This is a genomic window from Pseudomonas saxonica, from assembly GCF_007858365.1.
Classification (GTDB): domain Bacteria; phylum Pseudomonadota; class Gammaproteobacteria; order Pseudomonadales; family Pseudomonadaceae; genus Aquipseudomonas; species Aquipseudomonas saxonica.
Window position 1 is genome coordinate 1 of the sequence record NZ_VFIO01000002.1, and the last position, 115,343, is coordinate 115,343.

The window sequence follows — 115,343 nt, forward strand, 5'->3', positions numbered from 1 at the left end:
TTCAAAGTTTCCTCTGTAACATCAACCACTTGCGCTTTCGATCTCTCGTTAGCGGGAGGCGAATTCTACAGCGTTACACGCTGCTGTCAACACCTCATTTCCTGCTTCGATGACTTGAAGCTGACACCGCCGAAAACCGTATAACTCATTGAATCTCAAGGAGTTTTCCGTTTCGACTGCGCCGGAAGTGGGGCGAATTATAGGCCGTTAGGATTCTGGGTCAAGCGGTCATTTCACATTTCTGCCATATAGCCCAAAAAAGCAAAGGCCAGCCTCACGGCTGGCCTTTGCTTTATGCCGATGAAACGAAGTCTTTACAGGCTAGGAAACGCGAATTGCGACGCTTCATGCGTGGCACGTTGCGGCCAACGCTGTGTGATTGCTTTACGGCGCGTGTAGAAACGAACGCCATCGGGGCCATAGGCATGCAAGTCACCAAACAGTGAGCGCTTCCAGCCACCAAAGCTGTGATAAGCCACAGGTACGGGCAGTGGAACGTTTACACCGACCATGCCCACTTCGATTTCATCGCAGAACAAACGCGCCGCCTCACCGTCACGGGTAAAAATACAGGTGCCATTGCCGTATTCATGATCATTGATCAACTGCATCGCCGCTTCAAGGCTAGCCACCCGCACAATGCACAGCACCGGCCCAAAGATCTCTTCTTTATATATGCGCATTTCAGGCGTTACGCGATCAAACAGGCAGCCACCCAGGAAGAAGCCATCCTCGTGATCCTTGACACTCAAACCGCGACCATCAACCACCAGCTCGGCGCCCGCGGCTACACCGTCTTCCACATAACCACTGACCTTGTCACGCGCCTGCCCTGAAACCAAAGGCCCCATGTCCAGTCCGCACGAAGTGCCGGCCCCAATTTTCAGCGCCTTGATCTGTGGAACCAACTTGGCCACCAGTGCATCCGCCACCTGATCGCCAACACAGACGGCGACCGAAATCGCCATGCAGCGCTCGCCGCAAGAACCGTACGCGGCGCCCATCAACGCATTAACCGCGTTATCCAAATCTGCATCCGGCATCAACACCGCATGGTTCTTCGCCCCGCCCAATGCCTGAACACGCTTGCCGCGCTTGGTCGCCTCGGCATAGATGTACTCAGCAATCGGCGTAGACCCCACAAAACTCAACGCTTTGACTTCCGGCGCTTCGATCAGCGCATCCACTGCAGACTTGTCACCATGCACGACGCTCATCACACCCTTGGGCAGCCCTGCCTCTTGCAGCAACTGAGCGATAAACAAAGTCGAGCTTGGATCGCGCTCCGACGGCTTAAGGATGAAACAGTTGCCGCACACAATCGCCAACGGGTACATCCACAACGGAACCATCGCCGGGAAGTTAAATGGCGTAATACCGGCCACCACACCCAACGGTTGGAAGTCCGACCATGCATCAATGTTCGGACCTACATTTCGGCTGTATTCGCCCTTCAGAATTTCCGGCGCTGAACAGGCGTACTCGACATTCTCAATCCCACGCTTGAGCTCGCCCGCCGCATCTTCCAGGGTCTTCCCATGTTCTTCGCTGATCAACTGCGAGATACGCGCTTCGTTCTGCTCCAGCAATTGCTTGAATCGGAACATCACCTGAGCACGCTTGGCTGGAGGCGTATTGCGCCAGGCCGGGAATGCCGCCTTGGCAGCGTCAATCGCTTGTTGAATCGTCTCGCGACTGGCCAAGGGAACCTGATGGATCACTTTACCGGTCGATGGGTTATACACATCGGCAGTACGACCGGTATCGTTCAGCAACTCGCCATTGATCAAATGTTGAATGGTGCTCATGGATGCTCCAGAAAAGTTGTCCACAGGCGCGAACGCTGCGCGCCTGGGTAAAGGCAAAAGTATCGCTTCTATATATAGATGGATCAGTCGATCTGGTTCAGCGCCTCACCGACTGCATCGAACAAACGATCCAGGTCTTGCGGCTTGCTGTTAAATGTTGGTCCGAACTGGAGGGTGTCACCGCCAAAGCGCACATAGAAGCCGGCTTTCCACAGCTTCATCGCCGCATCGAACGGCCGCACAATCGCATCGCCATCACGTGGCGCAATTTGAATGGCGCCCGCCAGGCCATAGTTTCGAATATCGATGACGTTTTTCACGCCCTTCAGACCATGCAGCGCATTCTCGAAATGCGGTGCAACATCAGCCACGCTCTGCACCAAGTTTTCTTTTTGCAGCAGATCCAGCGCAGCAATGCCTGCAGCACACGCCACCGGATGAGCCGAGTAGGTGTAACCATGCGGGAACTCAACCGCGTACTCAGGCGTCGGCTGATTCATGAACGTCTGGTAAATCTCGCTGGAAGCAATCACGGCCCCCATAGGAATGGCACCGTTGGTGACTTGTTTGGCAATACACATCAAGTCTGGCGTCACACCGAAGCTTTCAGCTCCGAACATCGAGCCCGTGCGACCAAACCCGGTAATGACCTCGTCAAACACTAACAGGATGTTGTGCTGGTCACAGATTTCACGCAGGCGCTTCAGGTAACCCTGTGGCGGCACCAGTACACCGGCAGAGCCGGCCATTGGCTCGACAAACACCGCGGCAATGTTCGAAGCGTCGTGCAGCTCGATCAACTTCAGTAGCTCATCGGCCAATGCGATGCCGCCCAACTCAGGCATACCGCGAGAAAACGCGTTACTGGCCAACAGCGTGTGAGGCAGATGGTCGACGTCCATCATTGACTGACCAAACAACTTACGGTTGCCATTCACACCGCCCAGGCTGGTACCGGCAATGTTCACTCCGTGATAGCCGCGAGCACGACCAATCATTTTGGTTTTGGTCGCCTGGCCTTTCAAACGCCAGTAACCACGCACCATCTTCACGGCCGTGTCCGCACATTCAGACCCCGAATCAGTGAAGAACACGTGATTCAGATTGCCCGGCGTCAGCGCGGTAATTTTCTCGGCCAATTGAAAAGACAGCGGGTGCCCGTATTGGAACGCGGGAGAGTAGTCCAATGTGCCCAGTTGCTTGGCCACCGCTTCCTGAATTTCCGTGCGGGTATGCCCTGCGCCGCACGTCCACAGACCTGACAGCGAATCGTAAATTTGCCGACCTTTATCGTCCGTCAGGTAACTGCCTTTTGCTCCCACGATAAAACGAGGGTCACGATGGAAGTTACGGTTGGCGGTGTAAGGCATCCAGTGAGCATCCAGCTTCAATTGGCTGGTCACTGAGATCTCGGCATTTTCAGGCATGTTCATGGGCAAAACCTCGCAAAGCAGAAAGCGGCGTGGGATTGAAAGCGTTGTTGCAGCTAAATTGACACGCCTATAAAGTCTGTGAAATCCAACTCTTCTAACCTTTAGTTAGGTGGTCACTAAACTATGAGCAACCGTCGTCCCGATGCACTGGCGCAAGTCAGCGACTTTGATATCCGATTGCTGCGCATCTTCCGCAGCGTTGTGGAATGCGGCGGGTTTTCGGCTGCTGAGACGGTATTGGGGATAGGACGCTCGGCGATCAGCCAGCAAATGAGTGACCTTGAGCAGCGCTTGGGGTTGCGTCTGTGCCAGCGTGGGCGAGCCGGATTTTCCCTGACTGAAGAAGGCCGCGAGGTTTACCAGTCAGCGCTCCAGTTGTTGGGCGCATTGGAAAGCTTTCGTACCGAGGTCAACGGTTTGCACCACCATTTGCGCGGTGAGTTGACCATCGGGCTGACAGACAATCTTGTCACCCTCCCCCATATGCACATTACCCATGCCTTGGCTCAGCTCAAGGAGCGAGGGCCAGACGTGCAAATCCATATCCGTATGATCGCCCCCAATGAAGTGGAGCAAGGCGTGCTCGACGGGCGTTTGCATGTGGGTGTGGTGCCTCAGGCCAGTGCTCTGTCCGGGCTTGAATACCAACCGTTGTACAGCGAACGCTCACTGCTTTATTGCGCCGTGGGCCATCCGCTGTTCTATGTCGACGACCGCTTGCTGGAGGATAAGCGGCTCAATGATCAGGACGCCATTGCCCCGACCTTCCGCCTGCAAGCCGAGATTCAAGCGCACTATCAAGCACTCAACTGCACGGCCAGTGCTTCGGACCGAGAAGGCATGGCTTTTTTGATTCTGACCGGCCGATACATTGGCTACCTGCCAGACCACTACGCCCAATTCTGGGTGCAGCAAGGCCGGTTACGTGCGCTCAAACCTACACTGCGCTATTACGATCTGAGCCTGGCCTCCGTCACGCGCAAAGGCCGCCGCCCCCATTTGGTGCTGGAAAGCTTTCTGGAGAGTCTGGCCGCTACACGCTAGGGCGCCTATCGGTTTCAAGACCTGACACAGGCATCATTCAGCGTCTGAAAAAAACTTTTAACTTACTGATTTGTAAAAATTTAGAGAGAACCAACGAACAATTACCTGAGCACTTGGACAGCTTTTTGCAACGGCCTATTGACCCAACATGCACAGCCGAATGCAGAGAGCGCCCCATGCAGCCAGAATCATCTACGCCCAGTGAACTGATTTACGGCCTTAACGACCGCCCTAAACCGCTCGCCGCAACCTTGGCTGCGCTACAGCACGTACTGGCAGCATTCGTCGGCATCATTACCCCGCCGCTGGTGATCGGCTCTGCGCTGGGTCTGATGGAACACCTGCCTTATCTGATCAGCATGGCCTTGCTGGTCTCTGGTGTTGGCACCTTCATTCAGGCCCGTCGACCTTTTGGCATTGGCGCCGGAATGATTTGCCTGCAAGGCACCAGCTTTGCCTTTCTCGGCGCCGTTCTGTCCGCCGGGTTTCTGGTCAAACAACGAGGCGGCAGCCCGGAAGATATTCTGGCGATGATTTTTGGCGTGTGCTTTTTCGGCGCACTGGTGCAAATCATCCTCAGCCGTTTTATTGGCCAATTGCGCCGTGTTATCACCCCCCTGGTGACGGGCATCGTGATTACCCTGATTGGCGTCAGCCTGATCAAGGTCGGCATCACAGATCTGGGGGGCGGTTTCAATGCACCTGACTTTGGCGCGCCCGCCAATTTGGCCTTGGGCGGCTTTGTACTGCTGACCATCATCTTGCTCAACCGCTCTTCGACCCCTTGGGTTCGCCTGTCGGCCATCATCATCGGTCTCGCCGTGGGTAGCGTGATCGCCTGGTTCAGCGGTCAACTGACGCCCAAGGCCATTGCCGGCCTGCCACTGATCAGCGCCCCTGTACCGTTCAAGTTTGGTTTCAATTTTGACTGGACGGCCTTTTTGCCCGTCGCCCTGATCTACGTGATCAGCACGATCGAAACCGTCGGCGACCTCACGGCCAACTGCATGCTGGCCCGCCAACCCATCAGCGGGCCCAGTTACATTGCAAGGCTCAAAGGCGGCGTACTGGGCGATGGTGTCAGTTGCATGATCGCCGCCACCTTCAGTGCTTTTCCCAACACCACGTTCGCCCAGAATAACGGTGTCATTCAGTTAACCGGCGTGGCCAGCCGCTATGTCGGCCTGTATATCGGCGCCATTTTGATCTGTCTTGGGTTGTTTCCGGTGATTGGCGCCGTGTTGCAGCAAATACCCAAGCCGGTACTGGGTGGTGCCACGCTGGTCATGTTTGGCAGCGTCGCCGCAGCGGGCGTGCGCATCCTCGCTCAAACACCGCTGGATCGTCGCAACATGCTGATTATTGCAACCTCCTTTGGCGTAGGTCTGGGGATCGCCGCGCAGCCTGGCTTGCTGCATTTAATGCCTAAGTTGGTGCAAAACCTGTTCGACTCGGCGATCACCAGCGGCGGCATTACTGCGTTGGTCATGTGCCTGCTCCTGCCGGAGAAAAAAACCGAAACTGAGATCGTGCTTGTGCCTGCGACAAGCCCCGCACTCGAGCCAAAAAGCTGAACTACTTATGGGCACAATGCTTGTTTCATTACGGTGGGTGCGCTATCAGTGCACCGATTGCGCCCACCGACCTGTCCGGAATTGCTTATGACCCTTGAAGTCCCCGCACACGCAGGTAAACCTGCCAGCCGTATTCGTCAAAAAAACGAAGAAACCATCCTCAAGGCCGCCGAGGACGAATTTGCCCGCCATGGTTTCAAAGGCACCAGCATGAACACCATCGCGCAAAATGCTGGCCTGCCCAAAGCCAACCTGCACTACTACTTCACCAACAAGCTCGGGCTTTATATTGCCGTGTTGAGCAATATCATTGAGCTCTGGGACAGCACCTTTAATACCCTCAACGCACAGGACGATCCCGCTCAGGCGCTGACCCGTTATATCCAGGCGAAAATGGAGTTTTCCCGCAGCCAGCCCAAGGCCTCGCGCATCTTCGCGATGGAAATCATCAGTGGCGGCGAATGCCTCACCGAGTATTTCAACCAGGACTATCGCCTCTGGTTCCAGGGCCGGGCGGCGGTTTTCCAGGCCTGGATCGATGCCGGAAAAATGGATGATGTTGACCCCACCCACCTGATTTTCCTGCTTTGGGGCAGCACGCAGCACTATGCTGACTTCGCGACGCAAATCTGCCGAGTCACAGGCCGCTCACGTCTGACCAAGCAAGACATGGCGGATGCCAGCTACAATCTGACCCGCATCATCCTCAAGGGCTGCGGCCTGACACCCCCGTCATCACACTGAGTAACGCATGTCCTTTACGTTGGCCGGTCTCTGTGAATACCGTGAAGAAATTCGCAAAAGCCGCTTTATCACCTTTGCCAGCCCGATTAACTCGGCCGCCGAGGCGCAGGCCTTTATCGAGCAACACCGTGACCCGAATGCCTCACATAACTGTTGGGCATGGAAGTTGGCGGACCAATACCGCAGCCATGACGACGGCGAACCCGGAGGTACCGCAGGACGGCCCATTTTGGCCGCCATCGAAGCCCAGGATTTTGATCAAGTCGCGGTGTTGGTGATTCGCTGGTACGGCGGCATTCAGCTGGGTACGGGGGGACTGGCGCGAGCCTATGGCGGGGGTGCCAACAAGTGCCTGCAAAATGCAGAGCACGTGCCCTTGATCAAGCGCACTGAGTTGAATTGTGAATGCATGTTCAGTGAACTGGCCTTGCTGAAAGTGCGTCTGCATGACCTCGGCGGTCTGATACTCGATGAAACCTTCAATGCCAATGGAGTCTCGCTGCGAATAGCGGTCGGCGAACCGCAAATCGACGTCTTGCAACAGCAGCTTGCAGACTTGAGTCGCGGGCGCATTACGTTGCACCGTCCCCCTCAAATGCAGTGAGCCATTCTCGGGAGCCATAGCCCGACAGGATGAGTCCGCCTTTGAATCTTTACCCCCAACCACTGTGCACCGGGCTGTGGATAACCTGAGCACATACCGCTGCAGGCCAGACAGACCGTGGCTTGGCTATCAATGATCAAAAAACGATCAATTTACTTAATAGCCGCACCTTTTCGATCTAAATCAGCGGCTTGCCAGCGTATATCGCCAGTTGGAACAAAGCCTTATTGGCCTTATGCAGGGTTTTTACGCTTGCGCACAGTTCCTGTGGAGCAACCTGTGGATAACCCGTGCAAGAGCCCCCGAAATGCATATGCGGCAGGACTTGTACGACGTTGTATGTTTTTTGATCAAACAGCAGGAACCAAATCAGCGCCTGAACGCTAATCTGCGCCCTGAAACAGTGCCCGTTGCGTGTGGATAAATTACATCCTTCGTCGCTCAGCCCTGCAGAACAGCCAGACCGCCTCATTTCCTGACCTGTTGGCCAAGAAATTGCTTTAGCCCTGACAGTACACCTCTGATCAATCGAGCCTGTCATGTCCAACCCTGCCCGCTTGCAACTACGCCGTATCAGCAAACGCTACCCCGGCTGCCTGGCCAATGACGCCATTGACCTGAGCATCCAGCCCGGCGAAATCCACGCCCTGCTGGGGGAGAATGGCGCAGGCAAAAGCACCCTGATGAAGATTATTTATGGCGTGACCCAAGCCGATTCCGGCGAAGTCATCTGGCAGGGTCAACCTCTGACTATTCGCAACCCCGCTCAAGCACGCAGCTTGGGTATTGGCATGGTCTTCCAACACTTTTCGCTGTTTGAAACCCTGAGCGTGGCGCAAAACATTGCTCTGGCGTTGGGTGCCAGCGCCGGGACGCCCAAACAGCTGGAGCCGCGTATTCGTGAAGTCAGCGAACGTTATGGCATGGCGCTGGAGCCTGAGCGCCTGGTGCACAGCCTTTCGATTGGCGAGCGCCAGCGGGTCGAAATCATTCGCTGCCTGATGCAAGACATTCGCCTGCTGATTCTTGATGAACCCACCTCAGTGCTCACGCCACAGGAAGCCGATGAGCTCTTTGTGACATTGCGCCGGTTGGCTCGCGAGGGATGCAGCATTCTGTTTATCAGCCACAAGCTCAATGAAGTAAGGGCGCTCTGCCACAGCGCCACCGTGCTGCGCGGTGGCAGGGTGGCGGGGCACTGCATTCCGGGCGAGTGCTCAGACAGGCAATTGGCGCAGATGATGGTCGGTGAGGCTGCCAACCTGATTGACCCCTACCCGAAAGCCCAAGGTGGGTCAGATTTTTTGCAGGTAGACGCACTGTCCTGGCACAACCCCGACCCTTTCGGCTGTGCGCTGCACGGTATCAACTTGAATGTACGCAGCGGCGAAATCGTTGGCATCGCGGGCGTGGCCGGCAACGGTCAGGATGAGTTGCTGGCCTTGCTCAGTGGTGAGGTGCGCTTGCCCGTCAGTCAAGGCCGGCACATCTGCATCGACCAGCAGCCTGTCGCCCATCTGCGTCCCGATGCCCGACGGCACAAAGGCATGGCTTTTGTACCCGCCGAGCGCTTGGGCCATGGCGCGGTGCCCGAAATGAGTCTGGCTGACAATGCGTTGTTAACCGCCTTTCAACAAGGTTTGGTGAGCTGCGGGTTAATTCGTCATGAGCGGGTCAAGGCATTGGCCGAACAGATCATCCAACGATTTAACGTTAAAACGCCCAGCTGTGAGGCTCAGGCCCGAAGCCTGTCTGGGGGTAACTTGCAGAAATTTATCCTGGGCAGGGAAATCCTCCAGCAGCCTAAATTGCTGATTGCCGCCCACCCTACTTGGGGCGTCGATGTCGGTGCAGCCGCCACGATCCACCGCGCCCTGATTGCCCTGCGTGATGCCGGGGCGGCGATTCTGGTGATTTCCGAAGACCTTGATGAGCTGTTCCAGATCAGTGATCGCCTCGGGGCTCTGTGCAGCGGCCGGTTATCGCCGCTCAAAGACACGGCCCACACCCATCTGGTGGAGGTCGGCGGCTGGATGGCCGGCCAGTTTGACACGCCTGCCAACCCCTCTTTTGCTCACGGAGCGAGTCATGTTGCTATCCCTTGAACCCCGCGGCCAACAATCGCGCGCCATGTTGTGGTGTTCACCCCTGCTCGCGGCACTGCTGACACTGGCTTGCGGCTCACTGCTGTTTATCGCCTTGGGACACGACCCGTTACTGACCCTGCACACACTGTTGATAGCCCCGGTCAGCGACCTTTATGGCGTCAGCGAACTGATGATAAAAACCTTGCCCATCTTGCTCTGTGCCCTCGGCCTGGCGGTGGCGTATCAAGCGCGTATCTGGAACATCGGGGCCGAAGGGCAACTGTTGATCGGTGCACTGGCCGGCAGTGCGCTGGCCGTCAACGTGATCGACCTGGACAGTCGCTGGGCACTGGTGCTGATCCTGCTCTGCGGCACGCTGGCGGGTGCCGCGTGGGGTGGGCTGACGGCGTGGCTGCGCACGCACTTCAATGCCAATGAAATCCTCACCAGCATCATGCTCAATTACATCGCCCTGAACCTGCTGCTGTATTGCGTCCACGGCCCCCTCAAGGATCCGGCCGGGTACAACTTCCCTGAATCGGCGATGTTTGGAGATGCCAGTCGATTGCCTCTGCTGACTGAAGACGGCCGCGTGCACGCCGGGGTGTATTTCGCGTTGCTGGCGTTGGTCGCGGTATGGGTGCTGCTGCAAAAAAGCTTTGTCGGGTTTCAGATCAAAGTGCTGGGGCTTGATAAGCGCGCCGCCGGATTTGTCGGCTTTCGCGAAAAACGCCTGATCTGGCTGGCACTGTTAATCAGCGGAGGCCTGGCCGGTTTGGCGGGGGTCTGCGAAGTCACCGGGCCACTGGGGCAACTGGTGCCGCAAGTCTCACCGGGTTACGGCTACGCCGCGATCACCGTGGCCTTTCTGGGGCGTTTGAACCCCCTCGGCATTCTGTTTGCCAGCCTGTTGATGGCCTTGCTGTATCTGGGCGGTGAACAAGCGCAGATGACCCTCAATCTGCCACTGGCAATCACGCAACTGTTTCAGGGAATGATGCTGTTCTTCCTGCTGGCCAGTGACGTGCTGATTCTTTATCGCCCGCGCCTCACGCTGCGCTGGAGCCGACGCCACCCGGTCATTGCCACGATGGGAGCGCTTTGATGGACATGGATCTGCTGAGCAATATTTTCTACGCCATGGTGCGCTGCGGTACACCGCTGTTGCTGGTGGCGATGGGCGAACTGATCTGCGAAAAAAGCGGCGTTCTCAATCTTGGGCAGGAAGGCATGATGCTGTTCGGCGCCGTGATCGGTTTTATTGTCGCGTTGAGCACCGGCAATCTGTGGCTCGGTGTCTTGCTGGCGATGCTGGCGGGCATGCTGCTCAGCGCACTGTTTGCACTGGTGGCACTGGTGTTCAACGCCAATCAGGTGGCCACCGGGTTGGCTCTGACCATCTTCGGTGTCGGCCTGTCGAGCTTTGTCGGGGCCGCCTGGGTCGGTAAACCCCTCGCCGGTTTTGACCCGCTGGCCATCCCGCTGTTGAGCGATATTCCGCTGATCGGTCGCATGTTGTTTGCGCAGGATGCTCTGGTTTACCTGTCATTTGCACTGTTTGTACTGGTGGCTTGGGTTGTGCTCAAAAGCCGGGTCGGCCTGATCATTCAGGCGGTGGGTGAAAATCCTCACGCAGCCAATGCAATGGGCATACCGGTGTTGTGGGTGCGCACACTGGCCGTATTGTTTGGCGGGGCGATGGCCGGTCTGGCAGGTGCCTACCTCTCTCTGGCCTACACCCCGATGTGGGCCGAAAATATGACAGCCGGGCGCGGCTGGATCGCGCTGGCATTGGTGGTATTTGCCAGCTGGCGAATCGGGCGTCTGTTGCTGGGCGCTTATCTGTTTGGTCTCGCCAGCATCCTGCATCTGGTTGCACAGGGGCTGGGGTTGGCGATTCCTTCTAACCTGTTGGCCATGCTGCCCTATGTCGCCACTATTGTGGTGCTGGTGCTGTTGTCGCGCGATGCGCTGCGAACACGGTTATACGCCCCGGTTTCACTGGGTCAACCTTGGCAAGCAGGGCACTGAATGAAAGATCAGAGGCATGAATCAGAGCTGGTGTTACGCCAGTCGCTGGGGCACAGTTTCTTACAGGGGTCTTATCTACTCAAAGGAACTTATGCATGTCCGCACTTAAACGAGCACTGATTATCGGCGCCTCTCGAGGCTTGGGCCTGGGGCTTGTGCAGCGTCTGAAAGAAGATGGCTGGGCGGTCACCGCAACCGTGCGCGACACCGGCAAGGCAGAGGCGCTGCACGCTGTCTCGGGCATACAGATTGAACAGCTGGATATGGATGACGCCCAGTCCGTCGACGCGCTGCATACCCGTCTGCACGATCAGGTGTTCGACTTGCTGTTCGTCAATGCCGGCGTCAAAGGCCCTGCCAACCAGATGCCCGGTGCCGCCCCCGCGCAAGAAGTTGCACAACTGTTCCTGACCAACAGCGTGGCCCCCATCAGCCTGGCACAACGCTTCACCCACAACCTGCGCCCTGACACTGGCGTGCTGGCGTTCATGAGCTCCGGTCTTGGCAGCATCACCAGCCCGGACGCGCCTGAATTGGCGCTGTACAAGGCCAGCAAAGCGGCCCTCAACTCGCTGACCAACACGTACGTCAGCCAATTGGGCGAGCGCAAACTGACCGTTTTGTCTCTGCATCCGGGTTGGGTCAAAACCGATATGGGCGGCGAGGATGCGCAGATTGATGTCGCCACCAGCACCCGTGGTCTGGTTGATGTAATCAATGCCTACACCGGTAAAGGAGGCCATTACTTCCTCGATTACCAAGGCGAGACGATTGCATGGTGATAGCCTCGATGCCATAACACACACCGCATCACTCCTGGATCAGCAGACAGGACAACACTGAGCTGGCAAACCTGAACTCAACTTTCAGAGGAGCCGGCCCGTGCCTGCAACCCGTATCTGGTTAAAAAACCCCTTGGCCGTGTTCACCGCCAACACCCTTGATGCCCGTGGCGGCCTGGTGCTCGAAGGCGAGCGTATCGTTGAGTTGCTCGGTATCGGGCAACACCCTGCCCAGCCGTGCGATCACGTCTTCGATGCCCGCGAACATGTGCTGCTGCCGGGGCTGATCAACACCCATCACCACTTCTATCAAACCCTCACCCGTGCCTGGGGGCCGGTGGTTAACCAACCCTTGTTCCCCTGGTTGCAAACGCTCTACCCGGTGTGGGCACGCCTGACGCCCGCGCAACTGGCACTGGCCAGTAAAGTCGCGCTCACAGAGCTGCTTCTTTCCGGCTGCACCACGGCAGCCGACCATCATTATTTATTCCCGGACGGTCTGGAAAACGCCATTGATATTCAGGTCGAGTGCGTGCGCGAGCTTGGCATGCGCGCCATGCTGACCCGTGGCTCGATGAGTCTGGGCGAAGCCGATGGGGGTTTACCACCTCAGCAAACGGTGCAACAGGGCGAAGTGATTCTGACCGACAGCCAGCGCCTGATAGAGACCTACCATGAACGTGGTGACGGCGCGCAGATCCAGATTGCCCTGGCGCCCTGCTCGCCCTTTTCAGTCACCCCGCAGATCATGAGGGCCAGCGCTGAACTGGCCGAGCAACTGGATGTACGCCTGCATACGCATCTGGCCGAAACCCTCGATGAAGAAGCGTTCTGCCTGCAACGCTTTGGCCTGCGTACCGTGGATTATCTGGACAGCGTCGGCTGGCTCGGCCCACGTACCTGGCTGGCCCACGGCATTCATTTCAACCCACAAGAAATCGCCCGTCTGGGCGCCGCCCGCACCGGTATCAGCCATTGCCCCAGTTCCAACATGCGACTGGCTTCAGGCATTTGCCCGACACTGGAGCTACTCGCCAGTGGAGCTCCGATAGGGCTGGGCGTTGACGGCTCGGCCTCCAATGACGCGTCGAACATGATCCTCGAAACACGGCAGGCGTTGTACTTGCAGCGCTTGCGCTACGGGGCCGAAAAAATCACCCCCGAGCTCGTGCTGGGCTGGGCCACTCGCGGCTCGGCGAGCCTGCTGGGGCGCACCGACATCGGCGAACTGGCGGTCGGCAAACAAGCTGATCTGGCGCTGTTCAAACTCGACGAACTGCGGTTTTCCGGCAGCCATGACCCGGTCGCCGCTTTATTGCTGTGCGGTGCGGATCGCGCAGACCGGGTCATGATCGGCGGGAAGTGGCGCGTCATCGATGGCCAAGTGGAAGGGCTCGACGTGCAAGGTTTGATTGCTGACCACCGACACGCTGCCCATACCTTGGTCAACGGTCTCTAAACCGCGCACCAGCGGCAGGCACAGGCCATTGGTCACGCACCGGCTTGGCTCTTTGCCATCATGGGTCAAGCTCACGTTCAGAACCGGCACCACGACACAAACGCGCTAACCCGCGTTTGTTGTCTTGTTGGTCAATTTTTTGCATTGGGCAGTCTGTCCGCAGAGACCCGCTATTCAGTCACGGATCCCACAACACAACCAACAAGACGGAACACGCTCCCCATGCATAAACGTCCATTGAAAACGCTGCTTTGTGCCCTTGCCACAGCCATTGGCCTGAGCGCCAGCCTTTCGGCCAGCGCCGCCGATCCGTTGAAAGTCGGCTTCGTGTATATCGGCCCGATCGGCGACCATGGCTGGACTTACCAGCACGAACAGGGCCGCCAGGCGCTGACCAAGCAATTGGGCGACAAGATCACCACCAGCTATGTCGAAAACGTGCCCGAAGGCGCCGACGCCGAACGCGTCATTCGCAATATGGCCAAAGATAAGTACGACCTGATTTTCACCACCTCTTTCGGCTACATGAACCCGACGTTGAAAGTGGCCAAGCAATTCCCCAAGACCACTTTTGAACACGCCACCGGCTATAAGCAAGACAAGAATATGGGCACCTACCTGGCACGCACCTATGAAGGTCGCTACGTGGCAGGCTTTCTCGCAGCCAAGATGACCAAGAGCAAGAAGGTTGGCTATGTGGCGTCCTTTCCAATCCCGGAAGTGATCCGCGACATCAACGCCATTCAACTGGCCTTGAATAAATACAACCCCGGCACCGAGATCAAAGTGGTGTGGGTCAACTCCTGGTTTGACCCGGGCAAAGAAGCGGATGCCGCCAACGCTCTGATCGACCAGGGTGTGGATGTGGTGTTCCAGCACACCGACAGCCCGGCCCCCATTCAGGCGGCCGAACGTCGTGGCGTATACGCCGTGGGTTATGCCTCGGACATGCAGCACTTCGGGCCAAAAGCGGTGCTCACCTCGATCGTCAACAACTGGGGGCCGCATTACATTCAGGCCACACAAGGCGTAATCGACGGCACCTGGAAATCGCAGGACTACTGGGGTGGCCTGAAAGAAGGCACCGTGCAATTGCCGATCAGTGATTTAGTGCCTGCGGACACCAAGGCCGAAGCCGAGAAAATAATCGCCAGCATCGAAAGCGGCGAATTCCACCCGTTCACGGGTCCTGTCAAGGATCAGGCAGGCGTTGAAAAAATCGCTGCCGGTGTCACCGCCAGCAACGCCGAACTGGCGTCCATGAATTACTACGTCGAAGGCATGAAAGCCGATCTACCGAAATAAACCCTCTGCGGGCCCAGACTGATCTGCGTGCCCGCACCTACCGGAGCGCCCCCATGAACCGGCTTCCCATTATCGACATCAGCCCGCTGTATCAGGATGGAGCCGCGGGTTGGCACACCGTGGCCCAACACATTGACCAAGCCTGCCGTGAATGGGGCTTTTTCTATATCAAGGGCCACCCGATCAGCCCCGAGCGGATTGAGCAACTGCTCAACATCGCTAAAACCTTCTTCGCCCTGCCGGACGAGGAAAAACTGCGCATCGATATTACGCAGACACGCCATCACCGCGGTTATGGTGCTGTCGCTACCGAACAGCTCGACCCCGCCCGCCCCAGCGACCTGAAAGAAACCTTCGACATGGGCCTGCACTTGCCCGAAGACCACCCGCACGTCATGGCCGAAAAACCCTTGCGCGGGCCTAACCGCCATCCCGACCTGCCCGGCTGGCAAGACCTGATGGAAACCCACTACACGGACATGCAAGCGCTGGCGCAAACCCTGCTGCGAGCCATGACGCTGGCGCTGGGCATAGACCGTGATTTCTTTGACCAGCGCTTTGAGGAACCGGTCAGCGTGCTGCGGATCATCCATTATCCGCCCCGCGAAACGGCCAGTAGCCACGAGCAGCAAGGTGCGGGCGCACACACGGACTACGGCTGCGTGACCCTGTTGTATCAAGATGCCGCAGGCGGCTTGCAAGTACGCAATGTTCAGGGCGAATGGATCGACGCACCGCCCATTGACGGCACGTTCGTGGTCAATCTCGGCGACATGATGGCGCGCTGGAGCAATGACCGGTATGTCTCGACGCCGCACCGGGTCATCAGCCCGCAGGGAGTCAACCGCTACTCCATGCCGTTCTTTGCCGAACCGCACCCCGACACTGCGATTGAATGCCTGCCCGGCTGTCAGGACGCACAACACCCGGCCAAATACCCGCCCACTACCTGTGCCGAATTTCTGCTCTCGCGCTTCGCCGACACTTATGCGTACCGGCGTGAACAGCAAATACCCTGATCCAGTTGGTCAGGTTTTATGTAACTCGCGGTTACGCGGCTGTAGAATGGCGGGTTTTAAGCGCGCACCGTGGTCGCTTGCGAGCACTGCGAACGCCCTGTTTGCACCTGATGAGATATGAACCGATATGTATGACTGGCTGAACGCCCTGCCAAAAGCAGAACTGCACATGCACCTGGAAGGTTCTCTGGAACCCGAGTTGCTGTTCGCGCTGGCTGAGCGCAATAAAATCGCTTTGCCCTGGAACGACGTTGAAACCTTGCGCAAAGCGTATGCCTTCAACAACCTGCAAGAATTTCTCGACCTGTACTACAAAGGTGCGGACGTACTGCGCACCTCGCAAGACTTCTATGACCTGACCTGGGCGTACCTGCTGCGCTGCAAGGCACAGAACGTTATCCACACCGAACCTTTCTTCGATCCGCAAACCCACACTGACCGTGGCGTTCCGTTCGAAGTGGTGCTCAACGGCATCGCCAGCGCACTCAAGGATGGCGAGCAGCAACTGGGCATTACCAGTGGCCTGATCCTCAGCTTCCTGCGCCACTTGAGCGAAGAACAGGCAGAAAAAACCCTCGACCAGGCACTGCCATTTCGCGATGCGTTTGTTGCCGTGGGTCTCGACAGCTCCGAAATGGGCCACCCGCCGAGCAAGTTCCAGCGCGTGTTTGACCGCGCCCGCCACGAAGGCTTCCTGACCGTGGCCCACGCTGGCGAAGAAGGCCCGCCGGAGTACATCTGGGAAGCGCTGGACCTGCTGAAAATCCAGCGTATTGACCATGGCGTACGCGCCATCGAAGACGAGCGGTTGATGCAGCGCATCATCGACGAACAAATTCCGCTGACCGTGTGCCCGCTGTCCAACACCAAACTGTGCGTGTTCGACCACATGTCTCAGCACAACATCCTTGAGATGCTGGAACGCGGCGTGAAAGTGACCGTCAACTCGGATGACCCGGCTTACTTTGGCGGCTACATGACCGAGAACTTCCACGCGCTGCACACCGATCTGGGCATGACCAAAGAGCAAGCTACGCGCCTGGCGCAAAACGGTCTGGATGCACGACTGATCAAACCCTAAGGGCTGAACGGGATAGAAGCGGCCATTTTTTGACCGTCAGTCAGAGAGTTGATCCCTGGCATTTCCCAGCGAAAAATCAGGCTTACACTGGCCTCCTTTGCAAACTCAAGGAGGCCAGAAATGAAAATCCTGATGAAAGCGTTAGCAAAATCCCGCGATGCCCGATGGCTGGTTCAACTCGACCAGCAGGCCGTCACCTTTCGCAGTGAGGCCGAAGCCCGGGCCTTTGTCGATAAGCTGCAAGCACGCTTGCAAGCCCCGCACTACCTGCCCGAGCGTCTGGTCAGTTAGCTCAACTCTTGAGCGGCGATCCGCGCGGTATAGACGCGCCGGGTCGCCATGGCGAGCACCACAGCCAACACCCCGCACAAGGTGATGACCATTGCCATCGGCATGGCCGTGCCATTGTGTAGCACGCCAACCAGCGACGCGGCCCCAGCCGCCACACTGAACTGCAAGCAACCCAGCATGGCTGAGGCACTGCCGGCGCGTGCGCCCTGCCCGCTCATGGCGCAGGCGGAGGCATTGGGAATGATGCAGCCCAGACTGGCGATGCAGACAAACAACGGGATAAGCAACGGCCACAGTTGTTGGGTGTGCAAGGCACTGACACCCAGCAACACAATCCCCGCAGCCAGATAGATCCAGATCGTACGCGCCAGCAAGAAAGCGGGCCCACGGTTGGCCAACAAGCGAGCATTAATCTGCGCCACCAAAATAAAACCGGCCGCGTTGCTGCCGAACAGCCAGCCGTAATGCTCGGCGGGCACGTCGTAGAGTTTGATAAAGACAAAGGGTGAGCCGGCGATGTAGGCAAACATACCGGCCATTGCGATCCCCCCGGTCAGGGCATGGCCGAGAAACTCGCGATCCTTGAGCAGCCGGCCGTATTGGCGAAGCGCTCCCGACAGCGGCTGACGCGGCACATTATCAGGCAGGCTTTCTGGCAACCCGAGCGCAACGGCCAGCGCCGCCAACGCACTGAAGGCCGTCAAGACGATAAAAATCGACTGCCAGCCATACAGATTGACCAATAGGCCACCCAGCATTGGCGCCAGAATCGGGGCCAACCCCATCACCAGCATCAACTGCGAAAACACCTTGGCCGCACCTACGGAGTCGCACTTGTCGCTGACAATCGCCCGCGACAGCACCATCCCTGCGCAGCCGCCCAGTGCCTGAACAAAGCGCGCACCGATCAGCCACTCCAGCGACGGTGCCAGTGCACAGGCCAGAGACGCCACCGTAAACAGGCCTACACCGACCAATAACGGGATCCGCCGACCGAAGCGGTCAGCGATGGGGCCGTAGATCAGTTGGCCGATGGACAGCCCCAAAAAATACACGGCGAGGGTCAATTGAATCTGTGTTTCGTCGGTCGCAAAAGCGGTCGCCATTGCCGGAAAGCCCGGCAAATAGAAGTCGATGGCCAACGGACCAAAGGCACTCAAGGCACCGAGGATCAAAATGGTTTTAAGGTTCATCAGGTATCCAGATCGAGCTGCGGTTAGCGCAGCTCGACAGTCTAGCTGTGGATACAGAACTTGAACATAACGATAGCGAGCTAGCTAACAAGCCATTAAAGCAGCACACAATCCGTAGCTGCTGACGAAGGCTGCGATTGGGCGCGCAGCGGTCACAAAATCAGGCCACTCGGAAGGTCAGGATTTACGACGGCTTCGCCGCCGGACGCAGCCTGCGGCAGCTGCTACGAAGTTCTGCACCGAGTCGCTGGCGTAATCTGTAGCCGCTGACGAAGGCTGCGATCGAGCGCGCAGCGGTCGCTAACTCAGGCCACTCGGAAGGTCAGGATTTACGACGGCTTCGCCGCCGAACGCAGCCTGCGGCAGCGGCTACGAAGTTCTGCACCGAGTCGCTGGCGTAATCTGTAGCCGCTGACGAAGGCTGCGATCGAGCGCGCGGCGGTCGCAAAATCAGGCCACTCGGAAGGTCAGGATTTACGACGGCTTCGCCGCCGGACGCAGCCTGCGGCAGCTGCTACAACGTTCTGCGCCAAGTCGCTGGCGTAACCTGTAGCCGTTGACGAAGGCTGCGATCGAGCGCGCAGCGGTCGCAAAATCAGACCACTCGGAAGGTCAGGATTTACGACGGCTTCGCCGCCGGACGCAGCTACGAAGTTCTGCACCAAGTCGCTGGCGTAATCTGTAGCCGCTGACGAAGGCTGCGATCGAGCGCGCAGCGGTCGCTAACTCAGGCCACTCGGAAGGTCAGGATTTACGACGGCTTCGCCGCTGGACGCAGCCTGCGGCAGCGGCTACGAATTTCAGACTTAATGTGCAGTGCGCGCATCGTATTGGGCGGTTGTCAGCGCATCAACAAACTCTGTCGAAGGGTGGGTGCTTTCAACCGTGACCTTCTTGGTGGCCAGATCCACCTCGACCTGAGCATTGGGGTCAACCGTCAACACCGCCTTCTTGACGCCATTCACACAGCCACCGCAGGTCATATTCTTGACTTCGTATACGTACATAAGCCTTGCTCCTTGTTTGAGATAGCGACAGCTTTGACCTTACCATCGTGGCAAGGTCAAGCCCCCTTCTGCGATTACGTACTGGCAATCTATACCCTGCTCGGCCAAGCTGAACGCCTTGCTATCGAGAACAGGATACCTAGTCATGCGCTGGTCAACGTTGAGCCTAGTCAGCCTTTTGGGTCTTGCCAGTTTGCCACTGTGGGCAAATGCGGCTCAGGACTATGGGGTGCTGATTATTTCCCGCGAGCGCCTTGAGGTGCCCACCAATTGCGAAATCGGCATCTATATAGATGACCAGTTGGCCGGACGTTTGTTTCAGGAACAATCGCTCTCCTTCAATCTGCCGGCCGGTAACGTCGGTATTCGTCTCAAGCTACTGCCGGGCCAGGCGCCCGGTTGCTTGCCAGGCATGCTGGTGCCTCCCGCGCAGCAATTCACCTTGAAAGCCGGTGACGTCGTTAAATACCGCATGGCCCTGGGCAAAGATGGCGTTTACCTCAAGCCGGCCGCCTTGGGCTATTGAAACCCGCACAAGTGACTACAGTAATGGTCAACAAGAAGCCTTGACCTTGCCATCGGGTCAAGGTTGATTCTATGGAGAGATAACTTCTTGAGGAGGACTGCTTGTGTCCACTACTTTCGATCTGCCGATTGCCGGCATGACCTGTGCCAGTTGCGCAGGGCGTGTCGAAAAAGCGCTGGCCAAAGTGCCGGGTGTCAGCTCGGTCAGTGTCAATCTGGCCACTGAACAGGCGCGCGTAGAAGCCCCGTCCGAAAGCTTGCCGGCATTGATTGAGGCCGTTCAGCAAGCCGGCTACAGCGTTCCGTCCAGCAGTCTGGAACTGGACATCAGCGGCATGACGTGCGCCTCGTGCGCGGGGCGCGTCGAAAAAGCGCTGGCCAAGGTTCCCGGGGTCAAATCGGTCAGCGTCAACCTTGCCAGCGAGCGGGCTCACGTCGAACTGCTCGGCCACGTAGACCCGACACTTCTGATCAACGCGGTCAGCCAGGCGGGCTATAGCGCCAGCCTGCACGAAAACCAGCAGGCCACCCAGGACGACCAACAACACCGTCTACACCGTGAGCGCTGGGCCTTGATCCTGGCGATCGTTTTGGCACTGCCGCTCGTACTGCCCATGCTGCTGGCGCCGTTTGGCGTGCACTGGATGCTGCCCGCCTGGGCTCAATTCATACTCGCCACACCCGTGCAATTTATTCTCGGCGCGCGCTTTTATGTGGCGGCCTGGAAGGCCGTTAAAGCCGGTGCAGGCAATATGGACCTCTTGGTCGCCCTTGGTACCAGCGCCGGTTATGGCTTGAGCCTGTACGAGTGGGCCATTGCCAAACCCGGCGAGATGCCGCACTTGTATTTTGAAGCGTCGGCCGTGGTGATAGCACTGGTGCTGCTGGGCAAATACCTCGAAAGCCGCGCCAAGCGGCAGACCGCCAGCGCCATCCGCGCCCTCGAAGCGTTGCGGCCTGAGCGCGCCTTGCGAGTGGTCGACGGTCAGGAACAGGATGTTGCCATCAGCGAACTGCGCATCAATGATCTAGTGCTGGTCAAACCCGGCGAGCGTTTCCCGGTGGACGGAGAAGTGGTCGAAGGTCAAAGCCACGCCGATGAAGCCTTGATCAGCGGCGAGAGCTTGCCCGTGCCCAAACAGCCCGGCGATAAAGTCACCGGCGGCGCCATCAACGGCGAAGGCCGATTGGTCATCAGAACCCTGGCGCTGGGCACAGAAACCGTACTGGCGCGCATTATTCGTCTGGTCGAAGATGCCCAGGCAGCCAAGGCACCGATCCAGAAACTGGTGGATAAAGTCAGCCAGATTTTTGTTCCGGTGGTGCTGTTGATTGCCCTCGCCACCCTGATCGGCTGGTGGCTGTATGGCGCGCCAATTGAAACAGCACTGATCAACGCCGTCGCCGTGCTGGTGATTGCTTGCCCCTGCGCCCTGGGGTTGGCAACACCTACCGCCATCATGGCCGGCACCGGTGTGGCCGCCCGTCACGGGATTCTGATCAAAGATGCCGAAGCCCTGGAGCGGGCCCACGAAGTCAGCGCGGTGGTGTTCGACAAAACTGGCACCTTGACCTCCGGCACACCGCAGATCGCTCATTTGCGGGCGGTTGACGGTGAGGACAGTCAGGTTTTACAAGCCGCGGGGGCTTTGCAACGCGGCAGCGAACACCCGCTGGCCAAAGCCGTTCTGGACGCCTGCACCGCACGTGATCTCGAAGTGCCCAATGTCACGCAGAGCCAATCTTTGACCGGACGCGGCATTGCCGGCACGCTGGCGGGCCGTCGTTTAGCCTTGGGCAATCGCCGCCTGCTGGAAGAGTCCGGTCTGACACCTGGCGCGATGGCCGACTCAGCCGCCGCATGGGAGGCCGAAGGTCGTACGCTGTCATGGTTGATCGAGCAAAGCCCACAGCCGCAGGTTCTGGGGCTGTTTGCCTTTGGCGACACACTGAAAGCTGGAGCCCTGGCCGCGATTCAACAACTCAATGCGCTGCATATCAGCAGCCACTTGTTGACCGGCGACAACCGTGGCAGCGCCAAGGTGGTGGCCGAGGCGCTGGGCATCACCGATGTACACGCCGAAGTGCTGCCCGCCGACAAAGCGGCCACTGTGAGCGAGCTGAAAAAAACCGGCGTTGTGGCCATGGTGGGCGATGGCATCAACGACGCACCCGCACTGGCGGCGGCGGACATTGGCATTGCGATGGGCGGCGGTACCGACGTAGCCATGCATGCCGCCGGGATTACACTGATGCGCGGTGACCCACGATTGGTGCCCGCCGCACTGGAAATCAGCCGCAAAACCTACGCCAAGATCCGGCAAAATCTGTTCTGGGCGTTTATCTACAACGTGGTAGGCATACCCCTGGCCGCCTTCGGCTTCCTGAACCCCGTGCTGGCGGGCGCAGCGATGGCCTTTTCCAGTGTGAGCGTGGTCAGCAATGCGTTGCTGTTGAAATTCTGGAAACCCAAGGACCTTGAGTGAGGAGGCATCTTTCATGAACATCGGCCAAGCCGCTAAACACAGCGGCTTGAGCGCCAAAATGATTCGCTACTACGAATCCATTGGTTTGCTCAAACCGGCGAATCGCAGCGACAGCGGCTACCGCCTGTACAGCAGCGATGACCTGCATACGCTGGCGTTCATCAAACGCTCGCGCGACCTGGGCTTCTCACTGGAGGAAGTCGGCAAACTGCTGACGCTGTGGCAGGATCGCCAACGGGCCAGTGGCGATGTCAAAGCACTGGCACGACAGCACATTGAAGAGCTGAACCAGAAAATCACCGAACTCAGCAGCTTGCGTGACACCCTGGAGGAACTGGTGCAAAGCTGCCAGGGCGATCACCGCCCTGACTGCCCGATCCTCAAGGATCTGGCGGCTGGCTGATGAACAAACCTGTAGCCGCTGTCGCAGGCTGCGTTCGGCGGCGTAGCCGTCGTCAATAAGGGTTATTCGGCAAACCGGTTTTACGATTGCTTCGCAACCGAACGCAGCCTTCGGCAGCTGCTACGAGATCAGAGCCACCTTGACCAACATCAGCACGCTGACGATGGCACACACGACGGCAAAGCCCTGCTGCATTCGTTTGCCTGAGACTTTGGGGGCTATCAGCCGACCTACGATCATCCCGGCCAATGTCGCGCCGATGAACACCGAGGCTTCACCCGACAGGCTCACGCCCTGATACAACAAGTGAGCCAAGGTGCCCAACGACACCAGGGCCACCACCATCAGCGAGGTGGCAACGATGCCGTGCATCGGTACATCACTGAAGCGACGGAACGCAGGCACGATCAAAAAACCGCCCCCCACACCCAGCAAGCCCGTGAGCAAGCCCGATACCGCACCGATACAGGCCAGCGTGGTGGAGCATTTGGTATCCCACACCAACCGGCCTGTGTCGGGGTTAATCCGGCAGTTTTTGCCGTGCGCCGCGTCGATCTCTGAACAACCGTCAGCGGCCTGGCGGAACATCCGCCCGGAAACGAACATCATGATCGCGGCAAATAAGGTCATCAGCGCCGCGGCAGGCAACAACTTGGCCAGGTAAAGCCCCACCGGAGAGGCCAGCCAGCCAGCACCCGCCATCAACCCGGCCGCCTTGTAACGCACCAGCCCTTTGCGCAACCCGTCGAGCGCACCGACTGCTGCCGCCATGCCGACGGCCAACAATGCCACCGGAGTGGCTTCAAGCAACGTCCAGCCCAGCCCCAAGGTCAATGCGGGGATCGCCAATATGCCACCGCCTGCGCCCGTCAGTCCGAGCAGCAAGCCCACCAGCACGCCCAACAGGATAATCAACATACTCAGTCCGGTTTGCAGTCAGTGAACCACTCTCGGCCCTTGAGCATGCCATGCCAGTAGAACCACGGCAGTAGCGTGGCTTTGAGCAGCCAGGCCGATTTGCGCGCCACGGTCGGGTCCAGTGGGAAGGTGGGGAGCAATTTCCCGCCATAACCAAACTCGGCCAGAATCACTTTGCCTTTTTCCACCGTCAGCGGGCATGAACCATACCCGTCATAACGTTTGGGCAACGGCGCATTACTGCGCAACGCCAGCAGGTTGTCAGCGACCACCACCACTTGCTTGCGAGCTGCCGCCGCTGTTTTGGCATTGGTGGTGTTACACACATCACCCAAGGCAAATATTTCGGGATAACGCGGGTGTTGCAAGGTCGCCGGATCGGTCTCGAACCAGCCCGCCTGATCAGCCAACTCACTGCGCCGAATGACATCGGGCGCTTGTTGAGGCGGCACGACATGCAACAGGTCGAAGGATTTCTCAACACGGGTCACTTGACCGGCAGCGTCTGTCACCTCAAACCAGGCCTTTTTGTTGGGCCCATCCACCTTGACCAGATTGGACTGGAAGGCCAATTGGGCGTTGTAGGCCTGAACGTATTTCATCAATGGCGGCACAAAGGTGGGAACGCCGAATAACACCGCGCCTGCCAGATTGAACTCCACCGCAATCGAATCCAGTACCCCTTGCTTGCGCCAATAATCGCAGGACAGGTACATGGCTTTTTGCGGAGCGCCTGCACATTTGATCGGCATGCCCGGTTGGGTGAATAAAGCTTTGCCGCCACGCAGGTTGCGTACCAGCTCCCAGGTGTACGGAGCCAGATCGTGGCGATAGTTGGACGTCACCCCGTTTTTACCCAACGTTTCTTCAAGGCCTTCGATGTTCTCCCAGGCCAGTTGCAAGCCGGGGCAGACGATCAATTGCTGATAGCCCAGCTCGGTGCCATCGCACAGCAACACGACCTTGCGTTGCGGGGCAAAGGCCGACAGTGACGCTTTGATCCAGACCGCAGCTTTGGGCATCACCTGCGCGGTAGGGCGCACGGTGTCCTTGACATCGTAGGCACCACCGCCAACCAGCGTCCACGCGGGCTGATAGTAATGCTCGCTATTGGGTTCGATAACGGCGATGCGCAACGAAGCGTTACGTTTAAGCAGGCTGGCCGTGACGGAGATCCCCGCCGAGCCGCCACCCACGACGACCACATCGTATTGCTTGAGCTCACGCGCAGGTTGCGTGGCGGCTTCGTAAAGCTTTGATGAGCGATTGCCCGTTCGGCAGTAGGCCAGAACAGGTTTAGGCAATTCGTTGAGCAGTTGGCGCAACTGCGCAGCTTGTTCAGGCGTCGCGCCCGTAGTCAGCACCGGCAAGTAAACGAAGCTCAGGCCAACCGCGTGCGCTGCCTGCTCAATCGCAGTGTGGTCTGGTTGCTGTGGCCCGCCTTCATGGTCAGGTCGATTGCAGATCACAGTGCGAAAACCCTGTGCCGCCAACACGGTGAGATCCGCAGGATCAATCTGCCCTGCCACCGAAAATGACGCGTCGATTCGCTTGATGCTTTGCTCCATTGAGCGCTCCAGTCACAACAAAATAAATGGAATAAGCCGGCAGGGAACCCGCCGCGTCACTTTTTCAGGGCTTGCCCGCAATACAGCCCCGACAAGGTCTGCATCACAGAAACCACTTCAAAACTGGCGAGTGAATAAAAAATGTACTTGCCCATCCGTCGCGTATTGACCATGCCTTCATCGCGCAGCACACCAAGCTGTTGCGACAGCGTGGGCTGGCGAATGCCTGTCAGTGCTTCAAGTTCGCCTACATTGCGTTCACCTTGGGTGAGCTGGCAGAGCAACAATAGCCGGTCTTCATTGGCCAATGCTTTGAGCAGGGTGCAGGCTTTGGAAGCAGAGTCGCGCAACAGGCCGATTTCTTCGTGGGTGAGTTGAGCAGACATGGAACGCTCCGTGACGTGATGGTCGACAGTCTACGACCCGATAATATATGTTTCAATATATTGAATACTTATTGATCTGCGCGAGGCCATTCATGCACCCCGACATTCAAGGATTTTTCGACCCTGCGACCTCGACTGTAAGCTATGTGGTCTATGCCGCAGGCCAAGAGGAATGCGCGATCATCGACCCGGTGCTCGACTACGATGCCGCTGCCGGGAGAATCAGCACTGTCAGCGCCGATAACATCGCCGCCTTTGTCCAGGCCAAAGGTTTGAAAGTGCAGTGGCTGCTGGAGACCCATGCCCATGCCGACCATTTGTCTGCCAGCGCCTACCTGAAACGCACCCTGGGCGGTCAGATCGGCATTGGCGCGGCAATCACTCAGGTTCAGGGCGTATTTCGCGATATTTACAACCTGGAACCTGAGTTCAAGCTGGACGGTTCCCAGTTCGACCGCCTGTTCGAAGCAGACGCCGAGTTCCAGATTGGGCGATTGAACGTGCGGGCGCTGCATGTACCAGGGCACACCCCGGCTGACATGGCGTATCAGGTTGAAGGCGACAACCTGTTCGTCGGTGACACGCTGTTCATGCCCGATGTGGGCACCGCGCGCTGTGACTTCCCGGGGGGCGATGCGCAGCAGTTGTACCTTTCGATCAAGCGTCTGCTGGCCTTTCCCGACTCAACGCGACTGTTTATGTGCCATGACTATCCACCCGCAGGGCGAGAAGCCTCGTGGGTAACTACCGTGCATGAACAGCGCGCCAGCAATATCCACGTTAACGACCGCATTGATCTGGCGGGCTTTGTCGACATGCGCACTGCCCGCGATGCAACCTTGGGTGTTCCGGCGCTGCTGATTCCGGCCATCCAGGTGAACATTCGCGCCGGCAACCTGCCACCTGCCGATGAAAGCGGCTTGCACAGCCTGAAGATTCCGCTGAACCGGTTTTGAAATCCGGGCAATTGCAAGGCACAAAAAATCCGGCCGAAGCCGGATTTTTTATTCATCGAATCACTGCATCCAGGGCGGAGGCGGCTCTTCGGTTTTACTCGGCGGGGCATCGTCTGCCGCCCGAACGGCCTGACGAAACGCTTCGTCCAGACGGGCCGCTTCGATCTCGCGCATCACACCGCCCACATCAGCCAGCTCGTCCGGCTCGTCAAACTCGCCGGTCAATACGCTGCCCGGGTGCAAGGTAGCCGCTTCGTAAAGCGCCCACATTTCCTTGGCGTACTTGGTGGTCTTCAACTCGGGGGCAAATCGTCCGAAATAGGACGCCATGTTGCCCACGTCACGCTCCAGCATGGTGAACGCGTGGTTATTGCCTGCAGCATCGACCGCTTGCGGCAAGTCAATAATCACCGGGCCGGTCGGCGTGAGCAGCACATTGAACTCGGACAAGTCACCGTGAACCAACCCCGTGCACAACATCAGCACGATCTGTTGAATCAGGAAGGCGTGGTACTCGCGGGCTTGATCCGGTTCCAGCACCACGTCGTTCAGACGCGGAGCGGCATCGCCGTACTCATCCGCTACCAGTTCCATCAACAGCACGCCTTCAAGGAAGTCGAACGGCTTGGGAACGCGAACACCGGCGCCCGCCAGACGGAACAGTGCAGCCACTTCGGCATTTTGCCAGGCGTCTTCGGTCTCTTTGCGGCCGAACTTCGAGCCCTTGGCCATCGCTCGGGCCTGACGGCTGTTGCGAACCTTGCGACCCTCCTGATACTCGGCGGCCTGACGGAAACTACGTTTGTTAGCCTCCTTATAAACCTTGGCGCACCGTAGCTCATTGCCACAGCGGACTACGTACACAGCTGCTTCTTTGCCACTCATGAGTGGGCGCAGCACCTCGTCGATCAGACCGTCTTCGATCAGGGCTTCTAAGCGTTTTGGAGTCTTCATCAGCTTTTATTGTGGGTCCTTTGTTACCAAACACGCGAAAGTCATTCGTTATACGGCAATCCACTCGTTACGGGGAGAGGGGAACCGCGTTAAGCGTCGCTTGTTTACACTCCCTCTGTCCAAAAAATCCAGAGGCTGGCGTCCTGCGCCATGCGTTCCGGATGATAGACGAATCACTGCCTGAATAATTCGCCCGGCGTAAACCCGAACATTTTTTTAAAGGCGGCAATAAAGGCCGAGGTCGAGTCGTACCCGCACGATAACGCAGCTCCGGTCACGCTGACACCCTCCTCCAGCACTCGCAGTGAGGACAGCAAGCGCATGCGCTGACGCCAACTGCGAAAGCTCAAACCAGTTTCCCGGTCGAATAAACGCATCAGGGTTTTTTCTGAAGTTCCCAGCCGCTGCGCCCATTGGCTCAAACTCACTTCTGCATCCGGGCATTCGATCAGCTCATTGCACAAGGCCAGTAACCGGGCATGACGCGGCAATGGCAGCGAGAACCCCACCTCGGTCAAGTCGGCCAACTGGTCGAGCAGTACTTGAACCAAGCGCTCTTCAGGGCTGCCTCCCTCTGGGTATTGCACCGGTAAAGCGCAGAAGCGCTTGATCAACTCACGGGCCAACGGCGTGACTTCCAGCACCCGGCAATGGGTGGGCGCCCATCGGCAAACCTCGGGCCGCACATACAAGCTGCGCATTTCTGCGCGAGTCGAGGTCAACACCTCATGCTCCAGCCCGGCCGGAATCCAGATACCCCACTGCGGCGGCGCGAAGAAACTGCCTTCGTCGGTATGGACACCCAATACGCCGCTGATGGCGTACGAAAACTGCACCCAGTCATGCCGATGACGCGGCGTCCACGACCCAGCCCCCAGACTCTCAGACCGGGCATACAGCGGTCGCGGTAAAGCATCGAGCTGTGGAATCGCCCTTGGCGCGCCACGCTGTCCGTTAGTCGGCATTGGTTGGCCTTATGTCGCAAGACGTCAGTGAAGCCCGACGTTAGGCTAAGTTATCAATTCTTACAATATTCGAGTCCCCCATGCCTGTGCTCAAACACCTCAAACGTCTGTTCACTGACTGGTTTCTGTGCGGGATGCTGCTAGCGACCTTTCTCGCGTATGTGTTTCCGAAGTTCGGCAGTAGCGGCGGCGCCATGCACGCTGAATGGGTCATCAACATCGGTGTGTTTCTGGTTTTTTTCCTGCATGGGGTCAACCTGTCCAGCGAGCAGATCAGCCACGGCCTTAAGAACATCCGCCTGCACATGATGGTGCAAGGCTTTACGTTTATTGTCTTCCCGCTGATCTGGTTGATCGCCGACAAACTGCTGGGCAGCCATATTCCGCCCTTGCTGATGCTGGGTTTCTTCTACTTGTGCGCCCTGCCTTCAACCATTTCGTCCTCGGTGGCTCTGACCGGCAGCGCAGGCGGAAACGTGCCGGCGGCGATTCTCAACGCCAGCCTGTCCAGCGTACTGGGGATATTCCTGACTCCGCTGCTGGTCAGTTTCGTCGTGGGCAGCGGTGCCGGCGGGATTGACCTGGGCTCAACCTTGCTCGACCTGTGCGCCATGCTGTTGCTGCCCTTGGTGCTGGGCCAATTGGTGCGCCCGTGGTTGGGTCGCTTCTTCGCTCGCCATAAGCGCTACACCAACATCGTCGACAAACTGGTGATTCTGCTGTTGGTGTATGCCGCGTTCTGCAACTCGATGGTCTCGGGCATGTGGCAGCAACAAGGCACCTCCGTGATTGTCAGCGCGCTGGTGGGCAGTGCGCTCCTGCTCGCGATCATCTTGTGGTTGACCACTCGCACCGCTCGCGCCCTGAAATTCAGTACCCCCGATGAAATTGCCGCCGTGTTTTGCGCCAGCAAGAAATCATTGGCCGCCGGAGCGCCGATGGCCGCGCTGATCTTCGGCGCCAACCCCGGTCTGGGCCTGATTCTGCTGCCGATCATGATTTACCATCCGCTGCAGCTGATCGTCTGTTCGGTGATGGCTGAAAGCTACGCCAGCCGCAGCCGCGAAGAAGCACTGCTGGCGCAGAACGCACTGCCTGCGCAATAAAGCTTCATCGCTCAAGAATGGCGGTCACGCCCTGACCGCCCGCAGCGCAGATAGAGATCAGCCCCCGGCCTTGCCCGGCAGTGGCGAGCAACTTGGACAAATTGGTCACGATCCGCCCGCCCGTGGCCGCAAACGGATGCCCAACGGCCAGTGAACTGCCTTTGACGTTGAGTTTGCTACGGTCAATCGACCCCAGCGGTGCCTCAAGGCCAAGACGGCTTTTGCAGTAGGCTGCGTCCTCCCAGGCTTTCAAGGTGCAGAGCACCTGTGCGGCAAACGCCTCGTGTATCTCGTAGTAGTCAAAGTCTTGCAAGGTCAGGCCATTACGCGCCAGCAATCGCGGCACCGCATACACCGGAGCCATCAGCAAACCTTCGGCGCCATGCACGAAATCCACGGCCGCAGTTTCGCCATCGCGCAGATAAGCCAAAATGGGGAGCCCACGCTCCTTGGCCCATTCTTCACTGCCCAATAACACGACGGCCGCACCGTCTGTCAGCGGGGTTGAGTTACCCGCCGTCAACGTGCCTTTGGCACTGCGTTCAAACACGGGCTTGAGCGCGGCCAGCTTCTCCATCGTCAGATCAGCACGCAGGTTGTTATCGCGGCTCAGGCCTCTGAACGGCGTGAGCAGATCATCTTCCCAGCCAGCGTGATAGGCCCGGGTCAATGCCTGATGGCTGTGCAAAGCCAATTCATCCTGCTCAACCCGGGGGATGCTCCAGGTTTGTGCCATCAACTCACAGTGCTGGCCCATAGACAGCCCTGTGCGTGGCTCGCCCTTGCGCGGGAACTCCGGCTTTAAAAAGCCGGGGCGCAGTTGCAGCAAACTCTTGAATTTATCCACAGGGGATTTAGTGCGATTGAACTGCAACAGCCATTTGCGCAGCCCGTCATTGAGGCCAATCGGCGCATCAGAGGTGGTGTCGACACCTCCGGCCACCGCACAGTCGATTTGCCCCAGGGCAATTTTATTGGCCACCAGCAACACCGCTTCAAGCCCTGTGCCGCAGGCTTGTTGAATGTCATAAGCCGGTGTTTGCGGCGACAGGCGCGAACCCAGCACACACTCGCGGGTCAGGCTGAAATCGCGCGAATCCTTGAGTACCGCCCCGGCCACCACTTCGCCCAGACGCTGCCCGTGCAGGTTGTAACGCTCAATCAACCCTTCAAGCGCGGCCGTCAGCATGTCCTGATTACTGGCGGTCGCATACGGCCCGTTGGACCGCGCAAACGGGATTCGGTTACCGCCAATAATGGCGACACGACGCAGACTCATACGATTCACCCTATTCTCTTATGAACTTTGATCGGTACAAGCGTAGGTCTTATCGCTAAGAACGAACGACTATCGCTTGTGTGTGGTCAACCTTTTGAACCCCATCAGTCGGAGAGTGTTCCATGTCAGACCGTTATATTGACTTCGTCAACTCATCCCTCGGCCAGCGACTGGTCGGCGCGTTGGGGCTGCCGTCACCGGTGCGACTGGAACGCTGGCAAGCTGGGCGCCTGCGCCCCATCGAAGGGCCTCTGCTGATTGGCGGCGGCGCTTTGGCCGAACAGGTGAACCGCTTTGCTGCCAAGCTCACCGACACGGTATTCAGTTATGGCCCTGAGCCGTTGGTCGCCTCGCCCTGGATTCCCGGCACCGGGCCCAAAGTCAAAGCGGTGGTGTTTGACGCCAGCGAACTGCTGCATACCGACCAGCTCAAGCAGCTGCGTGAATTCTTCCAGCCCTTGATGCGCAGCCTTGAGCACAGCGCCCACGTGGTGATTCTGGGCCGCGCTCCGCAAACGTTGAGCGATCCCTTTGCCGCAAGCGCTCAGCGAGCCCTTGAAGGCTTTAGCCGCTCGCTGGCCAAAGAACTGCGCAATGGCGCCACCTTGCAATTGCTGTACGTCGACGAAGGGGCTGAAGCCCAACTGGAAGGGGCACTGCGCTTTTTCCTGTCACCTAAAAGTGCCTATATCAGTGGCCAAGTCATTCGCCTGAATGCCTGCGGGTCACAGGTCGCAGACTGGACACGGCCTTTGGCCGGACGCAAGGCGCTGGTGACTGGCGCCGCTCGCGGTATTGGTGCGTCCATTGCCGAAACACTGGCTCGAGACGGCGCCGAAGTCATCCTGCTCGATGTGCCCGCCACCAAAAGTGACCTTGATGCACTGGCCGCCCGCTTGGGCGCGAACAGCATCGCGCTGGATATTTGCGCCCCTGACGCCCCTGCCCGCCTCATCGAACAGTTGCCTGAAGGCGTCGACATTGTGGTGCATAACGCGGGCATCACCCGTGACAAAACCCTGGCCAACATGACCCCTGAGTTTTGGGATGCGGTGATTGCCGTCAACCTCAACGCGCCTCAAGTGCTGACCAAAGCCCTGCTCGACAGCGGGACCCTGCGTGATAACGGCCGGGTCATTCTGCTCGCCTCCATCAGTGGCATTGCCGGCAATCGGGGTCAGACCAACTACGCCGCCAGCAAAGCCGGGCTGATCGGTTTGGCACAGGCGTGGGCCCCTGTGTTGAGCGAACGTGGCATCAGCATCAACGCTGTGGCACCCGGTTTTATCGAAACTCAAATGACCGCGCATATTCCCTTTGCCCTGCGTGAAGCGGGTCGGCGCATGAGCTCGTTAGGCCAGGGCGGTCAACCGCAAGATGTTGCCGAAGCTGTCGCCTGGCTCAGCCAGCCGGGTTCGGGCGCTGTGACCGGGCAAGCCTTGCGGGTATGCGGCCAAAGCGTATTGGGAGCATGAACCATGAGCGTCACGTGGACAGACCTCGCCAGTGCACCTCATTTACCGGCCCTGTACGCTCACGCGGCCGCAAAACGCAAGATTACCGGCAGCACACTGCCTGAACAGGGCTTGCGCAGCTGGGTACCGGTTGACGCGCCGTCGCTGCAAGCCTTTCGCGACGTCTGCGGGTTGGCGCCCAGCCCACTGTTGCCGCCCACGTATCCCCATGTATTGGCGTTCGGCCTGCAAATGCAATTGCTGACCGATAAGGACTTCCCTTTCCCGCTGTTGGGGCTGATTCACCTGAGTAACCGGATCCGAGTGTTGCGACCCATGGGCGGTGTGAGTCAACTGCACATCGGTGTGTACGTGGACAACCTGCAACCACACGCCAAAGGTGCCACCTTTGATGTCATCACTCGGGTGGATGATTGGCTCGGTCCCTTGTGGGAAGCCCGCAGTACCTTGCTGTGCAAAGGCGTCAAATTGCCCGGCGAAATACCTGAACACCCTGTCGCTGCACCGCTGGCGTTGAAGGAACTGACGCGTTGGTACGCCCCTGCAGACATTGGCCGTCGTTACGCCAAGGTTTCGGGCGACTACAACCCCATCCACCTCAGCGCAGCCAGCGCCAAACTATTTGGCCTGCCCAGCGCCATTGCCCACGGCCTTTGGCTAAAAGCCCGGGCGCTGGCGGCGCTCAACTCCCACGTGCCAAGCGCCAATGTAGAGTTCAGCGTGGACTTCAAAAAGCCGGTGCGCTTACCCGGCGAAGTGATCCTGCTGAGCAGTGAGGTGAGTTCCAGCGGCGACTTCCAGCTCAATGGGCACGGCGATCTGGTGCACATGGTCGGGCAGTGGCGCCCCATCGGCGAATGCTCGAGCTGCCGCAGGCTGCGTCCGGACGCGTAAGGCTCGTACAACCTGAATACCGCGGGTGGCGCATTGACGACTGCTGCGCAGCCGAACGCAGCCTGCGGCAGCTGCTACGGAGTGGGGGGGTGGGATTTGGCTTTTCACTTGCGCCAAGGTTCGTTGAGCCGCAAGCTTTGCGTCTTCTGGAGAGCACACCCCGATGAACCTCGACGAACTGACTCAGCGCATGCATCGCATCCGCGATAACAACGACTGGAAACAATTTCACAGCCCGAAAAACCTGGCCATGGCCGCCAGTGTTGAAATGGCTGAACTGGTAGAAATCTTTCAGTGGCTGACAGAAGACCAGTCACGCCAGCTCCCTGCTGACAAACTGGCCCACGCCGGCCAGGAAGTGGGCGATATCGTGTTGTATCTGGTGTTGCTGTGCGCGGAGCTTGGGCTGGACATGAATGAAGTGGTGCGCAACAAACTGGCCGATAACGAAAGGCGTTTCAGCAAATGAGTGACCGTCACTTCGATCAACTGGCGACCCGCTTCGCCGAAAAAATCTATGGCGGCGCCAAAGGGGCCATTCGCCTCGCTGTGCTACAGGCCGACCTTGAAGAGTCTTTGCCCAAGCGCCCGTTGCGCGTACTGGATATTGGCGCCGGGCTGGGCCATATGTCGCTGTGGCTGGCCCAACAAGGCCACGACGTGACATTGGCCGAGCCTGCTGCGCCGATGCTCGAAGGCGCTCGCCAGCGGTTTGCCGAAGCCGGCCAGACGGCCACCTTCATTCAGGCCCCGTGGCAGGAACTGCTGGGCCAACTGACCGAACCTTATGATCTGGTGCTGTGCCACGCCGTACTGGAATGGCTGGCCGAGCCCCACACCATTTTGCCGGTATTGCACCAATTGACCGCCCAGGACGGTTGGTTGTCGCTGGCGTTTTATAACCGCGACGCGCTGATCTATCGCAACCTGCTCAAAGGCCACTTCCGCAAAATGCGCAAGAACGACATGGCTGGCGAGAAGCAAAGCCTGACGCCTCAGCAACCGCTCGACCCACGGGAACTGGCGACAGCGATGCAAGGCTTGTGGAAAACAGAGACACAAAGTGGCGTACGGGTATTTCATGACTACATGCCCGTTGAGTTTCAGGCCCGTGCTGAATTGGCTGCGTTGATAGAAATGGAAATGGCCCATCGTCGTCACCCGGCCTTTGCGGGGTTGGGCCGCTATCTGCATTGGGTGTGCCGTCCGGTTTAAACCGCTCGTTTGAGGGAAAACATCATGTATCGCCGTGCTGCCTTACTCGTTTTGAGCCTTGCACTGGGCGCCTGCCAAAGCCCAAACCCCTACACACCCAGCGCAATGCCGATGCCGCCCGCCCCGGCGCAAGCGGCCAACACCCTGGACTTGAGCGCCTACCCGGCGCCGCCACGGGATTACGGCCGTTACCAAAGCTGGGCCTGGCTCAATGGCCGCTTGCCGGTGGGCACCGCGTGGGCCGACTCGGCGCAAATTGCCGAAGCGGTGAGTAATGCCCTCGATCAGCGCGGTTTACGGCCAGTGCAACCCAATCGTCCGCCCGACCTGCTGGTGAGTGCAGATTTACATACAGAAAAACGCTTGCGTCAGGTTCAGGACGACTATGGTTATGGGGCTGGTTACGGGGCTGGCTATGGCGACCGTTGGGGACGTTATGGCGGGATGTACGGCTCCGTACCTGTGATCCGCACTTATCAGGTGGACGTCATGGTGGTGCGGATCAATCTGTATGACGGTAAAACCGGGCAACCGGTGTGGAGTTCGAGTGCAGAAACCAGCAGTACCGGCAGCCTGAGCGAACGCGGTGACGCCCTGCGCGAATCACTGAACAAGGCAGTGCAGGCTTACCCTCCTCATTAAGACTGATTGTTTTAGCGGAGAACTATTATGCTTCGTCGCATTGCATTATTGGGCATGGCCCTGTTGCTCAGTGCCTGCGAATCCATGCAGGTTAACTACGATTACAACCCCGCTACGGATTTCGCGGCCTTTCATACGTGGGCCTGGCAAGATCCTCCCGTTCAGTACCAGCCCAATAACCCGATGCTCAGAAGCGAGTTGACCGAGCAGCGGATCATGCAGGCGGTAACCACCCAAATGGATCAAAAGGGCTTGCGCCCGGTAGCGCCCGGCGCCAAGCCGGATCTGCTGGTGCACACCTGGTTGATCGTCGCCAACCGTCAGGAGCAGATCGTCACCAACTATGGTTACGGTGGCCCTTGGGGCGGACCTTGGGGAGGTTATTGGGGCGGCCCGTGGGAAGGTTACTGGGGCCCACCGATGTATAACGAAACCCGCAATGTCGTCTATCAGGTGGGCACGCTTCAAATTGACCTGATGGATGCCAAAACCGGTCAACTGGTCTGGCGTGGCAGCGCAGAAAAAGTCGTCGACGATACCCCGTCGCCTGAGGAACGCAGCGCGGCCATTCATAAAGCCGTGGCTAAAATCTTCAGCGATTACCCACCAAAACCAGGTTCACGTTAAGTAGTCAGCAAACGTACTCGCGAAACTAACACCTACCAATGTATTAATACTTTCGCGAGTACGTTAGTTGCAAAGCCTCCTATAACGAACAGTTTTGATAACCCCCGCACATCGCGCTTCTAAAACTGGCAACTTGCCAGCGCAGTACACACTTCTTGGCTACACTCGCTGAAACTTTGGAGCGTTAGCGCTGGGTGTTTTCCAGCAACAGGAGTGCTTGATGTCTCCCCCCCTTCGTTCTATTCAATTCAAAGGGCCTGAACAACAGCGCGGGGCCATTGGCTTAATGGCCGCCGTCACGCTGGGTCTGGTTCTTTTATTCATGCTGTTGGTGGTCGACAGCGGGCGGTTGTATCTGGAGCAGCGCAAATTGCAGCGGGTCGCGGATTTGGCGGTGCTTGAAGCCGTAAGCCGTGGTGGCAGTTGCACGGCGGGCACAGCCCCCACCTACGCCAACGAGAGCGCCACCCGCAATAGCTTCACGCCGGGCACCGTGCAGAAGATCAACACCACCTGCGGCACACTGGTGACGGGCAGCGACAACCTGCGCGCCTTCAAACTGGACAGCACCAAATCCGACGCCATACGCGTGATCGCCACCACCACCGTCCCCACCAGCGTGGCCGGCGGTTTGTGGTCGTTTTATTCCAATGGCAAATTCTTGATCAATACCCCGCTGACGGCGAGTGCGGTGGGGGCTGCGCCAAAGGGGTTGCTTGCCCAGCTAACCATTAGAAGCACAACGCTTGATATCGATTCTTCAAAATCTAAAGTACTTAATTACGTGTGGGGAGGACTGGCGGGAGGCACTCTTAACCTTAGTCTTGCGGGTTGGCAAGGGCTAGCAAATGGAAAAATAAACTTACTTAATTATTTAGACCAGCTCGCTATAGACCTCAACATCAATGCCGGCGGATACACAGATGTATTAAATACCAAAGTACAACTTACAAAACTTATAGATACCGCCGTAAAAGTTCTAACTGCGAACGGGACGACCGCCAATGTTGCAGTCGAAGGGCTATTAGCACTCAAAGGCGCCGTGGGGAACGTTCAAGTCAAACTGGGTGATATTCTTAAACTGCAGTCAGGCACGAGCGCAGCAGGCTTGGACACATCTTTAAATGTATTTCAATTGGCAGAAGCGTTTGTTCAATTGGCTAACATCAGCAATGGAGTAGCGGCCTCAGTCCCCCTGAACGTTCCAGGCGTTGTCAATGGCACTGTCAAGTTGAAAATAATTGAACCCCCACAACTTTCAGCGATAGGTGATCCAGCAAAAGCAAAAGCCCATCCTACTGACCCGGGTTCTCAAATTTATGTGCGAACCGCTCAAGTCCGAGCTGGTATAACCTTAAATCTGCCTGTTTTGAATACAACGGCCGTTCAATTCGCACTCACCAACCTAGTGGGGCCTCTGACCAACACATTAAATAGCTTATTGCGACTAGATTTAGCGGCCACCCTTGAATCAGTGTTCTGCCTTGTTCTACTTCCTTGTAAACAAACTGACCTGAAAATACTCCCTAATGCCTCAATTAACGTAATCCTTGAAGTAGCCAGTGCCAGCTCACATGTCACCGATTATTCATGCTCTACCGCAACTACAAAAAGCTTGACCACAGCAAATAACGCAGCTCTGCTCAAGGTTAAATTTGGCGATATAAATATGACAAACGCCTTTTCCTCAACCAGTGATGTGACCGTCAAACCTTTGCCAATTATTGATATCGGCTCAATCACTTGCTCCGGGCTACTGGGCTTAAAAGTATGTGATATCAAAACACGAGTACCCTTTTATGGCGGAGGGGTAGGCCTCCGCGTGGATAGCAGTATCGGCAGCCTTCCTGCGGCGTTTAGTACTCACGTTTACAATCAACCTCCAGATGTAAAACAAGACCCCCTTTACTTTTCAGTGGAGTCAAAAGATCTGACAAGCAGTCTAAAAACAACTCTGCAAGGCATCCAGCTATATGTTTACAAACCTACCGGAACAAGCGCCTTGGGCGATTTACTCGTAGGTGTAGGTGACATTCTGGGAGCCTTAGTAACTGCGGTGACTACTCTCATAGGGCCTTTACTAAGCTCTATTGTTGACCCGTTATTAAATGGTGTTCTTGATTTGCTCGGGATATCAATAGATAAGGTAGATGTCGGCGCCAACCTCACGTGCGGTCAAGGCGGCCGCGCCCAACTGGTGCTTTGACCCGCACCACCACTCGCGTAGCAGCTGCCGAAGGCTGCGTCCGATTGCGAAGCGATCGTAAAACCTGAGCGCGCGGTCTAACAAATACACCGCCATCTCTGAATTTACGACGGCTTTGCCGCCGAACGCCGCCTTCGGCAGCTGCTACGGAATTTTTACGCGTCTTTATCTGTGCCTCTATCCCTCATCCACCACCGGTAATTCCACGCAGAACCGAGCGCCATGCTCGGTGTTGCTGACGCTCAAGCGCCCACCCATGTTGTCGATGATGCCGTAGCTCACCGACAAGCCCAGGCCTGTGCCCACACCCACAGGCTTGGTGGTGAAGAACGGTTCGAAGATGCGCTCCAGCAAACGCGGGTCAATCCCGCCGCCATTGTCTTGCACCCAAAGACGCACACAGTTGCCTGCCCGCTCCGAGCTCAAGGCAATCCACGGCTTGAAATCGCGGTCGGTCTCACACTTGCTTAGCAAGGCATCGCGGGCGTTGACCAGCAGGTTGATCAGCACTTGCTCCAACTGATCGGTGTGACCGCGCACATGAACGCTACAGTTCAGACCATCACTGCGGATCTCTACCCCTTTACCGCGCAATCCTTCACCTAACAGGGCCAACGTGCCTTCCAGCGACTGCGCAGGATTGAACAATTGCTGTTCTATCTCGGAGCGACGCCCAAATACCCGCATGTGATCAACCACCCGTGCCGCCCGCTGGATTTGCGCATCAATTCGGGTGAGCTTCTCTTGCAGGTAGTCAATTTGCACATCGCCATTGCTCAGCCGTTTGAGCACGTTAACGATGGCCATGCGCATCACATTCAGCGGCTGGTTGATTTCGTGGGCCAACCCCGTGGCCATTTCGCCAAGGGTGGCCATTTTGGCGCCGTGGGTCAGTTGTTGTTGCGAGCGTCTGACTTCCGTGTTGTCGCGAGCGACCGCCTGAATCTCTAACAATTGGCCCTGCCCATCAAAAATACCTCGGTCAGACCACACCCACCACGCATGTTCACGCCCCGGCAGTTGCAGGCTGATTTCAGCCGTACTGACCGGGAGCTCAGGGGTCAAACTGGCCATGCGCTGCAAGAACGCCTCATGCTGTTCCTGTGACAGCCAACTGGCCAGGTTAATCCCCGGCAGTTGTTCGGGCGCGCACTCCAGGTAGTTGGCCAACGGCCGATTGCCAAACGTCAGGGTCAAGTCCGGCAGGTAACGGCAAATCATCGCGGGCGAATCTTCGACCAGTATCCGGTAACGCTCTTCACTGTGCCGGACTCGCTCTGCCACTTCGGTTGCTTCGGTAACGTCCAGCCACAGCCCGACCGCTTCAACAGGCAGCCCCAAATCGTCACGCAGTAATTTGGCCTCATCAAGCAACCAGTGGTAATTGCCCTGCTGATCACGCAGGCGATAACGACCACGGGCGCTGCCCTCACGCAGCAACTGGCGAGTGCGCTCCAGGTAGTGTTCACGGTCGTCGGGATGAATACGCTCGATCAATGCAGACCCCGAGCAGTCGTCAAGACCTAACCCCAGCAAGGGCTGCAGGCTTTCACTGAAAAATTCGGGCACCAAGGCGCCTTCAACATAACGCTGTACATAAATCACGGCCGGTGAGCGGGCGATCACGTTACCCAAACGGGCCTGTGCCGCTGCCGCTTGCAGTTGCTGATTTTTGATGTCGCTGACATCCAGCATGAAACCGACAATCCGACGCCCTGCCCCCTTGCCCAGTACCTGCCCTTGAATGCGGTACCACTGCGCCGGTTCAGTGCCCTGCGGTTGATGCACGCGGGCGCACAGTAAGAGCGGCGTTCCCTGCTCCAGCAACGCGGTAAAGCCGCTACTGATTTCATCGCGATCAGCCGGATGAAACAGCGCCAGCCATGCCTCACGCGACAGCGAAACCGACTCCAGTGCGGGCAAGAGGCTGGCACTCAGTTGAGGCGCCAATTGCATTTGCCGAGTAGTTTGCAGCCATTCCCACCAGCCCGTACCGAGCAGCCCTTGCAATGCTTCCATGCGTTCGCGCTGTTGCTCGTAATGCTGCGCTCGCAAGCGGTCTTGCAACGGCCCGGCAATCGTCGCGCACACCTGCAGCCAATCACGGACGCTCGTCTGCGCACCACCAGACGGTGCCGAATAAAACCCCAACAGCAACCACGCCGACGCCCCGCTCTGGTCGCGAAAAGGCACCAGTAAACCCTCTGCATTGCCAAACAGGCTGATAAGCCACTGGTTGTCAGCCTGTTTGGCACTCACGGGAATCGGCGCGCACTCGTTCAAACCATCCAGTGCTGTGCCAAGGGTTTGTCCCGTCGTCCATAACTGCGGGGTGTCGAAGGCGTGATACGCACTGTACAGGCGCCACCCCAGGTGCGTGTCCGTGCGCAGGGCCAGCGCCATGCCGGGCACACGCCAATGCTCAGCCACCTGCTGCAAGGCCTCAAGCATCACCGCAGGCAGTCGCGCCATGTCGCACTGGCGCAGTTGTTGGCCAATGCTGTGAATCAAGTCGCTATTGTGGGCGTTCACGCGCGCTTGCTGGCTATCGCGCTGTAAATCGCTGATGTCTATCACCTGTAATAACCAACCCTCGGCCTGAGGTTGTACCCAGCCTCGGGTGCGCAGCACCTGCTGGTCAGCCCCCCGAAAGTCGAGATCAATCATCTGCCCTGTCCACTGCGCCGGAGTGCCTTCGAGCGCTTGCGTACTGCCCGGCATCAGATAGTCCAGCAGCAGCTTCGGCTCTGCTCCCTCTTTCACCGGCGTCAGGCCATGATTCAGTGCGCCGTGGATTTGAACCACTCGCCCCCGATCATCGAGCAGCAGTTGCAGGGCGTTACCGGTGGGCAATAGGGCAGCAACGGGTGGAGGCTCAGGCTCGTTTCGGCTCAACCAGCGTGCGAGCAGCCTTTGGCCCTGAGTCAAAACTTCATGCTCGAGGTGGATTGCAGGTTATCGGGCAGGTTCGGCACTCTGATATTTCCCGGCAGCACGATGACTGGCAGGATAGTGCTCAACGCACTCGCGGGCAGGCTGGCCGTGACGGTCAGTACGCCCGCTGTCGGGTCATATACGGCCGTTTGGGTGACTTTCAGCCCGCCCGGCACCCACGATAATTTATCTTTGAGCACGGCTTTGGCCGTGTTCTCAACGGTGGTCTTGTAAGCCGACGCCGCCAACGTCGGGTCCACTGCCACACTGCGACGCACCGCTTCGGCCGTGGAGTTGTTGAATGACTGCAACAGTAATAGCGGCAGGCTGTAGCTCACCACGCCATATAACACTGCAAAAAAAATAACAAAGACCAAAGCAAACTCGATGGCCGCTGCGCCTTGCTGTTTTCGGGGAAGTCCTATTTTCATGACAGCGTCTACCCTGACAATTCAACGTGGTTTGAGCATAGAATCATTCGTAAAAAAAGGATGTTAATTAAGTGTTCAATATAGTTCTTATCGTGATCTGGTTTGTGGCCTGTACCGCTCAGGATTTATATCAGCGTCAAATTTCCAACCTTCTAACTTTGGGCGCCGTTAGTTTGGCACTCGTATACTTACTTTGCACCGGCCACACGTTGCTCGGGGCCAGTGCCGCAGAAGGTGGCTGGGCACTGTTGATTATTCTGATACTGACTCTGCCCGGGTATGCACTCAATAAATTCGGTGCAGGCGATGTAAAACTGCTGTGTGCACTCGCACTGGCAACCGATCGTCTGATGGTTCTGGGGACGCTTATCGGTGCCGGACTATGGGTTGCCATCGCCTGGTTGGTCGCGTCAAAAATACTGCCGCTGCTGAATCAACAACTTAAGCATCCTGACAATAAGCCGAATGGAGCAACGTCAAAAAAACTTCCCTTCGCCCCCTTCCTGCTCGCAGGTTTTATTCTAACGCTCATGCTCTATATTTAAGTGAGTGAACGGGTTAATACATTGTACCTAGTACTAAAGTTAGTCTAACTTCAATTGAGCCACCTCAATTGATACTGCCAAGATGTCCCGGATTGGTTTACCAGGATGGAGAACCGCGTGAAAAACCCTGCCCTAATAAAAATACTGGTTGTCGACGATCAAGCGTTAATCGTAGAAGAACTGTGCGAGTTTCTGGAAAGCAGCGGCTACCGTTGCGTGCCGTGTGAGTCCAGTCGTGCAGCCATCGAAGCCTTTGAGGCCGACACCGACATCGCCCTTGTGTTGTGCGACCTCCACATGCCGGAGATGAATGGCATCGAGCTGACCCAACACTTGCAAGCCTTGGCGGGCAAGCAACGGATCTTTGAAAGCATTTTGCTGACCGGCCGAGCCGACAAACAAGACGTGATCAAAGCGTTGCGTGTGGGCATCGCTGACTACTATCAAAAACCGGTCGATTTGAACGAGTTGCTTGAAGGTATCCAGCGCCAGATCACGGTGCTGCAAGAACGGCAAAAAACTGAACGGCTCGGGCATTTGAACCAGAAATTGCAGTATCTGGCGGAATCCATCGACGATCTTTATCAAGACATGGAGTCGGTTCGCCGACCGCCACACTACGCCCATGCCGCTCAAGGCATGGAGCAGGACGCGTCACCCACTGGGCAAATCCCGACTATTTTCAAACAGCTGTCCCCACGCCAACTGGACGTTGCAAAACTGGTGAGCAAAGGTCAAACCAACTATCAAATTGCCTGCGATCTGGGCATCACCGAAAACACCGTGAAACTCTATGTGTCACAGGTGTTGCGTTTGACCCACATGAACAACCGTACTCAACTGGCGCTGGCCTTGTCCCCTAATGCATCGGATCAACAGCGCCGGCAAACCGCGCATTAAAACCAGCGCTTGAAGAGACCGTAGTCGCTGACAAGGAACGCAGGCTGCAATGGACGGCAAAGACGCCTTCGTTCCGCGTTAGCGACACCAAGCCCTCCTCGCCTCAGTCCTGCTTGGCACTCCCGCCTTCCTTTTGCTTGTAGTACTCCGGGATTGGATGGGTGTAACTGTCCAACCAGCGCTGCAGGCTACGTTCTCTCTCCGCTGCGGTGGCTGCCTGAGGCACCGGCGATTTCACCTTGCCGCTCACTTGCAGTTGCAGCCAATTTTCCGTTTCCTGCTGATACTGGGACGCCGGGCCCGGCTCAATGGCCAGCGCACTCAATGGCAGCACCGCCAACAGTACACCCACGCGAATCGACTCTCTCATGGCACAACTCCTGAGCTTATTTGATCGCAGCCACCTGGTTGCTGGTAGGTCGTGCTTGAGTTTTCAAGGCTTGCGCCCTGGCCTGAGCATCACTCACTTGCTCTGGCGACAATTGAGCACGGGTGACCAACTCCGCGGCCTCACTCCACTGGTCCTGATAAATCAGTAGCGTCACCAGATTCAAGGCCGCCAGCGAATCCGATTGCTTGAGTTCCAGTGCAGTCAAAAACTCGAAGCGGGCTTTGTCGAGCTGCAGTTGATTGAGGTAAACCACGCCAAGATCGTTTCTGATTTTGTCATCGGTAGGCGCCATTTGGGCTGCACGCTCAAGGTAGCTGACCGCCAGGGCGTTATCACCAGCGCCTGCCGCCAGTTGCCCAAGGCCGTGATTCCCTTCAGCACTCAGGCAGGTGCTTAACAGCCCTTGGTATAAAGGCCCGGCTTCAGGGCGACCCAACTGGCGGTAGATCCGCGCTTTTCGCAGCTGCACCTGAGCATAACGCTCCGGCAGGCTCTGCAAGTTGGCGAGGCTGGCGTGCAGCTTGCCCTCCTTGGCCATGTCGTCCGCCAGGTTCATCGACAACTCCTGATCGCCGCTTAACTTGGCGCAACTGCTGTCGGTCAAGGCCAGCCACGGCGGGTTGCTCTGCCCTTCTGTCGCACAGCCCCCCAGCATCAGGAGGGCACACACGCTAAGGACTGCTTTCATATTCCTACTCCTGATCAAGAGCCAAACGCCCGTGATATCGCAATAAAACTGGGTCCGGCCAGCACCAGCATCAGCGCCGGAAACAGAAAGACCATCATCACCACAGACATCTTCGCGGACATTTTTGAAATGTATTCTTCAAGTCGCGCCGCACGACGGTCATCAAGCATCTGTTTAAGCGCTTGCAGTGACTTCATGGCACCGCCGCCCTGTTGAATCAATTGCAGCAAAATCACACAGGTGTCATTGAACTCATCCACGTCCAGCAAGCTCGCGGTTTTACTCAGTTCCTGACCCAGCTCCAGGCCGGAGTCCACCCGCGCCAGCACCACGCGCAGTTCACCGGTGAGCACCGGCAACAACTGCCGTGCCTCAAGGCTCAGTACCCGCAGGGCTTGCTCCACCGCCATGCCTGACTCAAAAAGAATGCGCAGCAACGGAATAAACGTTGAGATCTCTACCGCGATTTCTTGCTGACGTTTTTTGGCGACATAGGCCAGCATGCGTTTGGGGATCAGATAGCCCAACACCAAAGCACAAAGCAGCACCACCAGCAGGTTGCCGGAGCGAGGAAAGAACAGCTCATGGCCTAGAAACACCAGCCCGGCAAAAGCCACTGGGGTCGCCACCTGAAACGCGGCAAACAGCGCGCGCTGGTTAGCGGTGCGCCAACCTACCCGGTTGAGCAGCACTTCGGTCTCGCTGTCCATCGAGACTGATCGCTGGCCAAATTTGGTGTTACCCACCGCCCGCATCCACGTATCAAACTTGCCAGGGCCGGTCTTTTCCCCTTCCAGACGTTGCATCACACGCTGCTGGCGCAGGCGGTCGCGCACCGCAATATTGATCAGCAACGCCACTGCGGCCACCATCAGCAATATGCAAATCACAAAGGCCATGTCATACGCTCCGCACCATGCGCCACAGCGCCACACTGCCGAACACCTGCATGGCAAGGGCGGTGAGCATCAAATTCTGACCTTTGGGGTCATGCCACATGTTGATCAGGTAATTGGGGTTGCTGATCATAAAAAAGGAGCACACCAGTATCGGCAACAACCCCAACACAATGGCCGTCATGCGGGTTTCACCGGTCATGGCTTTCAACTTTCGGGCCCCTTGCTCACGCTCGCGAATCAGCACGATCAGGTTATCCAGCAGCTCACTGGCGTTGCCCCCGTAGCGATGATTGACCTTCAAGCCGAGGGCGAACATGCGAAATTCTTCACGGTCATACAGCTCGGCAAAGTCCTGCACGGCTTCGGGCAAACTCACCCCCATCTGCACGTTACGGGCCACCCGGCTGATACTGGTCTTGAGGGGGTCTGTGGACGTCTCAATGGCCAGCAACACGGCGTCAGCCAGGGTGCGACCGGCCTTGAGGCTGCGCACACTGGAGTCGAGCAGACCCGGGAGTTGCGCAACCATACGACGCACCCGGCGGTGGTAGCGCCAGCTGACAAACAGCCACACGCACAAGGGCGGCAGCAACATACACGCGAGGGCAACCATGGGGCCGCCCATCACCGCCCCCAGAACGACAGCAACACCCCACAATGACAGCCAAAGCCCCAGCCGTTCGGAAGGTCGTCCCAGCCCCGCCTGCAAAAAAGCCCGATCCAGCCACGCGACAGTGAAGGCTTGCTCGGCCACCACCACCCGGCCTTCACCCAGACGTTCCAGCACCCTACTGGTCGTCGGATCACGTAACGTGCGATACACCAGATGCAGCGACAACATGAACATCATCAGGCTGCACGCAAAAAGCACCAATGCCGGGATCATCAGCAGCCCCCTCAGCCGTTCGGATTCAAAATCGGATCACGACGCAACTTGTCGCTTGCAGGGTTTAACGCTTCGCGCATAAACCCAAAGCCGGTACGCCTGTCCAAACGGAAGAGGGTGTTGGTCACATACACATCGTCGCGCACGCCAACGACTTCCAGCACCTCGCTGACACAGCGTCGGCCGTCGGGCATGCGCGTCAGTTGAATAATCACGTCCAGCGCCGCGCAAATCATTTGCCGCAACGTCTTTTCAGCCACCGTACGGCCGGTCAGGCCCACCAGGGTTTCCAGACGCAACAAGGCGTCCTGGGCAGTGTTGGCGTGCACGGTACTCATCGAGCCATCGTGACCGGTGTTCATCGCCGTCAACACGTCGAGCACCTCCACACCCCGGATCTCACCCAGAATGATGCGATCAGGGCGCATCCGCAGCGCGTTGCGAATCAGATCACTGGATTTCACTTCGCCATGCCCCTCAGCATTGGGCGGGCGGGTTTCCAGGCGCACCACGTGGGGATGGCCGAGCTGCAATTCGGCCACGTCCTCGATGGTGACCAGACGCTCATGGGGGTTGATCAGTTGGCTGAGAATATTCAGCAGTGTGGTTTTACCCGTGCCTGTACCGCCACTGATCAGGACGTTGCAGCGCTTGCCCACCGCCTCTTGAAAGAACTCCAAGATGTCCTGATCAATGGTGTGCATGGCCACCAGGTCTGTGCTGTTGAGCATGTCTTTGCGGAATTTGCGGATGGACAGGCACGGGCCGTCCAGAGCAATCGGCGGAATGATCGCGTTGACCCGGCTGCCGTCCGGCATGCGCGCATCGACCATCGGCGAGGACTCATCAAGACGTCGCCCCAAAGGCGCCAGAATGCGCTGCATCACCCGCTCGACATGGTGATCATCAATAAAACGCAGGTCGGTCTGGCTAAGTACACCCTCGCGCTCCACAAACACCCGGTACGGGCCGTTGACCAGAATTTCGGTCACCGCGGGGTCGCGCAGCAAAACTTCAAGCGGGCCAAAACCGGTTAACTCGTCGACAATCTCTTCGGCCAGCCGCTCCATCTCATACCGCGAAATGGCCAGATGCAGGCGAGATACGTATTCGGCCACGCGGTCAGTGACGAATTGCGACAGCGCCTGACGCGAATCTTCGAGCAGGTTTTTGCCGCTCTCCTCAATGGCATCAATGATGTACCGGTGCAGCACCAATTTCAGGCCGTCGTGGTCAGCTCGCCCATCTTTATAGAGGCCCGAGCCGAACAGGTTTTCACCTTTCATTTAGCCCCCAACAGACGGTTAAACCACTTGCCAGGGCTGGCCGAGGACGCTTGAGTGGCGGGCGAATGCCTGGCCAGTTGTTCACCGACTTTTTTCAGGCCCAGGCTCAAGCCATCCCGCGAGGCCAGGTCATAGAGGGTGGTGGCCTGATTTTTGGCATTAAGCCGCAACTCGGCGCTCGGCGGTAACGTCACCGACAGGGGTATACCAAAGGTTTTGACCAGTGCATCGGCATCCGGCGCCACGCCACGCAGATACCGGTCCACCAGCAAGGCGGCGTGCTCAAGCTTCATGCCCTTGGCGCGCCACAGGCTCAGCACGTCCAGATTGCGTCGGCAATCGAGCACGCTTTGATCGGTGTACCACAGCAATTTGTCGCAATGGGTCACGAAGGTGCGAATGGCTTCGCCATCGGGCTGGCCGGTCAGGTTGACCACAATGTGCTGGAAATGATTACGCAGGGCACTGAGCAGCATATACAGCTCGGCCGCACTGGTTTGCGACAGCGGCTCATCGTTGTAGCCATGGGCTAGTACGCACATACCGTCAGGGGTTTTGGCGAATGCGCTATCAATCAAGGTGCTGTCCAGACGCCGCAAATGCCGCATGGCGTCGCCAAAAAAGAAGGTGCTTTCAAGGCCCAGCAACGCCAGCCCATCGCCGCGAGGTACCCCCAGATCCAGGTACAGAGTTTTGTGATTGTGTTTGTGCACCACCAAGCCCAGGTGGCTGGCGAGCAAGGCGCCATCGGCGTTGCACTGAGTACTGAACAGCACGGTCATACCGCCCAGCGTGGTGCTCGGCGTAACCGCCGGCAAGCGCTTGCTCAAGCGGCGCACCAAACCTGCCACTTCGCTGGAGCGTGAGCCATAGGCGACAAAATCCCGCGCACCGGCACGCATGGCATTGAGCACCAACTGGTTATCCATGCCATCGCCCAGGGCCACAATGGCCAACATCGGTTTGGCTTCCAGCGCGCCCTCGATCAACGCACATTGCGCGACGACTTTTTCCCGATCCAGACCCACAAAAATCAGCCCGGCAAAGGTCACATCGACCAACGCCAGCAACTCATCCAGGCTGGTAGTGCCTGCACCCACGACTTGGCCCAGCGGCGCCAGAGCACCTTGCAGCCATTCAAGATCGGTGTTGTTGCGCGTAAGCGCGAGAAACGTCTGGCTCAGGCTTTGGCTCATTGGGATAGCCCGCTACGGTTATTGAACTTACCGTTTTCAAGGAAATACAGGCGGTACCAGTTGGGGTCGTAATTACGCAGCTTTTCGCCGGGCAATGACGGCAACTGGGCATTGGCCGCCAATGGCTGGACTAAATGCGGGGTCACAATCATCAGCAGCTCTTTCTCTTCACGGCTGATATTGGAGTCGCGAAAAAAGGCGCCTAACACCGGAATATCCCCAAGACCCGGGAATTTATTGACCTGCGAGCTGTTGCGGGTGCTGATCAGGCCGCTGATCACGAAACTTTCGCCATCGGCCAGGGAAATACTGGTGTCGGTGCGGCGAACATTCAGCCCCGGCACCAAAGTACCGGCGATATTCACGGCATTGGTGTAATCCAGTTCGCTGACCTCGGGCGCCACTTTGAGCATGACACGGTCACGACCGACCACCGTCGGCGTCAGCGTCAGGCGAATACCGAACTCTTTGTACTCAATCGACACGTTGTCGCTGCCGCTACTGGGCACCGGGATGGGCACTTCGCCCCCGGCCAGAAAGGTCGCGCTCTGCCCGCTCATTGCCACCAGACTGGGTCGCGCCAGGGTGTAGGCAAAGCCGCTGCCTTCCAGTGCATTGATCATGGCCCTGACCCGCCCCCCCCCAAAACCGATGTTGAAGTACTTGCCATCTGCAACTGGGCCACCGGTGATAAGGCCTTCAGCCGTGCTGAGAAATGAGCCCGGTGAGCCGAACAGGAAGTTGCTGCCCATGCCGAAAATGGAGGTGCTGGCTTCTTGAAGTTTGGTGCGATTGACCTCGACAAAACGAATATCGGTCTGCACCTGCACAGGCAGCGTCGGGTCTTCTGAAGGGGATACGGTGGCGCTGGTATAGCCGACAGTGGCTTTACCTTTGACGAACACCATGCTCTGGCGGGGTGATTTCGAACACGCGGTCCAGATCATCAGGCTGGTGGTGCCAGGCGCAACGCCGGTGAGCAAGAACGCATTGCTGCCATTGGCGTGCACATCGGCAATGGCCGGGTCACCGACCGCAATGCGTGAAATCGCGACAGGGGAATCCATTGCCTGTTGGGTGCCTTGCGCGACCTCCAGTACGGACGGCAACTGGCCCAGGGCTGCGCAATTGCTTGGAACAGCCAAGGCCATTTCAAATGGCGCGCTGCTTAAAATCAGAGTCCAGACAGCTCGTTTGTACAACACCGAAAAACGATGACTCATGCTGGGCTTCCTTGCAGTTCAGATTTTTTATTGGGCGGGCTGCTGAGCCGCTTGATTGCCGCGAATGATTTCGATACCCCGCTCACGCGTCACACCATTGGCCGTGCTGACCACCGGTGCTTTAGGCGGGCTGGTCATGGCTAACTGGTTGAATTGATAGAGGCTGCGCTTGGCCGACTCAAGGTTGGCGGAGGCGTCTTTTTCACCGGCCCAGTATTTGCTCAGGCGTTGTTCCTCAGCGCTGCGCACAGCCAAGCGCAGCGTGCCCGCCTGGGTCGCGAGCATCAGCTGGTTAAGTAACGGTTCTGGCACCGCCAGTACGGCAGTGCGCGCTGCTGCGCGGTTCTGGGCCTGTTTAAGGGCTTCTTCAGCGTTCAACGGCTGGCGGGCCAATTGACCATCGCTGGTCAGGCCCAACTCCTCGCCCACACTCAATACCCGCACGGCCGGCAATACCACTTGCGCAGACTGCTGAGGGTTGGCCGGGTCTTGACGCAGGAACAGCAGGATGTCGACGTAATCGCCGGGCGTGAGTTGCCCCCCCGCCCCACTGACTTCATCGATGGCCACGGCCAGCGCACGCTCATCCGGGCGAATCATGCGCGACAACGGCCCGCCGATTTCGAAACTCTGCTCATTCACCCATGTACCCGCATTGAGTGCTCGCCACGGCGTACGCCCCACAGCCTGATCAATGGCGGTCAGGCTGCCGGCGGGGACTGTGCGTAATTTTTCAAGGGTCACATCATCAGCTGTCAGGGCGACATGGGGAGGCACATCACGTACCAGCACCACCACGGGATGACGGGTCTGGTCTTCAACGTTTGCCACACCCTGCTCGACGACTTGAGTTACAGGAACCTGCGCAATCGGTTGTTGCCGTGAAATCACCAACCCCCAATAACCTGCAGCAATGGCACCCACGAACAAAACGGCGGCCAACATCAAACTGCGACGATTGTTCATGTAAAAACTCCCTTTTTCACTGCAAACGGCAGTCCATAAATCCTTCGTGATCAGGTATCGATCAACACATTGAAAACCGTTTCAACCATTTCGCTATTTGAAAATAGCGCAGGTATTTCAAATTGCCATTAGCCACTTTAAAAAGCTGCAAATAAATGCTGGAAGTTTGATTTGACACGCGTTTTCTGAAAATAACTTTAGTATTAATACTTTGGCATTAGTTCCTATTTACAGTTGAAGCAGAGGGGTTTATTGCCAATGCTGTGGGTGCAGATTCAACTTAGCGACACCTTATGTGCAGAGTGCTCCGATCGGTGCACCAAGGAGAAGTCAGATGTTTTTAAATACTGTTCTTAGCGTGTATGTTCCGGCCCGAACGTTTGTCGCGCATCAGGTTAAACAGTTTGCAAAACGGACTGAAGGTGCTTCAGCTATTGAGTACGCATTGATCGTGGCGATGGTTGCGATTGTTATTATTGCGGTTTCGCCGGACATTCAGTCGTCCGTAAAAACCATGTTTAACGACATTAAAAATGGCCTAGATGAGAGGCCTGCTTGATAGGGTTAATCGGCATGGGTTTAACCTTTTCCCGCCCATCGCTTCTTCTGGTGGATGACGAAGAAGAGGCGGTGATGGAGCTGGCCGAGCTGTTGGAGGGCGAAGGTTTTAGTTGCCATACGGCAACGTCTGTCATCAGCGCCCTTCAACTGCTGACTCTCAATCCTGATATTGCGCTGGTCATCACTGACCTGCGCATGCCAGAGGAAAGCGGCATTGCTCTGATACAGCGTCTGCGCGAGCACACGCAGCGTCAGCATTTGCCGGTGATCGTCATTTCGGGGCATGCCGATATGGACGATGTCAGTGATCTGCTGCGCTTGCAGGTGCTGGATCTGTTTCGCAAACCCATCTACCACGTGCGCTTGCTCAGTACGCTGGATCACCTCTTCCCTAAGTCTGTCTTGCAACAGTTGGCGCCTTAGAAGCCCCTCACCCTAACCCTCTCCCAGAGGGAGAGGGGACTGACCGAGCCGGGTTCAGATGCAACACACTTACGCCAGACCGCCTGAGTACTCCAACTTTCCCCAGTCCAGCTCCCTCTCCCTCTCTCTCTGGGAGAGGGGACTGACCGTGCCGGGTTCCGATGCAACGCATTAACGCCAGACCGCCTGAGTACTCGAACATCCTCTGGTCGATTTCAGATGCAACGCATTAACGCCAGACCGCCTAATTACTCCAACTTTCCCCGGTCCAGTTCCCTCTCCCTCTGGGAGAGGGCTAGGGTGAGGGTTTTACAGCTGATAACTGAAACTCAAGGTATAACGCGGCCTGCGGTTAAAGCTGTCCAGTGCCATGTCAGACATCGGCTTGGCCACCTCTAAAGCAATGTTGTAATAACGCTTGTCGCCAAAGCGCAGCCCTGCCGCCGCCGAGGACATGTCCGAACCTTTGAACGGCAGTTCGTTGAACCAGGTCTTGGCCTTGTCCAGCACCACATAAGGTTGCAACAACTTCACCCAGTCGCCATCACGGTTGAAACTGTAGTTAACCTCATAGGCAACACCCCAGCCCTTGTCACCCGAGGCTTGGTCATCCGGGTAACCACGACCAAAGTTTTGCCCGCCAAACACTGCCCTTTCACTGTCCGGCAAACTGTCATCACTCCAGTACAGCGCGCCCGACATCACCCCCTGCCAGTTGTCGAAGAAGCCATCACTCTGAACACCCGACAGGCGCAAACGGAAGAAATCCAGGTCATACCGGCTGCCGGTCAAGTTTGTCTCGGTTTTGGCACCCAACCCATTGATGCCCTGGTACACGCCGGCACTGACGATGCGCAACTGCTTGGCATCAGACTTGCGCCAATCCCCTTCTACCGCCAGCGCTCGCACATTGGTACGTTCGCTGATGGTCGGGTCATACCCGACGATTTCGTAGTCCGTGTTGTCGTTGACGCCATACAGCCGGGTGCCGATGCTCAGCCATTGATCGGGCGCAGCAATCAGCGGATGACTTACGCCCACCGAAAACCGGTCGTTCTTGCGATGGGGCTTAAGCTCAAAGCCGTCACTGGTGGCAATACTGGAGGCCGGGTCACTGCGATAGTGCGAGCCGTACAGACTCAGTTGCGTGCCTTCGGCATTGAGGTATTGGCTGTAATCAAGACGGTAGTAATGCTCTTTGTCGTGGCCCGGCGGAAACAAGCCGCTCAGGGTCAACTGCTCGGCCATGCCCGTCTGCGAATTGCTGCTCGCAGCAAGCAACGCCTGAGTGCTGTTACGGCTGCCTTCGGTCAGGCTCATGCTGGTGGTGAAGGGCTTTCGACTGGCAGTAATCTGCATCGTCGACGCACCATCGGTGGTTGTGGGTGGCGGCACTTGCGCCTGCAACGTCACGCCCGGCAGTCGGCCCATCAAGGTGGCATAGCGATCAAAGGTTTTACGGGTCAACGGGCGCTCTGCCTTCAGCTTGTCCGCCAAGTCATCGATCATGCCCCTGACCCGCCCCACATCGCCTTCAACGCGATAGTTGCTGATGTACCCCTCGACCAACACCACGCGCACCAACCCTTGATCAAAGTCCTGTGGCGGTAAAAAGGCATAGGACAGCAGGTAGCCGTCGGCCTGGTAGCGCTGGGTGATGGTGCGCGTAGCCTGGATCAATTGCTCCAGGGTGATTTCATGATTGAGCAACGGTTGGTAGGCAGCACCCAACTCCTTGAGGGGGTACACCGTCCCGCCTTCAATTTGCAATTTGCGGATGGTTAAACGTGTGCTCATCGTCAACGGTGCCGGCTGAGCAGCTTTGGGTTTGGGCAACTCAAGCGCAGGCGCCTGCGGGCGATAGGCATCGACCGGCAAGTTGGGCGTGGGCAGGGTTTGCAGGGTTTCATTACTGTTGAGGTAACGCGGAAGAGGTTCGGCACCCACGTAAGGCGTCAACGCCAACAATATAAAAGGGACGCAAGTTCGCATAAGACACTCCATGGTCTACTACAGCGGCAAAACGAGGGGGGCGCGTCATCTGACCGTGAAGCTACCCGGCATCAGCCCTACAACTTACACATGAAAAAAAACGAGAGATTGCTCACAATCTCTCGTCCAACCAAGCGTAGGCGCTGTAGGGAAGGCCGTCGAACCGGCCAGGAGCAATTCGTTAGTTTTTCTTGCCCAAGTTGCCCAAGCCGCCAAGTACGCCACCAAGCGCACCACCCAAACCCGTCGCAGGAGCACCCCCAGCAGCAGGCGCGGCCTGAACCACACCACCGACTGAACCCACCGCTGCACCGACAGTGCCGACCAGTGCGCCGACCGCATTGCCCGAACCCGCCGCAGGAGCACCCGGAGCAGCAGGCGCGGCCTGAACCAGACCACCGACTGAACCTACCGTTGAACCGACAGTGCCGACCAGCGCGCCTACCGCATTGCCTACCGGGTTAGCGGTAGTGCTCTCGACTTTGGCCCCCACACTGCTGACTGCACTGCCCACCTGATTCAACAGTCCGCTAACAGGAGCACCAAGCCCGGTGGCCGCGCCGACATTCTGGGTAACGGTCGTGACCGCCGTGGTGACCGGGTTCAGCGCCGTTGCTACGGTGCCAGTGACAGCGGCTACCGGAGCGCCTGCCGCCGTGTTAGCCACACCTGTGCCGCCCAAAACGGAGCCGGCTGAAGCCACCACATTACCTACGCCTGTTGCATTGCCGCCGCCCGCCTGAACCACGCCATTGGTGCTGCCTGCTGTCAGGCCGGCACCTACGCCATTAACCACCCCGCCAACGGTTTCCAGCAGGCCACTGCCGGCCAGGCCGCCCGAGCCTCCTGTGCTACCACCCCCTGTACCGACTGCCGGATTAACCAGGCCGCCAGCCTTGTCAGTAGCGCCCGCTACCGTGTTAAGCACACCGCCGACCAGACTGGTCACCGGGTTGTTACCCGTTGCCGCTACTTTGTCGCCCAGACCACCGACTGCGGTACTGACCTTGTTCAATACACCATCGACCGGAGCACCGAGGCCCGTGGTTGTGCCGACTTTACCGGTAGTGGTTTCCACCATGGAAATGACCGGCACCAGCACTTTGTCATTCACGGCGCCTGTTACGTTACTCAGCGGGCCAGTGGTTGCAGACCCGGTGAGCGTGTTACCGAGCATGGTGACTGACGTGCCGACCTTGCCAACCAGCCCTCCCGCTACGTCTGTGACTTTGTTGGTCACACCGCCCACGATCGGGATCTGACTGATCATCGTGTTGTCGAGCACAGTGCTGACGCCCGTGCCGACCGAAGTCACCCCTTTACCGATATCCGACACGGCAGTCGTTGCACCCGCAACCGTCAGCCCCAGCGAATCTTTATTGGTGCCCAGCGAGCCGAGGCCGTTGGTCAAGCCTGTGCCCACGGACGTCACTGCGTTGCCGGTATTGGTTACCAGGCCACTGCCCACCGTGCCAACCACAGGAACGGCGACCAAGCTATTGCCGATGCCGCTCACCACGTTGCCGACACCTTGAACACCGGTGCCAACTTGCCCGACTATCTGCCCTGTCACCAACGGTGTGGTGCCTGCACCTGTGCCGCCACCGCCACCGCCTGTGCCGCCACCGCCTGTGCCGCCGCCACCTGTGCCGCCACCACCTGTGCCGCCACCACCTGTGCCACCACCACCTGTGCCACCGCCACCTGTGCCGCCACCGCCTGTGCCACCGCCACCTGTGTCGCCACCACCTGTGCCACCGCCACCTGTGCCGCCACCGCCTGTGCCGCCGCCACCTGTGTCGCCACCGCCTGTGCCGCCGCCACCTGTGCCACCGCCACCTGTGTCGCCACCGCCTGTGCCGCCGCCACCTGTGCCACCGCCACCTGTGTCGCCACCACCTGTGCCGCCACCGCCTGTGCCGCCGCCACCTGTACCACCGCCACCTATGTCGCCACCACCTGTGCCACCGTCAGTTCCACCACCGGTTCCGCCGCCGGTTCCGCCACCGTCTGTACCACCTCCGGTTCCGCCACCAGTGCCATCGCCACCGCCAGCGCCACCGTCTCCACCACCCGTACCACCATCCGTACCGGCCTCAGGGGTGCTTGCCGAAACATGGCTTTTGGAACCGCCGCCACCACTGCTGCACCCTGCGAGGCTTACAGTCATTACCAACAGTAGGGCTGTACTTGTTTTTAACCACAGTTGAGTATTCATGTTCATTGTCCTGGCACACGTAACGACTAAGTTCGAAAGTTCTCTGTTCTGACGCCAGAGATACACTTCATCCGTGTACACATAACAAACCAGGACGCACTTCCAGACAATTCACCCCTTGGTATTAACGCCTTATATAACGCACTGAGCCTCAACCTTAATAACTAATACTTTGGCGTTATTGGTTATTAAAAAACCCTGTGTTTTCAACAGGGCAGATGTTCAATCAATTAAACACGCACCTTCGCTACCCCTTAGGGTATAACCACAATTGATTGCTTGTTACTCCACCACATTGAACCCGACCCGCGCCGTTTGGCCACTTTCATCCAGCACACTGAGTTCGTAACGGCCTACCTGCTCCAGTGCAGTGGTCAAGGTTTGCTCAAAGCCGCTGTCACCCAGCGGCCTGCCATTGAGAAACCACCAGCGCCGGCCATCGCCGCCCAACGCCGACAGGGTAAGCCGCACCACCGCCTGGCTTGACGCCGGGCTGCGCAGGCGATCCCCCTCGCGAACGCCGACAATGGTTAGCTGGGCGACTGAACTCAGCGCCGGCGGCGGGCACTGCGCCGAAGCCAGCGGCAAACGCGCTTCGCGCCGCTCAACACGAGGCAGCCACGGTTCAAGCGGCGCGGGCCACAAGGCGACTACGCGAGGCGTAGCACCGGGGCAGTGCGGCCCCACTCGCAAGCCCTGCGGGTCAACCCAGATGGTTTCGCGCAAACCCGAACCCAAAGGCTGGTCGGCAGCCAGTAAGGTCGGCGGTGTGGTGTGGTCCAACGTCCAGGCAAAACGCTGACGCCGACAATTCACATCAGTGCGATTCAAGGGTTGCCCCAACGGCCAGCAGATTGCCGCGACGCCGACCGTATCGGGTACCGGTGGCACCGGGCTGACAATGCCGCGCTGGCTGTCGCGATTACTCAGCACATCGTGCACTTGCAACATCAGCGGCGCAGCAGAAGCCAGACCAAATTGCCCCGGCACGGGTGTGCCATCGGGCCGGCCGATCCACACGCCGATCAAATAACGCGGCCCTACACCAATCGCCAGCGCATCGCGAAAGCCATAGCTGGTGCCGGTCTTCCAGGCCAGCGCCGGACGCTGAGCCAGTTCGGCCTTTGGATCGCGGTCGGGGCGGGCTTGCCCACTGAGAATGCGCCGGATGATCCATGCCGAACCCGGCGACAGCAGACGCCGCTCGCGCAGTTCGTCCTGTGGCTGTAAACGCAGGGCCGCACTTTTGCCGCCCCGCGCCAACGCGCTGTAACCACTGACCACGTCCTCCAGACGGCTGCCCGCCCCTCCCAGAATCAATGCCAGATTAGGCTCGGCCAACGCGGGCAGGCTGAGCGGCACACCACCATTGCGCAGCTCTGCGGCAAACCGCTTGGGCCCATACGCTTCGAGCAGTTGCACCGCCGGCAAGTTGAGCGACAGCGCCAATGCCGAGCTGGCGGACACCGGGCCACTGAAGCCCATCGAAAAGTTGCCCGGCCGGTAATCGCCATAACGACGCGGCACGTCCTGCAGGAGCGATTCGGAGTGAATCAGTCCTGCGTCCATGGCCAGCCCGTATAAAAACGGTTTCAGCGTAGAGCCGGGCGAGCGCAGGGCATGGATCATGTCGACATGGCCAAAACGTCGCGCATCATTGATATCCACCGAGCCTAAATAAGCCCGAACGGCCATAGTCTCGGTTTCCACCACCACAATGGCCGCCGAGGTGCGATCGGGTAAACGAGCTCGCCAGCCCAGCAATAAATCTTCAAGGCGACGCTGCAAGCCAGCGTCAAGGGTGGTGCGAATCAAAGGCGGACTATGAGGACGGTTTAATCGGCGCGCCAGCAAGGGCGCCAGACTGGGCTCCAGACGCGGCGCCAGCAGCAAAGGCTCTTGCAGCGCCTCAGCCACCGCACCCTGCGGCCACACCTGGTACTCGACAAGGCGACGCAGTACTTTGTCCCGCGCCACTTGCGCGCGCGCCGGGTAACGGTCAGGCCGCAGGCGGCTGGGCGCTTGCGGCAGCACCGCCAATAACGCGGCTTCAGAGTGAGTGAGGTGCAGCGGTGACTTGCCCAGATACGCCCAACTGGCGGCGGCGACGCCTTGCAGCGTGCCGCCAAACGGTGCGCGATTGAGGTACAGCGTGAGGATTTGCTCTTTGTTTAAATGCCATTCCAGCTGTGCCGTGCGCCACAACTGGCGCAATTTGCCGGTCAACGTGCGCTCATGCGGATCGAGCAAGCGCGCGACTTGCATCGACAGCGTGCTGCCGCCGGACAACACCCGCCCCCCGGTCAGGTTCTGCCAGGTGGCACGCCCCAGCGCCAACGGGTTTACCCCGCGGTGTTGATAAAACCAGCGGTCTTCATAGGTCAGCAACGCTTCAAGGTAATACGGCGACACCTCATTGAGGTGCACGGGATAGCGCCACACCCCCTGGGCATCAGCAAAACGCCATAACGGTGTGCCATCTTCTGCCAGTACCACGCGGGCCATATCGTCCTGCGGCAAGGGCAATGGCCAAAGTCGATCCGCCAGCCACAGCAGTACGCATCCCGCCAGCAGGCTGCCCGCACTCCACAAGACGATGTTTTTAAGACGAGAACTCACTCACACTCACTCGTAACGCAACTTTAAGCCATGACTGGTTGCCCAATGGCCATCTCTGGCACAGTGGCCATCTTATTGAACGGAATATATCCATGTACGTAGAAAGCTTCGCTGGAAACCTTGGCCTCTGGCTTGGCCAGATTGTGCACTTTATTGTTGAATCCTTAAGTGGTCTGTTCACGGCCATTACCCAGGCGGGCGGCAACTTCATTGACGGCATGGCCCGTGCCCTGGGCATGGACACTTCAATTGTCAGCATCGCGGTACTGGTGATCGGCTTGTTGTTTTTGTACAACGCCGTACGCGCCTTTATGCGCGCCTCGATCATCGGTGGCGTGATCTGGCTGCTGTTGGGTTTGTGGATCTTGAGCTGGGTGATCAGCTAACCCCTGGCGCTCTTAACGTAGCAGTTGCCGAAGGCGACGTTCGGCGGCGTAGCCGTCGCAAAGCCTAAAGATGCGGTCTTCCAGGGTACACCGCGTGGCAGGCTTTACGACGGCTGCGCCGCCGGACGCAGCCTCGTTCCTTCGGCAGCTGCTACGAGCAAGTCTTTTACCGGCCTTTTATCACCATCTCCCCCGGTGTTTCGCCCACGGCTTGCCAGTTCGGCCGGTACATGGACTCCACCTGCGGCGGGGGTACCCGGTAAGTGCCCGGCGTGACTGCCCGGGCCAGATACAGCAGGTGCGCAGTGCCGCTGCCCTCCAGTTTCAACGCAGCCACATAACGATCATCGCGGTATTCCTGATGCTCCACATTGGCGTTTTGCATGTCCTCGCGCCATTGCTTGACCTCAGTGCTGGCATTCTCAAGGCTGGCAGCACTTTGCCCCAGGTTCTGGTTTTCCAGCTCAAGACCTGCGGGCAGTAAATCCACCACCAAGGCATCCGGCACCGACTGTTTGGCCGTGACCGCGATATGAACCAGCACCAGATCACCACTTTTCAAAGCGTTGAGATCAAGCGGCTCGCCATTCATGCCCAGATACTCACGGCGAATGCTCATGTTTTCACCCTCCGCCACCGGAGCCTGCTGTGGATAACCCGAAATCGTCAGCTGCTGATACACCGTGTCGAGACCTTCGTTACGCACGCTCAGCGGTGTGCCCAGCAGCGGCCCGTCGAGCTTCATACCCGACTGGCGATTGTTCAGCTCGCGGATTTGACCGCCACTGTTGAGTTGAGCTGACCAGTCAACTTCTGGCTTGCTCAACAGGTCACGCCCCGCAAGGAACAGCGAATTGCGTTCTTGGGTCGATAGCCAAGCACTCGCCGCCAGTTGGTCTGACAATTCAAACAGACGCTGTTCACGCTGCGCAGTCATCAAGTCGTTCTCTTCCAGCAACGCCAGAATCAATGCCTGATCGCGTAGCGGGCTGCCGTAATCGCCCAACCATTGATCGCCTTTGCGGGTTACGGCCAAGCCCGCCACCAACGCCTGATCGGCACGCGACTGGTCGCCCATCTTCTGCAAGGCAATCGACAGTTGCACCAGCGGCAGACCGGACAAGGCATCGCTGCGTCGCTCAAAAATGCTGCGCAATGCGCCCAGTGGCGCCTGCTGGCTGCGAGCTAACACCAATGCGGCATACGCTTGAACGGCAAAACGGGTGTGATTGAGATTGTCGCTGTAATCGGCCTCAATCAGATTACGTTCTTGCACATAGCGCATCAGGCGTTGGCTGGCCTGTTGCAGCGCCTGGCGTGGCACTGCATAGCCTTGATCCCTCGCGCGCAAGAGGAAGTCAGTGATGTATGCCGTCAGCCAGTACTCCTCCTGACCGTCCGCGCCCCACAGGCCAAAGCTGCCGTTATAGCGCTGCATGCCTAAAAGACGCTCGATACCCAACTCGATTTTGCGTGTGCGCTCGGCGTCCGGCTCACCTTCAAGCCCCAGCCGTTTGAGCAACGCCGCATCGGCATACAGCGCCGGGTACAGGCCACTGGTGGTTTGTTCGGAGCAACCATACGGATAGGCTTTAAGCGCACGTATTTGCTCGCCCAGGTTCAACGGCGGGCGGCTCGACAAGCTCAACAATGCCTCTCGCCCCTCGGGTTCAAAGGCTTGCAACTCACCCTCAGGCAAAGTCCACGGCTGATCCTTGAGCACAGCGCGGTAGTGCTTGAGCATGGCCGGATACGCCGGGCGCACACCCAGGGTCCACTCGCGGCTGAACGGCGCCAGGGTTTCACCCGGCAGGTTGAGGCCGTTGACCGTCACCTTGACCACACCACTGCCGTAGCCGCCCTGGGCCTTGACCGGGATCTGCAAGGTGCTGCGCTGGCCAGGGCTGAGGGTGACACTCTGCTGTGCATTGCCGAGCAGACTGAGCTGCCCCTCGGCTTCGAGTTGCACCTTCAGTGTTTGCGGGATGTCGGTCAGGTTGGACAGGTCCAACGCCAGACGGGTCTGGTCACCCCCCGCCAAAAAGCGCGGCGCAGCCAGCTCCGCCACCAGGGGCGCTGCCACTACGGTTTTGGCCTGCGCCATGCCGTAGCGGTCGTCCGTCCAGGCCTGGGCCATCAGCCGCAACTCGCCATTGAAGTCGGGGATATTCACGCTGACCTCGCCTTCGCCGTGCTCGTTCAGCGTCACCGGTGCGCTTTGCAGTGCCACGATGTTCACGCTGGTCGCAGGCCGTTTACCGCCTTTGGCCAGCGCCGCATCACCGCCGAAAGCCAGACTGGCCAAACGGCCCTGCCCGGCTTCGATCAATTGCCCATAAATGTCCAACTGATCCGCGCCATACGCCTTGCGCCCAAACAGGCTGGCGTACGGGTCGGGGGTCGGATAGTCGGTGATATTCAGCACGCCGGCATCTACGGCGGCGAGCAACACATGAGCGCTTTCAGGGATGCTGCCGTCTGCATTTTTGACTTTAAACTTAACGGTCAACGGCTGCTTGGGACGCATTTTCTCGGGGGCATCCAGGGTCAACGACAACTTGCGCTGACTGCGATCCAGCGGCAAGTGCAATACCCCGACCGCCCGCTTGGGCGTGACATTGGTTTTGCGTTCGCCGGGACGAATTACCAGCGCGCTGATGTACAAATCGTGGCGCGCCCAGCTCGGGTCGAGTTTGACGTCAAAGGTCTTGCCCTCGGCGGGCACCTCGACTTCTTCCCACCACAGAGGGCCATCGCTGCCTTCAACCAGCAGATAGCCTTTACCCGGTGCCGGCGGCGTGACCGTGACCCGGGCGGTTTCGCCCTCTGCATACGCGGCTTTATCCAGTGTCAGCTTGACCTGATCCGGCCGTACGGCACCGCCTTCGGCGTTGTCTTGCGCACGATAACCGGCCCAGAACCTCAAGCTGCTGATCAGACCGGTACTCGGGTCCTCAACTTCAACCCGGTAAGGGCCCCACTCCACCGGGAAGCTGACCTTGGCGGTTTCTCCAACTTTCAGGTTGACGGTTTCTTCGTTCAGGTTGAGAAACTTCTCGTTGTAGTGATAGCTCCAGCCATCGCTGTCGGAGTAGTTCCAGTAGTAATCGCGGCGCTCGCGCACCAGTCGAACCTTGAGGTTTTCAGCCGCCAGCTTATGGCCGTCCTTGTCTGCCACCAGCAGCTCAAACTCAACCGGACCATCGCCGTCGGTTTCAGTGCCTTCAAACAGGCCGCGAACACCGGGTACCCGCTCGGCGGGCCACACCGGTTGTACCAGTCGGCGGGTGATCGGACGCCCGCCCGACTCTTGCAAGCTGGCTTGAACAATCAGTTGCAGCGGTGACTTGGCCTGGCTCCACTGACTTTGCAGGTGAAGGGTTTGTTTACCATCGGCATCCAGAACGCTCTCGTCCAGTTCCAGATCCTGAGTCAGTTCGCTCTCGGTCACCGAACCAAATTGATAGCCCGGCAAACTGCTGACGGCCTCACGCAACGGGCGCACATAGACTTGCCCACTGAGCCGATTACCGGCTGCCGGTGCGCCGTACAGATAACGACCTGTCACTTCAATGTCAGCGGTTTGATCGGGGCTTAACGGCGTATCGCTTCCCTTTAGCTCCAGGGCCATGCGCTCGGGCAAGAAGTCTTCGACCAAAAACTCATAGAGCTGCGGCTTGCCGTCCCCCAGGTCGAAGACCAACTGCCAGCGCCCGGTCGGCGCCTCGCCAGCCAGTTGCAGCGGGTATTGATAAAAACCCGAGGCATCCGGCGACCAGACAAATTTGCGACTGACTTGCTCGTCGGGGCGGCGCACCTCAACCGTGACCGGTTGCGGCGTGACCGGCTTGCCATCGCGGTCACGCAACAAGGCATTGAGCAACACGGTTTCACCGGGGCGATAGAGATCGCGCGGGCCGAACACAAAGAACTGCAATGGGTGCGCGGTCGGGCCGCCAATGTCGAATTCGGCCAGATCCAGCGCCGCGGTATTCAGACGCAACAGGCTGGTCTGGTCGCCCTGGCGGGCAAGCAGAACTTCAGCCTTGGGTGCAAGCGCGAGTTGCGCATGGCCAGCCTTATCCGTTTTGCCTTGCGCCAGTCGCTTGCCTTTGCCGTCGAGCAGTTCCAGCTCCACATCGGCCAATACCTTGCCGCCTTCCAGGGCCTGAGTGAATACGTCCAGGCGTTTCTGATAACGGTGTACGGACAGGCCTATATCACTGAGGGTGAACAGTGTGGCAGGTGTCGAATAGTTGTAACTGCCTGAGGGTTTCATCACCGCCATATAAACGCCGGGTTGCTGTAACGCTTTGATCCCGGAGGTGGGCAGGATGAGGGTTTCGCGCGTGTTACGCGCCGGGTTCAGATCAAAACGGCCACCGTAAACCAGATCCGCCATGCTCAGCAGGTCCTTGGCTTCGTAGCTTTGCAGGCTGCTGTTGCGCCCCCACTGGGTCAGAAAGGCCGGCAATGACTCGGGTTTGACCCGGAAGAAATCAACATCGACTTTATCGACATTCAGCGCAATGACCGGCAAGCCTTCTGCCAGCCGCGTGGGCAGCACACTGCCTCGGCTGGCAAACCCTACAGTGGGTTGCAGGTCGCGGGTTTCCAGGCGGGCCGTGTACTCGGCGGCCAGTGTGGCGCCGTTCACCGCGCGCAAACCGGGATCAACCGTCAGGATCAACTTGCGCTGTGGTTCGATATGGCGCAGGCGCAGTTCCATCAGGTTATTGGAAAGCTCCCAGGCGCCATCGATCTTGCCGGTTTTGGCGTCCACCAGGTGCAATTTGTCGGTAAGGTTTTGCTGCGGGTCCAGCGGCACCGAGAAGCTGACAGACAACGTACTGGCACCGTCCAACTGTACCTCGGAGACGTCCACCACACTTAACTCGCGCCCGGCATAGCGCTCGGCCAGCACCTTGACGTCCGCAACCGGTTGGGCTTTGGCCGTTGGTGTATCGGACGTTCCCGAGGATGAAGAGTCGCAAGCGCTCAGCAGCGCTAACGCGCAAGCCAGAAACAATCCTTTGTTCAGCATGGGGTACTCATTGACTGGGCAGTTAAGGGGTCGACTATATAACAGCCCGTGTTGAACGGCAGCCCCTCACCCCAACCCTCTCCCGTGGGAGAGGGAGCTGACCTGCTTTGAGTCCCCTCTCCCTCCGGGAGAGGGTTAGGGTGAGGGCTGCCTTTGCCTTTAGTCCCCTCTCCCTCTGGGAGAGGGTTAGGGTGAGGGCTGGCTTGGGCTACAATCGCGCTCCCTCAAGGAGCCTGCATGTCCTCTTCCCTCTTAGCTGACTGGCGCGACCGCCCCACCCATCGCCGAGTGTGGGCGCTGGCGGCGCCCATGATTCTGTCGAATATCTCAGTGCCGCTGGTCGCTCTGGTCGACAGCACCGTCATTGGTCATTTGCCCCACGCTCACCAACTGGGCGCAGTGGCCGTCGGTGCCAGCCTGTATATCTTCCTGGCCTGGATGATGGGCTTTCTGCGCATGGGCACCACCGGCTTTGCCGCGCAGGCCGCCGGGCGTGGCGATGGCAACGCATTACGGCAAATCTTGCTGCAAGGCCTGTTACTCGCCGCAGGGCTTTCCCTGCTGCTGGGCGCTATTGCAATCCCGTTCAGCGGCGTGGCCCTGAGCCTGATGCAACCCTCAGCCGAGCTGCATGAGCTGACGCTGGAGTTCTTCCACATCCGGCTCTGGGGTTTGCCCGCCGCGCTGGCCAGCTATGCGCTGGTCGGCTGGTTTCTGGGCACGCAGAACGCCCGTGCGCCGCTGGCCATTCTGCTGACGACCAATCTGGTGAATATCGCGCTTAACCTCTGGTTTGTGCTCGGACTGGACTGGGGAGTCGCCGGTTCGGCCCGGGCATCGGTGATTGCCGAGTGGAGCGGTGCCCTGCTCGGCCTGTACCTGACACGCGGGGCATTGCGCGTGTATCCGGGCAAGGTGCTGTGGGCCGCATTGCGCGTGTGGCGCAACTGGCAGCCATTGCTGGGGGTCAACCGCGACATTTTCATACGCAGTCTGGTGCTGCAATCCGTGTTCTTTTCCATCACTTTGCAAGGCGCCCGCCTGGGTGATGCCACCGTGGCGGCCAATGCGCTGCTGCTTAACGGCCTGTTGCTGACCGCCCATGCGCTGGATGGTCTGGCCCACGCGGTTGAAGCCTTGTGCGGACACGCCATCGGCGCTCGTGACCGCGAGGCGCTGCGACGCTCGATGGTGGTTGCGTGCGGCTGGTCACTGCTAGCCAGTCTGGCCTTTACGCTGCTGTTTTTGTTGGGCGGGCATTTGTTTGTGCAGATGCAAACCGATATCGCCAGCGTGCGAGAAACTGCCTTCCAGTACTTGCCATACCTTGCGGTGCTGCCGTTGATTGCCGTGTGGAGTTACTTGCTGGACGGCTTGTTTATCGGCGCGACCCGCGCCCGCGAAATGCGCAATGCCATGCTCATCAGTGCCGTGATCGCCTTCCCCGTGGCCTGGGCGCTGCACGGCTATGGCAATCACGGCCTGTGGATAAGTTTCTTGCTGTTTATGGTGCTGCGCAGCGCCACACTGGGTGTCTATGCGTGGCGCATGCAGCGTCGGGATCAATGGTTCAACTCATAAAAAAACGCCGCCCCCCTGTAAGGGAAGCGGCGTTTTTTTACAGCTTCGCGAAACTTACGAAGACAGGTATGAGGAACGCGTCAGGCCCAGCCGCAGCGCGTCCAGATACTGGGTGCGCTCTTTGACGCTGATGTTGGCGCTGGCCACTTTGTCGCGGTAGTGAGTCATCAGCTCCTCCGGCGACAAGTGCACGTAACGCAGCATGTCTTCGATGGTGTCGTGGGTCTCGATACCGGCGTGGTACACGCTGCCATCCGGGTTCTGGTAGATGTTCACCGAGTCGGTATCACCGAACAGGTTGTGCATGTCACCCAGAATTTCCTGATAGGCGCCAACCAGGAAGATGCCCAGCAGATAGTCTTCGCCTTCGTTCAGACCATGCACCGGCAGGCTGGTTTCGATGCTTTGCTCGTCAACGTATTGCTTGATCTTGCCGTCAGAGTCGCAGGTCAGATCTTGCAGCACGGCGCGACGCAGCGGCTCTTCGTTCAGGCGGTGCAACGGCAGAATCGGCAACACCTGGCCAATCGCCCACGTGTCCGGCAGGCTCTGGAAGACCGAGAAGTTGCAGATGTACTTGTCGGCCAGCTTGTCGTTGAGTTCGTCCAGCACCTGACGGTGCGAACGCTGACGCGCTTTCAACGAGTTGTGCAGGCGACGGCACACCGCAAAGTAGCACTGCTCGGCCAGGGCTTTTTCAGCCAGGTTGATCTTGCCGTCTGCGTACTGGGCCGCGATGTCGCTCATGTAGTGCGTGGCACGCCAGTAGGTTTCGGTGACCATCTCAATGTCGGTCGGGCCCAGCAGGTCAACCAGCCATTGCACGGTTTCCGGCAGGCTTTCCTTGTTCTGGATCTCGGGCACGTCGTCGTTGTGCTTCTCGACGTCGGTCACTTGCACCACCAGCATGGCGTGGTGGGCAGTCAGCGAACGGCCGCTTTCAGAGAAAATGTGCGGGTGCGGCAGGCTTTGCGCATCGCAGAACTCTTTCAGCATGCCGACCACTACGCCAGCGTAGTCGTCCATGTCGTAGTTGATCGAACTGGCATTGCGCGAGTGTGTGCCGTCGTAGTCAACACCCAGGCCACCGCCCACGTCGATATGGTCAACCGGCAGGCCGAGGTTACGCAGCTCGCCGTAGTAACGAATCGCTTCCTTGAAACCGTGCTGGTAGTCCGCCAGGTTGGCGATCTGCGAGCCCATATGGAAGTGCAGCAGGCGGATGCCTTGATCCAGACCCGCGGCGCGGAAGCGCTCAACCACCGACAGCAACTGTGCAGCAGACAGACCGAACTTGGACTTCTCACCGCCGGTGTCCGCCCACTTGCTCGACGCCAACGACGACAGGCGCACGCGCAGGCCAACCTGTGGCTTGACCTTGAGCGAGGCCGCTTCTTCGATCACCAGGTCAACTTCGGATTCTTTCTCGATCACGATAAATACGTTGTGACCCAGCTTTTGGCCCATCAGCGCCAGACGAATGAACTCACGGTCCTTGTAGCCGTTGCAAACAATGGTGCCGCCTTTGGGGGCCAGCGCCAGCACGGCCAGCAACTCAGGCTTGGAACCGGCTTCAAGGCCAATCGACACGTCCTTGGTGGCGATGATGTTTTCGATCACCGCTTCTTGCTGGTTAACCTTGATCGGGTACAGCGCGGTGTACTGACTCTGGTATTCCAGACGCTCGATATTGGCATCGAAAGCGCCGGTCAGTTGGCGTACACGGTCTTGCAAAATATCGGGAAAACGCACCAGCAATGGCAAGGACAAGCCACTTTTGCGCAGTTCGTCGACTTGCTCGTACAGATCGATGGGCGAACTGTTCGGGCCGTTCGGACGGACTTCTACGCGACCGGCTTCATTGATCGCGAAATACCCGGCCCCCCAATGGCGAATCCCATAAACACTGCGGCTGTCCGCAACTGTCCATTGGCTGCCATCGTCTTTGCGTGTGCGTCGTACGGACATCGAAGTCCCCTATATAAGTCAAAAAGCCCAACCTGATCGCAGGCTGGCGCAGTCTAAAGCGTGAAAGTGACGATTCGTCTGTGCAGGGTAGACCGCTGCAACAGCTCGGAGTTTAGAAACCCGTCAGAACAGGTTCTGTGAAAACCATGGCCAGCAGTGCCTGAAGCCCTTCAGGGCAGCAGCACAGCTCAACGGTGGTCTTCACAGAAGCTGCTAACCGCCAGACTTCTTGGCTTTGAACCCGTGCTTGATCAACTCGCCAAGCAGCAGTTCGACGTGATCACCCTGGATCTCGATAATGCCGTCTTTCAATGCACCGCCTGTACCACAGCGTTTTTTCAACGTTGTGGCCAGCTCTTTGAGGGCATCTTCAGCCAGTGGCACACCGGTTATTGTCGTAACCGTCTTGCCACCACGGCCCTTGCTTTCGCGGCGCACGCGAGCAATGCCATCACCGGCAGGGATCTGGGTTTGTTTGCAGGTACAGGTGTCCACCGGCTGACGACAGTCCGGACAGTGACGACCTGCGTCGGTGGAAAATACCAGGCCACCAAGGGCGGCGAAGGATGCGGCTTTTTTGGCCACCGGCAATCCTCATATGGAGGACAAAGAATTGGCCGGTGCAGGACGCGGGAGCGCCACGCTATACCGACCGCGAAGCCCCACTCTGGCAGGGGCAGCGCAACTCGGGCGGGAAAGCCGCCCGAGCCTGAAAAAGGTCGCGCAGTGTAACGACAATTTCGCCGTGGCCCAAGAGCCAATTGGCGCCAATTTACAAATCCTGCGCCTTAACCGGTAGCCGCTGCCGCAGGCTGTGACAAGGGCTATCGGGCCTTAAGGATTTCGGGGCCGCTATGCACCCCATCGCAGCCTTCGGCAGCGGCTACAGGGTTTGGCTTTGAGCAAGATACCGTTTCAGGGCATCCAGTGAATCGGGGCAGAAATTCTGCTGTTCACTCAAACGCAACGCTTTGGCTACCGGCATAAATAACGCTTGCTGAACCTCTTCAGGTTGAACCCGCAACGGGCCATCCCAAACCGCCGAAAACACGCCGCACCACAGATGGTTTTGCGGGCCCTCAAAATAGAAACGCTCATGGGCCGTCAGCGGCACATTTCTGACGCCCAGTTCTTCATCCAACTCGCGGGCGGCCGACTCGGCGTAGCTTTCATTCACGCCCACCATGCCGCCTGCCGCCACATCCCAAAACCCCGGGTACAACGCTTTGCTCAAGGTGCGCTGATGTACGCACAATTCGCCCGACGAGTTGAACAAAAGAATGAACGTGCCGCGCCCGATCAACCCTTGCTCGCGCAGTTCATGACGCGGTTTGGCACCGAGCACGCGGTCATCACGGTCGACCCAGACCACTTGTTCAACATCCGAGGCCGCACGGTGCGCGGCCTCATTGACTGATATAGACATGCCTTAGCCTTGTGACAGCAGTTGACGCAAGTCCATGACCGCCGCGTTGGCGCGGGAAATATAGTTGGCCATGACCAGCGAGTGGTTGGCCAAGACACCATAGCCACTGCCATTGAGAATCATCGGGCTCCATACCGGCTCTTGCGCAGCTTCCAGTTCACGAATGATCTGACGCACGCTCACCGTGGCGTTCTTCTTGGCCAGTACATCGGCAAAGTCGACCTCGATGGCCCGCAGCAAGTGCGACAACGCCCACGCTTGGCCACGCGCTTCATAGAACACGTTATCAATCTGCATCCACGGGGTTTCGACAATTTCTTCGTCAACCACCGGGACTTGCCCCGGTTGCAAGCTCTCGGTTTTCAGCGCGCTATTGAGCTTCACACGCCCCACGCTCGCCGACAGACGCTGCGACAGCGAGCCCAAACGGGTACCCACATCGCCCAACCAGTTGTTCAGGTTGTCGGCTCGTGCATAGAACAGCGCGTTTTTCTGACTCGGATCAGACAGTCGCGCCTGATAACGGCTCAGAGAATTGATGCCTTCCTGATATTCGGATTCGCTGGACGGCAGCATCCAGCTCTTGTTGTCAAAGTTGAAGCGCGGTTCGGCCTTGGCCAGATCAGCATCTTCAGCCGACTGTGATTGCGAACGGGCAAAGTCTTTACGCAAGGCGCGGGTCAGGTCACGCACCTGCACCAGCACGCCATATTCCCAGCTGGGAATGTTGTCGAGCAGCACACCTGGCGGCAAGCGGTCATTGGACAAATACCCCCCAGGCTTATTCAGCAAAGTACCGGCTACCGTTTTAAGTGTTTCGACGGTGGTGAAGCCCGGCACCATTTGCTTGCCTTCTTTTTCGGCGGCCATTTGCGCATTTTGCTGAACCGGGAACAAGTCAGGCTCCTGGCTCCAATACCACCCCAGACCCAGGCATACCACCACGTAAATGCCGAGCAAAACGGCAATGGAGCGGCTAAGCAGAATACTTTTGAAATAGCCACGCGGCTGCGCGTGGCTTTCCTTGACCGACTCGCGGGCACTGCCCTCACGTTTCTTCCAGTCCAGCATGGCCATATCCTTTCAATATCAGGTTCAACAATTCGACCACAACCCTAACCCATCGTGCTGCCTGTAGGTGCACGTTTTTAAATCAAGGCTTAATGCATCTCTTTTTCAGAATGGCCTTGTCCCGTCATTCGACTGACACCCTATAGAAGAGTACTTAGGCTGCCACCCGCCCTCCACCTGATACTTATGACAGTAGCCGTTCTGGCTCAAAGGCGTTTTACTTGACCCGCGTTTTAAACGATTGAAACCCTGTATTTCACAGGCGGCACTGCCATGAGAATCGTCATTTTCATTGTGCTTCTGCTCTTCGTCCCGCCCGGCAACAGCGCAACCTTGCATATAGAAAACAACTCCAGATACCTCGCTGTCATTATTCAAAACACGGGCGGCTATCCCTGTTTACACCCCCCCGAAACAGTCAACCCGTGCCTGGTGCCTCCGCAAGCCCACTTTGCTTATGAGCTGGTGGACGATGAAGTCGCAAACGAGAGGCTGTTTATTGTTTCGATGCCCGCCCAACTGGACGCTACCCATGACGCGCTTAACAAACACCCGTTCAAAAGTGTCGCCAGCTATACGTATCGACCCAGCGGCCCGTTGAGATATGAACAACTGACGTGCCACACCCCGACAAATGAAGGGATCGGTATTCGGCTCGTACTGGAAGGCATTGTTGATGTTACGTGCAATGTCGCCAACGATCAGCGTGTGACATGGGTCTATAAACGTAACGACATCAACTTGAAGTTGATCCTCTATGACCTTCCCGCCCTCAAAAACCCGTATCGCTCCAATCCATAACAATACGACGCGTGCACGCGCGCTTCCGGGCATCGGGTATCAGCACAGCTCAGGCCACTCCGTTATCATGCGCCCACGTTTGATTTGCGAGGGTCCTATGCGCCGCTTGATCTGCCTTCTGTTCATGCTTTGCACCCTGCCAGCCATGGCAACCGGGTTGCTGGACAACCGCCCCAGCTCGACGCTGGGTGCAATCAATAACAGCCGCGACTTCTTGCCGGTGCGAGAAGCCTTCAAGCTCAACCTGATCGAAAGCACACCCACATCGATCAAACTGCGCTTTGTACCGACCGAAGGGTATTACCTGTACCGGCACCGCTTCGCCTTTAAAACAGAGCCCGCCGATATCGCCCTGGGCACTGTAAATTTGCCCGCCGGCGAGCAAAAGCATGACGAATACTTCGGCGATGTAGAGGTCTACCACGGCATTGTCGATGTCGACATCCCGCGCCCGGCCGACGATACGCGCCCCTTTACCCTGGTCGTTACCTATCAAGGCTGTGCAGACAAAGGGCTGTGTTACCCCCCCGAGACAGAGCGCCTGAGCATCGGTGCAACCGGCGCGACAGTATCCGCAGAGATGGCCCCCGGCGATGAAATGTCGTGGAATTGGCGCGAACTGGCGTTGTTTTTCCTCGCGGGGCTTGGCCTGACATTTACCCCCTGCGTGTTGCCGATGCTGCCGATTTTGTCCGGCGTGGTGCTGCGCGGCCAAGTGGGTGGCCTGCGCGGTTTCAGCCTGTCGCTGGCCTACGTATTGCCCATGGCGGCCTGCTTCGCGCTGCTGGGTGCGCTGATGGGGATGTTCGGCGCTCAACTCAATCTGCAAGCACGGCTGCAATCGGTGTGGGTGCTGGTGCCGTTTGCGCTGTTCTTTGGCATTTTCGCGCTGGCTATGTTTGGAGTCTTCGAACTGAAGTTGCCGCAGGCCCTCAGCAATCGCCTTGACCGTGTCGCCAATCGAACACAGGGCGGCTCACTCTGGGGTGCGGCCGTGCTGGGCGTAGTGTCCAGCCTGCTGGTTTCGCCTTGCGTCTCCGCGCCGCTGGCCGGTGCATTGTTGTATATCAGCGCCAGTGGCGATGCCGTGGGAGGTGGGCTCAAGCTGTTCGCCCTCGGCCTGGGCATGGGCGCTCCGCTGCTGTTGGTCGCAACGGGCGGTGCGGCGTGGCTTCCCAAAAGCGGCCCTTGGCTGGTCAGCGTAAAAAATGCCATTGGCGTGCTATTGCTTGGGCTGGCTATCGGCTTGCTCAGCCGCGTTTTACCCGGGCCCGTCACGCTGCTGTTGATCGGTTCGCTGGCGGCCGGTGTGAGCCTGTTTCTGGGTACGCTCGAGTTCATCTACAAAGCACCACGCCAGCGCCTGGCGCAGTTGCTCGGTCTGTTCTTGCTGGTTTACGCCCTGGCGTGCTGGTTTGGCGCGCTCAGCGGTCAAAGTGACCCATTCAATCCTGTCGGCCATGCCCAAACGTCCACTGTAGCCACGCCCAACACTGCGCAGCCCGACGGCCAATGGCTGACCGTGAGCACCCCGGACGAACTGGACAGCGCACTGGCTGCGGCTAAAAACGCAGGCAAACCGGTGCTACTGGACTGGTACGCCGACTGGTGCATCAGCTGCAAAGTGATCGAACACGAAGTCCTCAACGCGCCCAATGTCCTCACGTTGCTCAAGGGCTATCAGCTCGTGCGTTTTGACATGACCGCCAGCAATGCCGAGCAGCGCGCTTTACTGGATCGCTACGCACTGTTCGGTCCTCCGGCACTGATGTTCTTCGACAAAAACGGCGAAGAAAAAAGTGACCAACGGGTCATTGGCGAGATCAATGCACAAGACTTCGCCGAACGTGTCGGCAAAGCGAATGACCAGACTTAGAGCCTCAGTCATAAACTTTTCGCGAACATCGGTCATCGTGCTGGCTATTGCAGTTAACTGGACAGCCAATCGACTTTTCGGCATAGTCGCCCGTCACTGTTAACTGCACACACATAACAAGGAACAGCAGATGGCGACTTTTCTGGTTCTGCACGGCCCCAACCTGAACCTGCTAGGCACCCGCGAACCGGGGGTCTACGGCGCTACCACCCTGGCGCAAATCAATCAGGATCTGGAGCAGCGAGCCCGCGATGCCGGTCACCATTTGCTCTACCTGCAAAGCAATGCCGAGTATGAATTGATTGACCGGGTACATGCTGCGCGCAACGAAGGCGTGGACTTTATCCTGATCAACCCGGCTGCTTTTACCCACACCAGCGTGGCATTACGTGACGCGCTGCTGGCGGTGAGCATCCCATTCATCGAAGTGCATTTATCTAACGTGCACAAACGCGAACCTTTCCGCCATCACTCCTACTTCTCCGACGTTGCAGTAGGTGTGATCTGCGGCCTTGGCGCCAGCGGTTATCGACTGGCCTTGGAGGCCGCCCTGGAACAGCTTGAACTACAAGCTAAACGCCCCTGACCGACCCATTGGGAGTTGACGATTCATGGATATCCGTAAAGTTAAGAAACTGATCGAACTGCTGGAAGAGTCCGGCATCGACGAGCTGGAAATTAAAGAAGGCGAAGAGTCCGTACGCATCAGCCGTCACAGCAAGACTCCAGCTCAGCAGTTCTACGCACCCGCGCCAATGCAACAAGCTCCGGCTGCCGCTCCAGTGGCTGTGGCCCCGGTTGCCACCGTGACCGAAGCGCCTGCTGCACCAAAACTGAACGGTTTTGTGGTTAAGTCGCCAATGGTCGGTACGTTCTACCGCACGCCTTCGCCTACCTCGCCTGCCTTCGTTGAAGTCGGCCAGAGCGTAAAAGTCGGCGACACCATTTGCATCGTTGAAGCGATGAAAATGATGAACCACATCACCGCTGAAAAAGCCGGTGTTATCGAGTCCATCCTGGTAGAAAACGGTCAGCCGGTTGAGTTCGACCAACCGCTGTTCACCATCGTTTGAACCACGGGGAACCCACGATGCTGAAGCCTAAAAAGCTGGAAAAAGTTCTAATCGCAAACCGCGGCGAGATCGCCTTGCGCATCCTGCGGGCCTGTAAGGAACTGGGCATCAAGACCGTCGCGGTGTACTCCACTGCCGACAAGGAACTGATGCACCTGGGTCTGGCAGACGAAACCGTCTGCATCGGCCCGGCACCGGCCAACCTGTCTTACCTGCACATTCCGGCCATCATCGCGGCCGCTGAAGTGACAGGCGCTACGGCGATTCACCCTGGCTACGGCTTTTTGGCTGAAAACGCCGACTTCGCCGAGCAAGTCGAGAAATCCGGCTTTGCCTTCATCGGTCCTAAAGCCGACACCATCCGCCTGATGGGCGACAAGGTTTCGGCCAAGCACGCCATGATCGCGGCGGGCGTTCCGACTGTTCCAGGCTCTGACGGCCCACTGCCGGAAGACCCTGAAGCCGCACTGCGCATTGGCCGTGAAGTTGGCTACCCGGTGATCATCAAAGCCGCTGGCGGCGGTGGTGGTCGTGGCATGCGTGTTGTAAACCGCGAAGAAGACCTGATCGAAGCAGCCAAGCAGACCCGTGAAGAAGCCGGCGCCTGGTTCAGCAACCCGATGGTCTACCTCGAAAAATACCTGACCAACCCGCGTCACGTGGAAGTTCAGGTACTTTCCGATGGTCAGGGTCACGCCATCCACTTGGGCGACCGCGACTGCTCGCTGCAACGTCGTCACCAAAAGGTTCTGGAAGAAGCGCCAGCACCGGGTATCGATGAAACGGCTCGCCAGGAAGTTCTGGCGCGCTGCGTGAAAGCCTGTATCGACATCAACTACCGCGGCGCGGGCACTTTTGAGTTCCTGTACGAAAATGGTCGTTTCTACTTCATCGAGATGAACACTCGTGTGCAAGTAGAGCACCCGGTTTCCGAGATGGTCACCGGCATCGACATCTTGAAAGAGATGCTGAGCATTGCGGCAGGCAACACGCTGTCCTTTACACAGGATGATGTGAAGATCCACGGCCACTCGCTTGAGTGCCGGATCAACGCAGAAGACCCGGCCACGTTCATGCCGAGCCCAGGTCTGGTCAAGCACTTCCACGCTCCGGGCGGTAACGGCGTTCGCGTCGATTCGCACCTGTACAGCGGTTACAAGGTTCCGTCCAACTACGACTCCTTGATCGGCAAGCTGATCACTTGGGGCTCGACCCGCGACGAAGCCATGGCGCGCATGCGCAATGCCCTGGACGAAATCGTGGTCGACGGGATCAAAACCAACATCCCGCTGCACCGCGATTTGGTGAATGACGAAGGCTTCTGCGAAGGCGGCGTCAACATTCACTACCTGGAACACAAACTGGCTAACAAGTAAGTTTGTAATCCCGTCAACAAAGCCGCTTTCGAGCGGCTTTGTTGTGTGTGGCGCAGAACTCCCCTCACCCCAACCCTCTCCCGGAGGGAGAGGGGGCAGATTTGCGGTGAATGTGTATCTGTGTGCGGTCTAAGTCCCCTCTCCTTCGGGAGAGGCGTGGTGAGGGGCTTTGGCTTTTCATCGTTTTTTGATTACCCCCCATGCCTGCGCTCGCGTAAACTGGCGCGTTTCTCGCAGCCCTACCGGCTGCACACTCTTATTTTTCAAAGGTGCCCGCCATGCCTTGGCTGCAAGTACGCCTCGCCATCAGCCCAGAACAAGCTGAAACCTACGAAGACGCGTTCCTCGAAGTCGGCGCCGTATCGGTTACGTTCATGGATGCCGAAGATCAACCGATTTTCGAACCTGAACTCAACACCACCCCGTTGTGGTCACACACCCATTTGCTGGCCCTGTTCGAAGACGGCACCGAAGCCGACCTCGTGTTGTCCCATCTGGAGCTGCTCACCGGCTCGCCACTGCCAGAACATCACGCCGAAGTGATCGAAGATCAAGACTGGGAACGCAGCTGGATGGATAACTTCCACCCGATGCGCTTCGGTCAGCGCCTGTGGATCGTACCGAGCTGGCACGCGGCACCCGAACCTGACGCGGTCAATCTGCTGCTCGACCCGGGCCTGGCGTTCGGCACCGGCACCCACCCGACCACAGCACTGTGCCTCGAATGGCTGGACGGCCAGGATCTCAAGGACTGCAACGTTCTGGATTTTGGCTGCGGCTCGGGCATTCTGGCCATTGCCGCCCTGCTGCTGGGCGCCAAGGAAGCCGTCGGCACCGATATCGATGTGCAAGCGCTGGAAGCTTCGCGCGATAACGCCAACCGCAACGGTATCGACCCGGCGCTGTTCCCACTGTACCTGCCTGAAGACATGCCACAGGTGCAGGCCGATGTCGTGGTCGCCAACATCCTCGCCGGCCCACTGGTGTCTCTGGCGCCGCAATTGTCGGGCCTGGTTAAACCCGGCGGTCGCCTGGCACTGTCCGGCATCCTCGCCGAGCAAGGCGAAGAAGTGGCCGCAGCCTACGCCAAGGACTTTGACCTCGACCCGATCGCCACTCGCGATGGCTGGGTGCGCATCAGTGGCCGTCGGCGCTAGAATGCACGCCTGCCCAATCCGGATGGCCACATGAGCGATAGCTTCGTTACCCAGTGCCCGCACTGCCAAACCAGTTTCCGCGTAAACCATGCTCAATTGGGCATGGCACGCGGGGTGGTGCGCTGTGGCTCCTGCCTGCAAGTGTTCAATGCCGCACAGCAACTGCTGAATAAACGCACTGAAACTGAACAGCAACCTGCCGTGACGGCCCCTAATGTGGCACAACCCGAGGTTATCGAGCCGCCCGCCAGCGCCAAACCGGTGGCCTGGCAAACCGAAGAGATGGACCTCGACCATCTGGATCTGGACGAAGAGCTGGCCAAACTTGAAGAACTTGAAATCCAGCCAAGCAAAACCTTCGGTCAACCAAAAAAATCGAAGGACAGTTCGCTAAGCGCCCGTCGCGACACGCCGGATGCCGAAGAAAGCGAATGGTCTGACAGCCTGTTCAGTGACTCAGCCGCTGAACGTGCTCAATCGTCAGCACTGGCCACAAGCGCCGATGACAGTGACGCCGAGCCCGCTCGTACCGGTCGTTCAGAACCCTCATTGTCACTGGACATTGAGGAGCCCGACGACACGCCGCCCCTCAAGCTGTCTGTTGATGATGATGAGCGGACCGGCGAACACCTGTCTGCGATTGATGACGAAGACGACGAGCCTCTTAAACCTGCACCGCCCGGCAAAAACAGGCGCAAACGCAACGAACCTGGCGTACGCGACGAAATGCTGCTGGACCTGGCCGACGATCCTTTGCAGCTGGAATGGCAAAAGCGCCGCTCTCCATGGGGCAAACGACTGCTTTGGATAGTGCTGATTCTGCTGGCGGGCGCTGCTTTGGCCGGGCAGTACATTGCCAGCCACTTTGAAGAATTGGCCAGACAGGATCAGTACCGACCGACTTTTGAGCAACTGTGCCCTCTGCTCGGCTGCACAGTGCCGTCCAAGGTCGATATTGACCGCATTAAAAGCAGCAATCTGGTGGTACGCAGCCATCCGGAATTCGCAGGAGCATTGGTGGTGGATGCGATCCTCTACAACCGCGCGCCTTTCTCCCAGCCTTTCCCGTTGCTGGAGCTGCGCTTTGCTGACCTGAACGGCAAGATGATTGCGAGCCGCCGCTTCAAACCCGGTGAATACTTGACCGGCGACATGGCCAAGACCGAAATGCCCCCGCAAACGCCTATTCATATAGCGCTGGACATCCTCGACCCGGGCCCTAAAGCCGTCAATTACAGCCTGAGCTTTCACTCCCCCGAGTGAGCATGCTGCACTTTTAGCATCACGCCTCAAGCGGCTATTGAGAGACCACGCGCACGCCAGGGGTGCCTGGTCGCTTGGCGCTTGAGGCTTGTAGCCGGGTTTAGGCCCCATTGTTCAAAAAACATCCAACCCAGCCTTTATCCAGTCATCGAGAGCGGGTATCATGCCAACCCTTTTTCGAACTCTCCAGATTCGGCCCCACAACAGGGAAGTCCTATGTCGGCGGTACGCATCGGCCCATATACATTGCATAACGGATTGATCCTCGCCCCTATGGCAGGTGTCACCGACCAGCCCTTTCGTCAGCTTTGCCGACGGATGGGCGCGGGTTTGGTTGTTTCGGAAATGGTCACCAGCGACATGAGTCTCTGGAACAGCCGTAAATCGCGCCTGCGCATGATTCACGACGGTGATCCCGAGCCACGCTCGGTACAGATCGCCGGCGGTGATGCGCAAATGCTGGCAGACGCCGCCAGGGCCAATGTGGAACTGGGTGCACAGATTATTGATATCAACATGGGTTGCCCGGCGAAAAAAGTCTGCAACAAGGCTGCCGGCTCCGCGTTGCTGAAAGACGAAGCATTGGTGAACGAAATCCTGCAAGCCGTGGTGGCTGCAGTTGATGTACCGGTCACCCTGAAGATCCGTACGGGTTGGGACCGCGACAACAAAAATGGTCTGACGGTGGCAAAAATTGCCGAGCAAGCCGGGATTCAAGCGCTGGCCGTGCACGGCAGAACCCGCGCCGACCTGTACACCGGGGAAGCTGAGTACGACACCATCGCCGCGATCAAGCAGGCCGTGTCGATACCAGTCTTCGCCAATGGCGACATCGATTCACCCCACAAAGCCCTGCACGTGTTGAATGCAACCGGGGCTGACGGACTATTGATTGGCAGGGCTGCCCAAGGGCGGCCCTGGATTTTCCGCGAAGTTGATCACTTTCTGCGTACCGGGCAATTGTTACCGGCACCGGAAATGACCGAAGTGGAACGTATTCTGCTAGAGCATCTGACTGCATTGCATACCTTCTATGGAGAGGTATTGGGCGTTCGTATTGCCCGCAAGCATGTCGGCTGGTATCTCGCAACCTTGCCGGGCGCCAAGGAGTTTCGCGCCCACTTCAATCGTTTAGAAGACACGGAAGCACAATGCGCCAACGTTCAGGCGTTTTTCGCCGAACGACACAAGAGCCTGGGGACAGGGGACGAAGGATGGGTGGCCGCATGACGATGATGACCGAGACATTAGTGAGTGGAACAACGCCCGTGAGCGACAACGTCAACTTGAAACAGCACCTCAATACGCCTAGCGAAGAAGGCCAAACCCTTCGCGGGAGTGTCGAAAAGGCGCTGCACAATTATTTCGCCCACCTGGAGGGCGCAGAAGTCACGGACGTGTACAACCTGGTACTTTCTGAAGTCGAGGCTCCCCTGCTCGAATGTGTCATGAACTACGTCAAGGGCAACCAGACCAAGGCCTCAGAGCTACTGGGGCTTAATCGCGGCACCTTGCGAAAAAAACTCAAACAGTACGATCTGCTGTAAGCATTCAATCAAACCTGAAAGGCGTCCTGGTAAAACGGGCCGCCTTTTTTGCTGACTCCTTTGCTTTTGATGGAAATCGAGATGACCGATCAGACTACCCGCCTGCCGATCCGCCGCGCTTTAATCAGCGTTTCCGACAAAACCGGAATCCTTGAGTTCGCCCGTGAACTGGAAGCCCTCGGCGTCGAGATCCTCTCCACTGGCGGTACGTTCAAGCTGCTGCAAGACAACGGCGTAGCCGCAGTTGAAGTCGCGGATTACACAGGCTTTGCTGAAATGATGGACGGTCGGGTTAAAACCCTGCACCCGAAAATTCACGGCGGCATCCTGGGCCGTCGCGGCATCGACGACGACATCATGAACGAGCACGGCATCAAGCCAATCGACCTGGTAGCGGTTAACCTCTACCCATTCGAAGCAACCATCAGCAAGCCAGGCTGCGACCTGCCGACTGCCATCGAAAACATCGATATCGGCGGCCCGACCATGGTCCGTTCTGCTGCTAAAAACCACAAAGATGTGGCCATCGTGGTGAATGCCAGCGATTACGCCAACGTGCTGGAAAACCTCAAGGCCGGCGGCCTGACCTACGCACAGCGTTTCGACCTGATGCTCAAGGCCTTCGAACACACCGCAGCCTATGACGGCATGATTGCCAACTACCTGGGCACCGTGAATCAGGCCGCTGAAACACTCAGCACCGAAGACCGCAGTCAGTTCCCGCGCACCTTCAACAGCCAGTTCATCAAGGCTCAAGAAATGCGCTACGGCGAGAACCCGCATCAAAAAGCGGCGTTCTACGTTGAAGCCAAACCTGCCGAAGTCAGTATTGCTACCGCCACCCAGTTGCAAGGCAAAGAACTGTCGTTCAACAACGTGGCCGACACAGACGCCGCACTGGAGTGCGTGAAGAGCTTCGTCAAGCCCGCGTGCGTGATCGTCAAGCATGCCAACCCGTGCGGCGTTGCCGTCAGCCCGGACGCCGAAGGCGGCATTCGCCAGGCTTACGAACTGGCTTATGCCACTGACACCGAGTCGGCATTTGGCGGCATCATCGCCTTCAACCGTGTGCTGGACGCTGAAACTGCCAAAGCCATTGTTGAGCGTCAATTTGTTGAAGTGATCATCGCGCCATCGGTCAGTGAAGAAGCCCGCGCTATCGTGGCCGCCAAAGCCAATGTGCGCCTGCTGGCCTGTGGCGAGTGGAGCGCAGAGCGCACCCCGGCCTGGGACTTCAAACGCGTTAATGGCGGGTTGCTGGTTCAAAGCCGTGACATCGAGATGATCGGCAGCGAAGACCTCAAAGTCGTGACCAAGCGCGCACCGACCGAGCAAGAAATCAACGACCTGATCTTCGCCTGGAAAGTGGCCAAGTACGTGAAGTCCAACGCCATCGTCTACGCCAAAGGTCGCCAGACCATCGGCGTCGGCGCCGGTCAGATGAGCCGCGTAAACTCGGCCCGTATTGCCGCCATCAAAGCTGAACACGCTGGCCTGCAAGTACAAGGCGCGGTGATGGCATCGGACGCATTCTTCCCGTTCCGTGACGGCATCGACAACGCCGCCAAGGCCGGGATCACCGCGGTGATCCAGCCAGGCGGCTCGATGCGTGACAACGAAGTGATTGCTGCCGCTGACGAAGCCGGTATTGCGATGGTCTTCACCGGGATGCGTCATTTCCGTCACTAACTAGACGACGGCCGTACTGAACCCGGCATCTGCTGCGTTGGAGTCGACCTCGATGATGCTCATTGCCAAAAGGCAACTCCGCTCATCAAGGTCGACTCCGCCTTGCAGCTACCGACTTCATTACGACCTCCTGAAGCGTGAAGCGCTTTAGGCTTTAAACCGAATTCAGCGTCATCCGAGGTTTTTGAAATGAATGTTTTGATCATTGGCAGCGGTGGCCGTGAACACGCACTGGCCTGGAAAGTAGCCCAAGACCCGCGTGTCGCTAAAGTATTCGTGGCGCCTGGCAACGCCGGTACGGCCACTGAAGCCAAGTGCGAAAACGTCGCCATCGACGTTTTGGCCCTTGAGCAGCTTGCAGACTTTGCCGAGAAGAACGTTTCACTGACCATCGTTGGTCCGGAAGTGCCACTGGTTGCCGGCGTGGTTGATCTGTTCCGCTCACGTGGCCTGGATTGCTTCGGCCCTACCGCTGGCGCAGCCCAGCTGGAGGGCTCCAAAGCCTTCACCAAGGATTTTCTGGCGCGCCACAAGATCCCGACCGCTGACTATCAGAACTTCACCGAGATTGAACCGGCACTGGCTTACTTGCAGAAAGTCGGCGCACCTATCGTGATCAAGGCTGATGGCCTGGCAGCCGGTAAAGGCGTGATCGTCGCCATGACCCTGGCAGAAGCCGAAGATGCCGTGCGCGACATGCTCGCTGGCAACGCCTTTGGCGAAGCCGGTTCGCGTGTTGTCATCGAAGAGTTCCTCGACGGTGAAGAAGCCAGCTTTATTGTGATGGTCGACGGCAAGAACGTTCTGCCAATGGCCACCAGCCAAGACCACAAACGTGTTGGCGACGGCGATACCGGCCCGAACACCGGTGGCATGGGCGCCTACTCCCCTGCTCCCGTGGTCACCGCCGAGGTGCACCAGCGCGTAATGGAGCTGGTGATTTGGCCAACCGTGCGCGGCATGGCTGAAGAAGGCAACGTCTATACGGGCTTCCTGTACGCAGGCCTGATGATCGACAAAGCCGGCAACCCGAAAGTGATCGAGTTCAACTGCCGTTTCGGCGATCCAGAAACCCAACCGGTCATGCTGCGTCTGCAATCGAGCCTGGTGTTGCTGATTGAGGCCGCTCTGGCTCAAGCGCTGGACAAGATCGAAGCACAATGGGATCCACGCCCTAGCCTCGGTATCGTTCTGGCAGCGGGCGGCTATCCTGCTGACTACGCCAAAGGCGATGTCATCCACGGTCTGGACACTGCAGCCAAGCTGGAAGGTAAAGTGTTCCATGCGGGCACCGCGCTCAACTCGGCAGGCCAAGTTGTAACTGCGGGTGGCCGTGTCTTGTGCGCGACCGCGATGGGCGATACGGTCGAAGCTGCTCAAGAAAAGGCCTACGACCTTGCCAAAGCCATCTCCTGGAATGGTTGCTTCTACCGAAATGACATTGGCTACCGGGCCATTGCACGCGAACGTGGCGAAGCTGAGAAGTAAGCCACTCATATGGATAGGCAAGGGCTATCAGCCCTTGCCTAAGTATTCCAGCACCGCGCATAGTGCCTGCCAAGCCTCAATATACGAAGGGATTTCACCGTGCGCTGGCTAAGGATCGCCATAGGTTTAATCGTCAGTCTTCTGACTGTTTTGCTCTATTTGATGCCCATGCAGGCTGCACAAGCCAGCAGTTGGGCACTCTTCTCGGACGCGACGGGCGATCTGCAGCTAAGCGACGTTCGCTCAGCACGCTTTGCCAACCAGTTCAGCCCCATTGAGCTCGAACACCTTACGGCCGCCCAACCTGGCGAGGCCCTATGGCTAAGGTTCAAACTCCCGCCCGACAAGCACGAACAAGTCCTGAGCGTATTTGCACCTGATCTTTCGCATCTCGACCTGTACGTTCTGGATGATCAAAAGATAATCACCCAGATTAATACCGGCAACACGTTGCCCTCGTCCGCAAAACCGCTGTCCAGCAGCGACTACCTGCTGCCTTTGCCGCAAAGCACTAAACCTTTGGATGTTTACCTGCGCTTGATCTCTGACCACCAATTGCGTCCGCACATTACCCTCAATACTGCTGTCGAGCTTGCAGCCAATCAGGGTATGCCCCTGCTCTACGGAATGTTGCTGGGCTGCCTGGCAATGCTGGTGTTGCATAACCTCATTCGCTTTGCGTTCAGTCGCTCGATGTGCAGCCTATGGCTCGCCCTCTGCGAGGCCTTGCTACTGATCAGCTGCACCTTATTTTTGAACGTTCTGGGCCCCTGGGCTCCGGAATGGCTAAGCACCCAACCGTCTGGCGCTTACCTGGCGCTGATACTGACTGCGCCTTGCGGGCTGATGTACACCTTCAGCTTTTTCTCGGCCAAGAGCCCACATGCGCTGCACAAACTGTTGCTGTTGGACATTTTGATCGTCAGCCTCGGCTCGCTGCTTTTACTGTTCATCGACAGCCTGCCCTTGAATATCGTGACCTACAGTATGGTCGCCCTCACCAGCTTGAGCATTCTGCTGGTAGCGGCCTATCACTGGCATCAAGGTTACCGCCCTGCGCGCCTGTTCGTAGTGGCCATGGTTATATTCAACATTGGCACCCTGATGATTCTGCCCGCATTGCTGGGCCTGACCTTGATTGCCCCGCAGGAACTGATTCTGGTGCTGCTGGTGATCGTCTGCATCAGTGGCCTGTTGATGAGCATCGCGTTAAGCGAACGCAATCAGAGCATCGCTGAAGATCAATTCAGCATTAGCCGCGACCTGGCCGCCAGTAATGCTGAAGTGAACGCCAAGGCGGAATTTCTGGCCAAGATCAGCCACGAAATCCGCACCCCCATGAACGGGGTGCTCGGAATGACCGAGCTCCTGCTCGGCACTCCCCTGTCCGTTAAACAACGCGACTACGTCCAAACTATCCACAGTGCTGGCAATGAGCTCCTGACCCTGATCAACGAGATCCTCGACATTTCAAAACTGGAATCAGGGCAAATCGAATTAGACGATGTGCAGTTCGATCTCAACGCTCTGATCGAAGACTGCTTGAGTATTTTCCGCACTAAAGCAGAACAGCAGAACATCGAACTCATCAGTTTCATTCAGCCCCAAGTGCCTCGTGTCATTAGCGGTGACCCTACGCGCTTGCGTCAGACACTGCTCAGCTTGCTCGAAAGCGCACTGAAGAAGACCGAGGATGGCGAAATATTGATCGTCGTAGCTCTGGAGGAACGCTCCGGGGCCCCTCGACTGCGCATCGCGATACAGGACTCAGGCCAGCCGATTGATGAGCAAGAGCGCGAGGCCCTGCTGAATGCTGAATTGCACAGCAAGAACTTTCTGGCCGCTACCCGTCTTGGCGGCCACTTGGGGCTGGTCATTGCCCGTCAGTTGATCATGCTGATGGGGGGCGAGTTCGGCATTAAGACCGGCCAGACCAAAGGCACCAATCTGTGGCTGACGTTGCCGTTAGACCCACAGCACCTGGAACATCCGACTTCAGATTTGGACAGTCCACTCAAGGGCGCCAGAGTACTGGTGGTGGACGACAACGACACCTGCCGTAAAGTGCTGGTACAACAATGCACTGCATGGGGTTTGAATGTTAACGCGGCCGCATCGGGCAAAGAGGCCTTGGCCTTGTTACGCACTAAAGCCCACCTGCGAGATTACTTTGACATTGTGCTGCTGGATCAAAACATGCCCGGCATGACCGGCATGCAACTGGCCGCCAAGATCAAGGAAGACCCGAGCCTGAATCACGATATCTTGCTGATCATGCTGACCGGTATCAGCAATGCACCCAGCAAGATCATTGCGCGCAATTGCGGCATCAAGCGAATCCTGGCAAAGCCAGTCGCGGGCTACACGCTAAAGACCACCCTTGCCGATGAGTTGACTCAACGCAACAAGGGCAATCCAGCGGCACAACCCGTAGCCAACAGCCCCGCTGCTCCGGTTACGGTCCCTGATGACTTCCGGATTTTAGTGGCCGAAGACAATAGTATTTCAACCAAAGTCATCCGCGGCATGCTGGGCAAGCTAAACCTGCAGCCCGATACTGCCAGCAATGGCGAAGAAGCCCTGAGGGCCATGAAAGCCAAACGTTACGATCTGGTCTTGATGGACTGTGAAATGCCCGTGCTGGACGGCTTTTCGGCCACTGAACAAATGCGTGCCTGGGAAGTCAGCCATCAACGGATTCGTACCCCCGTGGTCGCGCTGACGGCTCACATTCTGGCCGAACATAAAGAACGGGCTCGCCAGGCAGGCATGGATGGACACATGTCCAAGCCGGTAGAGCTGTCGCAATTGCGTGAGCTGGTTGAGTATTGGGTGGCCCAACGTGAGCAGCGTCAACACCGGGATTCGCCTTCCCAGGGACTGTAGAGAGCCTGTCATCAGGCCGACAGAGTTCATTTGGCCTGATAGACTTTCGTCGCCCTCCTTCAATGTGAGCTCAAACCATGCTCCATGTGTTGTTCAGTGTGTACTTGAAGATGCTCGTGCTTTACAGCCCATTCTTCGTGCTTTCATGTTTTATCAGCCTGACCAGAGGCTACTCGCGTAAAGAGCGCCGGCATCTGGCATGGAAAGTAGCGCTGGCAACGTTGATCTCCAGCGTATTGCTCTATCTGTTCGGACGCGTCATTTTCAACGTATTTGGCATCACTGTGGACGCCTTTCGAATTGGCGCTGGCAGTGTGTTGTTCATTTCAGCGCTGGGCATGGCCCAAGGTAAATCGGCGGTACAAACCGACAACGTCAATCAAGACGTCACTATTGTCCCGCTGACGATCCCGCTGACCGTTGGCCCGGGGACCATTGGTGCACTTCTGGTGATGGGCATTAGCCAGCCACACTGGGACGATAAACTGATGGCGATTAGCAGCATTGCCCTCGCTAGCCTGACGGTAGGTGTAGTGCTTTACCTGTCCAACCGTATTGAGCGCATTCTGGGTGAGCAAGGCTTGCAAATTGTCAGCCGCTTGATGGGCCTGTTTGTGTGCGCCCTGGCGGCACAAATTATTTTCACCGGGATCAGGGGCTATATGGTGCCTTGACCCGCGCCTTGCGCTGTTGAGTCGGCACATCGTCAACACGCACAGCCATTAGCCATAAAAAATGGCCCGCAAGGGCCATTGTTAAATCATTCATTTAAATTTCGATAACGCTGACCATGTGTGCAGCCGCCTGACGCACCGCCTCCTGTACCTGCGCTCGATGCCTGGCATAGATCGTTCTGTTCAACACAAAAGCGCCGCCTTTAGCGTTCAAGTACACATCATGCGTACGCCCTCTTGCCCGCGCTCTCTGACAGCTCAGAGCCAAGCCACACACAAACACGATCACATGCCCTTCCTGTGTGTTCTCACAAGGCACACATTGATAATGACGCGTCTGCGCGTTATCTACCGGATGACGAAGATAGCTCAGCGCGTCCTGCCTGATGGGCATTGCATCAAAAACGTCCCCCAGTGACTGTGCGAGGCGTTGCGTACTCTGCACGCCAGAAACTTCAACGGCGTATTCGTCGACCTGACGAATATCCAAAACCAGTATGGGCCGGTCAACAATATAGGATTGCAGGTTAAACCCAAGGGTCAGTAACGTACTTTGATAGTGCGAAAGCCATACGAACCCTTCAATCCCTTCACTATTGGCACGTAACTCGGCATAGAGCAGGCAGTCCTGAACATCTTGTTTATCTTCGCGCGACAGGCCTTCGACGAATGAGACCCAGGTGCCTCCGACTTTTATTGCGTCCATGCGATGTTCCACTCGTTAAAGGTTAACTAACCCACAGACACTGAAGGGGAAGAGGAAGAACCCCACGGCATGACCAGGCTCGTCCGTTTCAGCATGAGCTTCTCGTCTATTGTCTCCCGCAATTGGCTGTACATACGCTCATTGAGGCTATAGGTGTAGCCGTGCACCCCTATGCTACTGTCAGGCGCGGTGAGAATACTCTGGCTCAGGAAGTCCTCTGCCAACACGGTGTGGGTAACAAAGCGCAACATCAAAGTATGCAACAGCAGGTCCGAGTCGATCAGCGCCAACTTGATACACACCACCGACTCATCAACCCCGGTGCAGTCGGGTGTTGGATCCTGCACCGGCTGAATACGGCGTACCACATGCTCACGCCATACCATACGGGCGAGGTCTGTTGGCGCAGAGAGTTGAAGGTTTGAAACCAGATTTGAAAATGCCACGCCAATCCGGAATTCAAACAGTCGGGCACTTTCAGTCATCAACACATTGACGACATCTAAGCTCTGAGCCCCCTGTTGCTCGCTGTACGGTTGATGGAGTGTCGTCCATGACAAATCTGCCAGGACTGACTGATAAGCGCTCTCTCGCTCAGCGTATTGCGACGCCAAGGGAAACTTGAACTGGGCACTCAATTGCGCCAACAACAACGAACTGACGACGTCAGCGTGCCTCTGCAACGAAATCGGCACGTCGAGTAACGGTGTCATTATTATTCCGGCATTCACACTCATGTGTCCAAGAGCAATAGTCATGCAGGAGCTCCTTGGAAGGCCGAATTAAATTTCGATTTTTTCGATACGCTTCTTGGTCGTGAAGGCTAACTTTTCGCTGATGGTCTGGCGAACGCCTGCATAGACTTTTTGGTTAAGCGTGGTGTTGCTGGCCCCGGCATATAAATCGACACTGTTATGACTCCACTCCCAAAAAAGCACCTTGGTCACGCGTTTTGGCGAGGTGAAGTGAAAGGACGACTTGATCATTAATACTTCGCCATCCGCCGTACCAATACACGGCAATATTTGAAAATCGCCACTCTCGTTACCTCCCGCCTCGTTTTCGAACAAGGCCAGCGCTTTAGGGTTTTTTTGCAACGCCTTGAAGACCACCGTGACAATATCAAGCAAGACTTTATTGACGCCGATAACGCTGGAGATAATATCCAGTGCCACTTGATCCATGGTGAACTTTTGTTTCAACCCGGTGATCTTCTTCAAGGATTCATTGGTCGTTCCCCACCCACACAAAGCCAGCACGTCACTGTGGAAGTCAAACCGCTCTTGCCTGTATAACTTTTTATCTGGAAAGGCCTTGTCCGTTGCCATTTGTGCAAATAACACGCAATCCTGTACGTCCTGCTTCTGCTGAGGCGTCAAGCCACCCACAAAGGAAAGCACACTGTTGCCCGTTACCAATGCACTCTGGTCTGTCCCGCTCCCATGAATGTCTGCTGTACTTCTTGACGGCTGAATCCGCCATTGCGTACTGGAAGTCGCATCGTTCAGTTCAAGATTTTCGATTGCCGCAATGCGTGCTTCATTACTAAGGTCGGTGCCCGTCATTTCAATAGCCATATCACAACTCCAAAGTTTACGGATTAATATCAGCCTCCCTCGCCCCCTGCTGGAGGCAAGTAACAGAAACACTAGATAATCAGCCCGCAACCTTCCACTGCCCTTCCCAACGCCTGACAACCATATAAAGTTACAGTTAATAGTAGATAAACCAAAACAGCGGAAATACATTTCAAAAAAACAGGTTATTTATCAATCCCGCGCCGACAAGAGCGCATTGCCTTTAAAAATAAAACCAAATGTATATAGAGCAGATAAATACCTATTCATGCCAAACATTACCGCTCAACCCCATTGAAAAAATTACTTTTCTAAATACAGGGGAGATTTATCTGACGGAATATCAATAAGGATGCAGCGAAATGGCCCCATTGCGGAGCCATTCTTTCAGCTAGGGTTTTTCACCGTACCAACGTGGCGTGTAAACCCAGTCAGCGCCATGGGCACGCGGGAAGGTGCAGGTCGTGGATGAGCCAATCAACACCATCGTGCGCATGTCGACCTGATCCGGAGTCAATTCGCCGAGTGTGGTGATACGCAGCGTCTGGGCTGGGCGACCCACATCACGCCCCAGTACCACTGGCGTGGACGGCGTGCGATGACGTGCGACGATTTCCAGCGCAACCCCCAGTTGCCAAGGGCGCGAGCGAGAGATCGGGTTGTAGAACGCTAACGCCAGATCCGCTTCTGCGGCCAGATCCAGGCGTTTTTCGATGATGCTCCAGGGCTTCAGGTTGTCGGAAAGCGACATGACACAGAAGTCATGCCCCAGCGGCGCACCCGCCAGAGCCGCCGTCGCCAGTGAAGCAGAGACGCCCGGCAGCATTTCCAGATCAACACTGTGCCAATGCGGGTTGTCGGATTCGTGCAAGGCTTCCAGCACGGCGGCCGCCATAGCGAAAACCCCCGGATCGCCCGACGATACCACCACCACTGAGCGCCCCTGAGCGGCCAGTTCGAAGGCATGCCGCGCTCGCTGCATTTCTTCGCGGTTGTCCGTGCAATGCATCACCTGATCATTACGAAACGGGCCAGCCATGCGCACATAGGTTTCGTAGCCAAGGATGTCATTGGCTCTGGCAAGTTCTGCCTTGACTGCCGGAACCATCAGCTCTGCGGCACCTGGCCCCAGACCAATCACGGCCAAACGGCCTCGCGCGCGGCCAATCTGTGAGACGTCTAGCGGCGTGGGTGCAATGCCAATTGCAAGGTGTTCGCCCTGTTCCTGCCAGACCAGAGAGTGTGGGCCGACGGGCTGCTCATCGGCAGGAACAAAACGCAATGGCACACCCAACTCGACCGCCGCTTCGTGCAACTGCGGGCTGGCCATCAGCGTTTCGGCCGCAATGATGCACGACAACGACTGCCAAGCCAGTGTTGCTTGATGCAGGGCCTCACGAATCACCTGCGCCCCGACAGCGTGCTTGACCTTCACCACAACTGTACGCGGATAGATCATCAGCTCATGGGCAGCGGGTTCACGTTCCGCATGGCCGATATGAATGGCCAAACGCGCCTGCGGGTTTTCAGGCAACTGTGCCCGAGCCAGCCAAGGGGCATCGCCTTCAATGCGTACCGACTCACCGGCCAGCAGGTCTGAAACAAAACGCTTGCCCACCTCCAGATCGCCGAGGGCATAACCGCTGGGAGGATTAAGTAAACAGGTGCCAAAGCGCAACTCACCGCTGGTCGTGATCGCTGGCGTAACGCCCAGTGCTGCGGCAATTTCGCGGGCCAGATCATTGACCCCGCCCAGACCGCCGAGCAACGGCACCACCGCGCTGGCGTCCTCAGCCACCGCCAGAACCGGCGGTTCGACACCCTTTTCGAGCAGCAAAGGCGCCAGTGTACGGATCACAATACCGGCCGCACACAAGGCAATTATCGGTGTGTCTTGCTGATACAACTGACGCAACGTGGCACCAAAATCGCTGTACGTTCTGTCAGCCCCCTCAACACGATGCTCAAGCCCATAGATCAACGCGTCAGGGTAACGCTGCTGAATACGCTGAGCAGTGATCAGGCTGCCATTGCCCAGAATGACAATGGCCGGCGCTGCACGACTCATCCTTGCCACCGTTCGCCGGGCACGATAATCAACGAGAAATACGGCGATGACATGGGATCAACCTCGTTGAACGGGACGATTTTTTGATTGCTCATGGTGGCGCGTTCCACATACAACGCGCGCTCGGCCAGACCCAGTTCGGTCAACACCTCCCGCACTTTGTGAAAATTGCGGCCCAACTTCATGATCACCGCAGCGTCGGCATCGGCCAGACGGCGTTTGAGCTCATCGTGTGGCAAAACACCCGATAGCACAGACAAGCTCTGGTTGCGGTATACCAAGGGCACGCCCAGCACTGAGGCGCCGCCCAGCATAGAGCACACGCCGGGCACTACCTGCGCTTCAAAGCGATGCGCCAGACGGTCGTGCAAGTACATGTAAGAGCCGTAAAAGAACGGGTCGCCCTCACAAATCACCGCCACATCGCGTCCGGCGTGCAGGTGCGCCGCCACGTCTTCGGCCGCCTGATCGTAAAAGTCGCTAATGACTTGTTCGTATGACAGGGGTTCGGGCAGCACTTCTGTGGTCACCGGATACACCAGTGGCATCAAGTTTTGTGCGTCTTGCAGATGCGCTTCGATGATGCCAAAAGCGTTACCTTTTTTACCTTTGGCGACGAAATACGCCACCACGGGCGACTCTCGCAGCAGGCGCAAGGCTTTAACGGTAATCAATTCCGGGTCGCCCGGGCCGACGCCCAGGCCAATCAAACGTCCAGGCGCAGTCATCATTCGATCTCCGTGGCCAAGGCATTGACTGCGGCCGCGGCCATGGCACTACCGCCACGTCGGCCTTGCATGATCACAAACGGTACGCCTCGGCTATCCGCCGCCAGCATCGCCTTGGATTCGGCAGCTCCCACAAAACCTACCGGGAACCCCAGAATCAAGGCTGGCTTCGGCGCTCCGGCGTCGATCATTTCCAGCAGGTAGAACAAGGCCGTTGGCGCATTGCCAATCACCACGACACTGCCTTCCAGATACGGACGCCACAGCTCAAGCGCCACTGCCGAGCGGGTATTGCCCTTCTCCAGTGCCAGCTGCGGTACACCCTCTTCACGCAAGGTACAAATCACCGGGTTATTGGCCGGCAAGCGTGTGCGGGTGACACCTTCGCTCACCATCCGCGCATCGCACAAGATGGCAGCACCCGCCGCCAGTGCATCACGCCCCGCCTTGCCTGCGCCCGGCGAAAAACGCAGGTCTTCAATAGCGTCCACCATGCCGCACGCGTGAATCACTCGCACCGCGAGCTTTTCAAGGTCGGCCGGAATGCTCTGAAGGTTCGCTTCGGCACGAATAATGGCGAACGAGTTGCGATAGATCTCTTGACCATCGCGGATGTAATCAATCATCGGTGTTGCTCCGTTGGCGAGCCTCAAGCCAGGCGCCCGCCGCTTCAATAGTAAGGTTGCGCTCACACAGAACGCCGAAACCGGACTGTCCTGGGGTGCATAAATAAAGGTCGTAGTGACCGGGCGCTACGGCCAGCAACGTGACCGGCGCCACATGGGCTGCAGCGCAAGAACGCGGGCAGCCAGTCAGATGAACACCGAGGGGTTGCGACAAGAGGGTCGCGAGCTGGCGTGCATCCTGTTTGGTGTCCGCCATGCCCTTGGCACAGGCGCTGGAGCCCGTGCAAGCGATCAGGTGTGCCAGCGGGTTCTGCGCATCACCGAGCAAACCCAAGGTCTGCAGGTGGCGAGTTACCCCAGGCGCATTCTCAGCCCGTATGTTTGGCAACAACACACTTTGCCACGGGGTAAAACGCAAGGTGCCATCGCCGTAATCGTGGGCGATCTGCGCAAGCCCCCTGAGCATCGCTGCGCTCAACCGCCCCAAAGGTGCAACTGCACCGACAGATGTCAGGCCCGCCTCACGCTGTGGATAAGTTCCCATAGGCAACGCCAGTGGGTTGGCAGGGCGACGCCATCGTGGGACGGGCGTAATCGATACGCTCAGACGCAGTGCCAGCTGTTCGACAAACGTCTCCACGGGCACGGTTTGGAGAAGATGACGCATGCGGATGTCTTCGGGACGCGCCAGATCAAGAAATAGCAGCAATACCGCCAGGGCCAGCTCATGCCCCTGTTCAATGGGCACAGCACCTAATGCCGGACCTCGCGCTGGCGACCCTGCGAGACCAAAGGCCCACTGCAATTGCCCATCATGTTGGATAGCAGACAGCCACAGATCGTGATGATGCTCCAGCATCGCCAAGGCTTCCCCGCCATCCAGTTGCAGTGCGAACTTGGCCGACAACTCGCTAAAACGTGGAATGCCTTCAAGGCTGGCAAGCAACTGACGTGCCAGTGGCCACGTGTCGATCAAGTGATCGCGATCAATGCCGGCAGAGGGACTGAGCATCAGGTTGCGCACATCGTCACTGGCCGCGTTGGCCGGGCCAAGCCCGGCCGCCAGCAAGGGTGCGATCAACGCCGCATGCTCAGATGCGGCGCCACGGATGCCGCGAATTTGCAGGTTGCTCCGGTTGGTCGCCTCGATCACACCGCTGCCATAGCGCAACGCGACGTCAGCCACGGCGTGGGCTTGCGCGACGGTGATTGAGCCACCTGCCAGTTTGACCCGACATATCCCGCCGTCCATTGCCTGCACGATGCGCAATAACCCCGGGCAAGCCGAGGGACGCACAGGGGTCGTGACAGGAGTTTCAAATGGCAAGGTCAAAAGTCGATCCAAAGCAGGCAATGAGCTATTGCAGGTCGCGCATTATGCCTGCTTTGCACGACTGCATGAAAAGCTTGCCGGACGGAATGACACTGCCTTGAGGATCAGTTGTGGCCATACCGGCCCAAGCCTGTTCATGGCCTGCACGATGGAGGCATGAACAGGCTGGCTACTCAGCGGCCGGCTGAAGGGGCTACAGAGTGATGACAGGCATCCGCTGATACCCCTCAGGCGCGCTATCATGCGCGCTGTTTTTGCCTGTAAGCGCGGGCAAATGATTTTAGGTTCAGCATGAGGATTGGCATGTCACCCTGGCTAACAGTTGTAGGCATCGGTGAAGACGGTTTCAGCGGTCTGGGTAAAAACGCCCGTCGGGCATTATTGAGCGCGACGACGGTGTTTGGCGGCCCGCGCCAGCTCGATCTGTTGGCGCCCTGCATTCGCGCCGAGCGTATGACCTGGCCAAGCCCCTTTTCGCTGGCCCCCGTGCTGGCGTTACGCGGCCAGCCGGTCTGCGTGCTGGCCAGTGGTGACCCGATGCTGTTCGGCGTGGGCGCCAGTTTGGCCCGCGTCGTGGCCCGTGACGAGATGCATGTCTTGCCCTCCCCCTCGTCCTTTTCCCTGGCCGCGGCGCGGCTGGGTTGGGCCTTGCAGGAGGTCACCACGCTGTCTGTGGTGGCGCGGCCAATAGCGGCACTCAATGCCCATTTGTTCAGTGGCGTACGCCTGCTGGTGTTGAGCAATGACGCCAGCAGCCCGGCAAGCATCGCGGCCCTGCTGCGTGAGCGCGGCTTTGGCCCGAGCCACATGACGGTACTGGAACACTTGGGAGGCCCTGGCGAGCGTCAACTCCAAAGCAGCGCCACTGACTGGGACGACGTCTGCGTGGCCGACCTCAACCTCGTGGCCATCGACTGTCGCGCCGACGCCACGGCCCACCCCTTGTCGCGCATCGGTGGCCTGCCGGACAGCGCATTCCACCATGACGGCCAATTGACCAAACGTGATGTGCGCGCCATCACCCTCGCCCGCCTCGCCCCCTTGCCCGGCCAACTGTTGTGGGACGTAGGCGCAGGCTGCGGTTCGATCGGTATCGAATGGATGCGCACGTTCCCGAGCTGCCGCACGCTGGCGATTGAAGCAGATCCCGGTCGTCAGCAACTGATTGAGCACAACCGCGATGCCTTGGGCGTACCCGGCCTGCACCTGATTCGCGGTAAAGCGCCTGAAGCCTTGCAAGGGCTGGAACGCCCGGATGCGATTTTTATCGGCGGCGGCGTAACCCGCGAAGGCGTGCTTGAGACGTGCTGGCAACAACTCAAGCCCGGCGGGCGCTTGGTGGCCAATGCCGTGACTCTGCAAAGTGAAATGCTGCTGATGAGCTGGCGTGAGCGCCACGGCGGCGAGCTCACTCGCATTCATATTGCTCAGGCTCAGCCGTTGGGCGAGTTCGACACCTGGCGTCAGGCGTTGCCAATTACCCTTTTAGACGTGATCAAACCCCTCGATGCGTGAAGAAACCGCTGAACAACCCGCGCCCCTTCGCAGCGGCCTGACCACTGGCAGCTGCGCCACGGCCACCAGCCTGGCGGCGGCGCGCCTGTTACTCAGTGGTGTGTGCCATGACGCCGTTGAAATCACGCTGCCCAAAGGCAAAAAAGTCCAAATGCGCCTGGAGTTCTGCCGCCTGCACGCAACCGGCGCCGAGGCCGGGACAATCAAGGACGCAGGCGACGACCCGGATGTCACCCACGGTGCATTGCTGTTTTCTCATGTGCAATTGCGCGCCGAACCCGGCATCGGATTTGTCGCGGGCCAAGGCGTGGGCACAGTCACCCGGCCGGGACTGGTGCTGGCCGTGGGCGAGCCGGCGATCAATCCGGTGCCCCGTAAAATGATCACCGAACACTTGCTGCAACTGGCCGGCGAACACAATTACCCCGGCGGGTTTGAAGTCACTGTCAATGTGCAGGATGGTGAGGCACTGGCATTGAAAACCATGAACCCGCGCCTGGGTATTTTGGGCGGCCTGTCGATTCTGGGCACCAGTGGCATCGTTCGGCCTTTTTCCTGCGCGGCTTACATCGCCTCGATCCATCAGGGCATCGACGTCGCCAAGACCAACGGGTATTTGCATATCGCTGCCTGCACCGGCAATGCCAGTGAGGACACGATACGCCGGGTCTATAACCTGCCGGAAATTGCCCTGATCGAAATGGGCGACTTCGTCGGCGCAGTGCTCAAACACCTGCGCAAAGTGCCTGTGGATAAGTTAAGCCTGTGCGGGGGGTTCGGCAAAATCAGCAAACTGGCCGCTGGCCATATGGATTTGCACAGCCGCCATTCCAGCATCGACTTGCCACAATTGGCCGAGTGGGCGGCCGCCATTGGCGCAAGTGCCGAACTGCAAGACGCCATCCGCCAGGCCAACACAAGCCAGCAGGCCTTGGCGATGGCCAGCGCCCAAGGCATCGCACTGGGCGATGCCGTGTGCCAACACGCATTGAATTTCGCTCGCAGCGTGGTGCCCGCCTCAGTGCAGGTGGAAGTCTTTGCCATCGACCGCCAAGGCGGGATTGTCGGCCATGCCGGAGTGTTTGAATGAAGCGCATTTTATTGCTCGGCGGCGTGACCGAAGCGCTGGCCATCGCCCGCACCTTGGGCCCGCAACATGTGTACAGCTTGGCCGGAGTGGGCCGTGTGCCGACTGATCTGCGCTGTGAGGTGCGGGTGGGTGGCTATGGCGGAGCCGAAGGGTTGGCGCAGTACATTGATGAGCAGGGCATTGACCTGCTGGTGGATGCGACCCACCCCTACGCCGCACAAATCAGCCAGAACGCTGCCCGTGCGGCGCAGCTCAGCGCCATCCCGTGCTGGGCGTTGCGCCGTCCGGCATGGCAACCCCAGCCCTGTGATGACTGGCGAGAAGTGGCCGACTGGGCTGAACTTGTCGAGGCACTGAAGCCCTTTCACCGCCCCCTGTTTACGCTGGGCCGGGAGCCGCTGGCCCATGTCCATGAAATTCCCGACAGCCAGTTCTGGACTCTTCGCGCATTGGACGTCTACCCCGGCAATGCCCGCTGTGAGGTGATCGGCGCACGGGGTCCCTTTGTGCTTGAGGACGAACGCCGTCTCTTCGAGCATCGCAGCATCGATGTACTGATCAGCAAAAACAGCGGCAGCAGTGCCACAGAGCCTAAACTGCAAGTTGCCCGCGAGCGGGGCATTCCGGTACTGGTGCTTAAACGACCTGAACTGCCCAAGGTTGCCCGGGAGTTTTATACGACACACGCGCTGATCAGTGCACTGAGCACCCCATAACGGTTTCAGAAAAAACCATCGACTATACTTACGCGACATTTCGCCACACAAATGGGCTTTTTACTTACACCGATCATTCAGGCTAAATAGCGCGCTTGATCGCTCCACTCACGGAATTCGTCATGCCTCGACAACGGTTTGCATTTGCCTGGATCGCCTGCTTTGCAGTGCTGTTCAACATGCTTGCCATGTCGATAATGAACGGCTCGATGGCGCAAACCCGTGAAGGCCCGGTCGAACAATTTATGATGAGCAGCTTCTGCACATCGATGGGCACCAAAATGGTCGCCGTGTCGCTCGGGACTTTCGAGGCCAGCGACTCACAAGATGACCATCACTCGACCATGCAGCACTGCTGGTGCTGTTCGGGCTCAGCCCCTGTGGTGGCGTTGCCTGCGCATATTCCCAAGCTGTATTTTGCGGCCATAGAACATGGCCATAGCCAGATCCCTGATCACCTCAAACGCCCTACTCCGCGCCAGCAATGGCCGAGCCTCAACCCCCGCGCTTCGCCTCTGGTCTGATTCCTCCTCGCAACCTTTTTTGCGTTTTGAATCGTTCCGGAGAATGACCATGTTGAACCTGTCGATGTTCAAGCACGCTGCTATCGCGGCGGCTTTGCTGATGCCTGCCTGTTTCGCCAATGCCCATCAATACAAGGCTGGCGACCTCGAAATCACCCACCCGTGGTCTCAAGAACTTCCGCCCAACGCCCCCACGGTGGCGGCGTATTTCGTGATTCGTAATACCGGCAACACGGCAGACCGTCTGCTGGGCGTCGATACGCCCATAGCCGAAAAGGCCGAGTTGCATCAGCACGTCATGCAAGGCGATCTGATGAAGATGCAGCCGGTACCGAGCGTTGAAGTGGTACCTGGAGGCTCCGTAACATTTGCCCCAATGGCCTACCACGTGATGCTGGTCGGCCTCAAAGATCGCAGCCTGCTCAAAGACGGTGAACGCTTCCCGATGACCCTGCACTTTGAAAAAGCAGGCGACTTGAACGTTGAGGTCAAGGTGCAGAAGCAACCACCTGCTAACGCTTCAGAGCACGCCCACACGCACTGACCGCAAAGCGTTTGACGCCGATGCGCTCCCATCGCGCCAGACACACCCGACCGGCCCTTCGTGGCCGCTGGTTAGGTCTGTTTGCCATGCTGATGATTTTTATCGGCCCGCTGATTTCCCAAGCGGTGCCGATGGATCATCACGCGTCCATGAAGATGGACATGCCGATGGGTATGTCCATGCCGGCGCATGCCGAGCATGCAAAGCATCAACAGCCCGCGACTGAGCATCATGCCCTTTGGGAAAAGTGCGGCTATTGCACGCTGCTGTTCAGTTGCCCGGCCCTGCCCGGCAGCCCAAACCTGTCGCTGCACAGCGCACCAAAGCTGAGCCGCTACCTGGCGGCCAACCCACGCTTGGGCCATGCCCGACAACCTGTGTTTCTCGGCGCGCGTTCCCGGGCGCCCCCCACATTGCACTAAGCACCAACACAACTAACGCTCTCTGGCCCATTGGTAAGAATCTGCCGATGCATGGTCGAGTTGTATTCGCTTGAAAAGTGGAATGTTTATGTCCCGTTTTACTGCTGCCCACCGTTTGCCTCGCGCGCAATCGGTGCTGCCTTTTACCTTGAGCGCCCTGTGTTGCGGGCTGCTGGCGCCGGTTGCGCTGGCTGATGAACACGCAGGCCATGCCAATGAACTGAGCCCGACCGTAATTACGGCCATTGCCCCCAGTTCCCCCCTGACCATCGTCACCAACCCCAAAGACCCGCGCCAACCGGTGCCCGCAAGCGATGGCGGTGACTACTTGAAGACGATTCCTGGCTTCGCCCTGATCCGTAATGGCGGCACCAACGGCGATCCGGTGTTGCGTGGCATGTTTGGCTCTCGCCTGAATATCCTCACCAATGGCGGCATGATGCTCGGCGCCTGCCCGGGCCGCATGGACGCACCCACGTCCTATATTTCGCCCGAAACCTACGACAAACTCACCGTCATCAAGGGCCCGCAAACAGTGCTATGGGGCCCCGGCGCATCGGCTGGCACCATCCTGTTCGAGCGGGAACCGGAGCACTTTGGCGAGTTGGGCACGCGGGTCAATGCCAGCCTGCTGGCCGGCTCCAATGGCCGCTTTGACAAGACCATTGATGCTGCTGCCGGAGGGCCGCTGGGCTATGTACGGGTGATTGGCAACACGGCCCACTCCGACGATTACAAAGACGGCCACGGCAACACCGTGCCGTCGCGGTATGACAAATGGAACGGAGATGTTGCACTCGGCTGGACGCCGGACGCTGACACGTTGCTTGAACTCACCGCAGGCAAGGGCGACGGCGAAGCACGCTCGGCGGGTCGTGGCATGGATGGCAGCCAGTACAAGCGTGAAAGCTTGGGCCTGCGCTTTGAAAAATCCAATATTGGCGAGGTCCTCGACACCCTCGAAGCGCAGGTCTACTACAACTACGCCGACCACGTGATGGATAACTACACCCTGCGCACCCCGTCGGGCACCGGCATGATGGCGGGGCCGATGGCCAGCAACGTAGATCGCCGCACGCTGGGTGCCCGCATCAAGGCCACCTGGCGCTGGGCCGATTACCAGTTGATCAGCGGGATTGATGCCCAGACCAATGAGCACCGTAAACGCTCAGGCATGGGTATCGACACGTACAAGGAACAAAACTGGAGCAAGGACGCTGATTTCCACAACTACGGGGCCTTTGGCGAGCTGACCTGGTATGCCGCCGAGCATGACCGCGTGATCACGGGTGCGCGACTGGACCGTGCATCGGCCAAGGATTACCGCGCCCGGATCGGCTCGGGGATGATGAGCAAACCCAACCCGACCCTCGACAAAACCCGTGCCGACACACTGCCCAGCGGCTTTGTGCGATACGAACACGACATGGCCGACAGCCCGACCACGGTGTATGCAGGCTTAGGTCATGCCGAGCGCTTCCCGGATTACTGGGAGTTGTTTTCACCGACCGCGGGGCCTGCGGGTTCGGTGAATGCATTCGATGCCATAAAACCCGAGAAAACCACCCAGCTGGACATGGGCCTGCAATACAAAACCCGCGACCTGGAAGCTTGGGCATCGGCCTACATCGGCGTAGTCCATGACTACATATTGTTCGACTATGCCCCCGGTTATTCTCAAGCGCAAAACATCAACGCGCGGATCATGGGCGGTGAGTTCGGTGCGGCCTACGCCCTGACCTCCAACTGGAAGGCAGACGCAACGCTGGCTTATGCGTGGGGCAAGAACACCACGGACGGCAAAGCACTGCCGCAAATGCCCCCGCTGGATACCCGCCTGGGCCTTACCTACAGCGAAGACAACTGGAGTGCGGGCGCGCTGTGGCGCGTAGTGGCGCAACAGGACCGAATCGACCGCAACGCGGGCAACGTGGTGGGTAAGGATTTCGACAAAAGCGCAGGTTTTGGCGTGTTTTCGTTGAACGGGGCTTACCGCATCAACAAGAACCTCAAGGTCAGTGCTGGTGTGGACAACTTGCTGGACAAGAATTACAGCGAGCATTTGAACATGGCGGGCAACGCTGGTTACGGCTACCCGGCCAACGACCCGACGCCCATCAACGAACCGGGTCGTACGCTATGGACCAAGGTTGATGTGAGCTTCTGATCCACCGCTTGCCCTCACCCCAACCCTCTCCCGGAGGGAGAGGGAGCTGATTGGCGATGGTCTTGATACCGCGCATGGTCAGTCCCTTCTCCCTTTGGGAGAAGGAGCTGATTGGCGCTGTTCTTCAGACCGCGCACGGTCAGTCCCTTCTCCCTTTGGGAGAAGGAGCTGATTGGCGCTGTTCTTCAGACCGCGCACGGTCAGTCCCCTCTCCCTTTGGAGAAGGAGCTGATTGGCGCTGTTCTTCAGACCGCGCACGGTCAGTCCCCTCTCCCTTTGGAGAAGGAGCTGATTGGCGCTGTTCTACAGACTGCGCACGATCAGTCCCCTCTCCCTCTGGGAGAGGGCTAGGGTGAGGGTCTCAAAAACAACTAGGTATTCACTCGCGGAGCCGCTCACATGAGCCAACCCACACCGTCTTTCTACAACCTGGCCTGGCGCTGGCATTTCTATGCCGGGCTGTTTGTCGCCCCCTTTATGATCCTGCTGGCCCTCACCGGCATCATTTACCTGTTCAAACCTCAGCTCGACCCCTTGATGTACGACCACCTGATCAACGTCCAGCCTGGTCATCACACCTTAAGCGCTGACAAACAGCTCACCCTCGTGCAGGCCAGTTATCCACAAGCCCACATCAGTCAATACCTGCCACCGATCAACCCCGAACGTAGCGCCCAGTTCGTGCTGCACAACAATGGCCGCGAACTGAATGTGTTCATCAATCCCTACAGCGGCGCCGTACTCGGCCAGCAGGATGCCAAGCTCAACCTGCAGGCCGTGGCTCGTGCGCTGCATGGCGAGTTGATGATCGGCACCCTCGGCGACCGCCTCATAGAACTCGCCGCCGGCTGGGGGATCGTGCTGATGGTGTCGGGCATGTACCTGTGGTGGCCACGCGGGCAATCAGCCGCCGGGGTTTTATGGCCCAGGTTTAGCCGCCGAGGCCGGGTGTTGTGGCGTGACCTTCACGCTGTCACCGGCTTTTGGGGAGGCGCCCTGCTGCTGTTCATGCTGATCAGCGGCATGACCTGGACCGGCTTCTGGGGCAAGCAGTACGCCGACTTGTGGAACCAGTTCCCGGCGGCCATGTGGAACAACGTGCCCGCGTCCGATCTCGAAGCCCGCAGCCTCAACTCGGCCGCCCGCCAGACCGTCCCCTGGGCCATGGAAAATACGCCGATGCCGGTCTCTGGCGCCCACGCCGAACACATGGGCCACGGCGCTCACTCAAGCGGCCCGGCCGCACCCGGTGTGAGCTTGCAAGAGGTGTATGAAACCGCCACCGCACGCAAGGTCGAACCCGGCTACAGCATCACGTTGCCGACCACGGCTGAAGGTGTTTTCACCATCGCTGTATTTGCCGACGACCCGCGCAACGACGCCACCTTGCATGTCGATCAATACACCGGTGAAGTACTGACTGATGTGCGCTGGCAGCATTATGGCAACGTCGCCCGGGCCACCGAAATGAGCGTCATGCTGCACGAGGGCAAACTGTTCGGCTCGCCAAACCAAATTGCGATTTTGCTGGTATGCCTGATGATTCTGCTGAGTTCGGTCAGCGGGTTGGTGATGTGGTGGAAACGTCGCCCTCAAGGGCGCCTGGGCGTGCCGCCTCTGCGCCATGATTTGCCCACCTGGAAAACGGGCATCTTCATCATCCTTGCGCTGGCCATTGCCTTTCCGCTAGTGGGTGCCTCACTGATCGCCGTTTGGTTACTCGATCGCTTGCTGTTGCTTGTTCGGGCAAAACAGCCACATGAGGCCCATTCATAATAAAGATTAGCCATCCGAGAGGTGCATTCTAGAGCCTTGTCTATACTGGCGCGCCAGTATCAGACAATACGTAGCTGTTACTATATAACAAACTATTTAAGCTCTATCCCCGCCGCCAGGAGGCAGCGGGGACACCTCTTGATATAAGCGACTCACTGCCCAGATGAACAAGTACCTGCTTTCCAGCCTCTGCCTGCTGACGATTAACAGCGCGCAGGCGGATGACACCGCACCCTCCTTGATGTTGCCTGCCGCAACCATTACCGCCCCTGAAATCGATGCCGAACAGATCGGCCTCAAGACCGCCACCAGTGCCGGTTCACGCCTGAACCTCAACAGCCTCGAAACACCGGCCAGCGTTGAAAGCCTGACCGGCGCACAAATCCGCGCACGCGGTGACCGCAGTGTGCAGAGCGCCGTAACCCGCACCACCGGCATCAGCAACAACGGCACGCCGGGCAATGGCGGCTCCGCCTACTCGGCGCGGGGTTTCGTCGGCGAAGGGTCGGTGATGCAACTGTATGACGGCATTCGCATGTACAGCGGGGCCGGCACCGTAACCTTCCCAGTGGACGACTGGTCGGTCGAACGTATCGACGTACTGCGTGGCCCGGCCTCGGTGCTGTATGGCGAAGGCGCAACCGGTGCTGTGATCAACGTCATCCCCAAAAAGCCTTTCAGTGGCGAGATCGAAAATCACCTGCGCGTCGGCTATGGCTCCTACGACACTCAGCAACAAGCATTGGACAGCGGCGGCTCACTGACCGACACCCTCAGCTACCGGTTGAATATCAACCATACCCAAAGCAACGGCTGGATCGACCACGGCGACTCGGAAAATACCTTTATCAGTGCGGCCTTACGCTGGCAGGCGACCGACGATTTGGCGTTTACCCTGAGCCACGACTACGGCGACCAGGAGCCCCAGAATGACTTCGGCGTCCCGCTGATCAATGGTCATTATCACAAGAGCCTGCGCGACAAGAATTACAACGTGCGCGACGCCAAGCTGCATTACAACGATCAGTGGACACGCCTGAACACGCAATGGCAGATCAGCGACAACCTCAGCGCCAACAACGAACTGTATTACCTCAAGGCCCAGCGCCGTTGGCAGAACGCCGAACGCCATGCCTGGAATGAAGACCAGCAAACGTTATTGCGCAGTGGCTATTTCAGCATCAAGCATGAACAGGAACAGGTCGGCGACCGTCAAACCTTTACCCTCAACCATGACATTTTTGGTCTGAACAGCAAAACGCTGGTCGGTGCAGACTACAACCGGATTCACTTCAACCTGCACAGCAACGCGCCGTATGACGACGTCAATCCAGACGGCCAGCCGATCAATATGTACCACCCGGATCGTGGCGAGTTTGAAAGTGCTTCACCCTACCGCGACCAGTTCAAAACCACGACGCAGCAAGTGTCATTGTTTGCCGAAAACCGCACTGAGCTGACGGACCAACTGTCGCTGGTGACGGGCGTGCGCCGAGACATCGTGCACCTTGATCGCGACGACTTGATCGATGGCACGCGCAGTGACCGCAGCCTGTCAGCCAACAGCTGGAAAGTAGGGTTGGTCTATGAGCTGACACCCGACATGTCGGTTTATGCCCAACAAGCCACCAGCGTCGATGGCGTGGCCGGACTGATCAGTTTATATCCGTCCGAGCAAGGGTTTGATCTGGCCCACGCACGGCAGACCGAAATTGGCTTCAAACAGATGTTCTGGGACCAACGCGGCGAATGGACGCTGGCTGCGTATCACATCGTTAAAAAGGATTTGCTGACACCCGACCCGATGGTGCCCGGCAACTCACTGCAAGTCGGTGAGCAGTCCTCCAACGGCCTGGAGGCCAGCCTTGATCTGCAACTGCCCGATCGCTGGCAGCTGCAAGCCAATGCTGCGGTGGTGCGAGCGCAATACGACAAATTCGATGACGAAGGCGTGTCGCGTAAAGGCAACCGCCCGACCGATGTGCCACGCCGTACCGCCAACCTGTGGTTGAGCAAAGCCATCACCGATGACGTCAATGCCGGAGCCGGCGTGCGCTATGTTGACTCGCGCTATGCAGATATTGCCAACACCGTGCAGTTGCCGAGCTATACCGTGGTGGATGCGACGGTGAACTGGAAGGCACTGCCTAAAACCACGTTGGGGTTGCGTCTGAATAATGTATTCAATCGCCAATACGCCGTAACGCAATACAATCGCGGCCAGCAATGGATCATGGGCGAGCCGCGCTCGTTCTTCGTGACGGCGGATTACGCTTTTTGACCCGCCGACCCTCACCCTAGCCCTCTCCCAGAGGGAGAGGGCGCTGAGGAGCGGCGTTGCGAACATCGGCTCTTGCTCTTAGTCCCCTCTCCCTCCGGGAGAGGGTTAGGGTGAGGGGCTTTTGACTTTAACTAACAACCGGATGTCCATGACTCACCTCACCCTCACCCAACTCGCCTGGACGCCTTTAGGCCACGGCCATTGCCATCACCAGTTCCACCTGCGCGATGCCAACCTGCACGTGGCTGCCGGCGAGTTCGTGGGGCTGATCGGGCCCAACGGCAGCGGCAAAACCAGCCTGCTGCGCTGCGCCTACCGTTTCAGCAAACCTGAGTCCGGTGAAGTGCACCTCGACCACCACAACCTCTGGCAACAATCACCGCGTTGGTGCGCCCAGCGCATTGCCGTGGTACTTCAAGAATTTCCCGATGCCTTTGGCCTGACCGTAGAAGAAGTGGTCGCCATGGGCCGCACCCCGCACAAAGGGCTGTTCGACGGCGACACCGAAGCGGACCGCGAACTCGCTAAAAACGCACTCGACTCCGTCGGCCTGCAGGGCTTTGAAGATCACGCTTTCGCCACCTTGTCGGGCGGCGAAAAACAACGCGTCATCCTTGCCCGCGCCTTGACCCAGCAACCTGAACTGCTGATCCTCGATGAGCCGACCAATCACCTCGATCCGCGCTATCAGCTGGAGCTGCTGCAATTGGTCAAACGCCTCAATATCGGCACCCTGGCCAGCATTCACGACCTTAACCTCGCCGCCGCGTTCTGCGACCGCCTGTACGTCATCAATCACGGCAAGATCATCGCCAGCGGCACCCCGCGTGAAGTACTGACCGTCGAACTATTGCGCGATGTGTTCGGCGTTGACGCGCTGGTGGACGACCATCCACTCTCTGGCTACCCACGAATTACCTGGATAACTCAACCATGACGCTGATCCGCATCGCTCTCTGCCTGAGCGTTGTACTGGGTGCACAGCTTGCCCATGCCGAAGCGACGAAATACCCGCTGACGATCAAAAGCTGCAACCGAGATGTCACCTTCAATGAAGCGCCCAAACACGCGGTCAGCCACGACATCAACATGACGCAAATGATGCTCGCCCTCGGCCTCAAGCCGAGCATGGCGGGTTACAGCGGCATCACTGGCTGGAAGTCGGTAACGCCTGAGATGAAGGCCATTCTCGACGGCCTGCCAGAGCTGGCCAGCAAGTACCCGTCTGTTGAAACCCTGCTCAACGCCAACGTCGATTTCTTCTTCGCCGGCTGGGATTACGGCATGCGTGTGGGCGGCGACCTCACGCCGCAAACCCTGACACCGCTGGGCATCAACGTGTATGAGCTGACGGAGTCATGTGCGTTTGTGATGAAGCGCCCACCCGCGAGCATGGAAGACACCTACAACGACCTGCGCAACCTGGGCAAAATCTTCGACGTGCAAGACCGCGCCAATGCGCTGATCGCCCAGATGCAGCATAAAATTGCCGACGTGCAAAAGACGCTACCCGCGGCAAAACCCCGCGTATTTTTGTATGACAGCGGCGAAGACCGCGCCATGACCTCGGGCAAACTGGGTATACCTCACGCGCTGATCGAAGCCGCAGGCGGCGACGACATCTTGAGCGACATCGACGCCAGCTGGACCCGCGTCAACTGGGAAACCGTGGTCGAACGCAACCCTGAGGTCATCGTGATCGTGGACTACAGCGAAGTCACCGCCGAGCAAAAGCAGCGCTTTCTTGAAACCAACCCCGCCCTGCAATCAGTGAGTGCCATCCGCAATAAACGCTTTATCGTCATCCCGTACGTGCAAGCCACGCCGGGTATCGACAACGTGCTGGCCATCGAAACCCTGGCCAAAGGGTTCCACCCACAATGATGGCTCGCCGCTACGCGTTACTCTTGCTTGCCCTTGGCATACTGCTGCTGGTGTCGTGCGTGGTGTCGCTGGGCTTTGGCCCGGCGCGGGTGCCGGTGGACGTGGTGTGGCACATTTTGCTGCACAAGGTGTTTGGCCTCGCAGGGGGAAGCTGGAGCGCAGGCCAGGAACATATCGTGTGGTTGATTCGCGTGCCGCGCATGTTGCTCGGCGCCTTGGTCGGTGCAGGGCTGGCGTTGATTGGTGCGGTGTTGCAAGCCGTGACCCGCAACCCGCTGGCCGACCCGCATTTGCTGGGTGTGACCAGCGGAGCGACCTTGGGCGCGGTGATTGTGGTGCTGCACGTGGGGGAGATTGTCGGCCTGCTGACCTTGCCGATTGCCGCCTTTATCGGCGCCCTGCTGAGCATGCTGCTGGTACTGGCCATCGCCAGCCGACAAGGCCGCCTGGACAGCGACCGGCTGCTACTGTGCGGCGTCGCGGTGTCATTTGTGATGATGGCCGTAGCGAACACCTTGCTGTTTTTGGGCGACCACCGTGCCAGCTCCGCTGTGTTGTTCTGGATGCTGGGCGGGTTAGGGTTGGCACGCTGGGAACTGCTGGCCATCCCCAGCGCCAGCGTGCTGCTGGGGCTGGTGTTGCTGCTGGGCATGGCACGCCCGCTAAATGCCTTGATGGCCGGTGAACAAACCGCCGTCACGCTTGGACTAAACGCGCGCAATGTTCGACTTAAAGTCTTTTTGATCGCCTCACTGATGACCGGCGTGCTGGTAGCCATCAGCGGTTCAATCGGCTTTGTCGGCTTGATGATCCCTCACATCGCCCGCCGCTTGGTCGGTGCGGAACACCGGCGCTTGTTGCCCGTGTCCGCCCTGCTCGGCAGCGTGTTTCTGGTGTGGGTCGACGTGGCCGCCCGCACCCTGATCGCCCCCGAAGACTTGCCGATTGGGGTGGCCACGGCGGCGATTGGCGGGTTGTTTTTTATTGGCCTGATGCGCAAGCGTTAACACTCACTGTGCAAAGGTCTGGTATTCAACCTGGCCTCTGACGGGAGTGCAAAGACCTTTGCACATCAGGCTGGCACACCACTCCCAAGCCCGAATTAAACAGCCCTTGGTTCAAGCGGTTGTGTTATCCACTAATGGGCGGTTTATACAAAGAGATCCCCACATCATTACATGGCCGGCGACCGATCAAATACAATTCCTCCCCGACATAAACAATACTCGGCTCAGACAGGTATTTACCATTCGTCACATTCAAATAATACGGGAGTTGTGGATGCGTAATATCGAGCATTTGTGCACCAAGGACTTCAGTCACAGCACGCTGATCATGAGCATTGACCGAGGTACACATAAGCATACTGCCACCGGCATAAAGTGTTGGAGAACCCTGCACTTTGTAAAAATTAGACCTGTACAGTAACTCCCAGCTATTACTGTGGAACGCATACAGCCCCACACTATCATCTGCCCCTGTCAGTGCAGCGTACATCCGGCTGCCATTACCCGCCAGGGAAGGCGTTCCTTTGAACCTGATACCACTCGCCTTTATGGTATTACCCCATTCGTAATTTTCAAAAATCTTATGGTAAAACTCACCGTTAGAAGTACCCTGCACGCCCAGGTACAGTTGGCCATTCGTGCTGGACACCGAAGGTGCATGTTGGGTCAGTACGCCTGGCACTTCTTGGGCATGCGTCCAATGTTCACCTGAAAAAACATGGTAAAGCACTGTTTGTTCGAGGGTTGTGTAAAAGCAGAATAAATGCCCCTCATGCACTGTTACCGCCGGTCGACCACGCGTAGGGTGGATAGCATCCAGGTACTCCTGCTTCTGCTCCACCAGTTTGTTCTCCGCATTATTACCGAGCACAAGATAGCTCAGCCCTAAATGACCCGGAAAATTTTCAACCATAAAAAACGCATATATTTTATGATTAAACTCGACCACCGAAATACCGCTACAAATTCCGGTATCTTCAATCGGCGTGACAAGTTCCCACGGAAACACCAATCGAACAGGGGGCGACGAGGGATCATGAGACTGCGAATGATGATCTTCAGACATTTTTAATTCCTTTTAAATTAGTTAGCCAGCGGCAACTTAATTACCTGCAGCTGGAAATTATTCAAGCGACACTACACCACCCATCACATTTATTATTTGCGAGGCAAACACTATTGCCTTTGCACGCACCATTTTATGTACGTCCGCCTGCAGCAGGGTCATATATAAGTACCCATTCAAGGAGTAAACCATTAACCAAAAGGGTGGCATCGAAGAGTGCTGGCGTATTCCCAATTTAGAGTTGCGCCTCGGCGCTGCTCATCTCGTCGAACTCTCGTCAGTTCATACCCACGAGCGGCAACGTCTGCACCCTTTAAAAAGCTCAACCTGCGCGTGATCTCGCTGCAAGCCCTGATTCAAAGCTCGTCTTTGTTACCTGCCGTCGGCGAACGCGCCCACGGCAGCTCGGGGCTGACCTTTGCAGGTTCAGTGGTCTTCAAGTCTGCGGTCACCCACCCCACTCGCGACCAATTTTCGCTGGGGTTAACCACGACCAACTCCCCCGCTTTGAGTAATTTGGCGATGTACTGGCTTTCAGTTTCGAGGCCTTTATCTACCCACTCTTGATCCAGGTATTGGTTTTCCCAGTAGTCATACCCCAGGACCAATTGGCACAAGTCATCTTCAGCTTTGCCGCGACGACGCACGTATTTCAACAGCGATCCATCATTACCCGCCGCATAGGCAATGTTGAGTGAAAACTCCAGCCGCGGGAGGCTCTTGGTCATAAAGCAAATGTCCACCGGCCAGAACGCGTTATCGACCCAGTTGCTCTGGCCGGGTCTGAGCACACTGGGCCTCACAGGTTGATGCGCATAATAAACAGCGACAGGACCGTAACCCGACGGCAAAGCGGGTAACGGTCGCGACCGGCCTGAAGTTCGTTCAAACAGCGGATTGAGGAAAATGGTGTCTTGAGCATTAGCCGGAGCGCCATTGGTTTCAGGCTCCTGCGGTACATATAGGGTCTGCGCGGATGAAAAAAATACCGCGCCCACCACATGATGCGCATGCGGGCGCCGCAGTTTGCGGTTGCTGTAGAGCGCTGCATCATCGATATGGCTGAATGCGGGGCCCAGCGCCGGCACAGTGGCGGCAGGGCGACCGGTAATGTCCACGTCCATGGCGAAAGGCCGCCAGCCGGAGGTGACAGGCCCCGGCGTCGCCCACATGGAACTGGCCAGCAGCACCTCCAGATAACCGCTGCCGGCCACCTTGCGCACGTAATCCGGGGTGCGCAGCTTATTGCTGTTCAACATGGCAAGTATGGGCTCGTTCGGCCCAAACCCACTTTCCAAATTCAGCACCGTGTTCAGGTTAACGGCCTTGTAACTCAGCAGCGCCCCATTGCGGGTTGATATAAATATCGTCGGATAATCAAGCCGCCCTGCAGACAGGTCACGCACCGAGCTTGAAAGCACCGCAAGGTTCACCAAGTCGGCAGGGGCAATAAAATCAGCAAACACATCATCGGACTGCCGTTCAGCGGGGACTTTAGGCGTAGCCACATACACCGAATCGCACGTAAAACCGGCAGGCAGGCTGTACATCTGAGCGCCCAAAGGCCGCGGGAATACATTGCTGAGCAGTGCGGTACGGGTGCGCAGAGGTTCTGTGGCGATGTACTGCTCAGCGTTCTGGCTTTTGAGGATGACCCCAAACTGCGTATGTCCACGCGAGCCCATGCGGCCATGAACATAGCGCACAGCATCAATGGCCTGGCTGAACACCGGGCTCAAGGCCGGTTGCAGGGTGAGCCTGCCCCTCTCGACGGGAGCTTGAGCAGGCTGCCATTGCGACGTGACCTTGCCTCGTTCCCCCCATAAGCGACTGGCCACCACAACGTGCAACTCCCCTGCCCGTGCCACCTGGGTAATGAATTGACTCGGCATGAGCGAATTGTCGCGCAGCTTGGTCTGGCTAAGATTGTTGCGCGCCTGCTCGGGGTGAGCGGCGGGAGGCGAGAGACGCGCCAAGAATCGCGTTTCAAAGTCAGAACCGCTGGGTATGTACTTGAGCAGTGCACCGTCTTGCGCCGAAAAGTAGCGAACCTTGCCTCGGCGATCCATAATTGCACTGCGCAGCTCATGGGGCGCAAACAGTGTGCGGCTCAGTTGATCTTCAATGGCCGTGCGCCACAGCTGCAAAGGCGTGATGCGACGGGTGTGGTAGCTGCCGGCCACCACGCATCCATAGGGGATAAACGATGACTGTTCGGGTGGAAATACCACCGTCGGATCAAAGGTTTCCGTGCGTACGGCAATCGGCTCGGTGACCACGAATAGATTGTCCTGCCGCTTGAGGATCAACCCACCGTAGGTGTAATCCGCGCGCCGGGCAATTTGCTCATGGGCATAGCGAACGGCATCGTCCATCTCAATAAAGACAGGGCTCAACGTGCGCCTCATAAAGCCATCGAAAGGCTGCCAGCCAGACCCTACCGGACCTTCTATCCCCCAGACTTCACTGCCTCGCACCACCCTCAGTTCACCGGTGTGAGCCAAAGCGTGAATCAACGATTCGATCTTCTCTTCCCCCGTCAGCACATTGCGCAGCAAGGCGATACCGCCACCTTCTCGCTCGGGCAACCTGGCAAACAGGGTTTGCTCAACCGGCGAAGACTTGGACACGTACTTCAACAGCGCCCCGTCTCGGGCCAGGATATACAGCGGCAACGCCGTAATACTGTTAGGTGCAGCCAGTTCCCGGGCTTTCAAAATGCCTTTTTCCAGCGCATCGATGTGCAGAAAGTTTTTGTACACCGACGGTTGAGCGGCCGGGATCAATGCCGGGTCACGATATTCTGCGTCAGCGCCGTACACTGCAACGATTGCAAAGCCCGCCGGCAACTGAGGCTCGCCATCACTGGCGACGGCGAAAGCCCGGGCAAAAGCGAAATCCAACGCCCCTGTCACGGGTTCGCAGACGATAAATTCATTCGTCGAGGTGTTTTTGAGGATAAACCCGTAATGCTGATCGGTAGTGTGATCGGAGCGTGACCGGATGTACTCCAAGGCCAAATTTTCGCTGTCCAGCAGCGGGCCATACGCCGGACGCTGGATAACCACACTGTCGTTAACCACTTGATTGCCAGGTGAGAAAAAGAAGAAATCCGGCTCCAGTTTCCCTACTTTTCCGCGCCAGACTTCGGTGCTCTGGATAACGCTCACTTCCAGCGTTTCCACCACCTGCTTGACGAAATCAATCAATTCGTTAAGCAGCGAGCTGTCTTCAATAGCCAATGACAAGTAGGCAAACAGCTCCTTCGAATTATTGGTCGGACTGGTTTTAGCCTTGAGCAAAGAGCCATTGAACCCCGACAAATAGTGAGTCCTTACAAAACTGGAGAACCCCAGCAGGGTGTGTATGTCTGCAGGCAAATAAAAGTTGACCAAGGTCAGCACTTCTTCCCGCGATCCCCCAGGCGGCACCCGTTGCACCTCGGCGAGTTGGTGCGCCCGCGAATGATAGAAGGCGTGACACGTGTAGCCCACTGGATGCTGCAGCAAGCCTTTGGCATCGCTCGATAAAAACTGCTGCGGGCTAAACTCGCCACCCGCCAGCTTGACCGGCCGCGAAGCTACGAATCGCCCTAAAGCATCTTTCAGAATGAGCCCCCCATACCCGGCATCACGCTTGCCCCCGATCAACTCATGGGCAAAACGCGCTGCATCGTCGGGGTTCACAAAGCTCGGGCTCAAGCCCGGCAGGTTCACCGCTTTATTGGGCGTTACCCCTATTTGCGGAATTTCATAGACAGGTTCCATAGACATTCATCTCCTTGATGATGTGGTGACAGCAGGTGCCGGTTCACCGCAATCCTTGGCCTTATGGACAGCCACGAGGTGGTAGTTAATTAGCCACGCACCACGCCAAGCACCAAAGCGGCGCACCCACCCGCACCACGCGACCACGCAAGCGCCGAATCAGTGCAGAGCAACGCCCACTATTCGCGCAAACACCCACGCTAGAGCCTTGGCTCAATCCCGGCACAGCCTTTGCAAAAGCCTGTGCATCGTCCGTATCTGCAACTGATAAAAATCACGTTCCTGGAGACCGCACCATGAAGCGTCGTAACTTGATCAAAGCGTTTACCCTCACGGCATCCATTGCAGCCATGGGCATGTCCTGGACCCTGCAAGCAGCCGAAACGATCAAGGTCGGGATTCTGCATTCCTTGTCCGGGACCATGGCGATCTCCGAAACGTCGCTTAAAGACATGGCGCTGATGACCATCGACGAGATCAACGCCAAGGGCGGGGTGAACGGCAAGATGCTCGAACCCGTGGTAGTGGACCCGGCGTCCAACTGGCCGCTGTTTGCCGAAAAGGGCCGCCAGCTGCTGACACAGGACAAGGTCGCCGTGGTGTTTGGTTGCTGGACATCCGTATCGCGCAAGTCCGTGTTGCCGGTGTTTGAAGAACTCAACGGTCTGTTGTTCTACCCGGTGCAATACGAAGGCGAAGAAATGTCGCCTAACGTGTTTTACACCGGCGCCGCGCCGAATCAGCAGGCGATCCCGGCAGTTGAGTACCTGATGAGCGAAGACGGCGGCAGTGCCAAGCGTTTCGTGCTGCTGGGCACCGACTATGTGTACCCACGCACTACCAACAAAATCCTGCGCGCGTTCCTGCATTCCAAAGGCGTGGCCGACAAAGACATCGAAGAGGTCTACACCCCGTTTGGTCACAGCGATTACCAGACCATCGTGTCCAACATCAAAAAGTTTTCGGCCGGCGGCAAAACGGCTGTGATCTCCACCGTCAATGGCGACTCCAATGTGCCGTTCTATAAAGAGCTGGCCAACCAAGGCCTGAAAGCCACCGACGTGCCGGTGATTGCCTTCTCGGTAGGCGAAGAAGAACTGCGTGGCATCGACACCAAACCGCTGGTGGGCAACCTGGCGGCCTGGAACTACTTCCAGTCAGTAGAGAACCCGGTGAACAAAAAGTTTGTCGATGACTGGAAAGCCTACGCCAAGGCCCACAACCTGCCGGGGGCCGATAAAGCAGTGACCAACGACCCGATGGAGGCCACCTATGTGGGTATCCACATGTGGGCGCAGGCCGCTGAAAAAGCCAAATCGACTGATGTGGATAAAGTGCGCGAAGCCATGGCAGGCCAAACCTTCGCCGCGCCATCGGGTTACACACTGACCATGGACAAGACCAACCATCACCTGCACAAACCCGTGATGATTGGCGAGATTCAGGACGACGGTCAGTTCAACGTGGTGTGGCAGACCAAAGAGCCGATCCGCGCCCAGCCGTGGAGCCCGTACATTCAGGGTAACGATAAGAAGCCGGATCACGCGGTGAAGAGTAACTAAGCACATCAAAAGCCCCCTCCCCCTAACCCTCTCCCAGAGGGAGAGGGGACTGATCAGTGGCGTTGCACAGATTTGCTTTAGTCCCCTCTCCCTCTGGGAGAGGACCTGAAGATCGACCACCTGCCCAACAGGGACACACGCTATGCCCACTGCCCTTTACCGCCTGATCCTCAGCTGCCTGCTGTTGCTCCCATGGGCCGCCCACGCCGAGGACGCGAGTGACTTCGCAGCGGCCAATAATTCAGAGCAAGCCCAACTCCTCGAAAACTGGGCAGCACACCCTTCCCCCGCGCGAGTTGAGCTAATCAACAGCCTGCAACAAGGTCTGCTCACCGTCGACGGCGCCCCTCAGAAGTTACGCCTGAACAACCGCCTGCGTGGTCTGATCGACACCGCCCTGGCCAGCCATCAACTGCTGGCCGCCGACCCGAAACTGCGCCTGGTCGCGGCGCAACAGTTGCAAAAATCTGCCAAACCGGCGCAGCTCAAGTTCCTCGACCAGCAACTGGCAGCCGAGACCGACAGCGATGTGCACTCGGCACTCAGCCTGGCGCTGGCCAATCTGCAACTGGCCGACCCCGACCCGGCAGTCCGCCTGGCCGCTGTACGCCTGCTCGGCGAAACCGGCGAACCGCTAGCGCGTACCCGCCTTGAAAGCCTGCTGCAACCCGACGTCGAAACCGACGCTTCCGTGCGCACCGCCGCCGAAACCAGCCTGGCGCAAGTCAACCGCAAATTGCTGATCGGCGACGTATTGGGCCAAGCCTTCAGCGGCCTGTCACTGGGTTCGATTCTGCTGCTCGCGGCACTCGGGCTGGCCATCACCTTCGGCCTGCTGGGGGTGATCAACATGGCACACGGCGAGATGTTGATGCTGGGTGCCTACTCCACCTATTGCGTGCAAGTGCTGTTTCAGCGCTTCGCCCCCGGCGCCATCGAGTTCTACCCGTTGCTGGCATTGCCAGTGGCGTTCTTCGTCACCGCCGCCGTGGGCATGGTGCTGGAACGCACCATCATTCGGCACCTCTACGGCCGACCGCTTGAAACCCTGCTCGCCACATGGGGCATCAGCCTGATTCTGATCCAGCTTGTACGCGTGCTGTTCGGCGCGCAGAACGTTGAAGTGGCCAACCCGGCCTGGCTCTCGGGCGGGCTGCAAGTGCTGCCCAACCTGGTGCTGCCGTACAACCGGCTGGTGATCATCGTCTTCGCCCTGGCGGTGGTGGTGCTGACCTGGCTGCTGCTGAACAAGACACGTCTGGGCCTCAACGTGCGCGCGGTCACCCAGAACCGCAACATGGCCGCCTGCTGCGGCGTACCTACAGGACGCGTGGACATGCTCGCGTTTGGTCTTGGCTCGGGCATTGCCGGGCTCGGCGGTGTGGCCTTGAGCCAGATCGGCAACGTCGGCCCGGACTTGGGTCAGGGTTACATCATCGACTCGTTTCTGGTGGTGGTACTGGGCGGCGTCGGCCAACTGGCAGGCACCGTGTACGCGGCCTTCGGGCTGGGCATCGCGAACAAGATTCTTGAACCACAGATTGGCGCCGTGCTCGGCAAAATCCTGATCCTGGGGCTGATCATTCTGTTTATCCAGAAGCGCCCGCAAGGTCTCTTCGCGCTTAAAGGACGGGTGATCGACTGATGAATCAGCCTCTTATGTTGACGGCCACGCAAAAAGCCGGCCCCAAACTCACCGCGCTGGTGGGCGGGCTTGTGTTGCTGGTGCTGCTGGCCATGCCGTTGCTCTCGTTATTACCCGCCGACAGCCCGTTTCAGGTCTCGGCTTACACCCTGACCTTGGTGGGCAAGATTCTCTGTTACGCCATCGTCGCTCTGGCGCTGGATCTGGTCTGGGGCTACGCCGGGTTGCTGTCGCTTGGCCACGGTTTGTTCTTCGCGCTGGGCGGCTATGCCATGGGCATGTACCTGATGCGCCAGGCCTCGGGCGATGAGTTGCCTGCGTTCATGACCTTTTTGTCGTGGACCGAACTGCCGTGGTACTGGGTCGGGACCGAACATTTCTGGTGGGCCATGTGCCTGGTGGTGCTGGCTCCCGGCTTGCTCGCGTTGGTGTTCGGCTTCTTCGCTTTCCGCTCGCGGATCAAGGGCGTGTATTTCTCGATCATGACCCAAGCACTGACCTTCGCCGGGATGCTGCTGTTTTTCCGCAACGAAACCGGCTTTGGCGGCAACAACGGCTTTACCAACTTCCGCAGCATTCTGGGGTTTGGCATCACCGAACCCGGCACCCGCGCAGTGCTGTTCTTCGCCACCGTGGTGTTGCTGGTTACCAGCCTGTTTCTGGGTTGGCGCTTGGCGCGCAGCAAGTTTGGCCGCGTGCTGACCGCGTTGCGTGACGCCGAAAACCGCCTGATGTTCTGCGGCTACGACCCACGCGGTTTCAAGTTGTTTGTCTGGGTGTTGAGCGCGGTGCTGTGCGGCTTGGCCGG

General features: G+C 58.0%; 96 protein-coding genes (1 of these 96 running past the window's edge). 59 read left to right on the forward strand and 37 right to left on the reverse strand.

Annotation, left to right across the window (positions count from 1 at the left end; genetic code table 11):
* Positions 1 to 314 precede the first annotated feature (314 nt).
* Complete coding sequence (locus FJD38_RS07255; protein ID WP_146384636.1) at positions 315 to 1,808, reverse strand: CoA-acylating methylmalonate-semialdehyde dehydrogenase; 1,494 nt, start codon at positions 1,806 to 1,808, stop codon at positions 315 to 317.
* An 83-nt stretch (positions 1,809 to 1,891) separates the two neighbouring features.
* Positions 1,892 to 3,241: an omega-aminotransferase AptA gene (gene aptA, locus FJD38_RS07260; protein WP_122782801.1), complete on the reverse strand. Its 1,350-nt coding sequence runs from the start codon at positions 3,239 to 3,241 to the stop codon at positions 1,892 to 1,894.
* A 123-nt stretch (positions 3,242 to 3,364) separates the two neighbouring features.
* On the opposite strand from aptA, the gene FJD38_RS07265 reads away from it, so the two are divergent.
* From FJD38_RS07265 to FJD38_RS24515, 13 genes are all read left to right on the forward strand, one after another.
* A complete protein-coding gene (locus FJD38_RS07265; RefSeq protein WP_146384638.1) occupies positions 3,365 to 4,285 on the forward strand; it encodes a LysR family transcriptional regulator in 921 nt (306 codons plus the stop codon).
* Positions 4,286 to 4,461: 176 nt separating this feature from the next.
* Positions 4,462 to 5,859, forward strand: coding sequence for a uracil-xanthine permease family protein (locus tag FJD38_RS07270; protein WP_146384640.1), 1,398 nt, complete (start codon positions 4,462 to 4,464; stop codon positions 5,857 to 5,859).
* An 87-nt stretch (positions 5,860 to 5,946) separates the two neighbouring features.
* A complete protein-coding gene (locus FJD38_RS07275; protein WP_122782798.1) occupies positions 5,947 to 6,603 on the forward strand; it encodes a TetR/AcrR family transcriptional regulator in 657 nt (218 codons plus the stop codon).
* A 7-nt stretch (positions 6,604 to 6,610) separates the two neighbouring features.
* Entirely contained in the window at positions 6,611 to 7,207 is a 597-nt protein-coding gene (locus FJD38_RS07280; RefSeq protein ID WP_122782797.1) for an IMPACT family protein, read from the forward strand.
* Between the two features lie 539 nt (positions 7,208 to 7,746).
* On the forward strand, positions 7,747 to 9,312 hold the full coding sequence (locus tag FJD38_RS07285; RefSeq protein WP_146384642.1) for an ABC transporter ATP-binding protein: 1,566 nt from the start codon (positions 7,747 to 7,749) through the stop codon (positions 9,310 to 9,312).
* The gene (locus FJD38_RS07290) at positions 9,296 to 10,399 is read left to right on the forward strand and encodes an ABC transporter permease (RefSeq protein ID WP_146384644.1); all 1,104 of its coding nucleotides are present in this window, start codon (positions 9,296 to 9,298) and stop codon (positions 10,397 to 10,399) included. Before FJD38_RS07285 ends, FJD38_RS07290 begins: the two co-directional genes overlap by 17 nt.
* Positions 10,399 to 11,325 (forward strand): ABC transporter permease, encoded by a 927-nt coding sequence (locus tag FJD38_RS07295; protein ID WP_122782793.1) that lies wholly within the window; start codon positions 10,399 to 10,401, stop codon positions 11,323 to 11,325. Before FJD38_RS07290 ends, FJD38_RS07295 begins: the two co-directional genes overlap by 1 nt.
* Before the next feature lie 95 nt (positions 11,326 to 11,420).
* The gene (locus FJD38_RS07300; protein WP_146384646.1) at positions 11,421 to 12,107 is read left to right on the forward strand and encodes an SDR family oxidoreductase; all 687 of its coding nucleotides are present in this window, start codon (positions 11,421 to 11,423) and stop codon (positions 12,105 to 12,107) included.
* 100 nt (positions 12,108 to 12,207) lie between these two features.
* Positions 12,208 to 13,566 (forward strand): 8-oxoguanine deaminase, encoded by a 1,359-nt coding sequence (locus tag FJD38_RS07305; RefSeq protein ID WP_146384648.1) that lies wholly within the window; start codon positions 12,208 to 12,210, stop codon positions 13,564 to 13,566.
* A gap of 222 nt (positions 13,567 to 13,788) precedes the next feature.
* A complete protein-coding gene (locus tag FJD38_RS07310; RefSeq protein WP_146384649.1) occupies positions 13,789 to 14,871 on the forward strand; it encodes a BMP family ABC transporter substrate-binding protein in 1,083 nt (360 codons plus the stop codon).
* Positions 14,872 to 14,924: 53 nt separating this feature from the next.
* Positions 14,925 to 15,890 (forward strand): 2-oxoglutarate and iron-dependent oxygenase domain-containing protein, encoded by a 966-nt coding sequence (locus FJD38_RS07315; RefSeq protein WP_122782789.1) that lies wholly within the window; start codon positions 14,925 to 14,927, stop codon positions 15,888 to 15,890.
* 127 nt (positions 15,891 to 16,017) lie between these two features.
* Positions 16,018 to 16,971, forward strand: a complete 954-nt coding sequence (locus FJD38_RS07320; protein WP_122782788.1) for an adenosine deaminase — start codon at positions 16,018 to 16,020, stop codon at positions 16,969 to 16,971.
* 120 nt (positions 16,972 to 17,091) lie between these two features.
* Entirely contained in the window at positions 17,092 to 17,262 is a 171-nt protein-coding gene (locus tag FJD38_RS24515; protein ID WP_167654251.1) for a hypothetical protein, read from the forward strand.
* Here the strand turns inward: FJD38_RS24515 and FJD38_RS07325 are convergent.
* Complete coding sequence (locus FJD38_RS07325) at positions 17,259 to 18,455, reverse strand: multidrug effflux MFS transporter (protein ID WP_146384652.1); 1,197 nt, start codon at positions 18,453 to 18,455, stop codon at positions 17,259 to 17,261. The genes FJD38_RS24515 and FJD38_RS07325 overlap by 4 nt on opposite strands.
* An 806-nt stretch (positions 18,456 to 19,261) precedes the next feature.
* Entirely contained in the window at positions 19,262 to 19,462 is a 201-nt protein-coding gene (locus FJD38_RS07330) for a heavy-metal-associated domain-containing protein (protein WP_122784950.1), read from the reverse strand.
* A gap of 145 nt (positions 19,463 to 19,607) precedes the next feature.
* Here FJD38_RS07330 and FJD38_RS07335 point away from each other — a divergent pair, with 145 nt between their 5' ends.
* The 3 genes from FJD38_RS07335 (at position 19,608) to cueR (ending at position 22,876) form a co-directional block, all read left to right on the forward strand.
* The gene (locus tag FJD38_RS07335) at positions 19,608 to 19,988 is read left to right on the forward strand and encodes a hypothetical protein (protein WP_122784951.1); all 381 of its coding nucleotides are present in this window, start codon (positions 19,608 to 19,610) and stop codon (positions 19,986 to 19,988) included.
* 97 nt (positions 19,989 to 20,085) lie between these two features.
* On the forward strand, positions 20,086 to 22,473 hold the full coding sequence (locus FJD38_RS07340; RefSeq protein WP_146384654.1) for a heavy metal translocating P-type ATPase: 2,388 nt from the start codon (positions 20,086 to 20,088) through the stop codon (positions 22,471 to 22,473).
* A gap of 13 nt (positions 22,474 to 22,486) precedes the next feature.
* A complete protein-coding gene (cueR, locus tag FJD38_RS07345) occupies positions 22,487 to 22,876 on the forward strand; it encodes a Cu(I)-responsive transcriptional regulator (protein WP_146384656.1) in 390 nt (129 codons plus the stop codon).
* A 120-nt stretch (positions 22,877 to 22,996) separates the two neighbouring features.
* Here cueR and FJD38_RS07350 read toward each other — a convergent pair whose 3' ends face one another.
* The 3 genes from FJD38_RS07350 to FJD38_RS07360 are packed head-to-tail and all read right to left on the reverse strand — an operon-like array spanning position 22,997 to position 25,748.
* Positions 22,997 to 23,794, reverse strand: coding sequence for a sulfite exporter TauE/SafE family protein (locus tag FJD38_RS07350; protein ID WP_122784954.1), 798 nt, complete (start codon positions 23,792 to 23,794; stop codon positions 22,997 to 22,999).
* A gap of 2 nt (positions 23,795 to 23,796) precedes the next feature.
* A complete protein-coding gene (locus FJD38_RS07355; protein ID WP_146384658.1) occupies positions 23,797 to 25,362 on the reverse strand; it encodes a bifunctional protein tyrosine phosphatase family protein/NAD(P)/FAD-dependent oxidoreductase in 1,566 nt (521 codons plus the stop codon).
* Positions 25,363 to 25,418: 56 nt separating this feature from the next.
* Complete coding sequence (locus FJD38_RS07360) at positions 25,419 to 25,748, reverse strand: ArsR/SmtB family transcription factor (protein ID WP_122784956.1); 330 nt, start codon at positions 25,746 to 25,748, stop codon at positions 25,419 to 25,421.
* A 92-nt stretch (positions 25,749 to 25,840) separates the two neighbouring features.
* Here FJD38_RS07360 and FJD38_RS07365 point away from each other — a divergent pair, with 92 nt between their 5' ends.
* Complete coding sequence (locus FJD38_RS07365) at positions 25,841 to 26,704, forward strand: MBL fold metallo-hydrolase (protein ID WP_146384660.1); 864 nt, start codon at positions 25,841 to 25,843, stop codon at positions 26,702 to 26,704.
* Positions 26,705 to 26,764: 60 nt separating this feature from the next.
* On the opposite strand, the gene FJD38_RS07370 is transcribed toward FJD38_RS07365, so the two are convergent.
* Together FJD38_RS07370 and FJD38_RS07375 are read right to left on the reverse strand one after the other, a co-directional pair.
* A complete protein-coding gene (locus FJD38_RS07370) occupies positions 26,765 to 27,658 on the reverse strand; it encodes a PA4780 family RIO1-like protein kinase (RefSeq protein WP_122784958.1) in 894 nt (297 codons plus the stop codon).
* Between the two features lie 173 nt (positions 27,659 to 27,831).
* Entirely contained in the window at positions 27,832 to 28,623 is a 792-nt protein-coding gene (locus FJD38_RS07375; protein WP_146384662.1) for an AraC family transcriptional regulator, read from the reverse strand.
* Positions 28,624 to 28,703: 80 nt separating this feature from the next.
* On the opposite strand from FJD38_RS07375, the gene FJD38_RS07380 reads away from it, so the two are divergent.
* Positions 28,704 to 29,729: a bile acid:sodium symporter family protein gene (locus tag FJD38_RS07380; RefSeq protein WP_146384664.1), complete on the forward strand. Its 1,026-nt coding sequence runs from the start codon at positions 28,704 to 28,706 to the stop codon at positions 29,727 to 29,729.
* 4 nt (positions 29,730 to 29,733) lie between these two features.
* On the opposite strand, the gene FJD38_RS07385 is transcribed toward FJD38_RS07380, so the two are convergent.
* Positions 29,734 to 31,008, reverse strand: a complete 1,275-nt coding sequence (locus FJD38_RS07385) for an acetyl-CoA C-acetyltransferase (protein ID WP_122784961.1) — start codon at positions 31,006 to 31,008, stop codon at positions 29,734 to 29,736.
* Between the two features lie 122 nt (positions 31,009 to 31,130).
* Here FJD38_RS07385 and FJD38_RS07390 point away from each other — a divergent pair, with 122 nt between their 5' ends.
* The 7 genes from FJD38_RS07390 to FJD38_RS07420 all read left to right on the forward strand — a co-directional run bounded on the left by FJD38_RS07390 (position 31,131) and on the right by FJD38_RS07420 (position 38,067).
* Positions 31,131 to 32,483, forward strand: coding sequence for a 3-oxoacyl-ACP reductase (locus tag FJD38_RS07390; protein ID WP_146384666.1), 1,353 nt, complete (start codon positions 31,131 to 31,133; stop codon positions 32,481 to 32,483).
* A gap of 3 nt (positions 32,484 to 32,486) precedes the next feature.
* Complete coding sequence (locus FJD38_RS07395; protein ID WP_146384668.1) at positions 32,487 to 33,377, forward strand: MaoC family dehydratase; 891 nt, start codon at positions 32,487 to 32,489, stop codon at positions 33,375 to 33,377.
* Between the two features lie 163 nt (positions 33,378 to 33,540).
* Positions 33,541 to 33,846, forward strand: coding sequence for a nucleotide pyrophosphohydrolase (locus FJD38_RS07400; RefSeq protein ID WP_122784964.1), 306 nt, complete (start codon positions 33,541 to 33,543; stop codon positions 33,844 to 33,846).
* Positions 33,843 to 34,592 (forward strand): methyltransferase, encoded by a 750-nt coding sequence (locus FJD38_RS07405; RefSeq protein ID WP_122784965.1) that lies wholly within the window; start codon positions 33,843 to 33,845, stop codon positions 34,590 to 34,592. The genes FJD38_RS07400 and FJD38_RS07405 overlap by 4 nt, the downstream gene beginning before the upstream one ends.
* A gap of 24 nt (positions 34,593 to 34,616) precedes the next feature.
* Positions 34,617 to 35,234 carry a DUF4136 domain-containing protein gene (locus FJD38_RS07410; protein WP_122784966.1) on the forward strand — a complete coding sequence of 206 codons (618 nt, stop codon included), beginning with the start codon at positions 34,617 to 34,619 and terminating at the stop codon, positions 35,232 to 35,234.
* A gap of 27 nt (positions 35,235 to 35,261) precedes the next feature.
* Positions 35,262 to 35,861, forward strand: a complete 600-nt coding sequence (locus FJD38_RS07415; RefSeq protein ID WP_122784967.1) for a DUF4136 domain-containing protein — start codon at positions 35,262 to 35,264, stop codon at positions 35,859 to 35,861.
* A gap of 220 nt (positions 35,862 to 36,081) precedes the next feature.
* Positions 36,082 to 38,067: a pilus assembly protein TadG-related protein gene (locus FJD38_RS07420; RefSeq protein WP_146384670.1), complete on the forward strand. Its 1,986-nt coding sequence runs from the start codon at positions 36,082 to 36,084 to the stop codon at positions 38,065 to 38,067.
* Between the two features lie 177 nt (positions 38,068 to 38,244).
* Here FJD38_RS07420 and FJD38_RS07425 read toward each other — a convergent pair whose 3' ends face one another.
* Together FJD38_RS07425 and FJD38_RS07430 are read right to left on the reverse strand one after the other, a co-directional pair.
* Positions 38,245 to 40,995 carry a PAS domain-containing sensor histidine kinase gene (locus tag FJD38_RS07425; RefSeq protein WP_146384672.1) on the reverse strand — a complete coding sequence of 917 codons (2,751 nt, stop codon included), beginning with the start codon at positions 40,993 to 40,995 and terminating at the stop codon, positions 38,245 to 38,247.
* Entirely contained in the window at positions 40,992 to 41,432 is a 441-nt protein-coding gene (locus tag FJD38_RS07430; protein ID WP_122784970.1) for a TadE/TadG family type IV pilus assembly protein, read from the reverse strand. Before FJD38_RS07430 ends, FJD38_RS07425 begins: the two co-directional genes overlap by 4 nt.
* A 71-nt stretch (positions 41,433 to 41,503) precedes the next feature.
* Here FJD38_RS07430 and FJD38_RS07435 point away from each other — a divergent pair, with 71 nt between their 5' ends.
* Together FJD38_RS07435 and FJD38_RS07440 are read left to right on the forward strand one after the other, a co-directional pair.
* The gene (locus tag FJD38_RS07435) at positions 41,504 to 41,977 is read left to right on the forward strand and encodes a prepilin peptidase (protein ID WP_146384674.1); all 474 of its coding nucleotides are present in this window, start codon (positions 41,504 to 41,506) and stop codon (positions 41,975 to 41,977) included.
* 105 nt (positions 41,978 to 42,082) lie between these two features.
* Positions 42,083 to 42,877, forward strand: a complete 795-nt coding sequence (locus FJD38_RS07440) for a response regulator transcription factor (RefSeq protein WP_122784972.1) — start codon at positions 42,083 to 42,085, stop codon at positions 42,875 to 42,877.
* A gap of 103 nt (positions 42,878 to 42,980) precedes the next feature.
* Here the strand turns inward: FJD38_RS07440 and FJD38_RS07445 are convergent, their stop codons facing one another.
* The 8 genes from FJD38_RS07445 to cpaB are packed head-to-tail and all read right to left on the reverse strand — an operon-like array spanning position 42,981 to position 50,412.
* Positions 42,981 to 43,247 carry a DUF3613 domain-containing protein gene (locus FJD38_RS07445; RefSeq protein WP_122784973.1) on the reverse strand — a complete coding sequence of 89 codons (267 nt, stop codon included), beginning with the start codon at positions 43,245 to 43,247 and terminating at the stop codon, positions 42,981 to 42,983.
* 16 nt (positions 43,248 to 43,263) lie between these two features.
* The gene (locus FJD38_RS07450) at positions 43,264 to 43,956 is read right to left on the reverse strand and encodes a tetratricopeptide repeat protein (RefSeq protein WP_122784974.1); all 693 of its coding nucleotides are present in this window, start codon (positions 43,954 to 43,956) and stop codon (positions 43,264 to 43,266) included.
* Positions 43,957 to 43,970: 14 nt separating this feature from the next.
* Positions 43,971 to 44,855 carry a type II secretion system F family protein gene (locus tag FJD38_RS07455; protein WP_146384676.1) on the reverse strand — a complete coding sequence of 295 codons (885 nt, stop codon included), beginning with the start codon at positions 44,853 to 44,855 and terminating at the stop codon, positions 43,971 to 43,973.
* 1 nt (position 44,856) lies between these two features.
* On the reverse strand, positions 44,857 to 45,741 hold the full coding sequence (locus tag FJD38_RS07460; protein WP_146384678.1) for a type II secretion system F family protein: 885 nt from the start codon (positions 45,739 to 45,741) through the stop codon (positions 44,857 to 44,859).
* Between the two features lie 11 nt (positions 45,742 to 45,752).
* Positions 45,753 to 47,027, reverse strand: a complete 1,275-nt coding sequence (locus tag FJD38_RS07465; protein ID WP_122784977.1) for a TadA family conjugal transfer-associated ATPase — start codon at positions 47,025 to 47,027, stop codon at positions 45,753 to 45,755.
* Entirely contained in the window at positions 47,024 to 48,223 is a 1,200-nt protein-coding gene (locus tag FJD38_RS07470; protein ID WP_146384680.1) for a CpaE/TadZ family protein, read from the reverse strand. The genes FJD38_RS07465 and FJD38_RS07470 overlap by 4 nt, the downstream gene beginning before the upstream one ends.
* On the reverse strand, positions 48,220 to 49,446 hold the full coding sequence (locus FJD38_RS07475) for a type II and III secretion system protein family protein (RefSeq protein WP_146384682.1): 1,227 nt from the start codon (positions 49,444 to 49,446) through the stop codon (positions 48,220 to 48,222). Before FJD38_RS07475 ends, FJD38_RS07470 begins: the two co-directional genes overlap by 4 nt.
* A gap of 27 nt (positions 49,447 to 49,473) precedes the next feature.
* Positions 49,474 to 50,412 (reverse strand): Flp pilus assembly protein CpaB, encoded by a 939-nt coding sequence (gene cpaB / locus FJD38_RS07480; RefSeq protein WP_146384684.1) that lies wholly within the window; start codon positions 50,410 to 50,412, stop codon positions 49,474 to 49,476.
* A gap of 334 nt (positions 50,413 to 50,746) precedes the next feature.
* On the opposite strand from cpaB, the gene FJD38_RS07485 reads away from it, so the two are divergent.
* A complete protein-coding gene (locus FJD38_RS07485) occupies positions 50,747 to 50,971 on the forward strand; it encodes a Flp family type IVb pilin (RefSeq protein ID WP_146384686.1) in 225 nt (74 codons plus the stop codon).
* A 14-nt stretch (positions 50,972 to 50,985) separates the two neighbouring features.
* A complete protein-coding gene (locus FJD38_RS07490; protein ID WP_146384688.1) occupies positions 50,986 to 51,396 on the forward strand; it encodes a response regulator in 411 nt (136 codons plus the stop codon).
* A gap of 309 nt (positions 51,397 to 51,705) precedes the next feature.
* On the opposite strand, the gene FJD38_RS07495 is transcribed toward FJD38_RS07490, so the two are convergent.
* The 3 genes from FJD38_RS07495 to pbpC all read right to left on the reverse strand — a co-directional run bounded on the left by FJD38_RS07495 (position 51,706) and on the right by pbpC (position 58,198).
* Entirely contained in the window at positions 51,706 to 53,388 is a 1,683-nt protein-coding gene (locus FJD38_RS07495; RefSeq protein ID WP_122784983.1) for a ShlB/FhaC/HecB family hemolysin secretion/activation protein, read from the reverse strand.
* 181 nt (positions 53,389 to 53,569) lie between these two features.
* Positions 53,570 to 55,606, reverse strand: coding sequence for a collagen-like triple helix repeat-containing protein (locus tag FJD38_RS07500; protein ID WP_146384690.1), 2,037 nt, complete (start codon positions 55,604 to 55,606; stop codon positions 53,570 to 53,572).
* 282 nt (positions 55,607 to 55,888) lie between these two features.
* Positions 55,889 to 58,198: a peptidoglycan glycosyltransferase PbpC gene (pbpC, locus tag FJD38_RS07505; RefSeq protein ID WP_146385070.1), complete on the reverse strand. Its 2,310-nt coding sequence runs from the start codon at positions 58,196 to 58,198 to the stop codon at positions 55,889 to 55,891.
* Between the two features lie 119 nt (positions 58,199 to 58,317).
* Here pbpC and FJD38_RS07510 point away from each other — a divergent pair, with 119 nt between their 5' ends.
* Positions 58,318 to 58,611: a hypothetical protein gene (locus FJD38_RS07510; RefSeq protein WP_122784985.1), complete on the forward strand. Its 294-nt coding sequence runs from the start codon at positions 58,318 to 58,320 to the stop codon at positions 58,609 to 58,611.
* A 166-nt stretch (positions 58,612 to 58,777) separates the two neighbouring features.
* Here the strand turns inward: FJD38_RS07510 and FJD38_RS07515 are convergent, their stop codons facing one another.
* Entirely contained in the window at positions 58,778 to 63,655 is a 4,878-nt protein-coding gene (locus tag FJD38_RS07515) for an alpha-2-macroglobulin family protein (RefSeq protein ID WP_146384692.1), read from the reverse strand.
* A 237-nt stretch (positions 63,656 to 63,892) separates the two neighbouring features.
* Between FJD38_RS07515 and FJD38_RS07520 the strand changes: the two genes are divergently transcribed.
* On the forward strand, positions 63,893 to 65,236 hold the full coding sequence (locus tag FJD38_RS07520) for an MATE family efflux transporter (RefSeq protein ID WP_122784987.1): 1,344 nt from the start codon (positions 63,893 to 63,895) through the stop codon (positions 65,234 to 65,236).
* Positions 65,237 to 65,290: 54 nt separating this feature from the next.
* On the opposite strand, the gene speA is transcribed toward FJD38_RS07520, so the two are convergent.
* From speA to FJD38_RS07540, 4 genes are all read right to left on the reverse strand, one after another.
* On the reverse strand, positions 65,291 to 67,204 hold the full coding sequence (gene speA / locus FJD38_RS07525) for an arginine decarboxylase (protein WP_122784988.1): 1,914 nt from the start codon (positions 67,202 to 67,204) through the stop codon (positions 65,291 to 65,293).
* Positions 67,205 to 67,417: 213 nt separating this feature from the next.
* Positions 67,418 to 67,789, reverse strand: a complete 372-nt coding sequence (locus FJD38_RS07530) for a translation initiation factor Sui1 (protein ID WP_146384694.1) — start codon at positions 67,787 to 67,789, stop codon at positions 67,418 to 67,420.
* Positions 67,790 to 68,087: 298 nt separating this feature from the next.
* Positions 68,088 to 68,630: an NUDIX hydrolase gene (locus FJD38_RS07535; protein WP_146384696.1), complete on the reverse strand. Its 543-nt coding sequence runs from the start codon at positions 68,628 to 68,630 to the stop codon at positions 68,088 to 68,090.
* A gap of 3 nt (positions 68,631 to 68,633) precedes the next feature.
* Positions 68,634 to 69,701: a DUF2333 family protein gene (locus FJD38_RS07540; RefSeq protein WP_122784992.1), complete on the reverse strand. Its 1,068-nt coding sequence runs from the start codon at positions 69,699 to 69,701 to the stop codon at positions 68,634 to 68,636.
* Positions 69,702 to 69,974: 273 nt separating this feature from the next.
* Here FJD38_RS07540 and FJD38_RS07545 point away from each other — a divergent pair, with 273 nt between their 5' ends.
* From FJD38_RS07545 to FJD38_RS07605, 13 genes are all read left to right on the forward strand, one after another.
* Positions 69,975 to 70,502, forward strand: coding sequence for a hypothetical protein (locus FJD38_RS07545; RefSeq protein WP_146384698.1), 528 nt, complete (start codon positions 69,975 to 69,977; stop codon positions 70,500 to 70,502).
* A gap of 97 nt (positions 70,503 to 70,599) precedes the next feature.
* Positions 70,600 to 72,378 carry a protein-disulfide reductase DsbD gene (locus FJD38_RS07550; RefSeq protein WP_146384700.1) on the forward strand — a complete coding sequence of 593 codons (1,779 nt, stop codon included), beginning with the start codon at positions 70,600 to 70,602 and terminating at the stop codon, positions 72,376 to 72,378.
* A gap of 130 nt (positions 72,379 to 72,508) precedes the next feature.
* Positions 72,509 to 72,964: a type II 3-dehydroquinate dehydratase gene (gene aroQ, locus FJD38_RS07555; RefSeq protein ID WP_048360251.1), complete on the forward strand. Its 456-nt coding sequence runs from the start codon at positions 72,509 to 72,511 to the stop codon at positions 72,962 to 72,964.
* 25 nt (positions 72,965 to 72,989) lie between these two features.
* The gene (accB, locus tag FJD38_RS07560) at positions 72,990 to 73,451 is read left to right on the forward strand and encodes an acetyl-CoA carboxylase biotin carboxyl carrier protein (RefSeq protein WP_122784995.1); all 462 of its coding nucleotides are present in this window, start codon (positions 72,990 to 72,992) and stop codon (positions 73,449 to 73,451) included.
* Positions 73,452 to 73,468: 17 nt separating this feature from the next.
* Positions 73,469 to 74,827: an acetyl-CoA carboxylase biotin carboxylase subunit gene (accC, locus tag FJD38_RS07565; RefSeq protein WP_122784996.1), complete on the forward strand. Its 1,359-nt coding sequence runs from the start codon at positions 73,469 to 73,471 to the stop codon at positions 74,825 to 74,827.
* A 278-nt stretch (positions 74,828 to 75,105) separates the two neighbouring features.
* Positions 75,106 to 75,984 (forward strand): 50S ribosomal protein L11 methyltransferase, encoded by an 879-nt coding sequence (gene prmA, locus FJD38_RS07570; protein ID WP_122784997.1) that lies wholly within the window; start codon positions 75,106 to 75,108, stop codon positions 75,982 to 75,984.
* Positions 75,985 to 76,014: 30 nt separating this feature from the next.
* Complete coding sequence (locus FJD38_RS07575) at positions 76,015 to 77,247, forward strand: DUF3426 domain-containing protein (protein WP_146384702.1); 1,233 nt, start codon at positions 76,015 to 76,017, stop codon at positions 77,245 to 77,247.
* Positions 77,248 to 77,463: 216 nt separating this feature from the next.
* Positions 77,464 to 78,477: a tRNA dihydrouridine synthase DusB gene (gene dusB / locus FJD38_RS07580; protein WP_122784999.1), complete on the forward strand. Its 1,014-nt coding sequence runs from the start codon at positions 77,464 to 77,466 to the stop codon at positions 78,475 to 78,477.
* Positions 78,474 to 78,794, forward strand: coding sequence for a DNA-binding transcriptional regulator Fis (gene fis, locus FJD38_RS07585; protein WP_003439210.1), 321 nt, complete (start codon positions 78,474 to 78,476; stop codon positions 78,792 to 78,794). Before dusB ends, fis begins: the two co-directional genes overlap by 4 nt.
* Positions 78,795 to 78,875: 81 nt before the next feature.
* Positions 78,876 to 80,483 (forward strand): bifunctional phosphoribosylaminoimidazolecarboxamide formyltransferase/IMP cyclohydrolase, encoded by a 1,608-nt coding sequence (gene purH, locus FJD38_RS07590; protein WP_146384704.1) that lies wholly within the window; start codon positions 78,876 to 78,878, stop codon positions 80,481 to 80,483.
* Positions 80,484 to 80,672: 189 nt separating this feature from the next.
* Positions 80,673 to 81,971: a phosphoribosylamine--glycine ligase gene (purD, locus tag FJD38_RS07595; RefSeq protein ID WP_146384706.1), complete on the forward strand. Its 1,299-nt coding sequence runs from the start codon at positions 80,673 to 80,675 to the stop codon at positions 81,969 to 81,971.
* A gap of 99 nt (positions 81,972 to 82,070) precedes the next feature.
* Complete coding sequence (locus FJD38_RS07600) at positions 82,071 to 84,857, forward strand: hybrid sensor histidine kinase/response regulator (protein WP_146384708.1); 2,787 nt, start codon at positions 82,071 to 82,073, stop codon at positions 84,855 to 84,857.
* A 77-nt stretch (positions 84,858 to 84,934) separates the two neighbouring features.
* On the forward strand, positions 84,935 to 85,531 hold the full coding sequence (locus FJD38_RS07605) for a MarC family protein (protein ID WP_122785003.1): 597 nt from the start codon (positions 84,935 to 84,937) through the stop codon (positions 85,529 to 85,531).
* A 94-nt stretch (positions 85,532 to 85,625) separates the two neighbouring features.
* Here the strand turns inward: FJD38_RS07605 and FJD38_RS07610 are convergent, their stop codons facing one another.
* From FJD38_RS07610 to cobG, 7 genes are all read right to left on the reverse strand, one after another.
* Positions 85,626 to 86,237: a hypothetical protein gene (locus tag FJD38_RS07610; RefSeq protein ID WP_146384710.1), complete on the reverse strand. Its 612-nt coding sequence runs from the start codon at positions 86,235 to 86,237 to the stop codon at positions 85,626 to 85,628.
* Between the two features lie 26 nt (positions 86,238 to 86,263).
* Positions 86,264 to 86,995 carry a hypothetical protein gene (locus FJD38_RS07615; RefSeq protein ID WP_146384711.1) on the reverse strand — a complete coding sequence of 244 codons (732 nt, stop codon included), beginning with the start codon at positions 86,993 to 86,995 and terminating at the stop codon, positions 86,264 to 86,266.
* A gap of 24 nt (positions 86,996 to 87,019) precedes the next feature.
* Positions 87,020 to 87,814: a hypothetical protein gene (locus FJD38_RS07620; protein ID WP_146384713.1), complete on the reverse strand. Its 795-nt coding sequence runs from the start codon at positions 87,812 to 87,814 to the stop codon at positions 87,020 to 87,022.
* 391 nt (positions 87,815 to 88,205) lie between these two features.
* On the reverse strand, positions 88,206 to 89,882 hold the full coding sequence (gene cobJ, locus FJD38_RS07625) for a precorrin-3B C(17)-methyltransferase (RefSeq protein ID WP_146384714.1): 1,677 nt from the start codon (positions 89,880 to 89,882) through the stop codon (positions 88,206 to 88,208).
* A complete protein-coding gene (locus tag FJD38_RS07630) occupies positions 89,879 to 90,613 on the reverse strand; it encodes a precorrin-2 C(20)-methyltransferase (protein ID WP_411172336.1) in 735 nt (244 codons plus the stop codon). Before FJD38_RS07630 ends, cobJ begins: the two co-directional genes overlap by 4 nt.
* Positions 90,610 to 91,236 carry a precorrin-8X methylmutase gene (locus FJD38_RS07635; protein ID WP_122785008.1) on the reverse strand — a complete coding sequence of 209 codons (627 nt, stop codon included), beginning with the start codon at positions 91,234 to 91,236 and terminating at the stop codon, positions 90,610 to 90,612. The genes FJD38_RS07630 and FJD38_RS07635 overlap by 4 nt, the downstream gene beginning before the upstream one ends.
* Positions 91,229 to 92,569 (reverse strand): precorrin-3B synthase, encoded by a 1,341-nt coding sequence (gene cobG, locus FJD38_RS07640; protein ID WP_280116026.1) that lies wholly within the window; start codon positions 92,567 to 92,569, stop codon positions 91,229 to 91,231. Before cobG ends, FJD38_RS07635 begins: the two co-directional genes overlap by 8 nt.
* A 303-nt stretch (positions 92,570 to 92,872) precedes the next feature.
* Between cobG and cbiE the strand changes: the two genes are divergently transcribed.
* The 12 genes from cbiE (at position 92,873) to FJD38_RS07700 (ending at position 106,495) form a co-directional block, all read left to right on the forward strand.
* A complete protein-coding gene (cbiE, locus tag FJD38_RS07645) occupies positions 92,873 to 94,084 on the forward strand; it encodes a precorrin-6y C5,15-methyltransferase (decarboxylating) subunit CbiE (protein ID WP_146384719.1) in 1,212 nt (403 codons plus the stop codon).
* Positions 94,077 to 95,174, forward strand: a complete 1,098-nt coding sequence (locus FJD38_RS07650) for a cobalt-precorrin-5B (C(1))-methyltransferase (protein ID WP_146384721.1) — start codon at positions 94,077 to 94,079, stop codon at positions 95,172 to 95,174. Before cbiE ends, FJD38_RS07650 begins: the two co-directional genes overlap by 8 nt.
* Entirely contained in the window at positions 95,171 to 95,890 is a 720-nt protein-coding gene (locus tag FJD38_RS07655) for a cobalt-precorrin-6A reductase (RefSeq protein ID WP_146384723.1), read from the forward strand. The genes FJD38_RS07650 and FJD38_RS07655 overlap by 4 nt, the downstream gene beginning before the upstream one ends.
* A gap of 122 nt (positions 95,891 to 96,012) precedes the next feature.
* Positions 96,013 to 96,414 (forward strand): DUF2946 domain-containing protein, encoded by a 402-nt coding sequence (locus tag FJD38_RS07660; protein WP_146384725.1) that lies wholly within the window; start codon positions 96,013 to 96,015, stop codon positions 96,412 to 96,414.
* Positions 96,415 to 96,463: 49 nt separating this feature from the next.
* The gene (locus tag FJD38_RS07665; protein WP_122785014.1) at positions 96,464 to 96,958 is read left to right on the forward strand and encodes a copper chaperone PCu(A)C; all 495 of its coding nucleotides are present in this window, start codon (positions 96,464 to 96,466) and stop codon (positions 96,956 to 96,958) included.
* A 20-nt stretch (positions 96,959 to 96,978) separates the two neighbouring features.
* The gene (locus tag FJD38_RS07670) at positions 96,979 to 97,380 is read left to right on the forward strand and encodes a DUF2946 domain-containing protein (RefSeq protein ID WP_122785015.1); all 402 of its coding nucleotides are present in this window, start codon (positions 96,979 to 96,981) and stop codon (positions 97,378 to 97,380) included.
* Between the two features lie 88 nt (positions 97,381 to 97,468).
* Positions 97,469 to 99,547 (forward strand): TonB-dependent copper receptor, encoded by a 2,079-nt coding sequence (locus tag FJD38_RS07675; RefSeq protein ID WP_146384727.1) that lies wholly within the window; start codon positions 97,469 to 97,471, stop codon positions 99,545 to 99,547.
* Positions 99,548 to 99,946: 399 nt separating this feature from the next.
* Positions 99,947 to 101,323, forward strand: a complete 1,377-nt coding sequence (locus FJD38_RS07680; protein WP_146384728.1) for a PepSY-associated TM helix domain-containing protein — start codon at positions 99,947 to 99,949, stop codon at positions 101,321 to 101,323.
* Between the two features lie 163 nt (positions 101,324 to 101,486).
* Entirely contained in the window at positions 101,487 to 103,604 is a 2,118-nt protein-coding gene (locus tag FJD38_RS07685) for a TonB-dependent receptor (protein ID WP_146384730.1), read from the forward strand.
* A gap of 148 nt (positions 103,605 to 103,752) precedes the next feature.
* A complete protein-coding gene (locus FJD38_RS07690) occupies positions 103,753 to 104,541 on the forward strand; it encodes an ABC transporter ATP-binding protein (RefSeq protein WP_146384732.1) in 789 nt (262 codons plus the stop codon).
* Positions 104,538 to 105,488 (forward strand): ABC transporter substrate-binding protein, encoded by a 951-nt coding sequence (locus tag FJD38_RS07695; protein ID WP_146384734.1) that lies wholly within the window; start codon positions 104,538 to 104,540, stop codon positions 105,486 to 105,488. Before FJD38_RS07690 ends, FJD38_RS07695 begins: the two co-directional genes overlap by 4 nt.
* A complete protein-coding gene (locus FJD38_RS07700; RefSeq protein ID WP_122785020.1) occupies positions 105,485 to 106,495 on the forward strand; it encodes a FecCD family ABC transporter permease in 1,011 nt (336 codons plus the stop codon). Before FJD38_RS07695 ends, FJD38_RS07700 begins: the two co-directional genes overlap by 4 nt.
* A gap of 124 nt (positions 106,496 to 106,619) precedes the next feature.
* Here the strand turns inward: FJD38_RS07700 and FJD38_RS07705 are convergent, their stop codons facing one another.
* Both FJD38_RS07705 and FJD38_RS07710 read right to left on the reverse strand, forming a co-directional pair.
* On the reverse strand, positions 106,620 to 107,561 hold the full coding sequence (locus tag FJD38_RS07705) for a hypothetical protein (protein ID WP_146384736.1): 942 nt from the start codon (positions 107,559 to 107,561) through the stop codon (positions 106,620 to 106,622).
* A gap of 356 nt (positions 107,562 to 107,917) precedes the next feature.
* Positions 107,918 to 111,334, reverse strand: coding sequence for a hypothetical protein (locus FJD38_RS07710; protein ID WP_244302706.1), 3,417 nt, complete (start codon positions 111,332 to 111,334; stop codon positions 107,918 to 107,920).
* A 290-nt stretch (positions 111,335 to 111,624) separates the two neighbouring features.
* On the opposite strand from FJD38_RS07710, the gene urtA reads away from it, so the two are divergent.
* The 3 genes from urtA to urtC all read left to right on the forward strand — a co-directional run.
* Entirely contained in the window at positions 111,625 to 112,890 is a 1,266-nt protein-coding gene (urtA, locus tag FJD38_RS07715; protein WP_122785023.1) for an urea ABC transporter substrate-binding protein, read from the forward strand.
* A 142-nt stretch (positions 112,891 to 113,032) separates the two neighbouring features.
* A complete protein-coding gene (gene urtB / locus FJD38_RS07720; RefSeq protein WP_146384738.1) occupies positions 113,033 to 114,535 on the forward strand; it encodes an urea ABC transporter permease subunit UrtB in 1,503 nt (500 codons plus the stop codon).
* Positions 114,535 to 115,343, forward strand: the 5' portion of a protein-coding gene (gene urtC, locus FJD38_RS07725) for an urea ABC transporter permease subunit UrtC (protein ID WP_122785025.1). Its footprint extends 271 nt past the window's final position; 809 of the gene's 1,080 nt are visible here — the first part of the coding sequence; it begins with the start codon at positions 114,535 to 114,537; its stop codon lies beyond the right edge, outside the window. The genes urtB and urtC overlap by 1 nt, the downstream gene beginning before the upstream one ends.

What these genes read in the sequence shown, in the direction of transcription:
- FJD38_RS07350 (WP_122784954.1), bottom strand. Translation starts at nt 23,794, where the DNA reads ATGTTGATTATCCTGTTGGGCGTGCTGGTGGGCTTGCTGCTCGGACTG.
- FJD38_RS07675 (WP_146384727.1), top strand. Translation starts at nt 97,469, where the DNA reads ATGTCCCGTTTTACTGCTGCCCACCGTTTGCCTCGCGCGCAATCGGTG.
- FJD38_RS07400 (WP_122784964.1), top strand. Translation starts at nt 33,541, where the DNA reads ATGAACCTCGACGAACTGACTCAGCGCATGCATCGCATCCGCGATAAC.
- FJD38_RS07410 (WP_122784966.1), top strand. Translation starts at nt 34,617, where the DNA reads ATGTATCGCCGTGCTGCCTTACTCGTTTTGAGCCTTGCACTGGGCGCC.
- FJD38_RS07605 (WP_122785003.1), top strand. Translation starts at nt 84,935, where the DNA reads ATGCTCCATGTGTTGTTCAGTGTGTACTTGAAGATGCTCGTGCTTTAC.
- FJD38_RS07620 (WP_146384713.1), bottom strand. Translation starts at nt 87,814, where the DNA reads ATGGCTATTGAAATGACGGGCACCGACCTTAGTAATGAAGCACGCATT.
- accB (WP_122784995.1), top strand. Translation starts at nt 72,990, where the DNA reads ATGGATATCCGTAAAGTTAAGAAACTGATCGAACTGCTGGAAGAGTCC.
- FJD38_RS07380 (WP_146384664.1), top strand. Translation starts at nt 28,704, where the DNA reads ATGCCTGTGCTCAAACACCTCAAACGTCTGTTCACTGACTGGTTTCTG.
- FJD38_RS07515 (WP_146384692.1), bottom strand. Translation starts at nt 63,655, where the DNA reads ATGCTGAACAAAGGATTGTTTCTGGCTTGCGCGTTAGCGCTGCTGAGC.
- FJD38_RS07390 (WP_146384666.1), top strand. Translation starts at nt 31,131, where the DNA reads ATGTCAGACCGTTATATTGACTTCGTCAACTCATCCCTCGGCCAGCGA.
- FJD38_RS07510 (WP_122784985.1), top strand. Translation starts at nt 58,318, where the DNA reads ATGTACGTAGAAAGCTTCGCTGGAAACCTTGGCCTCTGGCTTGGCCAG.
- FJD38_RS07540 (WP_122784992.1), bottom strand. Translation starts at nt 69,701, where the DNA reads ATGCTGGACTGGAAGAAACGTGAGGGCAGTGCCCGCGAGTCGGTCAAG.
- fis (WP_003439210.1), top strand. Translation starts at nt 78,474, where the DNA reads ATGACGATGATGACCGAGACATTAGTGAGTGGAACAACGCCCGTGAGC.
- aroQ (WP_048360251.1), top strand. Translation starts at nt 72,509, where the DNA reads ATGGCGACTTTTCTGGTTCTGCACGGCCCCAACCTGAACCTGCTAGGC.
- FJD38_RS07470 (WP_146384680.1), bottom strand. Translation starts at nt 48,223, where the DNA reads ATGAGCCAAAGCCTGAGCCAGACGTTTCTCGCGCTTACGCGCAACAAC.
- urtA (WP_122785023.1), top strand. Translation starts at nt 111,625, where the DNA reads ATGAAGCGTCGTAACTTGATCAAAGCGTTTACCCTCACGGCATCCATT.
- FJD38_RS07660 (WP_146384725.1), top strand. Translation starts at nt 96,013, where the DNA reads ATGCCTCGACAACGGTTTGCATTTGCCTGGATCGCCTGCTTTGCAGTG.
- FJD38_RS07430 (WP_122784970.1), bottom strand. Translation starts at nt 41,432, where the DNA reads ATGAAAATAGGACTTCCCCGAAAACAGCAAGGCGCAGCGGCCATCGAG.
- FJD38_RS07445 (WP_122784973.1), bottom strand. Translation starts at nt 43,247, where the DNA reads ATGAGAGAGTCGATTCGCGTGGGTGTACTGTTGGCGGTGCTGCCATTG.
- FJD38_RS07295 (WP_122782793.1), top strand. Translation starts at nt 10,399, where the DNA reads ATGGACATGGATCTGCTGAGCAATATTTTCTACGCCATGGTGCGCTGC.
- FJD38_RS07335 (WP_122784951.1), top strand. Translation starts at nt 19,608, where the DNA reads ATGCGCTGGTCAACGTTGAGCCTAGTCAGCCTTTTGGGTCTTGCCAGT.
- FJD38_RS07610 (WP_146384710.1), bottom strand. Translation starts at nt 86,237, where the DNA reads ATGGACGCAATAAAAGTCGGAGGCACCTGGGTCTCATTCGTCGAAGGC.
- urtB (WP_146384738.1), top strand. Translation starts at nt 113,033, where the DNA reads ATGCCCACTGCCCTTTACCGCCTGATCCTCAGCTGCCTGCTGTTGCTC.
- FJD38_RS24515 (WP_167654251.1), top strand. Translation starts at nt 17,092, where the DNA reads ATGAAAATCCTGATGAAAGCGTTAGCAAAATCCCGCGATGCCCGATGG.
- FJD38_RS07665 (WP_122785014.1), top strand. Translation starts at nt 96,464, where the DNA reads ATGTTGAACCTGTCGATGTTCAAGCACGCTGCTATCGCGGCGGCTTTG.
- FJD38_RS07275 (WP_122782798.1), top strand. Translation starts at nt 5,947, where the DNA reads ATGACCCTTGAAGTCCCCGCACACGCAGGTAAACCTGCCAGCCGTATT.
- FJD38_RS07460 (WP_146384678.1), bottom strand. Translation starts at nt 45,741, where the DNA reads ATGATCCCGGCATTGGTGCTTTTTGCGTGCAGCCTGATGATGTTCATG.
- FJD38_RS07370 (WP_122784958.1), bottom strand. Translation starts at nt 27,658, where the DNA reads ATGAAGACTCCAAAACGCTTAGAAGCCCTGATCGAAGACGGTCTGATC.
- FJD38_RS07615 (WP_146384711.1), bottom strand. Translation starts at nt 86,995, where the DNA reads ATGACTATTGCTCTTGGACACATGAGTGTGAATGCCGGAATAATAATG.
- cobJ (WP_146384714.1), bottom strand. Translation starts at nt 89,882, where the DNA reads ATGAGTCGTGCAGCGCCGGCCATTGTCATTCTGGGCAATGGCAGCCTG.
- FJD38_RS07395 (WP_146384668.1), top strand. Translation starts at nt 32,487, where the DNA reads ATGAGCGTCACGTGGACAGACCTCGCCAGTGCACCTCATTTACCGGCC.
- FJD38_RS07710 (WP_244302706.1), bottom strand. Translation starts at nt 111,334, where the DNA reads ATGTCTATGGAACCTGTCTATGAAATTCCGCAAATAGGGGTAACGCCC.
- FJD38_RS07650 (WP_146384721.1), top strand. Translation starts at nt 94,077, where the DNA reads ATGCGTGAAGAAACCGCTGAACAACCCGCGCCCCTTCGCAGCGGCCTG.
- FJD38_RS07670 (WP_122785015.1), top strand. Translation starts at nt 96,979, where the DNA reads ATGCGCTCCCATCGCGCCAGACACACCCGACCGGCCCTTCGTGGCCGC.
- FJD38_RS07300 (WP_146384646.1), top strand. Translation starts at nt 11,421, where the DNA reads ATGTCCGCACTTAAACGAGCACTGATTATCGGCGCCTCTCGAGGCTTG.
- FJD38_RS07700 (WP_122785020.1), top strand. Translation starts at nt 105,485, where the DNA reads ATGATGGCTCGCCGCTACGCGTTACTCTTGCTTGCCCTTGGCATACTG.
- FJD38_RS07690 (WP_146384732.1), top strand. Translation starts at nt 103,753, where the DNA reads ATGACTCACCTCACCCTCACCCAACTCGCCTGGACGCCTTTAGGCCAC.
- FJD38_RS07490 (WP_146384688.1), top strand. Translation starts at nt 50,986, where the DNA reads ATGGGTTTAACCTTTTCCCGCCCATCGCTTCTTCTGGTGGATGACGAA.
- FJD38_RS07375 (WP_146384662.1), bottom strand. Translation starts at nt 28,623, where the DNA reads ATGCCGACTAACGGACAGCGTGGCGCGCCAAGGGCGATTCCACAGCTC.
- FJD38_RS07360 (WP_122784956.1), bottom strand. Translation starts at nt 25,748, where the DNA reads ATGTCTGCTCAACTCACCCACGAAGAAATCGGCCTGTTGCGCGACTCT.
- FJD38_RS07405 (WP_122784965.1), top strand. Translation starts at nt 33,843, where the DNA reads ATGAGTGACCGTCACTTCGATCAACTGGCGACCCGCTTCGCCGAAAAA.
- aptA (WP_122782801.1), bottom strand. Translation starts at nt 3,241, where the DNA reads ATGAACATGCCTGAAAATGCCGAGATCTCAGTGACCAGCCAATTGAAG.
- FJD38_RS07290 (WP_146384644.1), top strand. Translation starts at nt 9,296, where the DNA reads ATGTTGCTATCCCTTGAACCCCGCGGCCAACAATCGCGCGCCATGTTG.
- FJD38_RS07315 (WP_122782789.1), top strand. Translation starts at nt 14,925, where the DNA reads ATGAACCGGCTTCCCATTATCGACATCAGCCCGCTGTATCAGGATGGA.
- FJD38_RS07520 (WP_122784987.1), top strand. Translation starts at nt 63,893, where the DNA reads ATGTCCTCTTCCCTCTTAGCTGACTGGCGCGACCGCCCCACCCATCGC.
- FJD38_RS07680 (WP_146384728.1), top strand. Translation starts at nt 99,947, where the DNA reads ATGAGCCAACCCACACCGTCTTTCTACAACCTGGCCTGGCGCTGGCAT.
- purH (WP_146384704.1), top strand. Translation starts at nt 78,876, where the DNA reads ATGACCGATCAGACTACCCGCCTGCCGATCCGCCGCGCTTTAATCAGC.
- FJD38_RS07270 (WP_146384640.1), top strand. Translation starts at nt 4,462, where the DNA reads ATGCAGCCAGAATCATCTACGCCCAGTGAACTGATTTACGGCCTTAAC.
- FJD38_RS07330 (WP_122784950.1), bottom strand. Translation starts at nt 19,462, where the DNA reads ATGTACGTATACGAAGTCAAGAATATGACCTGCGGTGGCTGTGTGAAT.
- FJD38_RS07255 (WP_146384636.1), bottom strand. Translation starts at nt 1,808, where the DNA reads ATGAGCACCATTCAACATTTGATCAATGGCGAGTTGCTGAACGATACC.
- FJD38_RS07635 (WP_122785008.1), bottom strand. Translation starts at nt 91,236, where the DNA reads ATGATTGATTACATCCGCGATGGTCAAGAGATCTATCGCAACTCGTTC.
- FJD38_RS07325 (WP_146384652.1), bottom strand. Translation starts at nt 18,455, where the DNA reads ATGAACCTTAAAACCATTTTGATCCTCGGTGCCTTGAGTGCCTTTGGT.
- FJD38_RS07500 (WP_146384690.1), bottom strand. Translation starts at nt 55,606, where the DNA reads ATGAATACTCAACTGTGGTTAAAAACAAGTACAGCCCTACTGTTGGTA.
- FJD38_RS07310 (WP_146384649.1), top strand. Translation starts at nt 13,789, where the DNA reads ATGCATAAACGTCCATTGAAAACGCTGCTTTGTGCCCTTGCCACAGCC.
- FJD38_RS07265 (WP_146384638.1), top strand. Translation starts at nt 3,365, where the DNA reads ATGAGCAACCGTCGTCCCGATGCACTGGCGCAAGTCAGCGACTTTGAT.
- cpaB (WP_146384684.1), bottom strand. Translation starts at nt 50,412, where the DNA reads ATGAACAATCGTCGCAGTTTGATGTTGGCCGCCGTTTTGTTCGTGGGT.
- FJD38_RS07485 (WP_146384686.1), top strand. Translation starts at nt 50,747, where the DNA reads ATGTTTTTAAATACTGTTCTTAGCGTGTATGTTCCGGCCCGAACGTTT.
- speA (WP_122784988.1), bottom strand. Translation starts at nt 67,204, where the DNA reads ATGTCCGTACGACGCACACGCAAAGACGATGGCAGCCAATGGACAGTT.
- cueR (WP_146384656.1), top strand. Translation starts at nt 22,487, where the DNA reads ATGAACATCGGCCAAGCCGCTAAACACAGCGGCTTGAGCGCCAAAATG.
- FJD38_RS07695 (WP_146384734.1), top strand. Translation starts at nt 104,538, where the DNA reads ATGACGCTGATCCGCATCGCTCTCTGCCTGAGCGTTGTACTGGGTGCA.
- FJD38_RS07550 (WP_146384700.1), top strand. Translation starts at nt 70,600, where the DNA reads ATGCGCCGCTTGATCTGCCTTCTGTTCATGCTTTGCACCCTGCCAGCC.
- accC (WP_122784996.1), top strand. Translation starts at nt 73,469, where the DNA reads ATGCTGAAGCCTAAAAAGCTGGAAAAAGTTCTAATCGCAAACCGCGGC.
- cbiE (WP_146384719.1), top strand. Translation starts at nt 92,873, where the DNA reads ATGTCACCCTGGCTAACAGTTGTAGGCATCGGTGAAGACGGTTTCAGC.
- purD (WP_146384706.1), top strand. Translation starts at nt 80,673, where the DNA reads ATGAATGTTTTGATCATTGGCAGCGGTGGCCGTGAACACGCACTGGCC.
- FJD38_RS07385 (WP_122784961.1), bottom strand. Translation starts at nt 31,008, where the DNA reads ATGAGTCTGCGTCGTGTCGCCATTATTGGCGGTAACCGAATCCCGTTT.
- FJD38_RS07455 (WP_146384676.1), bottom strand. Translation starts at nt 44,855, where the DNA reads ATGGCCTTTGTGATTTGCATATTGCTGATGGTGGCCGCAGTGGCGTTG.
- FJD38_RS07450 (WP_122784974.1), bottom strand. Translation starts at nt 43,956, where the DNA reads ATGAAAGCAGTCCTTAGCGTGTGTGCCCTCCTGATGCTGGGGGGCTGT.
- FJD38_RS07465 (WP_122784977.1), bottom strand. Translation starts at nt 47,027, where the DNA reads ATGAAAGGTGAAAACCTGTTCGGCTCGGGCCTCTATAAAGATGGGCGA.
- FJD38_RS07535 (WP_146384696.1), bottom strand. Translation starts at nt 68,630, where the DNA reads ATGTCTATATCAGTCAATGAGGCCGCGCACCGTGCGGCCTCGGATGTT.
- FJD38_RS07320 (WP_122782788.1), top strand. Translation starts at nt 16,018, where the DNA reads ATGTATGACTGGCTGAACGCCCTGCCAAAAGCAGAACTGCACATGCAC.
- FJD38_RS07630 (WP_411172336.1), bottom strand. Translation starts at nt 90,613, where the DNA reads ATGATGACTGCGCCTGGACGTTTGATTGGCCTGGGCGTCGGCCCGGGC.
- FJD38_RS07475 (WP_146384682.1), bottom strand. Translation starts at nt 49,446, where the DNA reads ATGAGTCATCGTTTTTCGGTGTTGTACAAACGAGCTGTCTGGACTCTG.
- prmA (WP_122784997.1), top strand. Translation starts at nt 75,106, where the DNA reads ATGCCTTGGCTGCAAGTACGCCTCGCCATCAGCCCAGAACAAGCTGAA.
- FJD38_RS07545 (WP_146384698.1), top strand. Translation starts at nt 69,975, where the DNA reads ATGAGAATCGTCATTTTCATTGTGCTTCTGCTCTTCGTCCCGCCCGGC.
- dusB (WP_122784999.1), top strand. Translation starts at nt 77,464, where the DNA reads ATGTCGGCGGTACGCATCGGCCCATATACATTGCATAACGGATTGATC.
- FJD38_RS07685 (WP_146384730.1), top strand. Translation starts at nt 101,487, where the DNA reads ATGAACAAGTACCTGCTTTCCAGCCTCTGCCTGCTGACGATTAACAGC.
- FJD38_RS07415 (WP_122784967.1), top strand. Translation starts at nt 35,262, where the DNA reads ATGCTTCGTCGCATTGCATTATTGGGCATGGCCCTGTTGCTCAGTGCC.
- FJD38_RS07355 (WP_146384658.1), bottom strand. Translation starts at nt 25,362, where the DNA reads ATGGAGCAAAGCATCAAGCGAATCGACGCGTCATTTTCGGTGGCAGGG.
- FJD38_RS07285 (WP_146384642.1), top strand. Translation starts at nt 7,747, where the DNA reads ATGTCCAACCCTGCCCGCTTGCAACTACGCCGTATCAGCAAACGCTAC.
- FJD38_RS07440 (WP_122784972.1), top strand. Translation starts at nt 42,083, where the DNA reads ATGGAGAACCGCGTGAAAAACCCTGCCCTAATAAAAATACTGGTTGTC.
- FJD38_RS07420 (WP_146384670.1), top strand. Translation starts at nt 36,082, where the DNA reads ATGTCTCCCCCCCTTCGTTCTATTCAATTCAAAGGGCCTGAACAACAG.
- FJD38_RS07655 (WP_146384723.1), top strand. Translation starts at nt 95,171, where the DNA reads ATGAAGCGCATTTTATTGCTCGGCGGCGTGACCGAAGCGCTGGCCATC.
- FJD38_RS07495 (WP_122784983.1), bottom strand. Translation starts at nt 53,388, where the DNA reads ATGCGAACTTGCGTCCCTTTTATATTGTTGGCGTTGACGCCTTACGTG.
- FJD38_RS07280 (WP_122782797.1), top strand. Translation starts at nt 6,611, where the DNA reads ATGTCCTTTACGTTGGCCGGTCTCTGTGAATACCGTGAAGAAATTCGC.
- FJD38_RS07575 (WP_146384702.1), top strand. Translation starts at nt 76,015, where the DNA reads ATGAGCGATAGCTTCGTTACCCAGTGCCCGCACTGCCAAACCAGTTTC.
- FJD38_RS07365 (WP_146384660.1), top strand. Translation starts at nt 25,841, where the DNA reads ATGCACCCCGACATTCAAGGATTTTTCGACCCTGCGACCTCGACTGTA.
- FJD38_RS07705 (WP_146384736.1), bottom strand. Translation starts at nt 107,561, where the DNA reads ATGTCTGAAGATCATCATTCGCAGTCTCATGATCCCTCGTCGCCCCCT.